Raw genomic sequence first — 115,343 nt, forward strand, 5'->3', positions numbered from 1 at the left:
TACATAGCTCGAACTATACCAGGCCAGTGCCCCGACAAAAATTCCGCTCCTTAACAGTCGCGGCTCGGATTTCTGGTGCACGATAAAGTAGATACAAACGCACGGAAACCGAGCCGCGACCGTGAGGGAGCGGAACAGTTTCTTTTAAATGACACGAGGCGGCAAAATTTCAATAAGCCTTCACCGGAGAAACAAAACCTGATGGCTTAAGTGCCCAGAGGGAGCAATCCAGATTTTGCAGAATGTTTTCTGCCGTATTCCCTATAATAAAGCCTGAGATGCCTGTTCTTGCTACGGTGCCCATGATTAAAATATCAATGTTCTTTTCTGTGAGGAGTGCAGGAATGATTTCGGTAGGTTTGCCTTTGATATGGAGGATATTGGGTTTATCCTCATCTATAACTGATTCCTGAATAAGTTTTTCCAGCTTGTTATAGCTAAGATTGCTTTCATCCATCACCATTTTATCCAGATCACCCGGAGTAATATCCATCAGGATGCTATTACGCAGATAATGTTCCAGGACGAAATCCCAGCAGGAGATAATGCTCAAAGTTCCCTTGCAGTGCTGGGTAAGTGAATAAGACAGGTTTAACAGTTCCAGCGCAAAATCATGACCAGCGGGTTCATCATCCTTAACATCAATTGCCACTGCTATATGTAATTTTTTAGTGTGCTTAAAAGGGCGATGTAAAAAGACAGGGCATGGGCATTTGCGCAGCAAAGCCATATCCAGAGCCTTAAAGCCCTTGCTGTCATGGGGTTCTACGGCTTTAATCAGCACATCATAAGAATGGCGGATCACGCGTTGAATAATAAGGATATCCGGTGTATCTCCAGCATCAATATCTACTTTTATCGCCATTCTGGTTTTGGCGGCAGCAATGGCCTTATTGATATTATCCACCAGAAACAGTTCATAGGATTTTTTATAATCATCATGAGAGCTGGGGAAAAGAGGATAGATAATCAGCACATCAAGCTTTGCCTTGTAATTTTTGGCAAGTTCTATGGCTGAGTGCAGGGCTTCTGTTTCATCATGAGTTCCATGACTGACAAATAAAATACTCTGGCATTCTTTCATGATGTTCTCCTTTTTATTCTGTTTGTAGCACCAGCAATCATGAATAACAGTTTATCTTAATATTAGCATAGCGATTGGTAAATATTGAATAGGTTGGTTCTCTGTGGAATTAACCGATCTACGTCGTCCTGAGCGCGTCTTTTTGCGCGAAGGATCTCCTGAAAGCGGCATGGTGCCAGTATTTGGAGATCCTTCGTGCAAAAAGACGCGCTCAGGACGACGTGGCTACGGACTGTGCCAACTCAGGTGTTATCTTTTAGTTATAATTTTCTTGCGCAGATAGAGCAAAAACGCAGGGGTTAGCATGATAAGAATGCCCAGAGAAAAGACCATACGAAAATGCGAGGCACCGCCCACATCCATGCTTTGCTCCGGTGGAATAAATCCGACAATCAGGGTAAGGGTGCATCCCAATAAACCCAGTATACAGGTCAGGTAATAACCCATTTTGCCTCCAGGTATGGCAAAGGGCCTTTTTACATCAGCAAATTTTCTTTTCAGATTCCATGCCGCGATGAACATCAGGACATACATCATAATATAGAGTTCAGTACTCAAATCAGTAAACAGCCAGTAAATCGCATTAACTGAAGGAAACAGCAAAAAGCCACTACACAGGCAAGTAACCAAAACTGCCTGCAAAATCAAAATACGCGAAGCCACGCCATGCTTGTTTAATTTACACATGGATTTAGGCAGAAAATCATGGTGCGCTGCCATTAACAAGCCTTTGGCAGGAGAAATAATCCAGTTAATCATACTGCCCAGACTGCCTAACAGAAGCAGGCCAACTAACAAAGGCATCAGGTAACTTAAATGATAAGCCTGGAAAAAGTTATCAAAAGCACGCATAACCCCATCGACCAGACTGATTTTTTCTTTTGGCAAAACGAAAGCAATAGCTAAAGAACCTAAAATCATGGTGAATAAAATCAGCAATACTGAGAAAAACATGGCTTTAGGAAAGTTCTTTTGTGGATCTTTAACATTGCGCACATGAACTGCTGCCAGTTCCATACCAAGGAAAGAAGTCATAATTGCGGTTAAAGACACCCAGGATTGGCTATCAGTCCATTGAGGGAGTAAATGAGACCAGCCCATGTTGATCGCAATGGGGTTCCCCTTAATGATCCAAATCACTGCGAGGAGAATAATAAACCCCATGGGCAAGATCATCCCCAGCATCGCACAGAACCCGGCAAAAGCAGCCGATGCCCTGAGGCCTGAAAGACCTACCAAAGTTAAAGACCAGAAAATGACTAAAATGACGCTGATTAGGTAGTATTTATTTTGCGCCAGTTCAGGGTTGATCAGATAAGCCATGGTACCTGCAATAAAAGACAGGATAGTGGGATACCAGACCAGGGTATTAATCCACTGCAGCCAAATGGTAAAAAAGGCGGTATTTTCCCCAAAGGCATGTTTCACCCAACTGTAAATACCTCCTTCCTCCTCAGACCAGGTTGAAGAAAGCTCAGCAGCGACTAATGCGACAGGGATTAAAAAGACAATGGCGGAAAAAATAAAGAAGAAAATCAAGGTAGAACCAAACAAGGCTGTGCCTGGTAAATTCCTGATGCTGTCAATTGCTCCTGTGATCAACAAGACTAAAGCGAGAACAGAAATTTTTTCAGACGACCAGTTTTTCATTGTTTCTTCTATTAGACAAAAAGATATACATTATATCTTCTTTTTCCAGGATTATGAATTCTTATTTGATTACACAATTTATATGTTGTTTTGTATCAAATTGAGCTATAATATACAATATATAAATTGTGGATTGAATTTAAGTGAATGGAAAAGAAGTCATAGCAATTCTAAAACAGCACGGTTGGCATCATACCTCTACGAGAGGTAGCCATTATAAAATGGAGAAAGAGGGATTTCGATCTGTACCTGTTCCAGTTCATGGCACAAGAGATTTGGGAGTTTGAAGGCCATTGAAAAGCAAACCGGTGTAAAATTAACTTAGAGGTGAGTTATGAAAGATATTCTTGATTTAACTTATGGGGCAAAAGTAGAGCCTGATGGCAATGGGTTTTTGGTTACTTTTCGTGACATTGAGAATGCGTTTACTTATGGCGAAACTTTAGAAGAAGCCATATTTAATGCTCAGGAAGTATTGGATTTAATGCTTTTGGACAGATTGGAAAAAAATGAAGAAATTATATTACCCACTGCTTTTAAAAATGGAGAGTTAGCTATTGCAGTAAGCCCTGAAGTGGCTGCTCCTGCATTGCTTCATATAATCAGAGAGCAAAACAATCGCACTATGGCTGATGTGGCAAGAACCATGGGAGTATCTTACCAGAGTTACCAACGTTTGGAGTCTGGAAAGAATTTGACAATGCGTAGCTTAAAGAAAGCGGCATCAGCACTAGGTTCTATAGTAGAAATAAGATTACGTAAAATAGTAATTTAATCGTTAATACAGCACCGTAGCTCGGTTTGCTTGCAACCGGGATCGGTACATGGATATGCTTTCCCGGCTGCAAGCAGGCCGGGCTACGGCATTGTGCTTTATCCAAAACTCTTCCATTAATAACAGATCCACGTCGTCCTGAGCGCGTCTTTTGGCGCGAAGGATCTCCTCAACGTGGCATGGTGCTAAATACTTGGAGATCCTTCGCGCCAAAAGACGCGCTCAGGACGATGTGGATCGGCTACAAAGCGACGAAATCCGCAGCTGGGTAGCCCTGTTGCCGGGTTACTCATCTATCCATTCTTATACCCATCTTTACATGCAGGTGACTTCAACACGCCATCCTTTTTAAGTTCCCATTCTTCCGCGGTATACAAATGCATGCTCAAGGCATGTAAACCTGTGGTAAACTCGGCTTTTAACAGATCATTCACCAGCCTATGCCTTGCAACCCGGCTTAAATCTTTAAATTGGGCTGAAACAGCCGTCACTTTAAAATGGGTTTGCGCACCTTCTGGTACATGATGATTTCCCGATTCATCTTCCACGTTTAAAAAGACAGGGGAAAGATGGATGCTTAATTGCTCTTCTATGCGTTCTTTTCGGGACATGATTAACTCGGTTGACTTAGGATAAACAGCAAATTATACGCTTTTGATCACTGCTTGTCATATGACCTAAGTCGCGTCACGATGTGACAAAAATTGTCATATTGTAACTAATTGGGTCTTTTTGTCGTTTATACTGTGGCTCACACTGGATGAATCATTATAACTGTTTTTCTTCATTCAGGGGCTTTGGCGATTCGAATTTTGCCGGGAGTTTCCAAAAAGAATAGGGGGCTTTTTAAAATATTGTGTTGCAGTTAGTAATGAGACCGGGACAACAAATACTGGTATTTCTTACATTAATTCAGTAAGTTATAACCAAGATAAGGAGTATAATTCCGAAAATAGTTCTGATTTTATATTGATCTTTTTGCGAATATTTTTATCTTTAGAGAACAAAATAGCCTAATTGGCATTTCACTTGCATAGCATAAATTGTAATTAAACTTCGGAGACAGCCATGAGACAAAAGGGTTTTACATTAATCGAACTGATGATTGTGGTAGCCATTATTGGTATTCTTGCTGCAATTGCTATTCCTGCTTACCAGGACTACACCATTAGAGCAAGGGTTACAGAAGGTTTGAACCTGGCTTCATCAGCTAAACTGGCTGTATCTGAAACAGCCATTACTAACAACGCATTGCCAACAACACAAGCTGAAACTGGTTATGTTTCTCCAGCTGCTACAGATAACGTTACTTCAATTGTTGTTGGTGCAGGTGGTGATATTACGATTACTTATACTGCAGCAGCAGGTGGTGGAACCATTATTATGGATCCAACATTGCAAGCTAATGGTGATGTGACTTGGGATTGTACTGGCGGTACTTTATTAGCTAAATATCGTCCAGCAAGTTGCAGATAACAGATAGCTGTAACTCTCAAACCGCCCTTAAGGGCGGTTTTTTATTTTGTGGGGTCAGGCTAAGTACTTAAAATATGGCAGGAGACATGCCATTAAGTAAAGGAAAAAATATATAAAAAACTGTAGCCTTGATGCAGCGACAGCGCTGAGTGATCCTCTCATATTGAGTACCACTCAGAACTATGCAGGATCGCCTTTCCCTCTCCGGGGGAAGGTGCCCGACAGGGCGGATGGGGGATCAAAAAAGGAGTTTCTATCAAATAGGCCATGTTATTTTAGACTTTTTTACCTTAAATAAGTTCTCTTTTTGATCCCCCCACCCACCCTGTCGGGCCACTGCCATTAAGTTATGGAGTTCCGCCGTCCCGCGGCTTGTCCGCGGGATCCAGGAATCTCATTCCGAACTTAGATCTCTGGATACCGCGGACAAGCCGCGGTACGGCGGAGTAGCGCTTAACTTAATGGCAGTGTCGTAGCCCGTATTAGCGGAGCGTAATACGGGAAGTTGCCACTTCGATCCTGTATTACGCTCCGCTAATACAGGCTACAAACTCTGGATCCCGCGGACAAGCCGCGGGACGGTGTAGGTCTTTCGTTCATACCAACACAGTTGGCATCATATATGCCTTATAAATAGTAAATACCGGGCTCGAGATTAATATGATAGCTAAAGGCTTTACTCTGATAGAGCTGATGATAGTAGTAGCTATCATTGGATTGCTGGCTGCTATCGCCATACCGGCTTATCTTGATTACAGCATCAGAGCACGTGTTTCAGAAGGCTTTAACATGGCCTTTCCTGCCCAGTTAGCCGTTGCAGAAACCACTTTTGATAACAGTTCTTTTCCTGCTTCACAGGCAGAAACAGGTTATATCTCTCCAGCAGCGACACCCAATGTCGCTTCAATAACCATTGGGGCCCAGGGCATTATTACCATCACCTACACTCCCAATGCTGGTGGTGGCACCATTCTTCTTGTTCCCGCCCTCGATCCTGTCAGAGCCTTAACCTGGGACTGTAAGGGCGGCACTCTGGCCAGCAAATACAGGCCTGCTATTTGTCGGCCTTAATGTCATTATGTCCTTCAGTAACTAAAACTTGTCCTTTATTAACCAGATAACTTGATCATCTAAAGACTATAATGCCTTAATTTTAGTCTTTGGATGATTTTGATGCATTTTTCCCTGTCCCTTCGTGATTTTATTTCCCAGACAAATGATGTTCTGCCAGAAAACGTACATCTTAAAGGTGGTATTGATTCCGAAACTATTCAAAAGCTAAAGAAAAAATCGGCAAAAGGGGTAAAAAATCTGACCTTTACCGGTTTGCACTTTGAAAATGAAGCGGCAATGACCGCCTGTGTTGAATTTATCTATTCCTGTTGGGGCTTGCAGTTTTTGGAAATCGACTTAAGTTACATTAACGATCTGGCGACACTTCAAAGAATGGCCTTATTATTGAAACAAGTCCATATAATTCCAGTGATGCATTTATTGAATCTGCGCCAGGATTGTCCTGAACTGGTAGATGCCGCGGAAAATAAGGCAGCCATACTCAACATTTCCCCCAATAATAAATCTCATCAAGACTTGGCGTTTGGCTTGAATTATATAAAAAATCTGGAAGACCATACTCTGGCTATTTATATGTATCATGAACTGTTGGGAACAGGCAATGCAGAGTGGGCAGGTACTATAAAGCGTGAGCTGTGTCTACGTTATATTAAAACGGGAGATTTGGTTGCGGCAAGCCAATACATGGCTCATGAGAACTGGTGGTTAAAGGATGAGGAGCGCACGCGTGAGGATAAAGAAACTCAGCGTGTGATAATCAGGCACAGAGCTCCCTTTGTAAAAATGGCTTCTTCTTTTGATTCAGAAACTACTTATTGGAGCTATTATCTGTTTTTAGCCACACGTCATTTTCTCGAGCTAAGCGCTGAGGAACGTGTAGCAATTGAACGCGAGGCAAGAGCTTTTTTCTTGCCTGATGCCAATGATCAAACGTTCAGAATTGTAGCTTTGGAAGAAATACAACAGGTTTTATCCGAAGTTTTAAAAGCAGATCCTTTAAATCTTACCTGCCGCATTATTCAAAGAAAATTACCTTTTTATAGTCCACAGCAAATACTTCGCATTGGCGAGCATCCTCTTTTAAAGAAGAGATTTGAAGCGGTGTTTGGCACCTCACGTCTCGTATCAGTTACAACCTTACTGGATCAGAGTGATGCCAGGGGTTCCCTGTTAACCTCTTTAAATAAACCCATTAGTGCACCTGACGCAGATTTTTATAAGCTTGCAGAGGTGCCTCTTGCTGAATCACCAGAAAAGATCCTGTTACGAAAGGTTAACGATCATATGAAGAGGATGGCGGCACAATTTTCACTGCTTGCTGATCCAGAACTATCGGAAGATAAAATAGCTGCTTTTGCTTTCGCCCGTTATTCCAACCTTATAGCGAAACAATTTAGCGAAGTAGCCGTTATGCTTTTTGGCATGTGTCCAGGTTCTGCAGATATTGATATTTTATATCATACGATAATCAGCCTTTGTCTGAAAAAGGCGGGCTTTCCGGAAATGCTTATGGAATATAAAGCCAATACCCCGGAAGAGTTAGCACTTTTTTTGCAAAAAAATACGAATTTAATTAAAGTTACTATTGAATGTAAGTGTAATGATAACAGCATTGCATCTTACTTGTCCCATTTACAAGGACATAAAACTTTAGTAAGTCTGCGCGTTGTCGGTAAACACCACCATGGGAGTAATAATCTCTTTTTGGATATAGCGGAGTTTCTCAATAAAAATCCTAATGTAAAAGATGTTTCTATGAAATTAGCTAAAAGTCATTTGCCTGTTTGTATTGGTACTTCTTTTCGTGAAGACCAATCAGTGGTGATATCTTACAAATATGAGTACTTATGGAACGAGTTTACTACGAAAAGTCGCACTATTACTGGCACGTTGCCTTGCCTGCACTCCGAATTAAATTCAGAAAACATCCATCATTTGCTGCATCCCCAAAATTCGGTATCGATTGACCACAAAGCGTTGAGCGCGGCCTTTGCTCAGAACGGCCAACTGATACTTTCGCTGTATTGGATGTTCAAAACGCAAGCCCGGGATGTTGATTTAATATCAAACCTTGCTCCTGCAATTCTGGCATTGCCTCCTGAGTCTCGTGCAGCTCTTTTTGGTTCGAACAAGGACGGATTCAAATTTCTTTTTTATCATTGCATGTCACTTGACTCCGCCAATCTTAAAAAGCTAAGTGATATTGCAGGGATTAAACAGTGCTACGCTATGTTGGTTTATTCCAGATTTGATTTTTCAGATACTATAGAACTCATTACTTTGCCTGTGTTACAACAAGAATTTGCTGATTTTCTAAGTCGCTCGCCAGACCTTTCCGACAATGATGTGTGTTTATTTAGATTGTTTCTGGATGCAGTTGATAAAATGAGTGTAATGGAGTTCAGGGTGATTGCAAGCATGCTCAAGGATAAATTTCCCGCAATTCCTTTGACCAAAAACTCAATAGTAATTGAGAGTTTATTGGCTCATGCAGATGAATTAAAAGACAATGTACCTGCCTCACCAGATGATGTCGTTGCGTGTGTTGTTGCTTTATTGGATAAGCCTTCTTATTCCTGTGCTGAACAGAAAAAGAGTTTAGGGACAAAGATAGAAGAGGGCTTGAAAGTACGCTTACAAAAAGAATTTTCCTGGTTTGACAGGCTTTATTCACATTACAAAAAAGGCCTGTTGTATGTTAGGAAAACTCAGGATGAAAAACTGGACCTTTTGCAGCAAAGTATTCATATAACTCCATTTGTGCATTATTGTGCGCATACCATTATGTGGCATGTAGTCAGAGATATCATGATGGACCTATCATTAAAAATGGGGCTAAATCCCGCTTCAACTGAATTTGAGGATTTGGTCGAAGCACTAGCTTTGAGCATGAGGAATAGTTTAACCGGTGAGTCTTCTAAAGATCCCATTTTTATCCTGGAGAAAAACATGTATCACGGGCAGGTGATGTGAGACCGATCCCCGAGCCACGTCGTCCTGAGCGCGTCTTTTTGCGTGAAGGACCTCCAAATGCTGGCACTGTGCCGATTTCAGGAGATCCTTCGCGCAAAAAGACGCGCTCAGGACGACGTGGATCGGGTTACGAATCGGAGTGAGGGGTAGCCCGGTTGCTCGCAACCGGGATCGGTACTTACTTCAGCTTTTTCTCAACCAATTGATTTTTCAATCGGACATAATCCGGCATACCATTAACATAAGTCGGATACGCTTCACCCTGAATTAAAGGCGCTAAATAACGACGGCATGCCTCCGTTATTCCCATACCGTCTTCGGCAATATACTCCGCGGGCATTGCCTTTTCCTGATTGGCTACATCGGCTAAAGGAACCTGGCCTATAGACCATTGATAAGGCTCATCCTGTTCACGGATAATGATGGGCATAATCGCATTATGGCCTTTAACCGCATATTCCACTGCTGCTTTGCCCAGAGCATAAGCCTGATCCACATCCACCTGCGAGGATATGTGACGAGCAGCGCGCTGCAGATAATCCGCAACAGCCCAATGATACTTATATCCTAGCTCCGCTTTAATTAACTGGGCAATCACCGGTGCAACACCGCCTAATTGTGCATGGCCAAAAGCATCACGCAAGCCGGCGTCACTTAAAAATTTGCCTTCGCTATTACGAATCCCTTCCGATACAACCACCACGCAATAACCAAAAGAGTTCACGCACTCAGAGACTTTCTTCAGGAATTTTTCAGGATTAAACGTCACTTCAGGTAATAAAATGATATGCGGAGGTTCGGAACGATCTTGTCCTGCCAAAGCACTGGCTGCTGCAATCCATCCGGCATGACGTCCCATCACTTCAAGAATAAATACTTTGGTAGACGAAGCGGCCATGGAAGCCACATCAAAACCTGCTTCCTTTGTTGAAATAGCAACGTATTTGGCCACAGAACCAAAACCTGGACATGCATCTGTAAAGGGGAGATCGTTGTCTACAGTCTTAGGGATTCCGATGCAGGTAATAGGATAACCCATGGTCTTACCCAATTGAGATACTTTATGTGCCGTATCCTGCGAATCGCCACCGCCGTTGTAGAAGAAATAACCGATATTATGCGCTTTGAAGACTTCAATTAAACGCTGGTATTCATCGCCATCATTTTTTAATTTATAACGGCAGGAACCGAAGGCTCCAGAAGGAGTTTGCATTAATTTGGCAATATCGGCATCAGATTCCAAAGAGGTATCAATGAGCTCTTCGTTCAAAGCGCCTATAATGCCATTTTTCGCTGCATAGACAGTGCCTATCTGCTCAGGATACAGCTTCGCTGTTTGGATGACCCCACAGGCTGAGGCATTAATTACAGCGGTTACACCGCCGGATTGGGCGTAGATTGCATTTTTAACTGTCATTTTTTCTCCACATGAATTTTTGTTTTTAAATCTACCTGGATTCTGTAGCCTGTATTAGCGAAGCGTAATACAGGAAAGTGCCACTTCGATCCTGTATTACGCTTCGCTAATACAGGCTACAAAAGAATTAACTACAAATTACTTGTAAGATCTGCGCAGGATCGCCCCTCCACCTCAGGGGGAGGGTGCCCGACAGGGTGGGTGGGGGGATTAAAAAGTAATCATTCCTTGAAGAATCAAAATAATTTAAACTTGTTAAAAATGTAAAACACTCTTTTAATCCCCCCATCCGCCCTGTCGGGCACCTTCCCCCGGAGGGAGAAGGCGATCCTGCGTTGCTCATACTGGTTATTCGCATCCTTCCCGTACTATGTATACTGATTCTCATACTCACTAATTACCGCATCAATACTCTGCATTAATTCTGCAAAAACACCGGCCAGATCATCGGCTTTTGCCGTATGTAGAGCCAGTTTTTCCAATTGCATGACTTTCTTTTGTAACAAGGGCACGCCACAAAAACAGCAAGCGCCATGGAGCTTATGGGCGAGGCTGCCTAAGCCTTGAACGTCTTTATCATGCATTAACTGGAGAAACTCTTCCCGGTTTTTATAAAGTTCTTCGATAAACTTGGCAAGAAACTCTTCAGCCAAGGCCTGATTGCCTGAAACCTTTTGTACACACAATTGCCAATCAATAGCCGCATGCGCTGCCTTATCCGCAATACGCAGGATTTGAATCAGCAATTGTTTTTCATCAATAGGCTTTTGCAGGCAAAAATCTATACCCGATTTTTTCAAGTCCATGCTGCTCAAGTCGCTGCTGTTGGCGCTGATCAATACAATTGGGGTATGCTTGTTCAGTAATGATTGCTGACGAATCATTTTTGCGGCATCAAGGCCATTAATTTTTGGCATTTGCAGATCAAGCAGAATCAGATTAAATTTTTTGTCATTGCAGACTGCTACAGCCATTTTGCCATCATCAACGGACATCACTGCAGCGTTGTCACCCAAAAGCGAATGCAACAACATTTTGTTAACCGGATTATCTTCTGCAATCAGCAGTTCAGGGTGCAAAAAGCGCAGTTGCTCTCGCAAACCATCCAGCTCGTGATTTACTGTTTTGGCTGAATTGTCTTTATCGTTCAGCGACTCAATCAGATCCTGTAATTTTTGGATGCTGATAGGCTTATACAAAAAGCCTTGTGCACCCAAAGCTTCATAATCATTAATGGGCCATTTGGAAATGAGCACATAAGGAATATGATTGTGTTTGGCAATTAATTCAGCCACCTGATGTTCACAACCCTGATTCACATTGATAAAGGCAATTTTACAGTCTTTATTTTTATCCAGAGCCTGGGGTAATTTATTGAATAAACTTACTGAAATGCATTCGATGCCCCAATAACCCAAACCATTGCACAAGGCTTCGAGATGCAGGGGATTATCATCAAAGCAGAGTATTTTTAAATGGGCGAAGCGATGCGTCTGATTTTTTTCGATTTCATAGGCCAGCAGTTTTTCAACCTTGATACGGGCAGAAAAAGTCGAACCTTTATTGAGTTCACTGGTCAGGCTGATACGGCCGTGCATTTCTTCACAGAGTTTTTTACAAATAACCAAACCCAAACCCGAGCCGCCGTAGCGTCTGGTAATGCTAGTATCTGCCTGGTTAAAGGCGGTAAACAGTTTGGTTTGATCTTCTGGCGAAATACCTATACCTGTATCGCTGATATTGAACAGAAGGGTGTAATCCTTATCGGTTTCCTGCTCGATTTTAGTGCGAATTAACACATAGCCATGGTCAGTAAATTTCACTGCATTGGTGATGAGATTGCTGATAATCTGTTTTATTCGGAAGGGGTCGCCAAGAATGGTTCTTGGAACATTAATGTCAGTAACCGGAATTAAATCTATCCCTTTCTTATGTGCTGCCGGACTGGCAAGAGCCAAAACCTCATCAATGCAGGCACGAATATCCAGGGGAATACAATCCAGATGCAATTTACCGGCATCAATTTTGGAGAAATCGAGGATGTCGTTAATGATTCCCAACAGATCCTGTGCTGAGGACTTAATCGTTTTCACATAATCAAGCTGCAGCGGATCCAGTTTGCTTTCCAGCAAGACATTGGTAAAGCCAATGACACCATTCATCGGGGTGCGGATTTCATGACTCATATTGGCAATGAATTCTGACTTTTGCCGGCTTTTCTCTTCGGTCTTTTTCTTTTCCAGTGACAGTTCTATGTTTTTTTCTTCGAGAAGTTCGAGGCTTTGTTGTAAATCTTCAGTGGCTACTTCAATATGGTGATTTAAATCTTTAATGGTGCTTAAATATTTTTTCTGTAAATGGGCACAACCTTTTTCTATCGTTCCCAATTCCCCCTGGCTGTTTACCCTGATTTCCGTTTCAAATTCATTGCTTAAAATTTGTTTCATACTGCGGCGTAATCTGGAAATAGGCAAATAGATGCGCTTTGACAGGAAGTAATGAATAGTCAATCCCATCAGCAAGCCAAACAAGGTAATAAAAATAGTGACTATCATCATCTGGTAACGCTTGATAAGCATGGATTGGGTATCAATATCTATAGACAACCAACCGAGAATATCGTCTGCCTGAAAGGCTACCGGGCTGGGTATGTGTTTAAAAAGAGTATTGGAGTAGAGGTTAAATTTGGGAATGGTAATGGGGGCGATAAAATTAATGGTAAAGGGATCGATTTGTTTGCTTTCAATATAATCCCCAGTGAAATCCGGCGGATTAAAGGGTTTATGGATGGAATGTTTTCCCCCGCGATAAGCAAGTAATTGTCCGCTGGCATTATAAAAAGCAAGGGCTTTGACTTCGGGGTTAATGGTTGAGGCATTAATCAAACCTTGCAAGGTGCGGTCATCATGGCGTAATAAAGCAAATTGCGCCGCGGGAAGCAGCTGCCTTATGTAGGCTTCTCCCAAACGGGACATGTGCTGTTTTAAATCCTTGCCGAATTGGCCATTGTAAAACACGGCAAATAAGAGGGCGACCAGAAAGGCCGGGATCAGGGTTGTAATTCTAAGCTGATATTTTATGCCAATACTTTTCAATGGGAATCTTTGCGTTGCTGGTAAAGTCAGCTATTATAGCCCGATTATTTTATAGCTTACAACGGAAGATATCATGACTGTACGAACTCGATTTGCTCCCAGCCCCACTGGTTTTTTACACGTAGGAGGGGTGCGAACTGCTTTATTTTCCTGGCTGTATGCTAAACGCCATAAAGGCCAGTTTGTATTGCGTATAGAGGACACGGACAGAGAGCGTTCAACACAAGAGTCAGTGCAGGCAATTCTTGATGGCATGGCCTGGCTGGGGCTGGATTATGATGAAGGTCCAATTTACCAGACTGACCGGTACGCCCGTTATAATGAAGTAGCAGAGCAATTTTTACAGGAAGGTAAAGCCTATCGCTGTGAATGCAGTAAAGAACGTCTTGAAGCTTTGCGTGAAAGCCAGATGGCAGCAAAAGAAAAGCCTCGTTATGATGGCCATTGCCGCAATAAAAACCTACCTGCCGGGGATGCGCCTTTTGTCATTCGTTTTAAAAATCCTGACAGCGGTATTGTGTCTTTTAAAGATGAAGTCTATGGTGACATTCACGTGGATAATAATGAACTGGATGATTTGATTCTGGTTCGTTCAGACGGTCATCCTACTTATAATTTCGCTGTGGTTATTGATGATTTGGATATGAAGATTACCCATGTTATTCGCGGTGATGATCACATTAATAATACGCCAAGGCAGATTAATCTGTTTAAAGCCTTGAATGCGCCTATTCCGACCTTTGCTCATTTGCCTATGATTTTGGGGGATGATGGCAAGCGTTTGTCCAAACGACATGGTGCAGTGAGTGTGTTGCAATTCAGGGAAGCCGGGGTTTTACCGCATGCGCTGTTAAATTATCTGGTACGTTTGGGCTGGTCTCATGGGGATCAGGAAATTTTCAGCCGCGATGAGATGATCTCCTGTTTTGATTTGAAAAACGTTAGCCGTGGGGTGTCCAGTTTTAACTACGATAAGTTGTATTGGTTAAATCAGCATTATCAGAAAAGTGATTCGCCTGAATCTGTCGCACAAGCCTTGCTCTGGCAATTTGAACTTATTGGTATTGATGTGAAGAATGGTCCCGCTTTAAGTGATTTGGTTGCGGTTCAGGCTGAGCGCTGTAAAAATCTGGCGGAAATGTGTCAGATGAGCCTTTATTTTTATATCGAAAACATTGAATACGATGTGGATGCGGTGAAAAAGCATTTACGCCCTGTAGTGCTTGAGCCTTTAACAGCACTTTATGAGCGGTTTAACAGTCTTGAGCTCTGGGAAAAAGATGCGATTCAGGAATGCATTAATGATGTGAGCGCACAGTTCGACATGAACATGGGCAAGATAGCCCAGCCTTTACGGGTCGCCGTAACCGGTGCAGGCATGTCACCCTCAATCGATATGACCCTGGCTCTTTTAGGCAAAGCAAAAGTGATAAGCCGCATGGCAGAAGCCCTGGATATCATCAGAACACGAGCCGGCAGCGTGTAAGAACAATCCCGGTTGCAAGCAGTTGTCTTTTCCTCACTGCACGTCGTCCTTCGCGCAAAAAGACGCGCTCAGGACGATGTGATATCATGCCTCTTCATTCAAAAAATGGATCATAAGTCATGAAGATTAATAACCGCTTGTGTGCTGTAGCTCTGACTTCTCTTTTAAGTTCATCCACACTTTGTGCTGCTTCTCCCGAGAAACCCGCTTTAAAAGACGTGCTGCAAAAGTCGGCAGAGGAATATTATAATGAATACTCTAAAAAAGAATTGTTCACGGCCATAGCCGTCTCTGCATTTATCCCCCACGGAAAACACAACGAACCTGAAGACACAACCACCGTAGTTGCTGGCACTATGGGGCATCCTCCGTTCAACCAATTAATCACCAAAGACGATTTGTTTGACATAGGCAGTATCACCAAGTCATTCACTGCCCTTATTTTATTGCAGCTACAGGCCGAAGGTAAATTATCCCTGGATGATCCCTTAGGCAAATGGTTACCCCAATACGAAGAGTGGAAAGAAGTCACCCTGCGACGCTTACTGAATATGACCAGTGGCATCCCCAATTACTCGGCAGATCACGAGTTTGAACAAAAGATGATGGATGATTTAACCCGCGTATGGACGGATGAAGAGCTGATAGCCCACGCTCATCCAGAGAGGCCCATAGAATACAACGAAAATAACCCCTTTGATTACAGTAATACGAACTACATTCTTGCTGGCCTGGTTATAGAAAAGGTAACCCAGGATACTTTTGAAAATCAGTTACAAAAACGTATTGTTAAAGACCATTTGCATCATTCATATTATCCTGCAGGGCCCGGTGGCTCAGAAGTGCAAAAAGCAATCGAGAGCAAAAAGTTACATAATTATTTTTATGATGAAGACACTAAAATAATGTACGACACCTTTGACAACAGCCTGTCCTGGGCAGGAGCGGCAGGGGCTATTGTTGCCAATACGGAAGATGTAGTGCGTTGGGTGCAGTTACTTTATCATGGCACTTTGCTTCATCCTGAACATCGCGAAAAAGCATTGGCAGAACTCGAGTCAGTGGTTTCTATGAAAACAGGGCTTCCCATTGCTACGGTTACCGCTGAAGATCCCAGTGCCTTTGGATTAGGTGTTGGTTATCATTATGATGAACAATCCAAACAACGTTTCTGGACTTATCAGGGAAGTACCCTGGGGTTTCGCGTGATGTATTTGTGGAATCCCTGCAATGAAGTGATCACTGTAGTTGCCCTTAATAGTAAGGGCGGAGAAGGGAAGGAGTCATCCGAATTAGGTAACCAGATTGCTGCAGAAAATATAAAATTGTACAACAGTATTATTGATCTGTATCCTGATTTACGGTGTAGTTAAAGGGTATAATCAGTAACACTCAGATCGATGCAGGATCGCCTTCCCCTCACAGGGGGAAGGTGCCCGACAGGGCGGATGGGGGGATCAAAAAAGATTTTTTTATCAGTTAGACCATGCTGTTTTAGAGCTTGAGTTGTTTTTTTGATCCCCCCACCCGCCCTGTCGGGCACCCTCCCCCGGAGGTGGAGGGGCTACTTGCGAAGATCATCATGTTTATTTGCATCTTAATCCGATATTCCATAACTAATGAAGAATAAAAATGCCTATTTTTATAAATAAAAAAACCGATAAATTTTTTATAGCCATTGCCAAGGAAGTGGATCATTCCTTCATCATGTTCGGGATTTATGACCAGAACCAGGTAAACCATTTGCTGTGCAGGGTAGGGAAGTTTGTTGCTGAAGAGGATGAGCCTGACAGTAATGGATGCCTTCTTTTTACCAGGCGTCTCTTCAGCGCCTTTTTTTCCAGTGTTAAAGCCAGACTGACGAATGAACGGACGTTTCGCAACAAAGAGGGCAATATCCCCATCAGTTATCAGGCCTATGAAGCAAGTTATGAACAGTATCTGAACTTTATCCGCTTGTTGGAAAACCAGCAGACAGAAGAGAATGCCTTTCCTTGTTATAAACCAATAGAAAGTGACGGTGATAACGTAGTACTGGAAAAAACGAGTGAGTGTATTTACCCCCCTGATCCTGCGAAAGCGTGTCTGAAAGGAGAAACGGATGAATTATCTATAGATAATACCTGTCGCCACACGGCTATAAAGCTGATTGAAGAAATACAGCAGGAGCGTATATCATCTCAGGTTTCCTCTGAGTTTTTTATTAATCTGCCTTATGGAACCCAATTGAAATTTGGGGTGCCAACCAGGGATATCCCCTTTTATGTCTTGCCCCCATCTCCCCTGGCTTATCCTGATTTAGGAGACGTGAAGCTCAAAATTATCAAAAAACTGTATCACCGAATGGAAGAATTACTTCTGACAGAAGGGGATTCATTACAGACAGCAAATAAATTTAATTGCCTGAAAGATTTATACAATGAGATAACTGGACCACAAAAGGAACTCTCTTTAAATAAACTGTTAGTCAGCATTCAGTCATGGAAACAGGAACATAAAACAGTCTTGAATCAATTGCGAAAGACTTACTTTTGGGATGCATTCTTTAAAAGGGAATCTGCAACCATGACTCTGGTTAAAGAAATTGAACAGGATCTGCAACGAACGATACGCTTTTATTAGACAATATGGTATAATATTGAACTTCATGTGTGCGAGATGGAATCAATAGGAGCTTGCTGTGCCTGAAAAAAAGACATTTAAAGGGGGGGTGGATTTAAAATTTTTACCCCAGGCTGAATTTGAATCTTTAGAAAACAGAGCTCCTGAAGAGCATAATGCAATCACCGTGTGTAATGCCTTACGCTTATTAATGATGGGCTGGTCTTCGTCATGGAGTCAACTGTTTTCTTTAAACAATTTAAAAGCCGTCTTTATCAAGCGTGATCCTGAATTATTAAAAGAATTTCGCCTTGCCTTCCAGCAGGGGTTTGAACACCTGTTTACCCAGCTTGACGGCAAGCAGTTCAATGAAGAACAAATGGAGCAGATACAGATTTATTTAAGTAACTGCATGAGCCTGCTGCCTTATTCTGATTTAACCCCTTATGAATCCATTAAAATTCCACAATACACAGGCAATAAATGGGAATTCGTTGAATTCAGTGTCACGCCTATTGAATTGACCTCACATGCCCGGGGAAAACCTCGTGATCATGACCGTGTTTTTGCTTACGGCCTTGAGCCTGTCAGCAATCCCAACGCACGCTCTCAGTTAATCTTCATGGGCACCACCTATCCCGCAGGCCAGGGTTTTGTTCCTCAGGTTAAAACCGATTTAGAAGCTTTTGAAACAGTAGGAACTTCCTTATACGTAAGTGGCCGTACCAAAATCCGGGAATGGCTGTTAGAACAGAATTATAAAGTGAATGTCTGTGGTGTAAGTCTTGGGGGCTCTTTAAGTTTGTTGCTGGCAATGGATTTTGGTGATCTGCTCCATCGGGTTGATGCAATGAATCCGGCGGGACTACACGAATACCTGAATCAAAGCCCCTATGACCGTTGGGATGATTTACAATTTAAACCTCGTGTTGTGGTGCAGCAGCAAGGGAATGACCCCGTATCCTTGTTTGGAATATGGAAACTTGACTGGGATTTATTATGGATAGAGCCTCCCGAGGAAAAGCGTGGTCCTTTTTTCTTTCTGGATCACATCATGAATTGTGCCGGATTTGCAGACACATCATTTTCCCATTTGTCACCGGAAGACGAAAATTCCAAACGTAAAGCGCGCAATTTCTGGTTGTATAGCCTGGCGCGCAGTGCCATTTATTATCTGGGTATTATTCCAATAACTTATGTCATTCGTCCGGCTGTTCTTTTTACCCTCGATCATAAATTAATCGTGATACCGCTTGTATTAGCCGCTTTAGGCGCCTCTGTTTTAGCCATCCTCGGAGCTCTAAGCCTTATATCACCCGTGTTTGCCTTGACGGCAACTGCCTGTTTGTTGCTTGGTGGGGCGCTTTTGGCGACTCCGGCTTTAATCACTGCCATTTTTCAATCTGATAAAGAACAAGATAAAGAATATGCCGAACTGCATGATCCCAAACTTCCCAGAAATCAGGAAATGGATATTTATAATGTTGACAATAAAATAGAGGTCGATCTGACTTATAAAGAGTTAAATAACTACTACAAAGCGATACGCTGCGTACTGAAAGACAAGGAATTTTTACCGGAAGAAGAGGATAAGGCTGAGAAAAGGGATTTATTGGTTGCCAGCGAAAATCCGGACAATGCGGAACAGGTTATTACTTTGCAAAAGACCAAAGCAAAAGCAATTCATATTAAGAGGACATTGACTTTTATCGATCAAATAGGTATTGAGAATGAAGATAAATTAAAAACATGTCTGGAAAGGGACTATCAACGTTATTCTTTGGGGAAGCATTAATGCAACACATGAAAGGGAATTATCGACGTAAAAGCGTATTTTTTATTTTTTTTGTTCTTGCGTTCAATGGTTTTTCTGCTGAAAGTCAAACCCATCAGAACTCTGTTGATCCTACCGCACCTGGACCTTATTCTGTCGCTGTCGGGGAATACAAATTACCGGCCACGGTGGATCCTGACGTATTGGAATCTGAGGCCACTGAAGTTTGGGGAAAAATGTATTACCCTGAGTTCAGAACTGGAGAGAAGGCTCCCTTAATCGTTATGCTGCATGGCAACCACGGGACTTGCGGCACAGGCAGCAACCCGCGTTATGACAACAGTTGCACTTACACGCACTCAGGAACTTGTCCTGAAGGGTACACGGTGACACCCAATCATGAAGGCTATGATTATCTGGCCAATCATTTAGCCTCCTGGGGATATTGGGTCGTGAGCATTAATGCCAATCGCGGCATCACCTGTGGTGGAGGATCTGACGAGGATTACGGTTTGATTCTGGCTCGTGGCAGGTTGATTTTGAAACATCTGCAATTGTTACACCAATGGTCTGCTACCGGCGATGCCCCAACGTCAATTGGCCTTGGAAAAGAGGGATTGATAGGCCAACTGGATTTTGGTTCCGTAGGCTTGTTTGGTCATTCCCGGGGCGGTGAGGGCATACGTGCCGCGTACAATTTTTATAAAGACGAGTGCAGTCCCTGGCCTGAAAAGATTCCTGGTCTGGTGATTAAGGCGCTTTTTGAAGTGGGTGCTACGGACGGTTTATCCTCTCGCTTGCTGGATGCTGAGGGGGTTGTGTGGAATCAATTATTACCCATGTGTGATGGTGATGTGTCTGATCTTTCCGGCCGTTTTCCTTTTGAGCGTATGCTGGCTAATGATGAGAAAACTACTAAAGTACAAAAGTCCTTGTACGAGGTTTGGGGGGCTAATCATAATTATTTCAATACCCAATGGCAAACCAGTGATGCCTGGCGTTGCTCGGTGGGAACCCCCATTTTTGACCCCGACAAGAGTGAGTCTGTTGAGCAGCAAAATATAGCTAAAGCCAGTGTGTTTGCCTTTTTCCAAAGCCATATGGGGCAAAAGGAAGATTCAGGCCTGAACCAGTTATTTAATTCTCTGTATTCCTCACCTGAGGTCGTGACTCAGATTACTCAGGTAGACAGAGAATTCAGCCCTAGTCATGAGCCGGAAGAGAATGTGATTCTCGAGCGTTTTGACCAGGAAACAGGGACAAACAGTTCCGGTCATCTGAATCGTTTGTCTGGCATTGAGATGAAACACGAACGGCTGAAACGAAAACAACGGGCTGGATATATAGTCTGGCAGATGGCAGGTAAAGAGACGTATTTCAATGCTGTTGTTGCCGCTGATGGAGAGGGGATTGATTTAAGCGATTTCAAAACGCTGGATTTGCGCATAGGCCGTACCAGGAGCAAGCTCAACACAAGTGCCGCTACTGATTTCAGTATCCGTCTTGAAGATGCCTCCGGCACAGTCTCAGATGCTTTTCCGGTGAGTCATTATGCTTTGTTAAATAATAAAGACAATCATTCAAATCCGGTGTTTCAGACAGTGCGAATTCGTCTGGCAGATTTTAAAAATATTGATTTAGCCAGAATTCATGCCGTGCAGTTTATTTTTGATCTGACCGAAACGGGTGAATTGTATTTTGCCAATATTGAAGCAAACGGGCAAATTGGCCTGGGCGGTACTTTCGATAAACCTAGATTGCCCCATGTGACCGCCAGGTCTGAACAAACAATCTTGGCTAGTATGGAACACATAACGGTTCCTGCCGGACTCAATTCATTTAAAGTAATTCGGGTCAAAAAGGGTTTATCAAGCCAATCAGCAATTGAAATTGAGCTTTCCAGTATCATTCCTTTTCCGGTGATGGACAGTTTACCCGTGTTAACCATAGGCAAGCAGCAATTTACCTTAAGCCGTTATGCGGATCCGGATGGTTTGAACGTTATGGCGTTCACTCTGAATAATGCGCAATACAAGCAATTAAATCAGAACGACCCTGTAAGTTTGCTGTATGGCAAAAAATGGGAGTTCGGTATTTTGAAAAATGGTATAAAATAGCCTTTGAATTAACAGACTGAACCAAAGATAATCCTCTTCTCTTTAGGGGGAAGACTTCAAGTAAGGCTCGAAACTTAAAATATGGCACAGAGCAGTTCCCACTGCCATTAAGTTAAGCGCTACTCCGCCGTACCGCGGCTTGTCCGCGGTATCCAGAGATCTAAGTGCGAACTGAGATTCCTGGATCCCGCGGACAAGCCGCGGGACGGCGGAACTCCTTAACTTAATGGCAGTGGGAACTGCTCTGTGCCATATTTTAAGTTTCGAGCCTTGGCATGACGCCTCGCCTTTAGTTCATACTGTTATTTGTATCTTAATCTTATGTTGTGGAGTCAGTTTTTAATGCACCAATATCAGGATTTAATCGCCATTTTTGATGCCTGTTTTGTTCCGGATTACAACACTCGCCTGATTAAGGGCGATGACGAGCCGATTTATTTGCCTGCTGATGAGACGCGGCCTTATCATGCCATCTATTTTGCCCATGGCTTTTACAGCAGTGCCTTGCATGAGTGCTCCCATTGGCTGATAGCAGGTGAAGAACGCAGAAAACAGGTTGATTTTGGTTATTGGTACATGCCTGATGGACGTAATGCAGAACAACAGGCTTTATTTCAACAGGTTGAGGTCAAGCCACAGGCCATGGAGTGGATTCTTTCTGTCGCTGCCGGGCATAAGTTTCGAGTCAGTGTGGATAATCTGAATGGGGCTGAATCCGACACCGAAGCCTTTAAACAGGCTGTATACCAACAGGTAATGGACTATTGCAAAAAAGGTTTATCACCGCGTGCAGAGCGTTTTCGCAATGCTCTAAGTTCTTTCTATCAGACCCCGGCTGAATTAAACAGCCAGGCATTTTGCATTAATTCTCTTTAATATTTTGATCTGAATGTTTTTGCAATACCACCCCAAGAGTCCAGTCCAGGTTTTCATCTTTGGGGATGTAATTAATGGTCTGATCTGGATAAAGTCCGTATCCTTCGACCATTAACGCATAATAATAAGCGGAAAACAGGCAATACTGAGAGACGTAGTCATCTTCAGGAAAACGTTGGTTAATCTCATCCCATTGCTGATGACAAATTTCCAGGTCCGCTTGCTGAATCAGGTTTTGATTGGTTAGCTGGCTGTTTTCAAAATGAAAGAAGCTGCTGTCAGCAAGGTTTGATATCCCGCCAATGCTGTACCATGAATCAACAGGATTTGCGGCAAGCAAAGGTTGAATCTGGTTATTTACTTTATGTACTTCCGTCATTAATTTGGACACTTCCTGTTCACAGGAAAACGCATTTCCCTGGCCTGCATCACCGTCAGGCAGAGGATAATTATTGGAAAAACAGGATGGGGAATTAAGGAAATGATGTGACATTTCCGTTTGTCCCAATCCGAGAAAGCTTTGTACATACAAATTAAAATGCTGTCCATACAGATCCATTTCCACCTGTGATCTGGAATTGGTAGCCGAGTTTTTCCTGATGGGGAAAACGATTTGCACCGAAGCACCCCCCATGTCCATAACACCAACGGATTGAGTTTGTGCTGTTTGTAGCGTTCCGAGGTGATAGTTTACAGAAAGCCAATCGTATAAGGCTTCATCACTGCCCATAATGGTTTTTGCTTCAATAAGACGCCATTGGGATTGTCGCGAGAACCATGAACTCAGTTCATCGTAATATCTTTTTTGCTTGGATGCCGGTAACAGGCGCATTCCAGCCGTTGCATAAAAGTAGACGGGAACATGCTCTGGGGGCGCACCGGCCAAAAGAGTGCCTAAATACACATTAATCGTGTTCGCATTAGGCTCTATGCTGGCAAAACCGGGTGTGATTCTTTTGTTCCATATTTCATGGATATCAACTGGGGAATTGGTGTCGTCTGTATCGTATGCAAAAACATGTAATCTTGAGCCTGTACTTCCGGCATCCACTACGGCAATGCATTGATGTTCTTTACATGGGGAGGTTTCTGCGAAAGCAGAAGGACTAATTGCTACAAATACAGCGAGAAAAATCCAGAAACGCATGAGCAAAGGCCTGAAATCTAGGTGTGCACATGATACATTGTGTCTATTTTGTTGTCAATTTATTTCTGATATAATCGCGTCACCATCAGGGTGAACATTTTCAGGCGTTTATATCATGAAATCTCAAGAACAAAAAGGATCGCTTTACGCTATATTATCAGGGTTTTTATATGGATTTATAGGCTATTTTGGTTTAAGCGCGATGAATGGCAATTTGTCTGCAAGTACCATGCTGTTCTGGCGCTTTTTAATTTCCAGCGTGGTGATTCTGATTCTCTTGCTACCCAAAATCAGGAAAGTAAATGATTCCTACAAAAGCATGTTCATTGCATTCATGAGTGGAGCCTTGTATTACGGTATTTCCACCTTACTTTATTTCTATTCTTCAGGCTACATTGGCTCCGGTCTTGCCATGGTGATCTTTTTCACTTATCCGGTCATTATTATGCTCTTGAATTACTTTTTTTATGGCCAGTTTATTCCTCGAATTTACTATCTGGCTACGGCTATAATCCTGATAGGTATGATGCTGCTCATTGACATGAATGAGATAGCTTTTGACTTATCAGGGATATTGCTTGGTTTGGCATCGGCATTTTGTTATGCCTGTTATCTTGTTGCCAGCAAGAGAAACACGCTGTCTCCTGATGTTTCAACCTTGATGGTATGTCTCGGGTGCATGACGACCAGTTTGCTGGTTTCTTTTTTTAGTCACAGCTTTACGGTTCCGACAACTTTTCCGGTCTGGATTAATTTATTGGGTATAGGCATTGTTGCGACAGTAGTGCCTATTTTGCTGATGTTACATAGTTTGAAATACATCAGTTCTGAAAAAGCATCCATCTTGTCGGTTCTCGAACCTGTTTTTGTGGTGATTTTCGGGGTATTGTTGCTGGGTGAAGAATTAAAACCCTGGCATGCTTTGGGTATCGTGTTTGTTCTTGCCGGCGCTTTAATTACCCTGTTTAGCCATAAAATTAATCTGGAGCAAATTAAATACCGTTTATTCCGCAGTCAGTCATTAAGTTAACGTCAGTTTCGGATAAAACACGCTTCTTATCCATAATTCACGTTCACTTACAGCGGTTTATAAATCTGAATTGAGCCAGGCTTCAATGAGTTCATGATCGATTGTATTGAGAAGGGCAGGTGCATGGCCTGCATCTTCCACTGTGTAGACGTGAGTGTTTTCATGAATTCGTTGCATTTTCTTGATAATCTGAGTGGTCAGTAAATCTGACTGTGCGCCGTGGATGACCAACACGGGACATCTCACCTTTTGCCAGATAGGCCAGAGATCAATGTCATATAAAATTCCTTCCAGTGCTTTGTGCGGGTGATGAAAAAACTCGGAAATAACCTGGGTGGTTGATTTGGGGGTCTTTACACCAGGATCAACTCGGCCAACGTACAGATTGTCAGCACGTTGTTCAATACTATTGGCAGTGAAGGTATCCCATTGCTTTTCAGTCAAAGGGCCAAATTGGGCATAATTTAATTTAAAATATTCCTTGGCTTCCGTTACGCTTTTAAATTCGCGTCGGGTGTCTGCATACTTGGCTATTCTTTTCAGACCAAAAAGAGGCACTTGTGGGCCAATATCATTCAATACCAGACGTTTGATTGGAGAATTAGGCAGGGCTGCGAGCATCATGCCGATTAGTCCTCCCATTGACGTGCCTATCCAGTCAATCTGTTGGGCATGCGTCCGCGCAATCATGCTGGTCATGTCTGATACATATTGGGTGAAATTATAATGATGAGGTTGGGCAAACCAGGAACTGTCACCTCGTCCTGCCACATCAGGACAAAACACATGGCGCCCGTTCATGCTCAGGTGATAAGCCAAAGCATCAAAGTCGCGAGAGTTGCGCAAATATCCATGCACACAGATTACAGTAGGAAGTTCGAGTTCTGAACTTCCCCATTCTGTGTAGGCAATATTATGGAATCCCTCATCAGAGACACCAAGATAACTGTGTTTTTTCATTTGCTAAGGGCTAATACCAGTTTCCACTGTAACTGCCAGAGCCACCGCAGCATGAATTTGATGGAGGCGGGGGAGGGCAGCAATTCGATGCACAACTACTGCATAATGCTGCTGCAGTGATTACAGCTAAGGCCAATATTATTTTTTTCATCGCCTATCCTTGCTTTGTTATGTATTTTAAATATACGCCATGTTTTTTGATTTAGCCAATCGTTTTGATTTTATAAAAATTGTAGCCCGTATTAGGCGTCAGCCGTAATACGGGAATTAGCTCATTGCCACTTCGATCCCGTATTACGGCTGACGCCTAAATACGGGCTACACTCGCTTAATCCGCAACAAAAATTCCGCTCCTTAACAGTCGCGGCTCGGTTTTCTGATGCACGATAAAGTCAATACAAACGCACGGAAACCGAGCCGCGACCGTCAGGAAGCGGAACAGTTCTATTGGCACATGCTGCGCTCAGGACGACGTGGATCGGAATGAGGATTAATCCAAAATACCCTGACACTTGCCGCCGTCTTTAATCAGCGTTACCACACTGTCTCGGGTCAATACAAGAAAGCCGCAATCTATGCTGGGGCCGAAAATAGAGTCCAGCTTGTAACCAAACTGGTAGGACTTATCTTTTGGTCCTCTGCCTGTATGACTGTTACCCAACGACCCTGAATTTTTCTTTTCCACTGAAAAACCAATTGCCGCCGCTCTTTTGTCATTGGTTTTTACGGTAACCTTAATGGTTTCTTCAGCAAAAGACTGGAGGCTAATCGATGTGAGTACAGCACAGCTTATAGCTTTTATATTGAATTTAATCATCCTTGATCCTTTTGTCAGGTTAATTCCATTAAATCAACTTTCTATCATGAACCAGAACAGTGCTCCTTGTCCAGTGACAGGTTTAAGCGGAATTATTCTTCCAGAATGAGCAGCCATTGTAATTTCCACAATTCATAAAGAAAAATCTGATTGTCTTCACTGGAGAGATAAGAATGAATGTGTTGTTCTCTTATAAAGCGATTATTGGCAATCAGGCTTAATAATTCCGGTGAAACACCGTCAATATCCCATTCACAGCCATTAACATACAATTGATACTCAGCCTTATCTGAAGACTGATATGCAAAACGGCAGGATGGATCTCGCACCAGGCCTGGCGATTCTGACAGTTCAGCAACAAACTCTTCCAAAGAAATGAGTTCCTCTTCTTCCAAAGGCATGGATAATTGCTGTTCAGCCTGCTGATCAAGCCGGGTAGCAAAACAGCCAAACCAGGATTTCATGGTTTTATCGTCGTCCAGTAACTGCTGGATTAATTTTTTTGCCTGCTGCCATGCCGCATCAGGCAGTTCAGAACTGTGTTGCTGATGACTCCAGTCCGGATCGCGGTATAAGGCTTTGAAGGATTCCTTTTCCGAGAGGTAATCACTTAAACTATCCAGTATTTCCTGCCCCTGGTAGCTGCGATAGCCGAAGGAATAGGTCATGCATTCATCGGATAAGGAAATGCCATAATGGCCTATGTGCGGGGGTAAATAGAGCATATCCCCTTCTTCAAGAACGAATTGCTCTTCAATGTTAAATTCATCCATGATGCGCAGTTCAAGATCTTTAATGTAATTTTCAGGAGTGCATTTTTGCGAGGTTAAAGACCATTCACGCCGTCCTTTAGCCTGATATAAAAAGACATCATAATTATCATAATGCGGTCCAACAGAACCCTTCATGGTGGCATAACTTATCATGACGTCATCAATACGCCATTGCGGAATAAAATCAAAATGCTCAAGCAAACCATAGATTTCGGGAACGACTCTGTCAACGCCCTGAACCAGCAAGGTCCAATGGCTTTCGGGCAGCTCTGCGAAGTCTTCGTCTGTAAAAGGCCCTCTTTTTAAATGCCATTGGGTGGTTTGCTCTGGTGTTTCTGAAACAATTCGGCTTTCCATGTCGTCTTCGAGGGCAAGGCCTGCCAGCTCATCGGGTGATAAGGCATTGATAAAATCGGGTATGGCATTACGGATGACCAGCGGTTTTTTTTGCCAGTATTCGCTGAGAAAAGTGTTTAAAGAGATTTCCTGAAAATGGATCATATGCTTATCGGCTGCTTTAATTTATCGTGGGCGATTTATACACCTCACCGCACATTTAGGCAATACACACTGAACTACGTCGTCCTGAGCGCGTCTTTTTGCACGAAGGATCTCCTGAAAGCGGCATGGTGCCAGTATTTGGAGATCCTTCGCGCAAAAAGACGCGCTCAGGACGACGTGAATCTGGGTGAAATTGATCCGGAATAGCACAGTGCGTAGCCCGGTCTGCTTGCAGCCGGGATCGATGTAGCAATAGGTTAATCCCCGTATTACGGCTGGCGCCTAATACGGGCTATCTGGCATTGATTCCGACATTCCTTGGCTTGTCCGAGGGGTCCAGGGNAGAAACACAGTCCCTGCCAGTATAACTGTTCCGCTTCCTGACGGTCGCGGCTCGGTTTTCGTGCGTTCTTAGATACTTCATCGGGCACCGGAAACCGAGCCGCGACCGTCAGGAAGCGGAATTTTTTGTCTTCCTCATTCTACCTTCATTTCAGCCTTGGTTTTTTAATTAAAGATGCTTTGTTTTTACTCAAAAGTAATCTTAAGCTTTTGAACAACCTCACTGTATTTTTCTTATCATCCGATGTATCCGTCTCTTTTTCAGGCTTCAAACGCAGTTCCTCATAACGAGACAAGAACGAAGAGAGTTCAGGAGCTAGGTCGGGCGCTTTCTCACTCAATGACCGACATTGTTGCTTCAGGGTGCTTGAGGGTTCAACAGGAACATTAAAACGTCTGAACTCTTTTTGCAGGCGATGGTATTCAATTAATAAAGGATCCTGAGACCTTTTTTGCCGCCATTGATAAAACAAACCGAAAAAAACGAGAAACAGCAGTGACAGGGCGACGGCTGCCTGCAGTAATTGTCCCATCCTCCATTCACCCAAACCGGCTTTTGACAGCAACTCTTTCTGTGTCTCCTGGTTGTAAAACAATAACCAGCGCTCAGCAAAAAATTGGGCTGACTCCAGAAATAATCGGGTGCGGGCAAACCATGACATACCAGAGGTATCCACATGGTCACTTTGATTCAGGCGAGAGGCCTGGGCATCAAGAATTTGTTGATCAATACGCTCGGCAGCTATAAACGATGTAGGATCCAACGGTTTCCACCCCACGCCTTTCTGCCAATATTCCAGCCAGGCATGGGCATCACTTTGTTTCACTGTCATATAGTGCGCCACAGGATTCCATTCACCACCCTGATATCCCACGATGACCCGCGCAGGGATGCCTGCCGAGCGCAAGATAAGCGTGACAGCACTGGCGTAATGTTCACAAAAGCCCTTGCGGGTATCAAACCAGAAATTGTCCATTTGATGGTTCGAATTAGGCAATGCCGGAGGGCTTAAAGTATACCAATAAGGTTGCTGGTTGATGTAGGTGCGTAAAAAAGCAATAAAAGATTCCGGGTTGTTATTAAGCCGCGCAAATTGCGCTTGGGCCCAGGCTTTGATGCGCGGATTCATTGTTTTAGGAAATTGGGTATTCTGGAGAAGTTCTCTTGGCGTTAAATCCTGATAGGGAGGAGTGTGCGACTTGACCTGATACGCAAAACGCTGGCCAATTATTTCCTTATTTTTACTGATTAATCCCGAATCAGATGAAAACAATAAATCAGGGCCACCTGCCACAGGATAACCAAGATAGAACAACCATTTCTTTTGGTGCGGTTCTAATATTACTTCATAATCAGGTACTGAATCTGCTGGTATGTTGGGTAAAGGAGTGAACTCTGTAGCAGGGCGGTCAACGGGATTCCAGCTTATGCCATTGTAAAAGCTTAAAATCAAACCCTGCCAATAGCCATTCAAAACGGGTTTGTTATGAAAAGTAACGCGAAGGGCGGTGCTGTCATCGCTAAATAAGTCAATAATGGAGCCAGGGCTCATTTTTTCACTAAAACCGGTTTGACTCTGCCCCAGAGAAGGCACTTGCCATAAAGGATTAGCGATGCGGGGAAAAATATAAAAAAGCAGGATACTCAAAGGGATGGCAATCAGTACCTGCTTTACGCTCCTGCTACCGATTTGCTTCAGGGAGGCCTGATTGGCGCTGAGTTTCAGCATTAAAGACAAATTGGCAACGACAGCAATAAGCATGTAAATGATGATCCACAATTCCTGTGTGACAATTAATGCTGAAAAAATAAGGTAAAAATTGCAGAGTGTCAGTACTTTCAAATCGCGTATGGTATGTGTTTCTATGGTTTTTAACCCTATAAAGGTCAGCAAAAAGCCTACAAAAAAACCACTGGAGATAATAGTGCCGTATTGAATTTTCAATAAAATCATGCAGAGCACTACTAAGGAAAAACGTATCCAGGCACTAAGCAAGGGAATGCAATAATAATCTGCTATCAGCCTGTATCCAATGGCCGATAAAACCAAAAGAAACAACCACCAGGGAGCTGTTGCAAAATGGGGAAGATAACAAATGAACATGACGAACAGGGCATGACGTGTCACCATCATGAGGGTGTGTTGAGAAGGGGCACTGTTCATTAGTAGGTTGCCAATTGGCGCAGACAAGCCTGCAAATGCTCTTCGCCTTGAGCAAATGGACTGGAGTAGTGGCCTAATTCCAGACCATAAATGCGATTGTCTGCTTCTGCGTTAACAAGCCAGTAACTCAAATGCGCAAGTCTTGACTCCAGATTGTCCGCAGGTAAATCATTTAAGCGGAACAGCCAATAATCCCCCTCACTGTTATTTCTGGTTTTAAGATACCAGCCTTGTCCTTTGGCTGCGATTTTCCAGGCAATAAGATTGGGTTGGCTCCAGGGATCTTCCACTTGTTTCAAATCATAAATTTCATCATCTCCTGGTATGTCTCTTTTACGTGCCTGATGCAAAGAAACGGGGGATGGCCAGAATTCAGGAGAAACAGGTTCAGGATAAACGTAATAATGCGCATCGAAACTGGCATAGCCCCAAACCCGGAAAATACCAAAAGGAAAAAGGCTGGATATCACAATGCGGGGCAGGGGAAAACAACCGCGCTGTGATGTTTCTATAGGTAAGACATATTGTATGCCTTCTGGCGGAATCTTTTCCAGACGGCTTGCGGGCTGATTGGCCAGTTTGAATTCAAGACCATAACGCATTTTGTGATTACCCTGAATCAGCACAGTGATTTGTGCCGGTGTACCGCTTTGCGCGTCTTTTATCGCAATCAGTTTAATGGACAACTCCTTAAGATTGGCATGTGCTTCCCAGGCGCTTACCAGGCCAATGACGGCGAGAAGAAAGGTCATGAGGAAGACGGTGCTGATTTGATAATTAATTGCCCCTGAAAAGAGGGTAAGCAGGAGAAAACCATAAGCGCAGCCAAAGCCAGAAGGTAAAATATACACCTTGTTCGCTTCAAGGATTTGCGGATTACCCACTGTTTTTCTTTTTTTAATCCATTGATTCCAATAATTAAAGCCCTTGGTCTTTAGATAAGTGATCACACTGGAACCTCAACTTCATTCATTAACAATTCCGTTGCTGACAATTGAATCTGAGCTTTTTTAATAATCAAACGATGGTTTACCACCGCAGGCATCACGGCCTGTATGTCATCAGGGCGAATAAAATCACGTTCATCCGTTCTGGCGTAAGCCTGAGCGGCACGAATCAGGCCTATGCCCGCCCTTGGGCTCAGCCCATGATGGAACCATCCCTGATTGCGGCTGGCCAGAAGCAGCGATTGTACGTAATCCAGCACTAAATCAGAAACCGTGACGCTTTGGCTTTCTCTTTGCAATTCCAGCAACTGCTCAGGAGTTATGATGGGCTCCAGTTTCATTAACCGGTCATTCATCTCAGGGGAGCGTAACAGTTTGCGTTCTGCATCAGGCGGTGGGTACCCTATAACCAGACGCATCAGGAAGCGATCCAGTTGCGATTCAGGCAAAGGATAGGTTCCGGTATGGTAAGAGGGGTTTTGGGTGGCAATCACAAAAAAGGGATTGGGCAGCGGTTCAGTACCTTCATCTGTTGTGACCTGACGCTCTTCCATGGCTTCCAGTAACGCACTCTGGGTTTTAGGTGTAGCACGGTTAATTTCATCCGCCAGAATCAATTGTGAGAATATGGGGCCTTTGTGAAAGTGAAATGAATGCTGTTGTGTGTCAAAAACCGACACACCCAGGAGATCGCTGGGCAGCAAATCGCTGGTAAACTGAATACGCCTGTACTGCATTCCGGTAAATTGCGCCAGAGCATGGCTAAATGTAGTTTTTCCCATGCCGGGAATGTCTTCAAGGAGCAAATGGCCATTAGCCAATAAACAACTCACCCCGAGCCGAATCACCTCATCTTTTCCTAACAGGGTTCGACCTAATGCCTGTTGTAATTGTTTTATCATATGAAGTCATATTCTATAAGATTATATACAGTATAGAGTACATTTGTTTCGAATTCTTTACATTGTGAACGTTCACGATTTGATAACACCACGATTCGTTTGTAATGCTCTAGGCAAATCGGACATTTGTGTGTATAATATTTGCGCATTGATTTTTATTTGGATCACAATCTTGTCTAAATATGTAATAAAACCAGCTGAATACACTACCTGGCAATGGACTAAAACCATTGCGGCTCGCGTCCTTTTCCCACCTGTATTACTTTGGGATTTATCGAAAAAAGCCGTCAATGCGCTCCTTGGTGAAACAGTGGGGAGACTGGTTTTGCCTGCTCAGGATATCGATTTTTCCCGTGCACATATCAACAATGTCAGCGCTCTGGATAAAAAAAATTTAACCCATGAACGACACACCATTGTAACCTCTGACGGGGCTGAACTGGATACTCTGGAAATAAAGCATGCTGCCCAGAAAGACACAGAGGCTCAATATCAAAAATACATTATCAGCTTTGTAGGCAATGCCAGTGCCTATGAAAATACGATTGATGACATGCAAGGGGATGCTCAGGCTTTACAGTGTAATGTAGTCGGTTTTAATTTCAGAGGAGTAAATCACAGTAGTGGTCGTGCAAAATCAAAAGATGATTTGGTGACTGACGGAATTGCCCAGGTGCAGCGTTTGCTTGATCAGGGTGTTTCTCCACAAAACATTACTCTGAAAGGAAACTCTCTGGGGGCCGGGATTGCTTCCCTGGTAGCCCATCATTTTCATCAACAGGATAAACCGGTCAATATCTTTAATTGCCGTTCCTTTTCTTCCATTACCAATTTCCTGGTGGGACAGATTCGTACCTCTGACAGTGAAACAGGGCATCAGGAAAGCCTGGGCAAAAAGATTTTGGGATGGATATTAAAACCCATAATTAAAGTGCTTGTTTCTTTGACCCAATGGGAAATTGATGCGGAAAGCGCGTTTAAAGCAATTCCGGATGAATATAAAGAATATATTGTGGTCCGAACGAATAAGGCAGGCCGGAATGAGAGTGTCCTGGATGATCCGGTAATTCCGCATTATACATCCATTCATGCCGCGTTAAAGGATGAGCGCCAAGCGAAAAAAGCAGAACTTGATACGCTTATTAAAGCAAAGCAAGAGGCAAAAAAGCAAAATGGGGCGGATAATACGATGGAACTGGATAAGGAAATTGCGGCTTTAGAATCAGAAAGAAATCGATTTAAAGAACGAAAAATGATTAATAATCACCCATATGAACCTAATGGGCATATCGTGAATCTGGAAGAGCTCATCAACCATAACGGTAAAACGGGACACACCTTTTTCCGCGAGTTTGTCCAAGCTGCCAATGAGCGTCATGCAATCAAACCTGTGATGAGCCCTCAAGGATAAATTCTCTTGTAGCCCGGTCGCTGCCCGGGAATGGCACAGTTCCGTAGCCCGGTCTGCTCGCAGCCGGGATCGAAGTAGCACCATCCCGGCTGCAAGCAGACCGGGCTACAAAAACATTTTAAGTAGCTGCCATTCCCCGATCCACGTCGTCCTGAACACTTACTAATAATCTTCCCAGTCCACTTTCTTCTTTAATATCTCCTTGCTCAGTTAGCCAACCAAGATTTTGCATTACTCTTAATGTTCTGAATCCTGTTTTTTTGGTAAAACAACTTTGTGCATGTGATAATAACTCTTCTAAGGTTATATGTTCAAAATTCACATTGCTTCGTGCAAAAAAACCATATAATCCACAAAAAGAAGCTTTATCCCTGCTTAACTGTTCCTGGTACGCTTGTTTAAATACACTCAATGCTTGTTCTTTATTTGTAAAAATACTACCAGGAAACCAAACGTTTTTAAGTTGGGCTAATGGAATCTCTAATGTTACTGGAATAGACTGTGATGGATGTTGTGCATAAAGCATCGATTCGCTTTTAAAATCATGACGAGTAATTGCATGAGAGATTAAAGAAGCAATTAATTTACCCCCTTTTTCGCTTGGCTCTATTTGAGATTTATAAGAATCACTATCTCGATAATCAAAACTGCTTGATAAGTCAATAATAGCAAAAGACTCTTGACTCATCTGTTTACCAAGTTCATTAAAAATGTTTCGATAAATTTTTGCCATTAGCTCTTGTAATAAGTGTATTGCTTCTCGCTGTCTTTCGTTATTTAACCCAAATAAGGAATAATACTTAATTTGTATATATGATAATAAGCCCTTGGAAACTGACTCTTTACGACTGAGTTTATCCATCAGGAAATAAATAAGATAGGGATCGCTTTTTAAATAAGGAGTGTATTGAAGTACAAGACTTAATTTTGCATTTGGTTGTACTTCTTTAATTTCTTCCACAACTCGGACATAGTTACTTGTTATGCGAGCAATCAGTTGATTAATGGCCTGTAATCGAGCTTCAGGTTCCATAAAAATTAACTCACTTAATTCAACACGAAAATCATTACCGAGAACACTTAAAACAATATGCTCTACGTCCTGTTCTTTTTTTAAGGTTTCAAGCGGTTTAAAATACTCATGAGTATGTCGTGGTGATATTACTTCAAAATCCTTATACTCACCGTATAAAATGGAATTAGTGGTAAATCCATCTACAGCATAATTAATCACTTGCATATTGCTTAATATACTCGACAAATGGTCAGTTACAGTAAGCTCATTTTGCACCCAATAATAATTATCAAGCGTTGAATCTCCTAATAAGATGACTTTAGGCATAAGGATTAAACTCTAAATTATCCAAAAGAGAGATATTATACTTTATTGTGCATTTTTGTACAATATTTATTCATTTTGAGGTTGAATAAATACTTAGATCGACGAAGGTAGTGAGGTAGTACTAATTTGTTCTTGTAATGGTTCTTCTTGCTCCAATACTATTGATTTGTTTCTCTCTTTAATCGATGAGAATCGTTCAACGGTCTTATCAGTTTTAGAGCGATAATTGTCCAAAATGGATTCATTCTGGATTTTTTCTAGTTCAGAGACAGTGCTTTTAATTTTTTCTTTAGCTTCACTTTCAAAGCCTAACCTATTTGCCAGGCTCCTAAAAAATTTGACAACACAATTTGGGTTGTCGTGTATTCTATCATGAACAAAAGAAAAGCTTTTTTCCAGGTAAGCCTGCATTCCAGGATTCTCGAACTCAATATCCAGATGCTCGTCTTCAGCATATGTTTTACACGCTTCAGTCGCTTGACTAATAAACTCCTGTTTATTTGGGGTTGTATGAGCTAATTCGAGTAATTGCTCATAAAATATTACCCCTGGACTTTTCACACTTTTAAGCTCGACTTTATCATACAGTTGTTTTTGATTTACCAATTTTTTCAAGAAAGAAGATTGGTTTACTTGCTCTAAACATCCTTCTTTTTTGAGTAAATCTATTAAACGTTGAGGAGGAACTCTTTCTAATCGTTCCCTTTCAAGAGGGATTCTTATGATATTATCTGAGGATTCTATAACGCCCTCTTTCACCATTTGTTCATGTAATGATTCATTCGTTTCATATATTGCTGCAACGACACTTTTTGCAACAAACTCAGAACAAATCATTTTATCTTTTATCTGATATTCTCCTTTTCCATACATAGCGTCATGCACCTCTCGCCTATCAACCGCATCTTTATCATGATGTCCTCCATACAATCCAAAATTAGCCCATCCAGCCTGAAATCTTGCTGCTTTATCATTTTTTACACCTTCAAAACGTTCTTTTGACTCAACAAGTAGCCTTTGAGCATTCTCTTTGAATTGTTTTCTGACTTCTTCTTTCCAATCCAAACCCTTTGCTTTATAGTGATTCTCTAATTTTTCTTGCATCTCAGGTGAAATTAACCTGGTTACATCTACTCGGAACGTGTCACTTATTGCTATATCAACTACTTTAACCCTATCTGTTTGATGCTCTCCCCAAATATGAGAAAAAGTAGGTTTGTTTGTTTCTGGATCTATATACACTTGTGCAGCATGCCCATATTTTGAAATAAATGTATGTGTTAAGGCAACTTCTCTATCTGCTGATTTATTTTTCAAAGCAAGTGATTTTTTCGAATGGTTCATCACTAAATCACCACTCTCCAACATAGGTTCATCTGCTATTTTTTCTTCTATTTTTCCTATTATTTCTGCTGCATGAGTAGCTTGTTCATGAAGTTTTTTCAATTTACTACTTGATTCAATTAATCCTAGTGAATCAAGATTATCAAGAATGGGTTTGAGTTTAGCCAGATCATCTAATCTGCCTAACTCAAATAAAGTTAATTGGCTTTCTAAATCCAGAGCCTCTCCTTTCTCCATTACCTCTAGTGCTTTCTCAGATTTATCAAGAAGAGCATCGTTCAATTTAAAGAGTTTTGTTTTAAACATTAAATATTTCATATCTGGAATGGTAAGCTGATATTTCTCGATAAGAGGATGTTTCTCTTTTTCAAATAATCCCACTCGTTTATTTAAATCCATGTTACCAATATTTTTCTCAATCATCATAGAAAGCTCAACCCGTTCCTGGTGACTGCATTCATCTTTGCTTGTAACAATCTTATGATACAAATAAATAAATCGATGTTCTTCATGTGTAAGGTGCTTACTTATTAAAGAGGGTTGGTTACTTCTCTGGCTTCTCTGAGAAAAACGCATCACTTTATCATGATCATCCAAAACTTGTTTTAATTGCTCGGGATCTTGATGGGATAAAATGTCACTTAATTTTGATGCATTTGATATTTTACTGCCTTCTGTTTCTATATATTTCTTGAAATTTAAATAAGAAATAATGGCATTCCTGGCATCAGTAGTTAAAGGTACTTTTAGTGCCTGTTTATCCAGATCCTCAATCAAATTTTGTGCTAATTTTTCCAAAATAATTTCTGATGTTTGTTTGGCAAATGGGCCGCCAGTAAAACTCGATCTAATTTGTTCAATAGTATTAAAATCATAGTAATCAGGTTTTATTTTACTAGTAGATTCAACTATTTTTTCTTGTAGTTTGTTTACTATTCTTATATTTTTATATAGTTCGGCTCCAAGGTCTCCTGCTGCGTTTTTTGTATCAGGTTTTGTTGCAAGTAAAGAAGAGTACGCCTGCATTTGATGGAGGCTCATGTCCTTAATTTTTGATATAGGTGGAAATACTATTTCAATTCGATCTTCGTGACCATTTTTAATTTTTTCAATAGCTTCCTCTTGTACCAGGATGGATGCTTGTGTCTCCGATAACAAACGTTGCATTGTTTCTGCAGTTTTGCTGGCAGGATCTTTTTGCTTTTGTAGATTTCTTTCGTAGGTTTGGGCTTTTCTTTTTAAACTTTCCAGGTTTTTTTCATAAGACTCTAAAAATAGATTAGCAACATCTCTATCAACCATTATTTTTTCAGGCTGAATTTCTCTATTTAAAGTTTGTTGTATATTGACTGTAAGTTTTTTCGAGTTTTCAATATTTTTAGCAGATTCATAATCGAATTTTTCTAAAGCAATCCTATGATTATTAACTGTTTTTTCAAAATGACTGGCGACTGCTTTTGTAATATCCTTTTGGGAAATGTCGCCATAAATTTCTTGTCCTTTAAGATTGGAATAGATATGTGAAGAAATTTTATCTATAACATCTATTATTTGTGTATCGGATTCAAGTTTGGTTATCGCTTCATATTGAGCATAGGGTAAAGTCTCTAAAAATTCTTTTATTTGGGAGTCATAATCACTGGTTCTTTCAATATATCCTTCTGCTAACAATATTTTCTCAGTATCTATAACTTTATTCTTATGAAACTCAATTAAATCATTTGCATTTGCTTTTAATTGTTCATAAGATTTTTGCTCAATCTTGCCAGAAGAAAACTCTTTTTCTAATTGTTTCAATCCTTCCTTAGTATTTACAACATGCTCAATATATTCTGCTCTTTGATTGAATAATTGTTGTTTTTTACTTGGTTTAAATATTTTAGATGTAATATCTACATAGGCTTGATGTACACTTGAAGCAAATCGGGCTAATAATCCTGGCTTTGTGTCTTTAATATGTGAATTAGCCCTTGATAAGGTACTCTCTAATTTTAAAGAGAAATCAAAAACTGATTGAGGCGTTTCAAAAAACAAATTTGAAGTGGGAAGGCTATAGCCGGATTCTTGAAGTGCTCCTCTAAGTTCAGGACTAATTCCAGCATTTATAATTTTCATTGTTGCAGTGCAGCAATTCATTTTTAAAGCATGGTATGGCACTACACCATTAGCTATTTCCCCCATCTCTTTAAGAATCTCTTTATAATCAAGGCTGAATTCTTGTTGATGTTCAGGATCGATTGAAAAGTGAATAATTTCGTCTGGACTTGCTCCGAATTCCACGCCCAAATCAGAAAGATCTTTACGCAAAGTACTTAGTGCAGCAGACATGCCGGACAGTTTTGATTGCAATTCTTCTATTGAATGGACTTCGTGAACGGCTAGAATTTCCTGAACTCTTTCTGAGCTTATATAAGATTGTTTTTGTTCTTCAGTTTTTAATTTTTGAAGATGCCCTGATATTTCCTTTACCTGCCATAATAAAAGCTCTTTTTCTTGCTCAATTGATTTCAACTGCTCCATTTTTTCTTTGGAGATTTTAATCTGTTCTTCAGTAAGACCAGCAAGATGTTGAATGTATTCTATTCCTGATGAACCTTTTATTTTTCCTATTAGACCATGCCATTCTGTTTCCTGATTTCCTAATATTTGTTTCCCTTTTTCTGAATATTGTTGAGGGATACCTTGTCCTTCTTCGATACGGTCTTTTGTCAAATCGAGCATTCGATGGTGTTCAGTTGTTTTTTTTGTGCTCACATCCCCCCAAAAACTGAAGTACACCTTGAAACAAGGTACTTCTACTGCTTCATAAAAGGGTTCTTTATCAATAGGGCGAGTGATTAGAGTTGTTGTCTCCTGGACTAAAAGTTTGTTATTTTTATTAACTTCCTTGATAAGTTGTCTGTTTTCTTCAGAGACAGGAATTACTAATTCAGCTGCACTATGTCCCGGGCTTCCCCCAAACAGCGTCCTGTTAATTGATTTTGAATAGCTGCCTTCTTTATAACCGGCATTCCAGGCTAATACTCTAAAATGAAACATATGTTACCTATAAATTCACTATGCCTTTTAGTAAATTATAGTGCAACTTTATCTTAAATTGAGCTTATTGGTTTTTTTTGTGGTGTCGTTTAGAGCAAATTAATTAACTGCTTTGCAGAATTCGCTCCAACTCTCCCTTGGCCTGACGGGCGAAATTGATCAAGTCTGTTTCTTTTTCAAAAAACTCGAATGATTGATACAGTGAGGCTTCGTCGTGTTTCTGGAAGGCTTGGGCTTTTTTCTCAATGTCTTCTGGCTTGTAATTCAGGAATTTCAATACTTCCTTAGTCATAGTCAGGGATGAATCAAATAATTCCCGTTTGAAATAATCCACTCCAGCTCTGTGTAGTTCATAAGCGTGGCGGCGGTTTCGTGCTCTGGCGAAAATTTTGAGATGAGGAAACTCCTGCTTGGCCAATTTTACTATGGCGAGATTCACATCAGCATTTCCTACGGTGACAATCAACAATTTGGCATGATCTGCGCCAGCACTTTTCAGAAGGTCAAGACGGTTAGCATCCCCAAAGTACCCTTTGTAACCGAATTTTCTCAACAGTTCGATTTGCTCCGGATTTTTTTCCAGAACAGTTACTTTTACATGTTCGCCATTTAAAAAGCGGCCAATGATTTGGCCAAAACGACCGTATCCGGCGAGAATGATTCCATTCTTTTCATTAATGGCATCATAGTTGTGTTTGGGGAGCATGCTCATTAATTTGGGCACCACAAATTTATGGTAGAGGAGCATTAAAAAGGGAGTCGCAAGCATGGACAAGGCAACTACCAAAGTAAAAAATGCGCGCGTATCTGCCGAAATCACCCTGGATTCACTGGCATATTGAAAAAGTACAAAAGCGAATTCGCCCCCCTGAGAGAGACCTAAGGCAAAACCAATGGTCTGGATATTGGTTAGCGAAAAAGAACGGCCCAGGCAGAATAAAATAGCTGCCTTGCAGAGCATTAATCCTAAAACCGCAGCAATAATGAGTGTCATCTGTTGCGACAACAGATTAAAATTCATGCCCATGCCTACGGAAATAAAAAATAAGCCGAGCAATAATCCTTTGAAGGGTTGAATGTCTGCCTCAACAGTCCGTTTGTATTGTGAGTTTGCCAGCACTACACCCGCGATAAACGCGCCAAGTGCCGGCGAGACGCCTATGGATTCCATGAGTAAGGTAATTCCGACAACCAAAGCCAGGGAAAAGGCGGTAAATACTTCAGGTAAATTGGTTTTGGCAATAATTAAAAACAAATGACGAGACAAATAATGTCCGGTCAAGATGACAGCGCCTATAACGCCGGTGACCAGCAAGGCATGCATCCATTTAGGCATGTGATCGGTAAAGACAGCCTCATGTGTATTGATAACGCCTGCATGTTGTGCCAGAAGTGGCATGATGATCAGAATCGGGATAACGGCGATATCCTGAAATAACAAGACCGCAAAGGAAGTTTCACCCTCTGCGGTTTTCAACAGGTTTTTTTCCTGCAGCATTTGCAGAACCAGCGCGGTGGAAGACAAGGCCAGGGACATGCTGATGGCAAAGCTGGCTCGCCAGTCGTAGCCCATTAATACCCCAATTGCGGTCAGTGCCGCTGTAGTAAGGATAACCTGAAGACCGCCAAGGCCAACGATTAATTTTCGGAGCTTCCAGAGCATGGCTGGTTCCAGTTCCAAACCAATTAAAAACAGCATCATCACCACGCCAAATTCAGCAAAATGCATGATTTGTTCGGCATTGCCAATCAGTTTAAAGCCAAAGGGGCCAATCAGTATTCCCACCACAAGATAGCCCAGCACCGATCCCAGTTTAAAGCGGCTGGCTAACGGAACCATGATACTTGCTGCTGCAAGAAAGATAAAAACATTTAAAAGCAGGTGTTCATTCATGATGCAAACCCAATGACGATGTATTATTTTTCGTGACAGTTTTTAAATTTTTTACCACTGCCACAGGGGCAGGAACTGTTACGGGCGATTTTTTGTTTGTAATTCTTTCCGGGTATTTGTCTGTTTACCCCGTCAACATAAAACCAGGTGTCCTGTTCTTTATGAAATTCGCTGAGTTCATGAATTTCCTGCACCTGGTTACGGTCAAGAAAGGTAGCTCTAAACTCTACAAAGCCCTTGGCAGGTGTTTCCTGATAAGATTGGATTACTTTCAAACCAAGCCAGACCAGTCGTTCGGCCCAGGTTTTTGCTTCTGGCTGATTGAAGCCAAGCAGCGCTTTTCCTTTCATGGTACTGGTAATATACTCAATTTTGGCTAAACTGTATGCAGTATATCTTGAACGCATCAATTGCTCAGGTGTTTGTGGTTTTTGCGCTTTATCCAGGTATAATCCACAACAGTGTTCGTAAGCGTTTTGTGAACCACAGGGACAAAGTAACATAGGCTGCCTGTCAATGATTTAAGTCTATTGGATTATACTCAAGATGCCTGAAAGTTCAATCTTTGGGAAGGGACCCACCATGATGACATTATTTCAGTTTTACCGAATTTGGGGATTACCGAATGCCAGTCCTTTTTGTATGAAACTGGAAACCTATTTACGTATGGCAAAACTGCCTTATGAAAACAAATTTGTTAATGATCCGCGGAAAAGCCCTAAAGGAAAATTGCCTTGCCTTAAGATAGATGGGGTGCTGTATCCTGACAGTGAGTTCATTATTGATGCCTTAAAAAAACGCTTTGGTGATGAACTGGATAAAGACTTATCACCAGAAAAAAAAGCTATAGCTCAATTGGTTGATCTTGCCTGTTGCGAGCGTTTGTATTGGGTTTTGGTTTATCTGCGTTGGCAGGAACACTCCGGTTGGATGCACCTTAAAAAAACCATGTTTGGCAAATTGCCCTTTGTTTCCCGATTATTGATACCCAATATGGTGCGCAAACAGACTATTAAAGCGTTGTATTGTCAGGGAATAGGGCGGCACAGTATGCTGGAAGTAGTTGCATTAGGCATCAAAACCCTGGATAGCCTGGCCGTTATTTTAGGAGACAAACATTATATTCTGGAGGATAAGCCAACCAGTATTGACGCTACTGCTTTTGCCTTTTTAGCGAATGTCATCTGGTCTCCTGGAACGAATCTTTTGCAAGAACACGCGTTGAAATTACCCAATGTAGTCGCTTATTGTAATCGGATGTGGGATGAATATTATCCGGATATGGTGAAGCCTGAATCCTGATCCGATACGTATCGTCTTCCAATCCATCCTGTCACCCGGATCCCCGTCGTCCTGAGCGCGTCTTTTGGCGCGAAGGATCTCCCGAACGAAGCATGGTGCCAATATTTGGAGATCCTTCGCGCCAAAAGACGCGCTCAGGACGACGTAGATCGGAGTAATACAATGATGTGAAAAGAGCCAGTTGCAGAGTTCCGCCGTCCCGCGGCTCGTCCGCGGGATCCAGGAATGTCACTCTGAGCTTAGATCTCTGGATCCCGCGGACAAGCCGCGGGACGGCGGAGTAGTGCTTAACTTGATGGCAGTGAATCCTGATCCTACTCCGCATCGTCTTCCAATCCATCCTGTCACCCAGATCTACGTCGTCCTGAGCGCGTCTTTTTGCGCGAAGGATCTCCAAATATTGGCACCATGCCGCGCTCAGGACGACGTAGAGCGTTTCATACATACATTTTCCACAGATAATTTGATACACTGTTCTCAATCTTCACAGCAGAGTGACTAATGAACTCGTATTTATTGACGCAAAGCATTGAGCAGATTGATCAACAGAATAGTATCCATGATTTGGAATCGGGTAAAATCCTGTTTTTCCCGGGGCACTATTTTGGTTCAGTTGATTCGTCTTTAATGTCCGAATCCATTTTGCACAAAACGCATAAAAATGTCAGTTATGATTACAAACGCAGCAAACTGGGTGTCTACAATCAAGCCATTGCTGGCCTTGATGGGCAATTGACCCAATTAATGAGCAGTTATGCTGAATTTGCTTTGCAATTAATCCAGAGCGCGTTGCCTTCCTATGTTCCGCATCTGCAATGGGGAAGAACCAGTTACAGGCCCGCACAAATCAATGAGCGGGCTACATCAAGACGCAAAGATGATACGCGCCTTCATGTGGATTCCTTCTCTGCAAGCCCGGTCAATGGTTTACGCATTTTACGAGTATTCTGTAACATTAATCCTAATCAGGAACCGAGAGTCTGGCATGTTGGGGAACCTTTTACCGAGGTATTGAATCAATTTGCCCCTAGAATAAGATCTTATAGCAAACTGACGGCACGCGTGTTGAAACTGGTTAAAACGACCAAGACTCTGCGTTCCCCTTATGATCATTACATGCTGCATTTGCACGATAAAATGAAAAGGGATGATCATTATCAGGCCAAAGCGAATAAAATCCGGATTGATTTCCCCTCACAAAGCACCTGGATAGTGTTTACCGATCATGTGTCCCACGCTGCATTGAGCGGACAATATCTTTTGGAGCAAACCTTTTATCTGCCTGTGAATAAAATGGCAAATCCGGAGGTTTCACCCTTGTGCGAGTGGCAGAAATTCAGGCCTGAATTGGAGTGCAAACAAGGTTAAGTGTATTGAACATGGCAGTTTGTCGCTCGGTTTTCACGTTGTCCTGAGCTGATGTATCCCCACGAAAATGATTTATTTATGAGCACTACATTACCTAAAGAAAACCGAGCCGCGACCGTAAGGGAGCGGAAATTTTGGATGTACACCTAATGAGTAATCAATAATGGAGTGCATCGAACTGTTCCGCTCCCTTACGGTCGCGGCTCGGTTTTTGTATTTTTTATTGACGTGGATCGGGGAATGGAAAGAGGTGTAGCCCGGTTTGCTTGCAACCGGGGATTGTGCTACTTCGATCCCGGCTGCAAGTAGACCGGGCTACAGCAACCGGGACAGCAATTAGATACAGCAGATCGATTTGCGAGAATTTTTTGTTTTAGCCTGGGCCTCTATTGCGATAGCCTTCTTCTCTTTCTATGACCTGACCTACTTTTTTGTCAGTCTCACGCATTTCGCGGATGGCATCTTTAAACTTTCCTTGCCCCAGACATTGGACGGATTTTTTGACTCCGGCTTCACTCTTTTCCCTGATCAAGTCAGCAGAATTGGGAGAGTCTTTAGCAAATCCTTTGGATTGCGCATAGCGAACCGCATCTTCTTTTGAAGTGGTCGCTTTTTCAGATGAAACAGTTACCTTATCAACCACATAGTCTGCTGCTGCTTTGTAAGTTGCTGAAACCGATGCAGCAGTTGAATTGTATGTCTCCGCTGCTGTTTTCCACAAATCGCTTCCCCAATTCATCCAATTTTCTTTATGCTTTTCATAGGCAGTGGCATTTTCGGCCTTTCGTCCTGCTTGATCGGAACGTCTGTTCATCGCTTCACGGCTGTAATCAACGCCTTCCTGTCTTTTCTTGCCCCGCAATTCATATTTTTCAGCCATTTGATCCATATATGCCTGATGGCTTGCTCTCGTACCAGCTCTATGCACATCTCTTGCCTGATCTCCCTCCAGGAGCGTGCGCCTGCCAGTTGCTGCAATTTTTTCATCTCTGGTTCTTCTATCGACCATGGCAGTCTCCTGAATTAGTGATAAAATGATGTTGAGTAATAGAGATACTCTGCATTAATTTAATTATAGATCAAAAATTAGTCTATGTGATTTTTTTATTAACTCTTGGCTATGCCCTTTACAGGAAACGGAAAGTACGTCATACAAGCAATCTTTTCCTTTGCTACTCATCACAAAACTCGTTATCATAAAATGTTAGGGTTTGTCGCCAACAGGCTCATGATTATTTACCTAAATTGATAAAGGATGTCCTTATCTCATGGACGCAAATGACGCATCAGATGCTGGAGAAAAGGCATCGATACAGACAAAGCAACAATTAAAAAAGCCATACACTTCAAGTGATTTTTGGCTTATTGTCAGTTTAATTGTCATGGTGCTCAGCCTCATCTGGTTTTTCTATGCCATGCGCCAGCCAAAGGAAAACAGTCCCAAACCTCTTGCGGTAGTTTCTGCCAAGGCCACAAGCCGTGATGTTCCTGTGTATCTGTCTGCCCTGGGCAATGTGACGCCAACCTATAAAGTTACCGTCAAAACACAAATTAATGGCATCCTGCAGCAAGTCTTGTTTAAAGAAGGGCAATTAGTCAAAACCGGTGATTTACTGGCACAAATTGACCCCCGCCCCTATGAAGCCCTGTTGACTCAGTACGAAGGAAATTTAAAAAGGGACAAGGCGTTACTCGCGAACGCAAAAATTGATTTAAAACGTTACCAAACTCTGTGGCGGCAAGATTCCATAGCCCAGCAGACTTTGGCTACTCAACAAGCCCTGGTCGAACAATATGAGGGCGCAATCAAAATTGATGAAGGCTTGATTCAAAGCACTAAAGTAAGCCTGATTTATTGCCGCATTATATCCCCCATAGATGGGCGTATTGGTCTGCGCCTGGTCGATGCAGGGAATGTGGTTCAAACCGGTGACACTACGGGCTTAGCCGAGATCACGACTTTAAATCCTATTACCGTCATCTTTGCGCTCCCTGAAGATAATGTACCTCAGATCATACCGCAGGTGTATGCGGACAAGACCCTTGAAGTTCAGGCTTATGACAGACAACAGAACAAATTACTGGCGACAGGGACTTTATTAACCATAGACAATCATATTGATCCCAGTACCGGAACAGTAAGGCTCAGAGCTACTTTTGATAATAAGGAAAATACCTTATTTCCTAATCAGTTCGTGAATGTAAAGTTATTAGTTCAGACTTTAACTAAGGCAACTCTGGTGCCTACGCAAGCAATCCAGCATCATCTCGCCAGTGATTTTGTCTATTTGCTGCGTCCGGATCAAACCGTCACTGTGCAACCTGTAGTTGCAGGACCTGCCAGCGGTAATGAAACGGTAATTATGCAAGGGCTCAAGCCTGGACAGGAGGTTATTACCGAGGGGACTGATAAACTGAAAGATGGAGCCAAAGTGGAGGTACAGAAACCATCCTCAGCTTTGGTACCAGTCCAGACTTCATTAAAACACTCAGTAACGCGTAGTGTCGTATGAGTATTTCCGGTCCTTTTATAGCAAGAGCAATTGCTACTTCCCTTTTAATGCTTGCTATTTTTCTGAGTGGTATTCTTGCTTATCAACTGTTGCCGGTTTCGTCCTTACCTGATGTTGATTATCCAACCATTCAGGTGTCTACTTTTTACCCTGGAGCCAGCCCTGATGTAATGGCCTCATCCATTACTGCACCACTGGAGCGCCAGTTTGGCCAGATGCCAGGCCTTGATCAAATGACTTCGAGCAGTTCTTATGGCGCTTCAGTGATTACCCTGCAATTTCATCTCACTACAAGCCTTGATGTAGCCGAGCAGGAGGTGCAGCAATCGATTAACGCCGCCAGCAGTTTTTTGCCCGATGGTTTACCGTACCCGCCGATTTACAGTAAGGTGAATCCGGCTGATACTCCCATTATTACTCTGGCTTTAACTTCGAAAACACTGCCATTACCGCAAGTTGAGGATTTTGCCGATACCCGTCTGGTACCCAAGTTGTCACAACTTACCGGAGTGGGCCTGGTCAGCATCGGAGGAGGGCAGCGTCCTGCAGTACGCATTCAGGCAAATCCGGATGCTTTGTCTGCTTACGGATTAACCATGGAGAACGTCCGTGCCATGGTCATGGCATCCAATGTCAATGCGGCTAAAGGTAATTTCGATGGCCCGCGCTTATCCTATACCATTAACACTAATGATCAGCTGCTTTCTGCGGCAGAATACCGTCCTTTAATTATTAGCTATAAAAATGGCGCTCCGGTGCGCTTGTCTGATGTCGCGGTGGTGGAAGACGGTGCTGAAAACAACATGCAGGCCGCCTGGGTCAATGAAGAACCTGCAGTTATTCTGAATATTCAGCGCCAACCTGGTGCCAATGTTATCGCCGTGGCTGACAGGATAAAGGAATTGCTCATCCAGTTAAAAAGCACTATTCCTGATGACATTCACCTGGAAGTTCTGACCGACAGAACGGTAAGCATCCGTTCTTCCGTACATAATGTCCAGCTTGAATTACTTTTATCGGTGCTTCTGGTGGTACTGGTTATTTTTCTGTTTTTACGCAAACTGCCCGCAACCCTTATTCCCAGCATAGCCGTACCGTTGACCCTGGTTGGTACCCTGGGATTAATGTACCTGCTGGGGTTTAGTCTCAACAATCTGACGTTAATGGGATTAACCATAGCAGCAGGTTTCGTGGTGGACGATGCTATTGTCATGATAGAAAACATCATGCGTTATATAGAGGCGGGCGAGGACCCGGTAGTTGCATCACATAAAGGGGCTGCGCAAATTGGTTTTACGATTCTCTCTCTGTCCGTATCTCTTATTGCCGTACTCATCCCTCTGTTGTTTATGGGGGATGTGGTTGGGCGTTTATTTCGGGAATTTGCTCTTACCCTGACGATTACTATTATCATTTCAGCCTTTATTTCCTTAACGTTGACTCCCATGTTGTGTTCTCGCATTTTGCGTCGCCAAAGCATGAGTCAGACGAATCGTTTTGAAAAAAAACTGGAAGACGGCCTGAATTATTTGATTGATCGCTACAAGAGATCACTCGACTGGGTTTTATCGCATCAACCGTTTGTCCTGCTGGCCTTTTTCATTACTATTTTGATTAGCGCTACCCTGATTGTCTGGATTCCCAAAGGTTTTTTCCCTTTGCAGGATTCAGGAGTAATTCAAGGCATATCTGAAGCCTCGCAAAGCATTTCATTTCCAGCAATGGCTGAAAGGCAGCAGGCTCTGGCTCGGGTTGTTCTGGCTGATCCTGCCGTGGAAAATATTTCTTCCTTTATTGGCATCGATGGCATTAATAAAACTTTAAATAATGGCCGGATTTTAATTACCCTTAAACCTATGGAAGAACGCCCGGGAATAGAAGAGGTAATGACACGCATCCAAAATAATCTGCAGTCTGTTGTGGGTGCTTCATTGTATATGCAGCCTGTGCAGGATTTGACTATAGATACTTTGGCCAGCCGCACTCAATACCAGTACAGCATCAGCGCTCCTGATGGGAATGAAGTAAAAAAATGGTCGCGATTGTTCCTGGATGAACTGCAAAAAAATCCGCTGTTACGTGATGTGAACAGTGATCAGCAAAATCACGGGCCGGTTACTTTTATCAATGTAGATCGCGACACCGCATCCCGATTGGGAATTAGCATGCAAATGATCGATGACATTTTGTATGATTCCTTTGGCCAGCGCCAAATCTCAATCATGTTTACCCAGCGCAATCAGTATCGGGTAGTTCTGGAAGTATTTCCTGTCTTACAAAGGGCGCTTTCAGCCTTTGAAAACATTTATATTAATTCTTCGGTGACTAATACGGATCCCACAAATTCTTCCCTGAACGTAACAAGCAGCGGATCTGTTCCTTTAAGAACCATTGCCAGTATTTCCCAGACGGTTGGCCCCTTGGAAATTACCCGTAAAGACCAGTTTCCTTCCGCGACCTTATCGTTTAATCTGGTGGAACATGCCTCTTTGGGTGCGGCTGTCAGCTCCATTGATAAGGTGAAGGAGGATCTTAAGGTACCGCTTAGTGTACAGACAGACTTCCAGGGCTCAGCCAAAAGTTTCCAGAGCGCATTGGCTAATGAAGGCTGGCTGGTGTTTGCAGCCATCCTGGTAGTCTATATAGTGCTCGGAGTTTTGTATGAAAGTTACATTCATCCCCTGACCATATTATCCACCTTGCCTTCCGCCTGCATGGGGGCTTTGCTGGCTTTATACCTGACTGATAATCATTTGAGCATTATTGCCCTGATTGCCATTATCCTCTTGATTGGTCTGGTGCTGAAAAACGCGATTATGATGATAGATTTTGCCCTGGAACAGGAACGGGTTTATCACAAGGAACCCCGGGACGCTATCTTTCAGGCGGCGCTATTGCGTTTCAGGCCTATATTAATGACAACCATGGCATCCATGCTTGGTGCCATACCTTTAGCCTTAAGCTTTAGTATCGGTGGGGAATTACGAAGGCCTTTAGGTATTGCTATTATTGGTGGCCTTATCATCAGTCAGTTAATAACCCTTTATACTACGCCCGTTATTTATCTCACTTTTGACAAGCTGTTACGAAAGCTTATGAGTTTAGGCAAGGCCGCAGATGCAGAGCATAAAGATAGAGAGGCCGGGGTGTGAATTTATCTTTATTGTTTATTAACCGACCCATAGCGACCAGTTTATTAACACTGGGACTTATGCTTGCAGGGATACTGGCTTTCAACCTCTTGCCCGTAGCCCCTTTACCACAGGTCGATTTTCCCACAATCACAGTTCAGGCAGCGTTGCCGGGTGCAAGCCCTGAAGTCATGGCAACTTCAGTCGCTACTCCACTGGAAAGGCAGTTAGGGCGCATAGCTGGGATCACCCAAATTACTTCCGCAAGCACTTTAGGCCAGACTTCTGTGATGATTCAATTTGATTTGTCGCGGGACATTGATGGAGCCGCACGTGACGTGCAAGCTGCGATTAATGCTTCTTTAAGTCAATTGCCTGCAAATCTGACCAACAATCCAACCTACCGCAAAGTAAATCCTGCTGACGCGCCGATTATGATTCTGGCCTTAACTTCAGATAAATTCAGCCCGGGACAAATGTATGATGTGGCCTCAACCATTTTGCAGCAAAAAATTCTGCGTATCGATGGGATAGGTCAGGTGAACGTAGGCGGCGGTTCGCTGCCTGCGGTGCGTATTGAGCTTAACCCTACAGCACTGAGTAAATACGGCATAGGTTTGGATGAGGCGTCAAGAACAATTGTTGCGGCAAATAAGAATCAGGCCAAAGGACAATTAACTCATATTGATGGTACGCGTTCCGTCATTAAAAATAACGATCAAATGGTCAGTGCTGCAGAATACGCGCCACTTATCCTTTCTTATCATAATAATCAGGCAGTGCGTGTTTCTGATGTGGCTGAGGTGGTGGATTCAGTCGCTGATATTAATAACGCGGGTCTTGCTAATGGGAAACCCGCAGTTCTGCTGGTCTTATTTAAGCAGCCGGGCGCTAATGTCATTAAAACTGTGGATTACGTCAAAAGTATTTTGCCTCAGCTTAAAGCTTCTATATCCAGCGACATTAAGCTGGATGTTTTATTAGACCGGACAACAACCATCCGCAGTTCCTTGCATGATGTGGAGTTGACTCTGGTCATTGCCATGCTGTTGGTTATTTTAGTCACCTATTTGTTCTTAGGCAGCTTTCGCGCCATGATGATTCCCGGAATTACTGTGCCTTTGTCCTTGCTGGGTACTTTTGCGGTAATGAAGTTGCTGAATTACAGCTTGGACAATCTGTCATTAATGGCCTTAACCATTTCCACAGGCTTTGTAGTGGATGATGCAGTGGTCGTTCTGGAAAATGTGGTACGCCATATTGCCATGGGCAAGAACAGGCGTCAGGCTGCAATCGATGGTTCCAGAGAAATTGGTTTTACTGTGGTGTCCATGAGTCTTTCCCTGATTGCTGTATTCATACCCATCTTATTCATGGGAGGATTGATAGGGCGGCTTTTCCGTGAGTTTGTGGTGACTTTGTCGGTCGCTATATTAATTTCCCTGATCATTTCCCTGACCCTGACGCCTATGATGTGTTCAAGGATGCTGTATGAAGAAGAGGGAAAGCCTACTGCATTTATGCGTTTTATAGAGCGTACGCGACTTCGCTATGGCCGAAGTTTAAAATGGGCATTACTGCATCCGTCGTTGATGCTTTCCCTTACTGTTGCAACTATTATTTTAACGGCGTATTTATTCATTATCGTGCCCAAAGGTTTCTTCCCGCAGCAGGATGGCGAGCGGATTGTCGCGTCACTGCAGGCAGATCAGAACATTTCTTTTCAGGCGATGAAGAGTAAAATGAATCAGTTTGTGGCTTTAATTCAAGAGGATCCTGCAGTCGAAAACGTCGCTGCTTTTATTGGCGGTGGGGGACCTGGCGGTAATACGTCCAATACCGGGACTATCTTTGTGATTCTCAAATCAGCAAAAGAGCGTACCTTATCTACTATGGGGATTATTGCCCGTTTGCGCAATAAACTTTCGGTGATTTCCGGGGCGACTTTGTACATGCAGGCAGCACAGGATTTGACGGTTGGCGGCCGTTCAAGCCGGGCCCAGTTTCAATACACTATTTCTGCTGCCACTTTGCAGGATTTGAACCTCTGGACGCCGAGAATTATGGATCAACTGGCAACAGTCCCTGGCATTTCTGATTTAAACAGTGATCAGTTAACCCATGGTTTAAAAATATACGTCCATGTCGATCATGACCGGGCATCACGCTTTGGCATTACCCCTGAAAAAATAGATAGTGTATTGTATAGTGCTTTTGGCCAAAGCCAGATTTCAACCATTTATATGCCCATGAACCAATACAGGGTAGTGATGGAAGTTGCTCCCAAATACTGGCAATATCCAGAAACGCTGAATGATATTTATGTTCAGTCATCAACAGGGCAGGAAGTGCCTTTGTCTGCATTTGCCCGCTTTGATCCCGGATCGGCTTTATTGTCAGTAAACCACCAGAGTCAGACACCTTCTTCAACCATCTCTTTTAATCTGGTGCCAGGTACTTCTATAGGTGAGGCGGTGGATATAATCAGCTCTATTGTCAAAAAACTGAATTTGCCGCCAGATGTACGCGGTTCATTTCAGGGGACAGCACAGGCATTTCAGGAGTCATTCGCCAATCAGAAATATTTGATCATGGCTGCCTTGTTGGCTGTTTACATAGTGCTGGGTATGCTTTATGAGAGCCTTATTCATCCCATTACTATCTTGTCTACTTTGCCATCGGCTGGTCTTGGGGCTTTGCTGGCTTTGTTAATTTGCGGTACTGAATTGAGTATCATTGCCCTTATCGGTTTGATTTTATTGATTGGTATTGTGAAGAAAAATGCGATTATGATGATCGATTTTGCCCTTGATGCGGAGCGAAAGGAGCAGAAATCATCGCGGGAAGCCATTTATGAGGCGGCTTTATTACGCTTTCGCCCCATCCTGATGACGACTATGGCTGCTTTGTTCGGGGCTTTGCCTTTAATGATAGGTTTTGGTGTTGGCTCAGAATTAAGAAGACCTCTTGGTATCGCTATAGTTGGTGGTTTAATTGTCAGTCAAATGTTAACTCTTTACACAACACCCGTTATTTACCTTGCAATGGAACGTGTGAGTATCCGCTGCCGCCGTTTCTTTTCCAGGCTCAAATTTCTTCGAGGTATTCATGGCCATTCCTAGTTTTTTTAAAACAGTATCAGTGGGTTTGATGAGCAGTTTCCTGGTTTCTTCCTGCACGGTAGGGCCTGATTATGTAAAGCCCCCAGTTGTCGTCCCTCCGAAGTTTAAAGAAGCCAAGGGAACGCTTAAAACCGCTCCTGTAGTTGCAACCAAATGGCAACCTATAAAACCCTGCGATGCTTTAGACCGGGGCGAATGGTGGAAGGTTTTTCAGGATCCTCTGCTTAATGATCTGGAAACGCAATTAAATATTTATAACCAGAATATTGCCAATGCCGAAGCGAATTATCGCCAGTCGCTTGCCATCGTTGATGAGGCAAGAGCCAGTTATTTCCCTAATCTGGCGGGGGTGTTTAACGTATCGCGGCAAAAACAGGGGGGAGGGGCAACTCCTTTTATCAGTACGTCAGGTGGGGTAACCACTACCGGTGTGGCTACAACCGATTCTTCTGCAGTGAGTCGACCAACTACGACCAATTATGGTGCGGTTCTTAATGCCACCTGGGAGCCTGATATCTGGGGGCTCGTCCGCCGCACGGTTGAAGCCAATCTTGCTGTTGCCCAATCCAATGCGGCTTTGGTAGCGGTCACTCGTTTATCAGCGCAGGGTTCACTGGCGCAATATTATTTTGAATTACGCACTTTGGACAGTAATCAGAAGCTGTTGGATGATACGGTTCTTGCTTATAAAAAGACTTTGGATATGACCCGAAACCGCTATAAATCAGGGGTGGCATCGCGTGCAGATATAGTTCAGGCACAAAGCCAATTGGAAACAGCTCAGGCGCAGGCATTAAATAATGGCATTTTAAGAGGGCAGTATGAACATGCTATTGCCGTGCTTATTGGTCGTCCTCCTGCCTATTTTTCTCTTAAATTTATGCCTTTGAAATTAAAAGTACCTGCTATTCCGGTTGAAATTCCCTCAGTTTGGCTGGAGAGACGTCCTGACATCGCACAAGCTGAACGCCTGGTACAAAATACCAGCGCACTGATTGGCGTGGCGATTGCTGCGTATTATCCCAATCTGACCTTGACGGCTACGGCCAGTGCTGCTGCCCGCAGTTTCAAAGATTTAATCAATACACCGACTATTGGCTGGTCCACTGGCTTACAATTGGCACAAACCTTTTTTGATGGCGGTTTTCGCAGGGCAACTGTAAATGCAGCAAAATCAGCCTATATGGCGCAGGTCGCTGCTTACAGACAGACTGTGCTTACTGCCTTTCAGGATGTAGAAGACATGCTTATTGCCTTGCGTATTCTCAAAGAGCAAAGCATTGTGCAAAACAAAGCGGCAGCAAGTGCGCAGTTAGCCTTGAAACTGGTGCTAAATCAGTACAAAGCAGGAACAGTGGCTTATATTGATGTACTTGCGTCCCAGGTTTTGGCTTATAACGCTCAAAAAGCAGCGAATGATGTGAATGGATTACAGATGACTGCGGCGGTGGGGTTGATTAAGGCTTTGGGTGGTGGGTGGAACATGAGTTCTCAATAAACCCGTAACCTTTTTTGCCCACGCACAATCCGTTCGTGCTGAGGAGGCGCGGCTTTTTGCGCCGTCTCGAAGCACTGGCAGAGGATTTTTGCCTTGTGCCTGCTTCGAGACGGGGTTCCCACCCCTCCTCAGCACGAACGGGTCGGTGAGTGGGATGGGCTAACTAAAACCTTATGTCCGAGTTCACATCGGTTCTGAATAACACCATAACTTTTTTTGCCCTAGCACAATCCGTTCGTGCTGAGGAGGCGCGTGTTTTTGCGCCGTCTCGAAGCACTGGCACAGATTTTTTGTCCTGGTGGATGCTTCGAGATGGGGTTCCCACCCCTCCTCAGCACGAACGGGCCGGTGGGTGGGATGGGCTAATAAAACCTTATGTTCGGGTTCACATGAGTTCTCAATAACACCGCAACCTTTTTGGCCCCCGCACAATCCGTTCGTGCTGAGGAGGCGCGTCTTTTTGCGCCGTCTCGAAGCACTGGCACAGATTTTTTGCCCTGGTGGATGCTTCGAGACGGGGTTCCCACCCCTCCTCAGCACGAACGGTTCGGTGGGTGGGATGGGATGATAAACCCCTTATGTCGAGTTTACATCAGTTCTGAATAACACCGTAATCTTTTTTGCCCAGGCACAATCCGTTCGTGCTGAGGAGGCGCGGCTTTTTGCGCCGTCTCGAAGCACTGGCACAGACTTTTGCTTAGTGCCTGCAAACAGTATGGCACTCTATCGCCCCTGATGACATACTGAAATGAATTTGTAGTTAAATTTGTTCTATAATGAAGCATATTCAGGACGAATTAAGGAATAAAAATGAAATCTGCAACTTTAGTATTTTCTTTCTTTGTGACGCTGGCTCTTTCAACCGGTTTGTTTGCTGCTGACGATAAAAACTGGACTCTGTCTCCAGAAGGATTTGGCCCCATTCAAATTAATATGACTTTGAAAGAAGCGGAACAGGCCAGTGGTTTAACTTTTAATTCAACCAAACCTGACCCGGATCAGGCTGAAGATGAAAGTTGTCATTACGTCACGTTAAAAGGGCTCGATGATGTTTCGTTTATGGTCTCTGATGGTAAAATTGTCCGCGTCAATCTCAGTTCAGCGGCATACAAGACCAGTACAGGAGCCAAAATTGGAGACACTGAGAGTCAGGTACAAAATTTATATAATAACAAGTTGCAGGTTGAAACCCATCGCTATGATGAAAAAGGCAACTATTTAACCCTCATCGATACAGCAAAAGATAGAGCCATCCGCTTTGAAACTGATGGAAAAGTGGTGACCCTGATTTACGGCGGCAGAAATAACGAAGTACATTTCGTAGAGGATTGTCTTTAGGATGATGGAGGTCTTGTAGCCCGTATTAGGCGTCAGCCGTAATACGGGATCGAAGTGGCCATGAACTCATTCCCGTATTACGGCTACGCCTAATACGGGCTACAAGTTAAGGTGAAATTACTTAACGTAAATTACACATAATTGACTGTATAATTTGCGCAAAGGATCTCCTGCAAGTGGCATGGTGCGTTCAGGAGATCCTTCGCGCAAAAAGACGCGCTCATGACGACGTGGTTCCGGGAATGGCACAGTCTCGTAGCCCGGTCTACTTAGGCGTTATCGAATGAGGATCGGATTGCTCCGATGATTGATTTACCGTATCGTCATGATATTCATAATGATCAGGATCAATGGTACCCAACATACTTGAACCATGATCTACGCATATCTGGTTTAAGGTATCGCAAATTACCTTTTGTACAAGCTCCCCCATAGGCATGGACCTTCGCCGTTCCAAAGTACTTATCTGCACTGTCAAATCCACAATTTCTTTTTCCCCATACATGGTATTGGCAGTAAATCTTTTTCTGCGTTCAAACAACGTCGTTATTTCACTGTCTATGAACTGACGTTCCTTTTGCAGTTCTGTAACTAAAGATTCTTCCATTTTTGCTACTATGGATTGGGGTTCTTCTGAATAAACCGTCATTAAATGAGCACATACCTCCGCAAGAGAAGCTATCTGCTTGGGATAAGCACTATGATTATCGCCCAGTTTTCTTAACCTCATGGCGCTGATGCTGGATGCGGAGAGTAATTTCAGGCATTCTTCTCTGGATTGAAGCTGAGAAAGATCGGTATGGTCAGTGCTCATGATAAAATTCCATTTCATGTCCCTATAAAATAATTATAGCAGTTAATTGTTTTATTTTTCTCCATTCGTAGGATCCACGTCGTCCTGAGCGCGTCTTTTGGCGCGAAGGATCTCCAAATATTGGCACCATGCCGCTTTCAGGAGATCCTTCGCGCCAAAAGACGCGCTCAGGACGACGTGGATTTGAGAGGGGGAAGACGATTCTTAATCGCACTGCACCCTCGCACTGAGGTAGAGTGGCTAAGAAAACCGGTCAATTTATCAATAACTTGGAACCTATTTCTTGAAGTCTATGCACTAATACTGGCTCCCAGGCACTTTAAGAAGCGGCATCTTAATTCGCAGTAAAATAATTTCTGGTCAAATGCCAGGTCCCCACAGACCCCGCTATGGCAAGCATAATAGGAATAAGGAAGCTTGAATTGATCCGGGTGAGTTCAAAAATAAGGACTATAGCTGTCAAAGGCATCTTTTGCGCTGAGGCAAGAAAGGCTGTAGCACCTATAACCGCGAAAGCTTCATAAGGTGAAGAAGGGCAAAACAAATTCCAGAAATAGCCCAATAGTACTCCCAACAATGCGCCATTAGCCAAAGAGGGCGTCAACAATCCCCCCTGAGCACCTGCACGCAAACTCGACCAGGTAATAAGACATCTTAAAACCAGTAAGATACTAGTCAATGCAAGTCCCACTGATTCCGCAAATTCCATTTGTGCCGGACTTTTTCCATTACCCAATAACGCGGGGAAATAGACAGATAACAAACCTATAAAGGTAAAATTAACCAGACAAGACACAATCATAATCCAGCCATGCTGCGCATTCGCTCTTTGTCTTGTTGCAATATCAATAAACCAAAAGGCAGTAAAACCAAAAATCGGACCTGCAACCAGTGCCCAGATAACCAAAGAATAGCTGATAGACAAATGGGGCATATAATACAAGGGTTCATTACCTAATCCCCACCAGGAGACAACCACAGCAATAGCTGAAGTAGTAATAGCTGGAAGCACTACAGTCCAACTGGCCGTACAGAGTAATACTTCCAGAATGAACAGGGCACCACCAAAGGGCACATTATAGACAGCAGCCAAACCTGCACCAGCGCCACAGGCCAGCATTATTTTGGTTTCTTTTATACTCAGACCCACCTTATCTGAAAGCCAGGATGCAAAGACAGCACTTAATTCCCGCGGGGCTACTTCACGTCCCAAAGGCGAACCCAAAGCAATAGTAATGATCTGTAAGAGGGCGTGTAAGGTGGTAGCAAGTCCTGGCATACGTTTGTCCGTTTTTATAGCATCAGCAATACTGACCAAAGGTTTACAAAAACGATAGATGCATGCCCAGCCCAAACCGGCTATCAGTCCGCAAAGAACAAGAATGCTGATGCGCCGTTCTGGTGACGAAGCACTGACTCCTTCAAGAAAACTTTCATTGCTGATGATATGAAAAGGACTGTAACCGAAAGCAATATGCTGTATCCAGTGCAGCAGCAAAGCCAGCAACATACCCAACAGGCCAGAGCTGATTCCTACTGCAATGGTTACCAGGACCAGTGCAGTAAGAGGTGTTTGAGTAGTACTTTTTTTCAGCACAGTCATTCATTGTACTCTAAATAAACGTGAATTTCGGATAAGAAAGTTGTTTGAGCCATTGTTTACCTCGATCCGTTCGGGCTGAGGAAGCGCGTTAGCGCTGTCTCGAAGCCTTGGCATGGTGCTAAGGCTTCGAGACGAGGCTACCGCCTCTCCTCAGCCCGAACGGCATCGAAGTAACGACTGGATAAAAAAAGTTTCTTATCCGAAACTCACGTTAAATTAAGGACATATCACTCGAACCCAGGCCTTAATTAAAAACCCAGGTCAACTGTATCAATACTTCATTGGTTTGAAAATTCGAATTGGCAAGTGTCCCCGACACCAGTGAGGTATCAATAAAGGCTTTGCCAAGTTGCACAGTGCCCAAATCAGTAAAGCGATAACCTATACCTGCGCGCAGATTTTTGTTGATGTCAGTGTCAATACCAATACCCAGCGCATAGCTCAACGAAGTATTGGTATGATCCAGATGCATCCGGGTAAAAGTCAGATTAGCCGGTACATTAGTGTAATAGTGATAGGCCTTGTTAAACGCTGTGCCTAAACCAGCAGAAAGGTAAGGGTGAACGTAATTTTTAAGGGTGTAAAGTAATTTTCCATTGACTAATAACTGTTTGGTCAATACTTTGTATTGATACGAAAAAGTATCTGCTGATTGCATATCCGCACCTTGAGTAAAGGTGCCATTGACTTTAAAAGGAGCGGTTTGATTGTAATCAAGCCCCGCTTGTCCCATCCAGTCCTGATTAATATTCCATTCAGCAGCCAACAGCAAATCCCAAAAACCTGAGCTTTGGTTTTTTTGGCTTGATGAGTAAATATAAAATTCGTCAACGATAGGATCGCGAATAGGGAAATATTGGGATACACCTATATGTGGGGCAGTAGAAACTCCCGTACCTAGAGCAAAAACAGGATGCCATCTGTCTTTCCATGTATTTTTTGATGGTGACGTATCGGCATAACTGAAAGAATTCATTGTGCAAGTTGCAAGCAGCAATGCCGCAGATTTCGATTTAACGCTGGAAATGATTTTTTGTAGTGTCATTCTTTTTATTCAATCCGTCAGCACTAATGAATCAACCATTTTACTTTAAGATTGAGTGCGACACTAGACTGTTGATGAAATATTCTTCAATATCATAATTATAGGGGGAATTGTGTAGCCCGTATTAGCGAAGCGTAATACGGGATCGAAGTAAAGATGAACTCATTCCCCGTATTACGCTTCGCTAATACGGGCTACAAATATTAACTTATGATGGAGGGTTGCGATGGCTCATTGTCTACTGCTTCACTCACATTCATCAATGTTTTGGCATGATAAAAGCCAAGGCGGCCGAGGAACGTGATTGGTGCCAGACGTTGCATGTTGAGTGCTTTGTAAAGTTCCGAGTTTTCATCCTTAATCAAGTCCTCGATGTTGTCCGTTTCCTGCAATGAGAGTACTGCTTTAACAATAGCATCCAGTTTCACATCACTGTTTATCCAGTAAGGATTCCAGAATTGATCTTGCCCTTTTTGCAAACGAAGCATTGAGTCAATAATGGGGTCACCGATTTTGCCTTGTGCTTTTAAGAGGTTGACTGCCTGATAAAAAGGTGGTGTGTTGTGTCCCCGGAAGCCATAACCGTTAGCAATAATAACGATATTGGCATCATGATTAAACCGATATTCCTCGACCTTTTTGTGGTTATTAGCAAAGGCGTAACCTCTGGCAATTTCGTTAACGTTTGCTCCATATTCAACGCGGTATTCTTCTGCTTTATCATGATAACCTGCCATGGCATAAGCGGAAGCAATTGCATCAACATGAGCCTGATACATTTTATAACATTCTTTTACTTTGTCATGATTACCAGCAAAAACATAACCCTGAACTATGAAATTAATATCAACATAGGCTCTGTATTCTTCGACTTTCTCATGGTTATTTGCCATGGCATAGCCAAAGACAATTGGGCCAAGTTCTGCTTCATATTGCTGTTCATAATGAAGCACCATGTCATGGTTTCCAGCAAAAGCGAAACCCGTCGCAACAGATGTTGGGTCAGCCCCTGCAATACGAAGATTTTCTGCAGCCTGAACTTTATTTTGTGAGGCCAGTTTTCCTGCGAGGGTGAAAAAGGGGGGAGTGGGTTCTCTTGCGTTCAGAGCTAACTGAACCAGATTATCTTGTAATGCTTTCGGATCATTTGCTTTTAATGCCGCATTATAAAAGAGCTCAAACATCATTAGTCCCCTTGCGAAAAAAGAGTCTTATTGTATTAAATGTGATCATGAAAGTCAATTAAAAGATAAAGTATTGACAATGTTGTGCCCAAAAAGTTAACATCAAGACTTAATTGTGATTAAAGCAGTGTGTACAATGAGTTTCAACCGATTGAGTACAGATAGCCTTGGCTCTCCTTACCACAGTATTTCGAATACTGTGCAATCGGCTGTGTCTTTAAATTCTGTAGTGTTCAATGTAGTCGTCGTGGTCAGTGTTACCCATTCCCTAGCTCTGAGCCGGCCTGCCTCCTGAATATCTGCCCCGCCTCAGGGCGAAGTTTCCGGCAGATATAAAAATTAAGCCACTCTCATCAACTGCATGGTTCAGGCTGAAAGAAAATGGCTGTTTCTGATACAGAGAATTAGGAGTTCAGGTGAATACTTTTCAAATAAAAAATCAATGGTTCAGGGCAATCTATCCCTGGATTATCTGGACAATAGCGGCCAGTTTCTTCTTCTATAAATATTTGATCCAGGTTTCACCCAGTGTGATGACTGGTGATTTGATGCAAGCCTTTGGGGTCAATGCTGCGGGACTTGGTAATTTATCTGCCTTTTATTTTTATTCTTATCTGATCATGCAAGTTCCGGTTGGCGTGATGCTGGATAGATACAGTCCGCGATTGTTGACAACAAGTGCTATTTTCCTCTGCAGTGTAAGCACTTTTATTTTTTCCCAGACTGATAGCCTATGGTTGGCTTGTACCAGCAGGGCGCTCATGGGAATGGGGGCTGCTTTTGCCGCCGTATCCTGCTTTAAAATAGCGGCACTTTGGTTTTCACCAAAACGTTTTGCTCTGATTTCAGGAATGTTCATGACAGCCGCCATGTTGGGTGCTGTTGGTGGTCAAATGCCCCTGGCTCTTTTGGTTCAGCATGTAGGGTGGCGTTCTGCCCTTCAGGTTGTAAGTTTTATGGGCATTATTCTTGGTGTGGTTTATTACCTTGTTTTGAGGGATAAAAAAGCAAAAACCGTACAGGAAACCCATCCTAAGGAAAAAATCAGCCATCTTTTGCGAAAAATTATCACCAACCGCCAGGCTTGGGCACTGTCTTTATACAGCGGATTAGCTTTTGCTCCCGTTTCAGTATTTGGTGGATTGTGGGGCGTACCCTTTCTGGAAAAAGCTTATGGTTTTTCACGTACTGACTCAGCCCTTGCTGTGTCGTTTATTTTCATCGGATTTGCAGCTGGTGCACCTTTTTGGGGATGGTTTTCAGATTACATACGTCGCAGAAAGCCCGTCTTGTTCACTGGAACCTTCGTCGCCTTATTGTGCTTGTCAGCAGTTTTGTACAGTACCAGTTTTAGTTTATCCTTATTAACCGTCCTCTTATTTATATTCGGCTTTGGAGCCAGCGGATTTTTTACCAGCTTTGCCATGATCCGCGAATTGTTTCCCCTGATTCTTGTTGCTACAGTATTGGGCATTATGAATACCTTCAATGCGGTATTTGAGGCCTTATTTGAACCTTTAGTGGGTATAGTCCTTGATTGGAGCTGGGATGGAACTGTAGTGAATGGCATGCATCAATTTTCACTACAGGCTTATCATCTTGCCCTGTTGCTTTTACCTGGTTCTCTGGCGCTGGCTTTAATTCTTCTGTTACTAATTGAGGAAACTTATTGCAGAAGCAGGGAGTGATTGTAGCCTCTCCCAGCTCCCCGTCGTCCTGAGCGCGTCTTTTTGCGCGAAGGATCTCCAAATACTGGTACTATGCCGCTTTCGGGAGATCCTTCGCGCAAAAAGACGCGCTCAGGACGACGTGGATCTGGGAGGACGGACGATATACGGCATATTCTTGCATTTGAAAAAATTGTTTACTATAATTTCAAATGAAAAGGAGATGTGAATCATGAAAGCATCCAATAGTGTACATCATAATGAAGAGCTGGTTTTGACCAAAGCCATAAACAATGTGTCAAAATTTTATTCCCTGTCTGGCAAGGACTTAAGCAGAATTATTGGTATTAGCGAATCAGGCGTATCTCGTATCAATCAAGGTGCGAAATTAATTTCCCCCCATACCAAAGAAGGCGAGCTTGCGCTTTTATTAGTAAGAATATACAGAAGTTTAAATGCTATGGTGGGTAATAATCACGAAAAAGCCCGATTATGGCTTAATAGCCAAAATAAATATTTTTGTAATAAACCCATAGAAGAGATGAAATCCATCTCTGGTCTCATTGCTGTACTTCATTATCTGGATGCGATGCGCGGGAAACTATGAGCATTTGGAGTGAGTGTGATGGTAAAAAATTTCAGAAATTAATTAATCTGGAACCATGGAGAATGGTTGAAGCACAACATATTTCAAGTTCCAGAGACTTGGTGGACAGCAGGGAAGAGCACGATCTTCTGGAACAACTGCTGGAGAGCTCAAAACCTCAAATCCCTGATCAGAAGCACTATTTGATTTTTACTCCTTTTCGTTACCCGCCTTTAGCATATGGATCCCGATTCGGCAGTATTTTTGAGCCTTCACTTTGGTATGGCTCTATAAACCTGCATACTACACTGGCCGAAGTGGCGTTTTATCGATTAAAATTTTTTGATGATACCTCAGCCTCTCTGGACTATATTGATATTCCTATGACGGCATTCAAGGCCTACATAAAAACTGAACATGGTATTGATTTGACAGCACCGCCATTTAAAAAATATCAGGATAAAATATCAAATAAAACCACCTATGAGCACAGCCAAAAGTTAGGTACTGAAATGAGGGAGGAGGGTATCGAAGGATTTATTTTTGCCTCTGCAAGATGTCAGAATTTTGGTAAAAATGTGGCACTATTTACACCACAAGTATTTCAAACAAAAGATGGGCAATACATAGCTCACATGCAAAATTGGCGCTGTATAGCCAACAGGGATGCTATTGAGTTTACTCGAGATGAAGTAAGCGGCAGGAAAAGAGAAGCGTTTTTCAGAAAAGAATTTGAAGTCCTCGATGATTAATACCACACAAATTTGTAGCCTGTATTAGCGAAGCGTAATACAGGATCGAAGTGGCAATTTCCCGCATTATACTTCGTTAATATGGGTTATAAGAATGGCTATTCCCGGATCCACGGCGTCCTGAGCGCGTCTTTTTGCGCGAAGGATGACGTGCATCCATTCATACCCAAAACCCGATTAATGCAAGGTTTCCTGAGTACTAAACTCTTCCATTAACAGAGCCAGTTTTTCACTGATCGGGGTTTCGCTGCTTTGCAGGGCATTTAACAAATGCTCTTTGGCTTTTTGCGGATTTTGATGAATCATGTAAACCGATCTGGCAAGTTCTGTCAGAAAACAGGTGGGATTCAACTCATTAGATTTATTAATCAACAATTCGGCCTGCGCAAAATCTTCCTGTAAGGCATGAATTAAAGCCAATCCCCCCCAGGCATCAGCCAGTTCTTCAACAAGCTCTGCCGCGTCCTGATAGGTCTCATGCGCTTCTGAAACATGATCATTTAATAATTGGCACCAGGCCAAGGCTATGTGGCAATCATAAAATTCAGGGTAAATTTCTACAGCCTTTTTCAAGGTCTCTTCTGCGGTTTCCAAATCACCCTGGCTCATATAAGTATTACCCAAAGCAAACCACAAACGGCTGTCGTGAGGATTAATTTGCAACAGTTCTTCTATTTCTTCGACTGTAGTTTCCATCGTCATTAAACGAAGCATAATGCTCACCAGTCGGGCATCGTAATTTTCTGGATTGAGTTCCAAAGCCCGTGCGCTGGATTGGGCAGCCAGTTCTTCTTCATTCAAATCAAAATATAAAAGGGAATGTAATCCCAGTGCATCGGTATCGTCAGCGTTATGTTCCAATACATTCTCTACAAGGCTAATAGCCTCTTCCAATGATCCCTGACGATGAAGGATTCGCGCCATTAATAACTCAGCGTCCGGATGGTGATCGCCATCAAGCAGGGGTGACAATGTTTCCCAGGCTTCCTCCAGCTCATAATTAATAAAGTAGGTAATTCCAAGGTTGTAGCGCAAAGCAGGAGTATCCTCATGTGTCAAGGCTTCGCTGAAACATTCTTGAGCCTGTGTAAATTGCCCTTGATTCAAATAAAGTAAGCCTTGTTGAGCGAGGCAGGCCTCACGATCAATAACTGTAGCTTTATCCAGATAATTTTGAGCTGATTCAATATCATCCAATTCCAGATATAAATCACTGATTTCAACCAACAGATTTAAATTGGTTTGATCTTGCTCAAGAAAAGATAAGTGACGAGTTAATTTGTCCTGTACTGTTTGATTGTTCATTGCTAGTTCCTGATATGGCTATGTAAAAGCAGAGATTGGTCATGAAAACGCCAGCAAGTATAAAGTTAAAGGATTAAAAAGGCAATTCCAAACCAGCGTGTAGATGTGTAGCCGTATTAGGTGGCAGCCGTACTATGGGAGTGATGTGGCAAGGAACTCATTCTCACATTACGGCTGCCGCCAAAGCGATTATCTGGACGCTTTTAAATCGACTCGTCTAAACAACGAATAGCTTTGCTCATTTCTTTTTAGTTCAAGTATCCGATATAAATTCAACGGCAATAACAGCGAATGCAATATAAAGATAGGGTGTAGATGACATTCAAAAGCATACAGAATAAAGGCAATATTACTACCAATCGCGATAAGGCGTAACGTCAAAATCCGTTTGACATAAAAGGTAGCGAAAACCAAAGAAGAAGCTATATATCCTACTAAATCAATCATTGATTCCATTTTTTTGACTCCACTTCTAAATCCCTTATTTCCAACATAACATCACAGTTTCTTATCCGCAAGTCTCTTGTTGGCGATTTTGCATAAAATGTACGCTAGGACAGGATAGAGCAGCAGTCATTTGAGGCAGAATCTTCATCAAAGGACAAATCATCTTTAACCAGTCGGGTTGAGTGAATAGTCTGCGCAAACAAACCATATAGTCTCACAGGAGCTATAGGATCTTCTGATTCCTGAACGTTTTCTTCTGCAGTTTGTTCGGGTTTCGGGCTTGAAATGAATGATAAAACCCATTCGATGGGTTTCCATAATAATTTCAATAGCCAGGTAAACCAACTGACTTTATGAGCGTCCTGTTCCTTAGCAATTTTTTGCATGATGTGCTGTTCAAGCTGTCCTTCGGTATAAAAATCAATCTGTTTGAGGCACAGGGACATGATTTGATCTTGCTGGGTTTCATTCAAACCTGAATCTTTTCGCAGAATGTCATCAATTTGCAGCAGATAATTCTCAACCGAATAAAAATCATTATCCTTAATCTCTTTAGCCAGTTGGTTTTGCAGGAGAAATATCATTTTCGCATAGGCGGCGTATTGGAACAGTTCCTCTTCATCAGTTTCGTGAATCAAGGTATGGTCAAGTTTATCTTTTCCTAAATAAACCATGGCAATTAAGGGATTATCAAAAATACGGGAATGACTGCCAAGCAGTTTTCTTGTGCTGCGATAAGATGCATCAATGACATCTTGTTTTTCTTGTAGAGTCGGGTACATAGTGGTGGTATCAATACTGCCTGTATTCAAGTAAAGCATGTTACCCAGATTATGAAAGATCTTTTCCCGATTGCGGGTGCTGGCGCGTGCGGTAAATAATCGGCCGCCAATCAGATGCTCCATTCCATCATCAACCCATCGGGTGAATGAGGTAATCGCTTCAGGGATATGGGATGCCGCATTAGCAATTCTGTCTGCAAACGAAGAGTGTGACTCAAGCTTGACACATAAAATCTCTTCTTTATGAAGGCCTAATTTTTTGAGGGCTATGATGGGCAAATTGTCTAAAATACCACCGTCAGCAATATGTTCACCGGCATCGTTTACCGCTGGAGTAAATATGAATGGATGAGCACTGGAGTGTTGCACCTTTTCTGCAATAGAACCATTCGCACCATATTCCTCATTATGTATTTCCAGTTCTCTTTTTGTCTGGTTGGTAGTAACAACGGATAATTTTTTAATGAGATGTTGTTGGTCTTCGGGCAGAAGAGACCTTAATCGTGCCATGTCATGAAAACTGAAGCGTGGATTTTCAAGCTGTTCACCATCTCTGTTTTTAATGATGGTGGGAATGGATTGAAAAGCGCGATCCATGTTCGTTAAACGTTCGACTGAGTGGGATAATTCAAGAATGTCGTCGACACTATTAATGGTAATACCTTGACGCGACAACGCAGACTCATACAGGACAACTTTCTGTTTGAGGATTGCATAATCCAGTTGAAGTTCTTTAGGGACAGGCAGTTGGACAGCGTTCAGATGTTCCTTGAATTGATACATGTAAACAATTTCAAGGATACTACGAAATCGTTCACCTTTGGCACGTAATCTGAACCCTTTATTATCTAAAAGGTTTATAACATCCAGGCCAATAACCAGTTTTTCTGCATGTTCTGGTTTCATGCCCATAGCCATAATACTGGCTGTTATGGATCCAGCGGATGCTCCGCTGATATGGGTTAAATCTTTAAGAAACCCGGTTTCAGTCATGGCTTTAATCATGCCGACATAGGCTATGCCTTTGGCTCCGCCACCACTTAATACCAATCCTTTGTGTTTAGGGGCAACAATGGCGTATCCATCATCTGTTTTGCTGAAAGTATAGAGTTGTCTTTTCAGGTTACGCTTTTTTGCCATGCTTCATTCTTGGATTAGACTCTTGGAACCTCATTGTAACAAGAAAAGATTAACAGAATGTTAAGAATTAGATGTTGTCGCCTGAAATAATGGCTTTTTGTTGGTTTTATTTGCATTCCGGCGGCGCATCAGGGTGAGTATTTTATTGTAATACAGTCCGTGGCAAGCATGCCTCTAATGATTCAATTTTGGCTTTTTGCCTTTGGATTTCACTTTGCAGACATTCAAGCCCGGAATGCAAAACTTCTTCTCTGTTTTTCTCAATTTCGTTATTGTCTATACCTTTAAAAAACTGAAGGGTAGAGGTGGCATCAGAAGCAGGATCTTGCAAAGCAGTTAATACATTTTTTTCTGCTTCTTGCAGCATTTGGATTTTGGTCGTTTTAAAACCTATTTTCTTGCGAATGAAGGTATAGCTGGAGTCAGGATTTCCCTGGGTAATCAATTGGGCAATTTGTTGTTCCAAATCTGCAATGGCATCTCTGTTGTAAATATAACCCAGAACTGATTCGTCATATTTATCAATGTAACGGCTTAATTTGGTCAATAAATGATTAAGCCTGGCGAGTTCTTCCTGGGAAAAATCGGGTGAATAACTGTCATGGTCGTATGATTTTTTAAGGAGTTGATCGATGATGTAACGATCTTTTTCCAAAGTGAGTGGCGGTTTGGAATAATAGTGGGTGGCAATATCAAAACCCAGCCATTGCGCCACATTTTCAATAAACTTTTTACAGGGCGGTATAAAGACATCTTTAATTAAAAAAAACAGGTTCACTGTAACAGCCACTTGGTTCACCGCACAAAGCAGGCTAATAAAGGACAATGAAGCAAGCGGGGGGAACAAGACATAAGCCAGTGCGAGCAGGGCGACCAGTGTCAGTACCGTAATCAGTAATTCAGCTTTACTTACTTCGTTTTGGTACAAGCGATAAATAAAATTGCCTACATAACCCAGGCTCAGGGAAAGATTGGCCAGAATTAAAATAATTTCTTTGGAAAACAGGCTGGTGGTGATGAGCACTGGTGCAAAAAATATGGTGATAATCAAAGGCATAATATTAGTTATTCCTTTGGAGGTTTTATTAAAAATATCACCAAAATCTTTTTCTCTGATGCGATTTCTGGCAAAAAATGCTCGGTTTACTCTTAAAAACATATACTAAGACAGTTGAGTGCTCCAAAAAGAGCATTAATGAATTATTTAAAATCATCCTAAATGATTTAATTGGCAAAGTACAGTCAAATTAAGTGCTACGCCTGTTTAAATCAACCCCTCTCTTAATAAAACCTTAATTAATTTTGTATATAATATATACAGTTTGCGCGACTTAACGTGTATCTCTTTCTATATAAATTATCAGGGAACTACTATGTTTAAGATGTTTACTTTAACAGTTATCGTTTTATTAGGATTTGTAAGTTCACAGACCTACGCACAAAAGACAATTAAACTTAATCCTAATGAAACCAAAGTATTAACCAACAGTACTTTATGGACCTTAAATGCAACCTGTACGGTGCAAAACACCAGCCAAAAGAAAAGCAAGATTAAAATCAGCGTCTTAAAAAACAGTGGCAAAGTGAATGGCAAAAACCTGTCTACCGGCCAAACCACAATGGTTACTGTGGGCAATAACAGCAGTATTTCGGTCAGTGCCGAATCAGGAACCCAAATCAATCTGATGAATTTAAGCTCCGAAGGTTTGCAGGCAGTTTGTTATACCTAAATAGGCTTGGCCGTAATATGGGAGTTAGTTTTTGCCACTTCGATCCCGGCTGCAAGCAGGCCGGGCTACAAAACCACATCATTGCCTTGATGTAGCCCGGCCTGCTTGCAGCCGGGAACAACATATTTTAATTTCAATCTTGATTTAATAGCGCTCAACCCTCAAGCTAAGCACAGATAACAATCCGCTAATCCATAACGAGAACTAATGATTAGAACAATTCTTCTTTTTTGTTTTGTAATCAATATATTGAATGCATCAACCGCTTTGTCATTTACTGAAAAAGGACAGCAGAGTATTCAGGAGGAGGTGCAAAAGCTCTCTTACATGGTGCAACAAAGCCCTGAGGTCAATAAAGACAGCTTACCCGTTCCGTATAACTACCTGTTACTGCAACCCTTAATGACCAAAGGAATAGAGACTTATTACCAACGCATTCCGCTGATTCGAACTCTTTATGCGGCAAGGAACACGAGTGATAATACGTATTTTCGGGCTATTCTTATGTTTGTGGACAAACGTAAAGACAGAAATAATCCACAGTGGGCACAAAAGAAAAATGAAACAATGATTGTAGAATTGGCTTTTATCACCATCAACTTTAATGAGTTGCCAACTAAACTAATCAACGATGTATTAAACACCAACATACCCTTCGGTACCTTATTGTCTGATAATCAGGTAAACGTAGTGAGTACAGGCCGCAGTTATTTTGCGATAAAATGCAATGAATTATTAGCCTCGTTAACCCATTGCACTTTAAACAGCACATTATATGGTCGTAAAAATACGCTCATAAAAGCAGATAACAAAAAATGGCTGGCTCAGGTTGTGGAAATCTTGCCAGGATTTGTCAATTAAAAAAGAAAACCGAGCCGCGACTGTAAAGGAGCATAATTTTTGTTGTGGCACGGAGCCTGGTTATAGTTTGTAGCCTGTATTAGCGGAGCGTAATACAGGATGGAAGTGGCAATTTCCCGTATTACGCTCCGCTAATACGGGCTACGATACTGTCATTAAGTTAAGCGCTACTCCACCGTCCCGCGGCTTGTCCGCGGGACGGCGGTACTCCTTAACTTAATGGCAGTGGATCCGGGAACGCCATTCAACTAATGAAAGCTCCCCGCTAATGCCTGTATCACCAAATCCCAGCCATCGATCAAAATAAAAAGCAATATCTTCACTGGCAAGGAAATACTCATAGGAGGCATCATCATCATTCCCATGGTCATCAGGATGCCTGATACGATCAAATCCACCAGTAAAAAGGGTAAAAAAATCATAAAGCCAATCTGAAATGCAGTTTGCAATTCGCTGAGTAAAAATGCGGGAATTAATTGATAGAGTTTGATTTCCAGCGCAGATGCTGGCATGGGTTCTTTGGCCAGTTCTAAAATGACTTTCATATCTTTTTCACGGGTCTGTTTGAGCATAAAGTCTTTGAGCATATTTATTCTTCATGCTGTGACTTAACCTCGTTTAAGGGGGGAAGTGTCAGTGCGTTTTGATTCTCGGCCAACAAAAATTGCTGCTCCTGATAATCAACAACATAGACTGAGTTTTTATGAGGGGCGCCAATCCGTTTCAATGTTGGATGCTTCAACCGTTCAGATGGTGTTTTTTTATATGGAAGGATCAAGCATCCTTTGTTGCTCCTTATTCTGAACCATTAAATACAATAATTCCTGTGCCAATGCATCTGACTTCAGTATCCTCACACCTTACTTTAACCAGTTCCCATCAGGTGCCATCATCTTGGTTGCCAGTTTGTGGTGCTGCCCGAAATTCAAGTTCCACTTTATGCCCTTTGCCCTGAGCGTCATAAATCGTGTTCACAGCAAACTTTACGTTTTCGCATTTGCATATTTGATTGATTTTAGGGAAATTCGTTGTCACTTAAGACAGGTGCTTTTGTGATTTTTATGGCAATTTTAAGTGAAAAACATCAGTTTTAGGTCTAAAATGAGGGTTGAAATTGTATTTTTAGCTTAAAAGTGATAGAATATTATACAGTAGAGGAATAAATTGTTGTTGTGTCATCAAGGCGATTTATTTTGACACATGTATCCTCAAGTAAATACATGGAGGTAAAAATGAATATTTCCTTTCATTTAGGCTCATCAAGCACTAACCATGAAAATATTGTGCTTATCAGCCAAATTCTCAGCAGAACCAAACTTGAGGTTCTCACCTCCATTACAGAAAAAGCCAATTCACTTTATAGAATAGAAAAGACTGCATACATAACTGAAGCAGGAGACACTGCTTTTTCATATAATCTCACCATTTTTTTACCAGAACAAGACGAAAATTCCGCACCCTATGGCAGTTTTGAGTATTTGTTCGATCATGATAATTATTATTTCTGGAAAAGATCAGTTCTTGACCGGTTTCCCGGTTTGTTTGAGCAGTTTGTAACGTCAGAAAAAGAGGCAATGGCTCAACAGGAACTCAGTCGCCGATATAAGGAATTAGCTCTGTTGTCTGGTAAGGCAGCCACCAGGATGATAGAGCAACGCATTGATGAACTGAAGCAGCAGTTATATCCAGATTCGCCCAGTAAACATTAATCAATCCAGTCTACATCTCTTTGTCGTAACTGATTCACGTCGTCCTGAGCGCGTCTTTTTGCGCGAAGGATCTCCAAATGCAGGCACCATGCCAATTTCAGGAGATCCTTCGCGCAAAAAGACGCGCTCAGGACGATGTGGATTGGGGTGAAGTTGTTCCGCAATAGCACAGTGCGTAGCCCGGTCTGCTTGCAGCCGGGATGGTATCCAGTTGATCCCGGCTGCAAGCAGACCGGGCTACACCGAATTTATTAATTTTTTATCTAAGCTGATGATTTCAAATGATTTAAATAAACTTATTTTGAGTTTATTAATTTTTCATATTGAACATTATTATGCATTTGAATATAATTTGAGCACTTAAAACTGTATGAATTCATTAAAAGACAGCTGCAATTTTCCCTGTTTCAGACTCGTCCTGTTTCTGTAATTTGGCTTGCTGATCTCCGTGTTTATTGGCTTGAGCACGGTTTAAAACCCAGAGAGTTACGGGTTGGTTTTAATGAAAAGTCCAAATCATTTAGGAAGAATAATGGGTAAAGAAATACGTCTTACAAAAGAAAATATACTTGCATTTATTGCTTCAGCCGATATGACTGAAGAAGAAAAATATGAGCAATTAGAGCCGCAATTAACGCTTGATTTACTGATGGGACCTTACACTTTTAATCGTACTTTATTCCATTTTCTGGTCATACATAATTTACCTGTTCTTTTTGAGTGTATTATTTTAACAGATGAACGGTTTCAACATTGTGCATTGCACACGGACAGGTTGGGCAGAACCGTGCTGCACTTGATAGTGGGCAAAGAACAAGATCATTCAGAACTCCTTGAAATGGTTTTACGCACATTACCTGTACTATTCAACAGTACTAATGAGCGAGGTGATACTGCACTTGATACCGCTATAATCAACGAAAATACCTGGGCTATTGAAGCGATTCTGGATGCAAAATATAAACTTCCCCAATTGCGTGAGCTAAATCCTAAGCTCAAACCAGCCAGCAGAGCCTATTTTTCTGACGATTCCAAATATAAAAATTTGCGAATGGATACTGGACTGGACGTATTGAAAGTATTTCCTGCTATTGATCCTGCTGAGAGAACGACAGCTCCCCGTGCACAAAATAAATTAGCCCTTATGTTCCCTCATCTTTTTTTAAGGAATCATTCTGCTTCCAAATCAAGGGCCGGTCTCAATGATTCACCTAAAAGCACCGGTTCTTCGCCAAAAAGCACTGGTTCTTCACCTAAAGGCGGAAGTTCTTTTCCGCAAAAATCAGAGCCTTCACTATCAAGTAGCAGTGAAATGGAACTGTCACGCAATCCGTTTCCGAAAACCATCTTCAAAAGTTTTCCGCCAATTGTAAGAAGTGGCAGTCCTTTATCGAGCAGTTCCTCTAGAAGTTCCAATGGTGGAAGCCTGCGAACATCTGAAGATCTGTCAATGTCAGAAGGTGCATCGACAACGACTACGACTACTACAACCAGCACATCCGATCTTGCCAAAACAGCACTCACTAATTCCTCTGATTTGGTCAGGAACTTATTAAATTCTGATGTATCTGCTTTGGAGCGCTATTTACAAGCAGGTCGAGAACCTAACATAACGAATTATTTAGGTCGACCGCTGGTTATACAGGCTTTTTTTCAGGCTGTCAGTGCTTGTGCATTTGGTGATGAGCAGATGTCAGTAGATACGCAGCGAAGATTTAACACCATTCTTGCCTATGCTGATCTGGAGCATGCAGGTACCAGAAAAAAAGTTTTAAAGGATTATCTCAATCACAGGGAAAGAGCAAGAGAGGTCATTCAATTGGCCTGTATCAGTTTGCATCAGCGGGTATCGGCTTTGAGTACTGATCTGGTATTTAGTCTGAATCAAAAAAGTAACGCCATTAACAGATCATTGTATGATAATGGCTTGGTCGAATGTTATAGAAAAAGCGTTACAAAGCCTGATTTTACAAGTATTTATCCTGGTGATGCAGCACAGCAAGAGCTGGCTTGTGAGATTTGGAACTTGTGTACTTTAACTAAAAAGGACAGGTATTTTGACAAAAAGGAATTAAGTCGGTTAATCCTGGGTATTCAGAGTGGTATTTCTTTAAAAAACATCATAAGGGCATTCATTCAGTTGTTTCCCCATTTTGATCGTTATCAAAAATTAATTGCCGGTTTTATTGTCAAGGAACTTATCCTGACAGTGAATTCGAAAGCGGGACTTGAGACATGTGCGCTTACTTTACGATGTTTTCTGGAGCAAAATATTCATCCTGATACAGGACTGGCGCAGGATGGATTGCAATATAAAGAGTTGATGAATGAATTAATTGCATTAAAGCATACCTTCCTGGACCATCCTGCAGTCGTAAATTATGGAAAATTAAATAACTGGTTACTTTATGAACCCACCTTACAGGTGGCAGAAGAATGTTCTTTTGATCATCTGGTTCATGCTGCTTTAAATAAGCCTTTGAACGATAGAACAGGAGAAATAAAGCAGATTGCTGCTGAATTAAGAAAGCTGTCGCTTTATTATTTTCAGCATATCTCTTTGGATGAGTTTGAACGAGGTGCCTGGCAGAAAGATCAAAAGGCGACCAAATCGCCTAATATAGTATTAGCGACAAAACTCTTTAATTATCTCAGCAATTATTTTGCCTTTATCATTTTGTCTCAGGGGGCAAATAATATTAATAATTCGCTAAATTTCATGGTGGAACTTTCTTGTGAGCTGGCAGGCCATGAGGATGGTCCTGATTTGAATTCATTGATGGTCATATCCAGCGCTTTAGACAGTTCGCCTGTTAGCAGACTGATGAACCTGAATGCCGGATTGGATCCAAAGGATGCTTCTGCAATTGTTGAATTAAACGCTTTAGTCAGCCAGAAGGGGAATTTTCCATTCCTGCGAATGGCAATAAGCAGCTTTCCTGATGCTATACCTTTTATGGGGCTGTTTTTGACTGATTTGACTATGTCCTCAGAAAGTAATCAGATATTAGTTGCCGCTGATGTAGTTGCTCCAATTTTTACAACGATTTTACGTGTTAAAGATTCGGCACAGAGACAATCGTTGATTTTCAGTACTGATATCTTCCGCTTTTTTAATTCTGAATTCATTCCGCCTGGAAATGAACGCCTTGATTGTATGTCTTATCGCATCCAGCCTTTTAAAGGGGACGTAATTAATTTGAATCAAATTCGGGATTACAAGGAACTGTTCCAACAATTGCAAGAACATTACATCGATAGACAACTTGTACCCGTCATTGTTTTCAATGATACGACCTATCCTTTGCAAAGATCGATTCAACTCTTGTTACATTGGGTGCTCACTCACCGAGAGGAACACCGCATAGCGGTGGGGGAGCTGAAACTTTTTGAAAAGATGTTGGATAAGCTCAGGAATATTTTAACGCATGATTACACCTTTGAGCCTGGGCTTTGTTTTAATCCGCTGTTCTATAGGTGCAAATTAATTGAGGCCAGAGGAGAGGAGTTACCTTCATTTTTGAAAATGCCAGTTCGTGTTGAAGGCGAAACCGAGTTGCGAGTGTAGGGACGCTTACGGGTGAATAAGAATATTAAAACGGATATCGGAATGCATCGAACTGTTCCGCTTCCTCACGGTCGCGGCTCGGATTGGATCTACGTCGTCCTGAGCGCGTCTTTTGGCGCGTAGGACGACGTGGATCTGGCGTAGTCCGTCTACTACGTATCAAAATCCTGTCAAGCCGTCATTGCCTGAACAGGCTCTCCTACTATGGGGGATTCGTACACATTTTCGTCAGAAGCATACAAACCCAGCATCTTCAGCATTTGCGCTGATTTAGGAGGTAGTGCTGATGTGCATTGAGCAGAAGTTTTTTCTATTCTGTCTATTTGCTTCTCTTGTCGTTCAAGGAGGTCACGATTTCGCTTGTTATTACGATTCAACTCATCCTTGACCAAAGCAAGCTCACGTTCGGTTGCAAAAATACGATCGGCAATTTTTGTGAAACTTTCCTCTTTATTTTTAATAAACTCTTCCAGCTTCGCCTGAAATGCGAGACGTTGCTCTTCATCAGTAATTGCTTCGTCAGACATCTCTTTGACGGTTTTTTGAAGTCCACTGGCAATCGTGTTTACTCTTTTTATTTCTGCACCCAGTTCTTTCCTTACCTGGGCTAATTCACCTATAGTTTTAGATAATTCCTCTTGATTCTGGTTCATCTCTTCGTGAATTTGTTCCAGTTCTTCCTCGTTAATTCGTAACAACTCTTTTTGCTCTTCAATATTTTCGCCTAGTGAAACTGTTTTTTGCTCCAGTTCAAGCCTAATCGCTACAAGTTCCTGTGCCGTCTGTTTCAGTTTTAGCCCTTGCTCTGTTAAGCGTTCGACTTGCGTACAGAGATCTGTAACTTTAACTTCCAAATGCTCATTTTTCTCATGCATTACTCCGATTTCACTGGATAATTCATCACGGAGCACATCTAATGACTGGATTACGCTTTCCAGAGCGTCAGCCAAATCAACCATACCATCTTTTAAACGGTCTGTAATTTTTTCCTCATGCTCGCTATGGTTATCAAGTATGTAACTACCGGCAATATAAGTGGCCAGAGTGAGGGCAAAAGCTACGTACAGCATGAATAGATTGAATGCTATGGCCAACGCCAGGATGGGTACAGTAATTAATAAACCTAAACCAATTTTTTGCCAAAGGGGCATTTTTGACCAAAATTGCGCTGCCCGGGCGAGTATGCTTCTGTTTTGCGCTATAGCATCAATGATGGAATTGATGTGTTTTCTTATTTCTTTGATATTTTGCTGAGTGGATTCGAACTGTTCCAGGCTTTCTTTAATTGTTTTAAGTTTCGGGTTATTGGATGAGTTATCAGGATCCATTCCGTTGGCTTCATTTTTGATTTCAGTGGTATCTGTCATTATCTCTATCCTTATAGTATACGTTGACAACATTCAACCAAGGGTCAACAGACCCTGGCGAATCCATTCGATTCTATCGAATAATTTTCAGCCAGTCATTGTTTTTTTTAATCTTCAATAGTAATGATTTAAAATAAGCGTAGCTATAGCGTAATCAAGGCTACGCCTATTTTAGTGGATGACGACACGGTCCAATAACAGTTTATTTAGGCGTTGACTTGGGCTCCATTAATCTGTTGGTATAAGCAATAGCTAAAGCAGAAACGATTAAAGTAACATGAATGATAACCTGCCACATCACTGAGAAATTACTCATTTTTGTTGGATCAATAAAGGTTCTGAGCAAGTGAATTGAAGAGATTCCAATTAATGACAGGGCAAGTTTAATTTTCATAGCTCCCGCATCCAGATGATCCAGCCATTCAGGCTGATCCGGATGGGTATCTAACTGCAGGTGGGAAACAAAGGTCTCATAACCTCCCATAACCACCATAATCAGCAAATTGGCAATCATCACCACATCAATAAGGTCTAATACCCCTAACATAATGTGGGTATCATCAAAGCCATTCAGATGAATAATTAATTCAAACAATTCACCTATAAAGCGATAAACATAAGCTGCTAAAATTAAAATAAGTCCCAGATAAAGAGGAAGTTGCAGCCATCTGCCCATAAAAATTACAGTGCTGATGCCACGTTTAATGTGATTCATTGAATACCCGATAAAAGACGTCAAAGAGCGACATAGTAATACTTCTCATCCCTTTTGTTAATATTTGCAGCATTTCTGACGTGGAAAAATAAGTTACCAATACAGTATTTTATACAGTAGAAAAAGGAAATTTATCTCTATAGCATGTGGACTCAATCTATAGAAAGGGAGAGTTAAGATGCCAAGAGTTATACGTCCAATAGTCAGTGCCGCGTCTTCTGCTGTAGTTCGGGCAGCAAAAGCCGTAGTTAAACCGGCACGAAAAATAGGTACTTTTTCAGTTGATACTGCCCGTGCGCATCATCGCGGTTGGGGAAAACATTCAGTGCCGAATTTAGATAAATCAGCGCCTGAACCAGGTGAATTAAATGTCTTCGGACAGGTAGCCTTATTTCCGCTGGTGATTGCCGCACGTGCAGCCTCAGTGAGCGTGACACCAATGGTATATTACGGAGCCAAAGCCACCTTAAAAACTACTAATAACGCAGGTAACCTTGCTTATTGGGATTGTGAGGATACTGAAAAATTCCACTTCGGCAAGGGCGAGTTGGAGGTTTGGCAAAATGCTTATGGAATAATAGGTCACGCGGCCGGAGCATGTATAGGTCTGGGATTATCCCTGGTAACCACCGGAGCCCGAGTGGTCAAAAATACCAAAAAGAATGCTGAGAAAACTTTTGATTATATCGATGCAAAAATTAATTCTGAGGAAGCAAATCCTGATAATGAATCGCGCAGTAACTATGCCAGATTTCTTGGTGTTGCCGGTTATCCTATTGGTGCTGTGACCGCAATTGTTCATATGACTGCAGACAATAGTGTAGTAACCGCCAGAGAAACTTATCATGATCTTCTTGCTAAAGCAGGCCTCAAACAACATGAGAAAGATCATAAACAGCGAACTCCAGTAGCTGTATTTCTGGGCAGGGCTGGCGCTCCGGTTGGCGGAGCCATCGGTGTGGCCTATCTGGCTGGCAGAGGATTATATAAAGGGATTAAAGCGGTTAAACCAGTATTGGTAAATTCTGGAATAACCTTTATTCAGATTCAAAAGAGGGTTACTAACGTAGCGCTTACTGATTTTAACGACACCATTGCCAATGACAGTCGCGATTTTAAAGAAATATACGGTTTTGGTGTTTTGGGTTTTATGGGCGGTGTTGCTTTTTCGCCGGTTACTTTAGTGGGTAGTTTATTCCTCCGCGGTGTTAAGGAAAATGGCCTTTCCTATACTGAGGCTGATGAAAAGTTCAGCAAAGACTATGATGGGAAGCCTTCTTATCCTGATAGAGGTTTCATGCTTACCTATGTAGTAGGTGGTTTCGGGTATGCTTCAGGAGTAGCACTAAGTAAAATAATAAATGCTGATATATTAGGGAATAGCAAAAAGCGTTTTATTAACATAAATGCGGCATTGATAAATCCGGTATTAAGTAAGCCAATAACCAAAGAAACCTGGTCTGAGGACAGCACTAAAAAGGACAAATACCTGGCCAGCATACCAGGTGCTGTACTTGCGGCAGTTACCGTTCCTGCTTTTTATAGTGTCTGGGTTACCGGTAATAGTATTAAATCTACATTTAAATCAGGCAGTTCAATGGTCAATGGAGCCATAGGTCGTCGTTTGTTAGGTGGAATAGCCAGTGATGAGCGCAAAACAATTAATAAAGTCCTGGGAGCGGGCGGTTATGTTGGCGCTGTACTGTTTATATTGCCAGTTACTGGCAGTGTTTTTGTAGTCAGAAAGGTGGCTGAAGGGGCATTGCTGGCAATGGCTGTTGGTTTGTCTCCTGCTGTAGCTGTATACAAATACAAACATGATAAGCCAGTGTTTGAAAACGCGGAAGAATTCCAGAAGTTTCAGAACATTTATCACATGCTTAGTGCAGGAGGTAATCTTCCAGAAGGTGCACGAATAGAAGATCATGCGTATACTCATGAAAGCAGACTTTCTAAATTGAGGCATATTCTGAGTCTTAATGATGACTCGTTAACTGAAGATGTCCTTAACGCTTTGTTAAAAGCACGTAAAAAATACAGTGGTGATGACCAGGCTTTCTCTAATAGCAGTGAGTTTAGTGCGGCAATCAGAAAAGTGAAGAAGAGCCACAGATTTGAGCCCACAGATCAGATTATTAAAGATATTTCTAATTTTATCAAAGCGTATTTACGGGATGAAGTTCATGCTGTTCCTGTCAATTTATATGCTAATGAATTAGGTGAGTTTGGAGTTTTCAAGGGTAAAAGTCGCAAAGCCTCCGAGAAATTAATTTATCCGGAAGAAGTTAACGCAAATGAACAACCCGTTGCAACTATGAACTAAACCATGGACACCGAGACTTGGGTTTGTAGCCTGTATTAGCGGAGCGTAATACAGGATCGAAGTGGTAATTTCCCGTATTACGCTTCGCTAATACGGGCTACGACACGGTGCCATTCCGGGACTGGATCTACGACGTGATTCTGGGATAAACGCTAAGGCGATCCATCTAATGTCTCAGTCGGTGGTGGTGGCGGAAGTTTTTTGGAACGCATTTTTATCAATAAATAACTCACAATGGCGGCAACGGCTATCAAGCCAAAAGACAATAAAGGCCTGGTGAAAAACCAGGCAATAGCTGTTGCAACTATCCATACACATAGCCCGCAAAGAAAGGCGATAAATCCGGTACCGAAATTAACAATGCTGCCTAAAAATGGAATAACATCTGCCAGAACAACTAAGGGGTTCAGAATGAGCGAAAATCCGGCGAAGAGCATAATGAAACTGACCAGTCGTAAAATCCAGGTTATCATTTTATTTTCTGATTGTGCCTCTGCAATCATTTGCTCTGGAGAGTGTATTCCCGTGGACAATAACATTACTGTTTCCCCGGCAGGTGCGAGATAGGCTTGCAGGGTGGTTCCGGTTTGTTGCGCAATAATGCTGACATCCTGAGGGTAAACAGCGCTGAGGCTAATGCGCAAGTCTCCGGTTTGTGGGTTTTGGGCATCTTTACCCAGATACAACTCATCATTCATGAGCGTAACCGGCTTATTTAATTCGGTATGCAATGATTCTTTATTTACTTTTGATAAGTCTACAGGCTGGCTTATATTGATCTGGGTAATTAAGGTATCTGGCAGGGTAAAATCACCCAGGGTTACTGTTGGAGCGTATTGGGTTTGAGACTGAATGGGCATGGCGGCAGGGTTCTGGTGTCCTTCAGGGTCTCTGAAATTGACACTGTTAATAAGGCTTCCTGACCAGACCTTGCTGTAGGTATAGGTTTTGGTTTGTTTTTCTGAACCGCCCAATTGTGATTCAGTTTTGGTTTCTGTTTTTTCTTGCCATTGATACATTTCTACTTTGCGCTTGAGGCTAATGGCGGTTACTGTCACACCTAACTGGGAGTCGGTTAATTGATCTTGTGTCGAAGCCTGGCCATTTAAATAGACAACTTTTAAATTATTTTCCTGATTGATTGGGGAGTCAGGGACAGAGATGACGACTTTCTGCGTTTGTGCAAGCGATTGAGCTGTATGCAGGCTGTGTTTTTCATTCCAGAAAATGAGCACTACAGCACCTATAATCATGCCAATCCCAATGAGAATTCCAATAAGAGCATCTTTTAAGCGGCTTAACCATGAACGAGTTGTTATTTCTTCTGTCACGACATGGCACTCCTGTATCAAGTTGTTCCACCAGTTATCTTAAATAATAGCCGGTATTTTTTAAAAAGTTCTTAATTAAAATTACATTGGCTTAAATGAATTAACCGGCTTTTACTTGTGTATTTGTTAACACACCAGACCAGCAAGAATAAAGGTAGGCCTATGTAAGAAATAAGCAGCTCCTGCCAGCTCAGTTCCTGATGAAGATAGGCAAAGATATTATGGCCGGCAATGATAAAAATACATAAGGCAAACACTGCTAATGGGACAAAAGGATAACCTTTGGCTATATAGGGCAATGAGGCCAAATCTTTCCCTTGGTGAATGTAGGCTTTACGGAAGCGATAATGGCTAATCGCAATCCCCATCCAGGCTATAAATCCTGCTAAACCACCTGCATTCACCAGCCAGAGATAGATAGAATCATGGCCAAAGACCGAGGTCAGAAAAGCAATAAAGGAAATACTGCCTGTTGCTGCCAGGGCATAAAGAGGTACTCCTTTTTTATTTACCTGGGAAAAGCGAGCAGGAATATGCCCTTGACTGGCTAAAAACCAGAGCATTCTGCTGGCTACATACATTCCTGAGTTAGCTGTGGAAAGAATGGCAATCAATATGACCGCGTTCATAATATAGGCTGCTGTCTTCAGATCAAAAAGAGCAAATGCCTGAGTAAATGGGCTCATCATAATGTCATTGTTCATGTTCTCTGCTGAGGTGTAAGGAACGAGAAAACCAATTATCAGTAACGACAGGACGAAGAACAGAAAAATCCGCCAGAACACCATTTTAATCGCTTTGGGAACCGTTTCTGCCGGGTTTTTACTTTCCCCTGCGGCGATTCCTATGAGTTCAGTGCCCTGAAATGAGAATCCTGCCAACATAATGGCACTGAATATCCCTACCCAGCCATTATGGAAGGGAGCATCACCGATACGCCAGTTAGCAAAGCCTACAGAATGATGGGAGGTAATGCCAATGATCATTGCAAAACCCAGGATAATGAACAGGCCGATGACGCTGATTTTAATTACAGAAAACCAATATTCAATTTCACCAAACACTTTAGTCGAGATGGCATTAAAACCAAGAATCAATAAGAGAAAAGCACCCGACCAAAGCCACCCTGGGCTGTGAGGAAACCAAAATTGCATTAAGATAGAGGATGCTGCTATTTCTGCAGCAATAGTGATTGCCCAGCTGTACCAGTAATTCCAGCCTAATGCATAGCCAAAAGAAGGGTCTATGAATTGGGCAGCATAATGATAAAAGGAGCCGGAGGAGGGCATAAAGGCAGCCATTTCACCCAGACTGGTCATCAGAAAATAAATCAGGATCCCCATGAACAGGTAGGCCAGTAATGTCCCTCCAGGGCCTGCTTTGGAAAGGACATTACCACTGGCCAGAAAGATTCCTGTGCCGACAGAGCCTCCAAGAGTAATCATTCCCAGTAAACGACTGTCCAGGTTTTTCTGGAGCGAATTATCAGCATTCATTAAACATCCTTTTTTTCTGTTCTGCATTCATTGCAGATGGAATAGTGCACGAATCGACCAGAAACGCTCACTGATTGTCATAATATATTGAAGCCAGCGTTTATTGTACAGACGTAAAGAGGTACCTTAACTTAATGGCAGTGACGTAAGGGAGGTAATTCAATTTATTCTTTCATAAAATGCTTAAATATATTACAATTAGGCGCTATTTTTGAGCAAAAGTGTTTCCATGCATGATTTAAGGGCTTGTCACGATGAGTAATCCAATTGAAAAATTGTTACAAGAAGCAATAAGATCCATCAGTCCCGATATTCCCGCTGCTGTTTTTCATTTTGATTTTGATCGTAACGCTGCTGAATCATTCCTGAAAGAACATCTTGGCGTTCCTTTTATCATCCGCAAGTCAAGCGTTGACGAATTCTATGCCCTGGATACTTATAATTGGGAAACCGGTGTTTTTGGTCATTTACTGATAGAGTCGCCTCAAGAAGATTGCCCTGAGTTCAAGCTGTATCACAATTCGCAAGGAGTGAATGAAGAATATGGTGAGTTGACTCATTATGCCCAAATACGTTGGGAACGCGTGCAGAACAAGATTGCCTGGCAAAAATTTAAAGAAAAGCTGGATAGAATACCAGAACAAAATCGTGCTGTTTTGAGCATTCAGAGTCTGGACAAAAAGAAAGTCGCTGTGACAGCAGAGCAATTGGATGAGTTTGCCAGGAACAATCCTGGTTTGCAGTATCGTGGGGATGGACATACTGGTTTTGCAATGGCTAAAGCACTTCATGCTCCTTTTGCAGTCATTCGTTCTGAAGGAAAAAGAGAAGAAATTAACTCCGTATTGAAAGGGCGCGTTTCTGATAATACCATGCTGGTTATCACAGGTCATGGAAGCCCTCACAGTGAAGGCATAGAAGGCAGTTATGTTAATCTGGATGATCTGAAGGGAGTTGAAACAGCGTTTAATCAACAAATAGAAAGAGGCCCAGGTGAGCTGGTGAGTTCTATTCTAGAAGCAGGACTGCAAAAGGGAAACCATATCATCTTACTGCTCTGCATTTGTTACGCAGCAGTGGATGCTCAGGGTACTGACAACAGTTTTGCTCACAGATTAGCACGTGAGTTCGCTGCACAGGGGATTAGTAGCACCATTATAGCCAGCGACAAACCGGTAAAACGCTTTGGATATGAGGCAATAGAAGATGAGGCACTGACTTTCGATGATGCAATTGGTATGGCGCCTGCAGATGTTTGTGTTTTTACAACCGAGGTTGATGGGCCGGACACTAACCCCGATATTTCAATTTATAAGCCCAATGAGTGTATAGTCCTGTCCCAAACCGGCCTGCGCTTTCTCAATCTTTATAATCCTTTGCTTAATTTACAGAGTTTAAGGATTAATGTTCCTTCCTCAGTTGGTACACCTGCGGTTAAAAAACAGGCTCCGGAACAACCTGATTTGTTAATGAAAATCCAAAAAATGAAAAACTATGGCAAAAGCCTTGCAGATTTGGGGATTGGGAAAGGGAATACCGCGGTTGAATTGGCAGAAGCCCTGGAAAATAAATTAACGCATTTTCTTTTGGAAACGGATCTGACTGAAAAGAACATTACTCAGTTTAAATCTTCTTTTAGTGCCTTGCTGCATAGTAAAGACCTGATCATGCACGAACACCGGGAACAGTGGAAACCGATAGTTGCCAATATTCTGATAGCGCTGACCGGAATTGGCTTGCTTGCTATTCTGTTCAAGGTTATATGCCATGCCATTGAGGTTTCAAATCAAAATAAGCCCATGTCCTTTAATCAGTCCTTTTTCTTTGCAAAACCTAAAACTCAGGAGTTCGAAGAGGAAATTGAGGATTCACTCAACAGGGCTGATTTTACCGCCTGATTACAGAGGTGGCACAATGCGTAGCCCGGTCTGCTTGCAGCCGGGAATTGTGCCACTGCGATCCCGGCTGCAAGCAGACCGGGCTACGGGCCTGTGCTATTCCCGGAACTACGTCGTCCTGAGCGCGTCTTTTGGCGCGAAGGACGACGTGGATCGGGGAGTGTAGAAGAGACACTGTTTCATCAAAATTTACAGAATCATTAAAAACCACTTGACAGTATTGAGGTAGCTCATTAAACTGCGAGACTTAAATTTGGGGGTTATAGCTCAGCTGGGAGAGCGCTTGCATGGCATGCAAGAGGTCGGCGGTTCGATCCCGCCTAGCTCCACCATCAACATCATGGATGTTGATGGAGAAAACGTTCCGGGTCCCCATCGTCTAGAGGCCCAGGACACTGCCCTTTCACGGCGGTAACAGGGGTTCGAATCCCCTTGGGGACGCCATTAATTTGGTATTATGCAGTAAATTGGTTATAATAAAGTAGTATAATAAGTTCCAGGTCCCCATCGTCTAGAGGCCTAGGACACTGCCCTTTCACGGCGGTAACAGGGGTTCGAATCCCCTTGGGGACGCCATTATTCTAATGGCTCAATCATCACCACATCAAATAATCGCTCGTTTATCCAAATTACCACAATAAAAATTCCGCTCCTTTACAGTCGCGGCTCAGTTTTTCGACGCCAGTGGAACAGTGTGTAGCCCGGTCTGCTCGCAGCCGGGATCGAAGTGGCAATTTCCACCAATCGAGCCACGAATCTTGTTCGTGACGAAAATTACAATCGTTCAAATATAGTCCGTGTATTAAAACCAAACAAACGCTCATGCATTCTGTAAGCATATTCATCAGTCATATTGGCCAGATAGTCGCAGACTACCCGAAATGCTGATGTTTCGTCTTCAGCTTGCTTAAATAATTCTCTGTTTTTATTATCCAGCAAGCTTGCAGGATTGGAGCTGATGGCATCAAACAACCGCAGTACCACAGTTTGGCCACCATATTCAAAAGTACGTGCTTCCTGAGAATCAATCACATTTTGAAAAATACAGCGCATCAAATATTTTAACAGGGCATCTGCTTCAGGAGTCAGAGCTATATTGTATTTCAGGATATTGTTTTCAAAAGCTTCATTGACGGTAATAATTTGAGTGGACGTAATAAAATAATTAACCATTTCACCAATAGTCTGTTTTCTTAAAAACACATCTTCCGAGAATAAGGAGTTGATCAGACGATCTTGCTGTTTATCCATAATAGTATTAGCGAGCAAATGTCTGAATTCCTTAGTATCAAGATGCGATGGATTAATTAATTTTAAATGAATGGCATCTTCCAAATCATGAACACCGTAAGCAATATCATCTGCTGTATCCATAATAGAACAATCAAAACTATGGTAGGCGGATTTACCTGCCTGGGTGTCTTTGGGTTGTCTGGACAAAGACTGAAACAAAGCTCTGTCATTGTCTGAAAAAGGGGAAAGCAGCCAGTCCACCTCAGGTTGTTCGCAATCAAAATACGCTTTGGGCGGAAGCCAGTCATTAATTTTGATGGTCTTGTGAATTGACTCATGAATGGGAGGTTGTTTCGTTGCTACTACCTTGGAACGTCGCACCGGATATTTTAAAATCCCCAGTAACGCTCTTCTTGTCAGATCAAGACCAAAGCCCCCATAGCTGTTTTCTACTTTAGTAAGCAGACGCAGGGTCTGGCCATTACCTTCGAAACCGCCATAATGACGCATCATGTAATTCAACGCTACCTCACCACCATGGCCAAAAGGAGGATGACCTATGTCATGCAAGAGACAAATGACGCTAATGAGATCATCATTGGGCAGGAGACTTGGCAAGAGCATTTGTTGATCCTGATTGGTGATCAGATTACGCACTATACTTCGGCCAATTGAATCTACCTCAAGAGAATGGGTTAATCGGGTGCGATGAAAATCCCCCTCATCAGTACCCAGAATCTGGGTTTTTCTTTGCAGGCGTCTGAACGCAGGGCAATGAATCACCCGAGTCCTGTCCCGTTCGTAAGGATCGCGGTGATCTTGGGATCCCCTTTGATTGGTTTGGCCTGAGCGTCTATGAGTCCACATAAAATTCACCACCGAATAACACTATATCCGCAATACTTTAACCTAAAATGCCACAGGTCTCCAGTAGAGAGCTGATAGCATCTTGCAGTCTGGTCATTTCGTAAGTCCTGAAGTTTCTAAAGTTTTTTCAGTTTCGGTAGATAACAACAATAAGACTGGAATCCATTCATACTGTTTAAAATATTTTCGGTCAATAGTGGGGTGACCACATAAAAATTATAAATCAGGGGGGTGTTGTGATGAATAATAAAATTAAATTGATGGGGATAGGCTTATGTGCTTTGGGTTTATCGTCTTGTATGGCATACGATGATAATTATACCAGCTATCAGACTTATGCTTACGATCAATACCAACTCTACCCGCAGAATGATTATCGCCTTACGAATTACGGTTATCAAAATCCTCCCAGTAGCCAGGGAAGTGTTTCTGTGCCGGATTCCTACCATGTAGGTGAATTCCATTCTCCCGTTTCATTTAAAGATCGGGATAGAAATTGGGTAAGCAGCCAAAATCCACAGGGATACACTATAGAAGTAGGCGAGGGCGAGAAAGCATCGCAAGTAGCGCAGAAATTATATAAAACACCCAAGAATGATCGCATGGCGCAAATAAAATATCAGCGCAACGGCAAAGCGTATTACAAAGGGGTGTATGGTACTTATGACAGCCCTGAGGCTGCTCAGAAAGCATTGGATGCATTACCCGCTGAAATCAAGCAAGGCGCCGGAATTAAAAGCTGGGGAAGTGTGCAAAGTAATTTGAATGAATAGTCCATGGTGTGATTCCTGCCTGGAGTCGGTTGCTTTAAATATATAAAAAACGGTAGCCTTGATGCAGCGATAGCGTAATCAAGGTTTTCCTGTGGTCTCTTAGCCTTGGATGCATGAAAACCTTGATTACGCTATCGCTGTATCAAGGCTACGCACTGTGCTATTTCGGAGCAATTTTTCTCTGAATTCACGTCGTCCTGAGCGCGTCTTTTTGCGCGAAGGATCTCCCGAACGTGGCATGGTGCCAGTATTTGGAGATCCTTCGCGCAAAAAGACGCGCTCAGGACGACGTGAATTATTTAAACTGCCCCACTGATAATGATCATCAATTTAGCTACTCCCGGAGTTTCCGTTTGCTGCACATCCAATTGCTTCAAAGTAAGGGTATATTTCTCATTAATTTTTGCCAGCCATTTCATAAACAAAGTGAAAGGCACCGCATCAAAAGTAAGTTGAATATCACCTGAACCAGTCTGTTGCAGTTGATAAGGAAATTTCAGGGTTTCATTGTCTTTGAGCTGGGTGGCCAGCAGTGTTAATAACTGGCTGTTGGTCACTGATTGTCTGGTTTTTGATGAATGATCCTGATGCCTGACTTTATTCATCCAGGCCAAAGTTTCTGTTTTCTCTACTAACTGGGTTGATTTTAAGGCCACGCTATCACTCAACGGCGCATAAAGAGCCAAATAATATAAATAAATAAAAACCGCGACCGCGGCGATAATTACCATCCATCGTTCCCGCTCATTTAAAGAATTCCAATAAGATTTCACGTAAGCTCCAAAGTAGCGACAACATGTTGATCACGGCTGGCGGCCTGCGTTTGCTTCACGTTCAGCTGTAATGTTCTTAATTTATTTTCTATATCTTCCAGCTTGGCGAAATCAGTGCTGATGACAGTTACCGACAATGTTTTATTCTGATAACGAAGATTTTCTACTGTTATTTGTTCTTCCTTCATTGCTTTGGCAAATTGATTTAATAAAAACCAAAAGCGAGTCTGGCCATCGGCTGACGTATCCCCCAGTACCTGGCTGATACGAAATTTAGGGCTAATAACCTGTTTCGCCTCAGGAAAAAACTCATGGTAAATAACAGCAATTTGTTCATCTACCTGCTTAATTTGTTTATTGAGCAAATATACATTGATCGCATTAACCACTAAAAGCGATATCAGCCAAAGGCCACATAAAGCACCAACATACAGGTAGCCTTTTTTAATCCAATCAGATGTATTACCGTGTTGCATGTCTCCCTGGCATAAATTTAACGGTTTGGAATCCATCAACTGTCTGGCAATCCAAAGGTGCGATGATTCATTAGATTTCGGTATAGTGGGATCTGCTGCAATCAGACTGTCTTCGAATAAAAACAACTGAGCCAAAGGATGTTTTTTTATATAAGATAAGGCTAAATCACCAGACAAAGCCCCTTTAAAATCAGTATCATTAACAAGTACCGTGGATTCGGTGACCACTAATTGTTCGAAACGGGTTGCAAACCAATCGAGAGTAATTGCTTCGAATTCAATATTTTCACCATCAAGCTGATGCATTAAATATTGAAGCCTCTGTTTACCAATTACCGTAATCAGATAATGGGCATTTTGATAGCGGGCTTTGTCAAAGGCAAAATGCAGTTCATCCAATGGTTGTGCCAGTTTGTCTTCAAGTGCATAAGGTATGGCAATTCGGGCTTTACGATCGGGTAACCAGGGCAACTCTAAATCCAGAATACTGGCACTTGCTGCCGTTTCAACGATGAGAGTAGCGCTCTCAGCCTGTAAGATTTTAATATCGGCAAAAGTACGTTGGGCAGGAGGGGCAATAACAGAACCATCCTGAGATAGCTTTAAGCAAAAACAACCGTTTTCATCGAGATGTCTGGTAAAAAGGAAACATTTATCCATGAGCCAAGTTTTATCCGTTTGCCGTTGAATTTATTAGTATATATGAGAGGGGAGAAGTGATCTATCTAAATCCGTTTGGTGCGTCGTGATGGGTGTTGGCATCGTACGCCAATGCCAACGTACCGCGGACAAGCCGCGGTACGTTGGGGTTAAGCATAAGCCCTATGCTTTTTTGCGTTTTGTGCTACCCATTGCTGCTTTAGCTGTTGCGACAACAAATAAACAACCAATGCGTATTGCGGGCTTGAATTGTAACGGGTAATGACAAAGAAATTAGGATAAGCCAACCAATATTCCTTGCCTTCATCGGTCATCAGTTCAATCACACCTGCGCGAGTTGGATGGTATTGTGATGCAGTAATTGGCTTGATTCCCGCAGCGATTAACTGAGCATAATTATAATTTGCGGTTTTAGGGTTGGTATGAATTCGCTTGGCTTTCCATCCAGCTACTTTAGCAGGTTGTGCGATGCCGCCATTTAATCTCCAGCCATGTTTGTGGAAATAATTGGCAATACTTCCAATAGAGTCGGCATCATTATTTACTAAATCTCTTCGGCCTTTATTGTTAAAGTCTACAGCATAATAACGATAGCTGCTGGGCATAAATTGAGGCTTGCCTATTGCCCCAGCGTAAGAACCTTTGTATTGGGTTGCAGGAACACCATGCTCACGGCAAAGAAGTAAATATTCTTTTAGTTCCTTGGTAAAAAATGGGGCGCGTTTGGGATAATTAAAGGCCAGAGTAGCCAGTGCATCCAAAACTCGATGATCACCCTGACGTTCACCGTATAAAGTTTCAACACCTAAAATGGCGATAATAATTTCTGGCGGAACACCATACCTTTTCTGAGCTCTTTCCAGTGTTGCCCTGTTCGCAGCCCAAAAATCCAGACCACCCTGTACACGTTGGGGCGTCATGAATATGGCTCGGTACACATCCCAGTTTTTCTTTTCGTAAGGTTTTTCCATGGATTCAATAATTTGTGGCTGCAATTGCACCTGATTTAAAGTTTGCGTCAGTTCTTTAGCGTTGAACTGGTGTTCTTTTACCATACTCTTAATAAATTGCTGTACGTCTTTGCGTTGAACAAAGGCGGTATCCGAATAAGAGGAAAATGATAAGAAAAGAAATACAGTAAAACCAAACCAGCTGATTCGTCGCATTATGTATCCTAAGTATTGAAGCGAAAGCGGAGATTCTAGTAAAAATATGCGTTATTAGCAAATTTTCTTTACATAATGAATCAATTAGTACACAAAAATAACAGAATTAGCAGTGACTACTTTCTGCACGTCAACATTTAAGTTAGACTTATGCAATTTTGTAAAAAAGGGTTATCTCCGTTGAGTGATTTAAAGCGTATTCGTAATTTTTCAATCATTGCTCATATCGATCATGGTAAATCGACTTTGGCTGATCGGTTTATCCAGATTTGTGGTGGTTTGTCTGAGCGTGAAATGAGTTCACAAGTCCTTGATTCTATGGATATAGAACGGGAAAGAGGCATTACCATCAAAGCGCAGTGCGTTTCCCTCAATTATACGGCAAAAGATGGCAAAACCTACTTGCTGAACTTCATTGATACCCCCGGGCATGTGGATTTTAGCTACGAGGTTTCTCGTTCTCTGGCTGCCTGCGAAGGAGCCATTCTGGTTGTTGATGCGGCTCAGGGTGTTGAGGCGCAGACTGTTGCGGTGTGTTATACAGCAATTGATCAATCGCTTTCTGTGCTGCCTGTATTGAATAAAATTGACCTACCTCAGGCAGAGCCAGAACGTGTCATTGCCGAGATAGAAGATATTATTGGTGTTGATGCGCATGATGCAATCAGGGTAAGTGCCAAAAGTGGCCTTGGTGTAGAGGATGTACTTGAAGCTCTGGTTGAGCATATCCCCCCACCAGAAGGAACTATTGATGCCCCCTTACAGGCATTAATTATCGACTCATGGTTTGACAGTTATCTGGGCGTGGTTTCTCTCGTACGCATCGTCAATGGCTCCATTCGTAAGGGCGATAAGATGCGTGTTATGTCCACAGGCAGAACTTATGAAGTCGATCAGGTGGGCGTTTTCACTCCTAAAAGAACAAAACTTGAAGCACTGAATGCCGGTGAAGTGGGCTATGTTGTTGCAGGCATTAAAGAAATTCAAGGGGCTCCTGTTGGGGATACATTAACATTGGACAGAAATCCGGCAGAAGGTGTACTCCCCGGGTTTCAACGGGTAAAACCCCAGGTATATGCTGGTTTATTTCCTATCAGCTCTGACGATTTTGAAGCGTTTCGGGAAGCGCTGGCCAAATTAAGTCTGAATGATGCGTCGCTCTTTTATGAGCCTGAATCATCTGAAGCTCTGGGCTTTGGTTTCCGTTGCGGTTTTCTGGGAATGCTGCATATGGAAATTGTCCAGGAACGCCTGGAGCGGGAATACAATCTTGATCTGATTTCTACAGCGCCTACAGTGGTGTATCAAATTGTAACGGCAAAAGGTGAAACGCACCTGATTGATAATCCATCCCATTTGCCACCTTCACCGCAAATCAAGGAAATGTATGAGCCTATAGTCAGGGCAAACATTTTAGTGCCACAAGATTATCTGGGGGCTATTATCAGCTTGTGTGTTGAGCGTCGCGGTGTTCAGGTCAGTATGACTTACAGTGGGCGTCAGGTTTCAGTGTCCTACGACATTCCCATGAGTGAAGTGGTTTCAGATTTCTTTGACCGTTTAAAATCAGTAAGCCGTGGTTACGCATCACTTGATTATAATTTTCTGCGCTTTGACCCTGCTGATTTAGTGAAGATGGATGTATTGATTAACAGTGAAAAAGTGGATGCTCTTTCTGTTATTGTCCATCGTTCTTCAGCCCAAAGCCGAGGAAAGTTAATTGCTGAGAAGATGCAGGAACTTATCCCCCGACAAATGTTTGATGTAGCCATCCAGGCCGCCCTGGGCAGTCATATTATTGCCAGACAAACAGTGAAGGCATTGCGCAAGAACGTCACAGCAAAATGTTATGGCGGCGACGTGTCGCGTAAGCGAAAACTATTGGACAAACAAAAAGCGGGTAAAAAACGGATGAAGCAGGTTGGTCATGTAGAAATACCTCAAGAGGCATTTATGGCTGTATTCCAGACCGATAGAAAGAAATAGATTTGGAATACACTACCCTGCACGAGGTACGTCATCCTGAGTGAAACGAAGGATCTCCTGATAGAAGCACTTTGTCACCTCAATGGACTTCGTTTCAATCAAGTGGACGGATTATCTGCAGGTTGAGTAACTCGTTAAATAGCCACAAAATCAATTACTTTAGGATTTAAGTTATGAATTTTGCTCTAATATTAGTCGTATTATCTTTTGTCAGTGGATTTATCTATTTACTGGATCTCATCTTCTGGGCTAAAAAGCGTGGACCGGATCAAAAGCCCGGACGTATTATTGAATACTCGCGTTCTTTTTTCCCGGTGTTTTTCATTGTATTGTTATTACGTTCCTTTTTAATAGAGCCTTTTCGCATACCCTCTGGTTCGTTAGAGCCAACCTTACTGGTTGGGGATTTTGTTGCCGTTAACAAGTATGCTTATGGTTTAAGATTGCCGGTGTGGGAAAAAAAGGTTATACCCGTTGCTAATCCTGAAACGGGACAAATTGCGGTATTTCGTTGGCCTCCAGCTCCAAATTATGATTACATTAAAAGAGTAATTGGTGTGCCAGGTGATCGTATCAGTTACCATGACAAGAAGTTAACGATTAATGGTCAGGAGGCAAAACAAACCTTTGTTGAGTACACTATTGATGAGAGCTCTGGAAAAGCAGTTGCAAAATATAAGGAAAATCTGAATGGTGTGGTTCACGATATTTTCATTCGATCTGATGTACCGGGAGTAGATTTTGATATTGTTGTGCCAGAAGGAAACTATTTCATGATGGGTGATAATCGTGATGACAGTGCGGATAGCCGTTTTTGGGGATTTGTTCCTGAAGATTACCTGCGGGGCAAAGCCTTCCTGGTTTGGATGAGCTGGAATGGTAAAACCGATAGTTTACGTTGGTCTAAAATAGGAAGATTTATTAACTAAGGGATTATAATCATGCATAAGCAAAAAGGGATGACTTTGATTGGTATGCTGTTAACCGCAGCAGTAGTAGTGATTACAGCAGTGATTATAATGCGGATAGTACCGGTTTATTTGCAGCATTATTCTATAGTTGACTCCATAAAATCGCTGAGTACGACACCTGAATTATCATTGTCCGGAGATCCGGCATTGGATACTATGGAGTTAAGAAAGAGTCTTGACAAACGGCTTGATATTAATGGTGTTGAAGATCTTAAACCTAATCAGATAAGCATTGTGCCATCAGGGCCTAAAAAGTACAAAGTCAAATTAAAATATCAGGTTGTTCGGCCCCTGGTGTATAATATGAAATTATTGTTTGATTTTGATGAATTATATGAGGTAACAGTTGGTAGTGAAAATTGATCTTGAACGCCTGTGTAGACGCTTAAAATATACATTTCAAAATCCTGCTTATTTAAGGCAGGCCCTGACACATAGAAGCGCTGGTAGTGATAATTACGAGCGCTTTGAATTTCTCGGTGATTCCATCTTAAGTTTTGTCATTGCTAACGAATTGTTTCGGCATTTTCCCTTACAAAGTGAAGGGCAGCTTAGCCGCTTGCGTTCCTTTCTGGTGAAGGGGGAAATGTTAGCTGAAATTGCCAAAGAGTTGTCATTGGGCGATTTTCTTTATTTAGGTCAGGGCGAGTTAAAAAGCGGTGGCTTTCGCCGTGCATCAATATTGGCTGATGCTTTGGAAGCTATTTTTGCTGCTATTTTTCTGGATGGCGGGTTTAACGCCGCGCAAGAAGTTATTTTGCGTTTATATCAATCAAGATTAAAAGATCCCCATTTAAATGATTGTCTTAAGGATGCCAAAACACAATTACAGGAATATTTACAGGCTGAAAAATACGCTTTACCAGAATATACCCTGACCAAAGTAGTCGGTGACGAGCACGATCAAATTTTTTATGTCACCTGCCGCGTTGAAGGAATTCATAAAACAACTCATGGTGAAGGTTCAAACCGAAGAAAAGCAGAACAATTGGCGGCTCGATCATTGTTAAAGCAATTACAAAGCAAGGGTTAATCAAAGAATACAAAAGATCATAATGTTAAGAAAACCGAGCCGCGACCGTAAGGAAGCGGAACAGTTCGCTGCACTCCATTGTTGATTACTCATTAGGTGTACATCCAAAATTTCCGCTCCCTTACGGTCGCGGCTCGGTTTTCTTTAGGTAATGAGAGCATAAGCAAACAGTAGGTGTAGCCTTGATTACGCTATCGCTGATACAGTTTTTATATATTTAAATCAATCGCTTATAATATTAAGCCCCTTCCAAAACACTACAGACTTCCATCCATTCCTCTTCAGCTTTATTCAGAGAAGAGTGAGCGACATCTCTGTCTTGCAACAATTTATCGAGTTTCTTCTTCTGACTACTGTCTTCATAAAGCGTCACATCAGCCAGTTGGTGATCAAGCTTTTGAATTTCTGTCTGATATTGCTCAATAAGTTGCTCCAGTTTCTTCAGACGATTTTGCAGAACCTTTTTTTCTTTATAACCATTTGATGCATTTTGTGGTGTAACAGATTCCTTTACAGCATCTTTAGTTTGTAGCCAGGTATAATAATCGTCTAAATCACCGTTAAATGGCTGCACCTTTTGCTGATAAACCAGATAAAAATCATCCACACTGGTCTTTAACATATGACGATCGTGAGAAATCAGGATCAATGCGCCCTCATAACTCTGCAAGGCCAGCTCAATGGCCGAACGCATGCCAAGATCCAAATGGTTGGTTGGCTCATCCAGTAATAATAAATTGGGTTTCAGCCAGACTAACTTGGCCAATGCCAGACGTGCCTTTTCGCCACCTGAAAAATGATGGATGGCCTGCACTGCCATATCACCAATAAAATTGAAGCCACCGAGAAAATCACGAATAGTTTGTTCACGTGCTTCTGGGGATAGCAGCTGTATGGTTTCTACCGGGCTTAATTTACAATCAAGCTGTTCCAACTGATGCTGAGCATAATAGCCAATCTTTAAATGAGGAGAACGGTGAATCGTCCCGCTCAGCGCAGGTAAAGCACCAGTTAATGTTTTAATCAGTGTCGATTTACCTTCGCCATTAGGGCCAAGCAAAGCTAGTCTGTCTCCAGGATTTAGTGACAGATTAATTTTTTTCAGTGTAGGCTGCTGGTTAGAGTAACCTGCATCCACTAAAGTACACTGGAGCAATGGGTTTCCGGCACGAGGGCAGGGGAAAAAATCAAAAGAAAAGGGAGAATCAGCCTGTGCTGCTGCAATAATTTCCATCTTTTCTATTGCCTTAACTCTGCTCTGTGCCTGCTTTGCTTTGGTTGCTTTGGCTTTAAAACGGTTAACAAAAGCCATCATATGGCTGATTTTTGCCTGTTGCCTTTCATGCATGATTTGTTGTAAAGCCAATTGCTGGGCATGAGTTTTTTCAAAACAACTGTAATCACCACTATATAGAGTAAGAGTTTGTTTTTCTATATGTAAAATATGAGTTACAAACGCATCGAGAAACTCCCGGTCATGCGAAATTAAAATAATAGTGCTGGGGCTTTGTTTTAAAAATCGCTCCAGCCAGAAAATTGCTTCCATATCCAGATGGTTGGTTGGCTCATCCAGTAAAAGTAATTCAGCGGGTTTCATCAGGCAACGAGCCAGGCTCAGGCGCATTCGCCAGCCTCCCGAAAAACTGTTAACAGTGGCTTGCTGTTGATCACCTCTGAAACCTAAACCAGACATAATAGTAGCAGCCTGAGCGGGTTTGCTGTAACCACCAGAGTGGGTAAGTTCTTCGTGACAAGCCAAGACCTCAGCATCATTACCTGTTTGCTCGGCTTTAGCCAAACGCTGCAGTAACTTAATATATTCATCATCGCCGCCAAGCACGAAATCAAGCGCTTTTTCATTACTGTCAGGCAGTTGTTGTGATAAATGGCTGATGTTCAACTGAGGGTTAATTAAATATTCGCCGGTGTCTGCTACTAATTTTCCCAGCAAGAAATCAAACAGCGTGGATTTACCACAGCCATTATGGCCGATAAGGCCTATTTTTTGTTTTTCGTAGAGACTGACACTGGCTTTATCCAATAAAACCTTATTGCCTCGTGATAAACTGACCTGACGCAGGGTAAGCATGTTAAACCATCAACCATCTAAAAAGAAGGACGGGATATTATCATATATTTAGTAATAACTCACCGGATCGTAGCCCGTATTAGGCGCTAGCCGTAATACGGGAATGAGTTCGTTGCCACTTCGATCCCGTATTACGGCTGGCGCCTAATACGGGCTACAAATCCCCATTCAGATGCAATTACTCTAAGATGAAGATTCTGGTTCTATAGATTTCTTTCGTGCCGATTGATATCGAGCCTGCTTTTCAATATCAATATAACGATCCGTGGTGGCGCTGGAACTATGACCCGCATCATCACGCACATGTTCTCTGGGGCGAGTTTTTACATCCTCCGATATTCCAGTATGCCTTAGCCAGTGGACTGTAGCTTCAGAAAGTGTATCAGCTTCTTCCGCCAAGCCTTTGTGACGGAGGCTTTCCCCGGCCAAATCAAAACAGCGCTGAATGATTCTGCGAATCGGGGCGGTATCACTCATTGGACCATTCCCGCGAATTCTGGGAATCAGCGGCGAATTATCAGCAGGGGAGGGAAGGGGAGTAAGTCCCAGGAACAAGCGCCAGCGAGTAAGGCTTTCCAGCATTGCCTCACTCACAGCAACCTGACGCTCTTTATTTCCTTTTCCTACAGTCGTAAACCACCAATGGCCATTACTGTCTTTGGCAAAATCATTCATGCTGGGAATCCAGCGATCGCTGGCCGCGAGTTCTGAAATGCGCAAATACATCCCAAATAAAAGGCTTAACATAAAACGGGTACGCTCATGCATTTCAGGCGAGTCTTCTGCCAGGGTTTCAGACGCCTGCAAAACGGCTTCCCATTGAATCAGGCTCAAGCGGCGGATAGGCGCATTTTGCTGGCGCTTACGGATAAATTTACTTTTTTGCCGGATAAGCGCTACCGGATTTGAAACCAGATATTCCTCAGCAATCAGAAAATTAAACAAAGTACTTAAAATTGCAAATATTTCCTGAGTAGCCCCTTGAGACAGACTGAATTGATCGATATTGGCAGTCTGGCCATTCTTGACCGCAGATTTGCTGATGGTCACAACAAAAGGACGCCATTCTTCATTAGGGATACGCTTTCCTTCCTTTTCAATAAATCGGGGAACTTTTTTCAGGCTAATCCAGGATTTTGGGGGATTTTGACAAAAATGAATGTACTGTTCGATATCATCACGCTTTAATTCATCGATGGTACTGTCTTTAATCAACCAGGCCCATTGCAGCAAACGTTCCGCTTCCCTTCTGTAACTGTTAAACGTTCCCTGACTGCCTGTGTAACTTTTCAGAAAACTGAGTGTATAGCTGAAATCATGATAAAAGCGTGGATCAGGCAGTACCACATGCACATGATTTTTATGAAGGTGAGTCAGATTGTCAAATAATGGAAGTAATGCGTATTTCATATTTTTATCATGGATGAGATGAACACTGATTGTAGCTATGTTAGCTGAAAACGCTAGATTAAAACAATAATGAATATATTTCTAATATACTTCCCGATTTGCATTATACTTTTAAGGAGACCATTAAAACATAAGAGAAATTTATCATGACTAATGTCTTTAAATTTGATTTTTATCACAGGTTTAAGCAATTAGTTTTAATTTCATTGGTTTTACTGATGAGTCAGGATTGCTTTGCTGGAATGATGAATACCGGCGATGGAATTGGCGTAGTTGCTGCTCATGTCACCGACTCCTTTACTTCTCTGACGAAATTGATTACTGCCGGATCTTATTTGGCAGGACTGGCATTTTCTATCGGGGCAATTATGAAATTCAAGCAACATAAAGATAACCCGACACAAATTCCTATTGGCACTCCAATAGCTTTGGTTTTCATCGCAGCAGCGTTATTGTTTCTCCCTTCCATCTTAGGTGTTACAGGATCTACGATGTTTGGCAGTGGTGGTGAAAAGACAGCGGGACCTACAGGAACTATTTTTACGTCCGGATCGTAAGCCTGATTATTTAGAAATGTTTTCTATGCGTTCAATTAGTTTAACATTTGATTTTCTATGAAAAATGAATAGAAAATTATTGATTCAGGATATTGACCTGCGTGATATCAGCTAGTATTATGTGCGCTCTGTCCTTGGACGGGTAACGGGGTGTAGCGCAGTCTGGTAGCGCGCCTGCTTTGGGAGCAGGATGTCGGGGGTTCGAATCCCTCCTCCCCGACCAAATTTGCGCCCGTAGCTCATCTGGATAGAGCATCGGCCTTCTAAGCCGAGGGTAACAGGTTCGAATCCTGTCGGGCGTGCCAGCCGTCAAGTTTTACACAAAGCTGGAAATATTATGGTGAGCGTAGCTCAGTTGGTAGAGCCCCGGGTTGTGATCCCGGTTGTCGTGGGTTCGAGTCCCATCGTTCACCCCATTTGTAAATAATTTAATGTCTTACGCTAAAGATTAAGTCCAAGTCTTTACAATATTAAATTACTGATTGATAATCCAACCTGATTGCGAAAGTGGCGGAATTGGTAGACGCACTGGATTTAGGTTCCAGCGGGGTGACCCGTGAGAGTTCGAGTCTCTCCTTTCGCACCATTTCATGAAAATATCCAAGAGGTGAATTAATGCAAGTTTCTGTTGAGACCCTAAATGGTTTGGAACGTAAGGTAACAGTTTCTGTACCTACAGAGAAAGTTGAGGAAGAAGTGAGCTTGCGTCTCAAGAATCTTGCTCGCAAGGTTAAAGTTGACGGTTTCCGTCCCGGTAAAGTTCCCATGCATGTAGTCAAAAGTCGTTATTCTGATAGCGTACGTGAAGAAGTTGCCAGAGAAATGGTTCAATCGACTTTATTCGAAGCACTGCAAACCAACCAGTTAGTACCTGCAGGATACCCCTACGTAGAACCTGAGCAAGTTGAGCCAGGTAAAGATTTCAGATATACCGCAACCTTTGAAGTAATGCCCGTATTTGAAGTGGCTGAACTAAACCAGGCTGCTGTTGAATTAACACGTTCCGAAGTGACTGACAAAGACGTCAGTGACATGATGGAAAAATTACGTGAGCAAAACAAAGAATGGCATGAAGCAAATCACGCAGTTAAAAAAGGCGATAAAGTTGTAATTGATTTTGAAGGCTTTTTAGGTGACGAACCTTTTGCGGGTGGAAAAGCTGAAGGCCATGAACTGGTTATAGGTTCTGGCTCCATGATTCCTGGCTTTGAAGACGGAATTATTGGCGGAAAAATAGATAAGCCTTTTGATATTAAAGTAAAATTCCCTGCTGATTATGGCCATAAAGATTTGGCTGATAAGGAAGCAACTTTTAAAATCACTGTTCATAAAGTGTTTACCGGCAAATTGCCTGAACTTGATGAAGCTTTTGCAGAAAAGTTCAATATCAAAAAAGACGGTATCGAAGGTCTGAAAAAGGACATTAAAGACAACATGGTTCGTGAATTGGAGCGACGTGTTGGCATGATGAACAGAGAGAAACTGTTTGACAAATTAATGGAAGCTAACAAAATTGATTTACCAGTAGCGTTGATTGATAAGGAAATCGAACATTTGAAACATGATATGTATCATCGCCTGTTTGGTCATGAGCATAAAGAAAACGAGCAAATCCCTGATTTCCCAAGGGAACTGTTTGAAGAACAGGCCAAGCGTCGTGTACATCTTGGTTTACTCTTTGCCGAATATGTTAAAAAGCATGAAATAGTTGCTGACAAGGATAAAGTTAATGCTATGATTGATAAGTTCGCCAGTGCTTACGAAAGTCCTGATGAGCTTCGTGCATGGTATCAGTCCAGCAAAGAGCACATGGCTGAAATAGAAGCAATAGTAATGGAAGAAATGGTTGCTGATAAAATAGCAGCAGATGCGAAAATCAAACACAAAAATATGGATTATGATTCAGTAATGAATCCTAAGAAAGGCACTGAGAACAAAGGAGAGTAAGTATGTCGGGCTATTCAGATAACATAATACGCAGTGCTAGTGGTTTAGTTCCTATGGTTATTGAGCAAACTTCCCGCGGGGAGCGCTCGTATGATATTTACTCAAGATTACTGAAAGAACGCATTATCTTTCTTTTGGGTGAAGTTGAAGACCATATGGCTAATTTAGTGGTTGCCCAATTGTTGTTTCTTGAGTCCGAAAATCCTGAGAAAGATATATCCATATATATCAACTCACCTGGAGGCGTAGTAACTGCGGGTCTTGCAATTTATGACACGATGCAGTTTATTAAGCCTGATGTCAGCACCCTATGTATAGGACAGGCAGCCAGTGCGGCTGCTCTCTTGCTTTGCGCTGGAGCTGAGGGCAAACGATTCTGCCTTCCTAATTCTCGAGTGATGATCCATCAACCTCTGGGTGGTTACAGAGGCCAGGCTACAGATATTGAAATCCATGCCCGTGAAACTTTGGCTGTGAGAGAGCGCCTGAACAGTATTATGGCAAAACACACCAAAAAAACGCCTGATCAAATTATGCGTGATACGGAGCGGGATAATTTCATGAGTGCATCGCAGGCAGCTGACTACGGGCTGATTGATAAAGTACTCTATGATAGAGAATTGATAATCAGTGCAACTGAGTAATAAAATTAAGTAACACTTTTTTGCCCGTATGTTTTCATTCTTTGAGCCAAACGGGCAAATTAAATTGGCGTATCTTTTTCTGATTGACTAAAATTTTACATGTATATTACTTATTAGTTAGGAGCTGTTCCTATTTCGATTAGCTTGAGCTGGAAAGCCCTGATAGCAGAAAATCAACAGATCCTGGTAATAGCTGTAAGAAGGGGTTTTTTATGAGTAAATCCGGTAGCGGAAGTGGAGACAAAGTTCTGTATTGCTCTTTTTGTGGCAAGAGTCAACATGAAGTAAAAAAACTGATTGCAGGCCCATCAGTATTTGTATGCGATGAATGTGTTGAACTATGTAATGACATCATTCGCGAAGAAACACACGAGGTTCAGGAAGAGTCAGAAGCTCGTCTACCCCCTCCTAAAGAAATTTCCAGCTTTCTCGATGAATATGTCATTGGACAGCCTCATGCCAAGAAAGTTCTGTCTGTTGCGGTATATAACCATTACAAACGTCTGCAACACAAAAGCGAAGACGGCGTTGAACTGGGTAAAAGTAATATTTTGCTTATTGGCCCGACAGGTAGTGGTAAAACCCTGTTAGCTCAGACCTTGGCACGAATTCTTAATGTACCTTTTGCTATGGCTGATGCAACAACACTTACTGAAGCAGGTTATGTTGGTGAGGATGTAGAAAACATTATCCAGAAGCTGCTGCAAAAATGCGATTATGATGTCGATAAAGCGCAGCACGGAATTGTATACATCGATGAAATCGATAAAATTTCGCGAAAATCTGATAATCCTTCTATTACTCGTGATGTCTCTGGCGAAGGGGTTCAACAGGCATTACTCAAGTTAATAGAAGGTACTATCGCCTCAGTTCCTCCTCAAGGAGGACGAAAGCATCCGCAACAGGAATTTTTGCAGGTTGATACATCCAATATTCTGTTTATTTGCGGTGGTGCTTTTGCAGGTCTGGAAAAAGTCATTAGAGACAGGAGCGATAAATCCGGTATTGGTTTTTCGGCTCAATTGAAAAACAAGAAAGACAGTAGTGAGCAAGTATCCAAAATACTTAGTCAGCTTGAATCCGATGATTTGGTCAAATACGGCTTAATCCCCGAGTTTGTTGGGCGTCTGCCTGTAGTTGCTACTCTGCATGAATTGGATGAGGCTGCATTGATTGATATTCTGTCTAATCCTAAAAATGCGTTGACCAAACAGTTCCAGGCTCTTTTCAAGATGGAAGATGTAGAACTGGAGTTTCGTGATGAAGCCCTTGTCGCTATCGCTAAAAAAGCTCTTGAAAGAAAAATGGGTGCTCGCGGTTTGAGATCTATACTTGAAAATATTCTTTTAGACACCATGTATGAATTACCTTCCCTGGAAGGTGTGAATAAGGTGGTAATCGATGAGAGTGTAGTAAATAATTCATCCAAGCCTATTCTCATATACGAACACGATGAGATGAAGAGTGCTGTTGGCGGTAAAGAATAAGTTGTTGTAACCCTTCGTATCTCAAGAGTTCCACAGTATTGTTTCGTTGCTGTGGGATTCTTGTCTTCATCTCTTATATTAGGGTCTGTTGGCCGGCTATGTAGTTATGGCATTTGATTTTCTTGTATTATTTACTGTCAGAAAGCTGCTTGTAATATTCGAAAACCAATAACTCGAGTCTTATTTAACCTGAGTTTCGGATAAGAAGCTTTTTTTATCCAGTCGTTACTTCGATGCCGTTCGGGCTGAGGAGAGGCGGTAGCCTCGTCTCGAAGCCTTAGCACCATGCCAAGGCTTCGAGACAGCGCTATCGCGCTTCCTCAGCCCGAACGGCATCGAAGTAACGAAGAGATAAAACAAGCTTCTTATCCGAAACTGACGTTATTTATCGAATTGTCCACTTACACTAATGTATGTATACTCGTATGAAACGTAGCAAAAAAGTAGTGATTTGTTTAACACTGTAATGTTTACTATTTTGTGAAGTATTACCGTTTTAAGCGAGTTATTATACAAAATTATAATTAAGGCTTTTCGTTTGAATAAGGGTTCATTATGTCTACTGAAAATGAAATGATATCGGATGAGAGTGTAAAACTGTCTAACGTCCCTGTACTGCCATTAAGGGATGTTGTGGTTTACCCTCATATGGTAATTCCGCTCTTTGTTGGCAGAGGAAAATCAATTAAAGCGCTGGAAGCGGCAATGGTTGATAGCAAGCAAATTTTTCTGGTTGCCCAACGCAAATCTGCTAATGATGATCCCTCTGCTGAGGATATTTATCAGGTAGGAACCCTGTCCAGTGTATTGCAGCTATTAAAACTTCCTGATGGTACTGTAAAAGTATTGGTAGAAGGAGAGCAAAGAGCTCGCGCTAAACAATACAATCAGGAAAAAGGGTATCTGGAAGCATCATTGGAACCTGTTGAAGAGGTGAGTTCTGCATTACAGGAGCCGGAAGTTGGTATTTTAATGCGTTCTCTGATGTCGCAATTTGAGCAGTACATTAAATTAAATAAAAAAATTCCCCCGGAAGTTTTGTCTCCATTAGCCAGTATAGAGGAGCCAGGGCGTTTGGCAGATACTATTTCCGCGCATTTAACCCTTAAAGTAGATGACAAACAGGAATTACTTGAAACTGTAGATGTAGGAACACGTCTTGAGCGCTTAATGGCTGCTATTGAAAACGAAATTGATTTACTCCATGTTGAAAAGCGCGTCAGAGGACGGGTAAAGCGACAAATGGAGAAAAGTCAGCGCGAATATTATCTTAATGAACAAATTAAAGCTATTCAAAAAGAATTGGGCGAAATGGGTGAAGAAGGCAACGAAATTGAACAATTGGAAAATTCAATTAATAAAGCCGGAATGCCCAAAGAAGCCAAAGAAAAATCTTTAGCTGAACTGCATAAATTAAAAATGATGTCTCCCATGTCTGCTGAGGCCACAGTTATTCGTAACTACCTCGACTGGATGTTAATGGTTCCCTGGAAAAAGAGAAATAAAATCCAGTTTGATTTACTTAAAGCAGAAAAGCTTTTAGATAAAGAACATCATGGTCTGGAGCAGGTGAAAGAGCGTATTATTGAATATCTGGCAGTGCAACAACGAGTAAAACGTCTGAAAGGCCCTATTTTATGTCTGGTAGGACCACCGGGAGTTGGTAAAACTTCTTTAGGTCAATCAATAGCAAATGCTACCGGAAGAACTTTTATTCGAATCGCCTTAGGCGGTGTGAGGGATGAAGCTGAAATCCGCGGCCATAGAAGAACCTACATAGGATCCATGCCAGGAAAAATTATTCAGAAATTGAGTAAGGCCGGGGTTAAAAATCCTCTGATCATGCTTGATGAAGTGGATAAAATGGCTATGGATTTCCGTGGTGATCCCGCATCAGCACTTTTGGAAGTATTAGATCCGGAGCAAAACCATACCTTTAGTGACCATTATCTCGAAGTGGATTACGATTTGAGTGACGTAATGTTTATTGCAACGGCCAACTCCCTGGAAATTCCCGCTCCATTATTAGACAGGATGGAAGTCATTCGTCTGGCAGGATATACCGAAGATGAGAAGGTAAGTATTGCGGAGCAATATTTAGTACCCAAACAAATTGTATTGAATGGATTAAATAATGATGAAATCCATATCAGTGAGGGGGCAATCAGAGAAATCATTCGCCATTACACCCGGGAAGCAGGAGTTCGTAATCTTGAAAGAGATATTGCCAATGTCTGCAGAAAGGTGGTGAAAGAAATTCTTTCCAATAAAAAAGTCAAAAAACTCACTGTCACCGTATCAAATATTGAAAAATATCTTGGTGTGAAAAAGTACCGCTATGGTTTGGCAGAGGAATTTGATCAGGTAGGACAAGTCACTGGATTGGCCTGGACAAGTGTAGGCGGCGAGTTACTTACCCTCGAAGCATCAATGATGCCAGGAAAAGGTAAGGTAACCCATACCGGACAATTAGGTGAGGTCATGCAGGAATCTATTCATGCAGCAATGACTGTTGTACGCAGTCGTGCAAAGAAATTTGGCCTTACTGACGATTTTTATGAAAAGAATGATTTCCATGTGCACGTTCCTGAAGGGGCTACACCTAAGGATGGACCTAGTGCCGGTATTGGTATGTGTACCGTATTAGTGTCTGTTGTAACGCAAATACCGGTTAAGGCTGATGTGGCAATGACAGGTGAAATTACCTTGCGTGGACAAGTTTTACCCATAGGCGGCTTAAAAGAAAAATTATTAGCGGCTCATCGTGGTGGAATTAAGCATGTTCTTATCCCTGAAGACAACGTAAAAGACCTGGAAGAGATCCCGGATAATGTTTTACGGAAGCTCACAATTCATCCGGTTAAGACCATAGAACAGGTCTTGGATCTGGCTTTACAACGCAGTCCTTGGGTAGATAATACAACAAATGTACAATCTGAAGTGTTAGTGAGTAAGAGATCAAAAAAAATTAAAAATAATGATTTACATGCACATTAATACCGGGTATATTTCTCTTCGTAGCCCGCCACTGGCGGGCACTGCAAGGATGTATGAACTTGACTGGAGTCGTTAAATCTGTTTAAATCAGCTCCGGAATATGGATGATTAACTGTAAAGGGGAAACGATGAATAAGAGTGAATTAGTTGATGCGATTGCAAGTGGTGCAGGGTTAACAAAAGCTGTTGCTAGCACTGTTCTTGAAGCATTTACGTCTACTGTTACTGACGCCTTGAAAAGTGGCGATCAAGTTGTAATACCTGGATTTGGTTCTTTTTCAACAGGTAATCGTTCTGCAAGAACTGGTAGAAACCCACAAACTGGAAAAACTATTCAGATCAAAGCATCACGAGTAGCCAAGTTCAAAGCGGGTAAAAACCTGAAAGAAGCTGTACAAGAAGCTTAAGTTTTCAGGGTGCTTAGCTCAGCTGGGAGAGCATCGCCCTTACAAGGCGAGGGTCGTAGGTTCGATCCCTACAGCACCCACCATGAATTGGAGTGGTAGTTCAGTTGGTTAGAATACCGGCCTGTCACGCCGGGGGTCGCGGGTTCGAGCCCCGTCCACTCCGCCAAAATTAGCGCGCCGAAAGGCGCGTTTTTTTTATCAGCTTATGTTACAATTTCGCTTCATCAAACTTTATTTATAAAAATGGATCTCGGGACATGCTGCAGAAGTTAAATGAACGCATACAAGGTGTTGTAGCCTGGTTAGTCATAATATTAATCGCTATTACATTCACTCTTTTTGGTGTTGATTATTATATGCAATCACATCAGACCTCTAACGCAAGGGCAATGGTTAATGATCAGCCTATAACCGACCAGGCTTTTGAAATAAATTACAGACGCGCCCGAGCGCAGCAGGATTTAGCGCAAATGACTGCTGCAGATGAAAAAAATCTGCAAGCCCAAGTGTTAAATCAAATGATTACTAATGAAGTCAGTATGCAATCTGCACGAAAATACGGATTCGAAGTAAGTCCGAATCAAGCAAATGCAGCCATAGTGAGTATTCCCCAGTTTCAGGAAGACGGTCATTTTTCCAGTGAAAAATACCAACAGGCGTTAAATGGCGCCATGTTTACTCCGGAAACATTCCAAAAAGAAGTAAGGCAGGGCATGTTGCTTAACCAGCAACGCTTTGCGTTTATGGGCAGCTCTTTTGCATTGCCTGATGAAATCAGGCGTTTCGTCAGACTGTACATGCAATCACGCGATTATGATTATATAACAGTATCCTCTGCACCTTTCCTGAGTAAGGTAAACGTATCAGAAGAAGATATTAATACTTATTATAAGGCACATAAAAAAGAATTCATGTCTCCAGAAAAGGTTTCTCTGGATTATGTTGTTCTTTCTACAAATGAAATTAAATCAAAAATAAAAATCTCTGAACAAGACATCCAACGTTATTATGAAGAGAATAAAAGTAATTATTTAACTCCTGCGCAATGGCAAGTGGCACACATACTTTTTGCCGTTCCAGAAGGTGCAACTCATGATGAAATGCAAGAAGTTCAAAAGAAGGCGGACGATGCTTACAGTCAACTGCAAAAAGCTCCAGAAGATTTTACCAAACTGGTTTCTTCGCATTCCGATGATAAATTATCTGTAGCGGATAAAGGCGTTCTGCCTTGGATTACTGCAGGCCAAAATGGTTATGATAAATATCTGTCTGACCTCACTGAACCCGGTCAGATTTCTGAACCAGTCCGTACAAAGCATGGTTTTGAGATCTTCAAATTAGTTGCGTACAAACCAGTGACCACCAAATCATTAAGCGAAGTTCAGGCGACTATTAAAGAGCAGCTTTTATCTGATATGGTGCAAAATCAATACGCTCATGCATTAGAGCAATTATCTGATTTAAGCTATCAAACTCCAGATTCATTAAGCCCTGTGGCTGACGCGCTTAAATTAAAAGTACAGCAGTCTGAACCTTTTTCACGTGCAGGCGGAACTACGGAGCTTACAAAAAACAAGCAAATCATCAATGCAGCCTTTAGTCATGATGTTCTTGCCTTGAGTAATAATAGTGAGCCCGTGCAACTGGATAATGATGCTGTTGTTGTATTGCGTGTAAATCAGCATATTCCCTCCAAACAGCAGAGTCTTGCTGAAGTTCAACAGCAAATTAAATCTACTTTGGCCAAACAGCTTGCTGATGCCAAAGCCAAAGAGATAGGTACTGGTTTATTAAATCCTGTTGAAGACAAACAGCAACAAGAGCTCATTGCAGCGCATAAACTGATTTGGCAATCGGTAACTCAAGCATCAAGGGACAACGATAAATCGGGTGCTTTGATTAATGACTTGGCTTTTAACCTGTTACGCCCTGAAAGCCGTGATGGTGTTGTTCTGGAAAATGGTGACTTTGTTGTTGTCAGACTCAAGCATATCAATGATGGCAAGTTAAGTTCTCTCGATAAAGAGCAAAGAGACAGCCTGATTCAACAAATAGAAGCCAGCTATGGTATGATGGACTATGACCTGTATGTCAATAGTTTAGTAAACCACGCACAAATAGTACGCCATTAAATTTCAATATAAGCCACTCTCCCATAAATGGGAGAGTACTAGTCCCCATTCAAATTAATGTAGCCTTGATGCAGCGACAGCGTAATCAAGGTTTTCATATTCAAAGAACCAAAAAGAAAAACCTTGATTACGCTGCATCAAGGCTACACTAACTTGCTGGGTTGTAGCCCGGTCTGCTTGCAGCTGGGATCGAAGTGGTAACGAATTCAATAAGTTTCAGAGTAAAAGTTCGGAGCAAAAGAAACCCATTGATCTGCGAATGAATAAGAGGTTTAAGGTGAATAATCAACACTGGAGTACATCGAACTGTTCCGCTCCCTCACGGTCGCGGCTCGGTTTTCGTGCATTCGTAGTTCATCGAGCACCGGAAACCGAGCCGCGACCGTGAGGGAGCGGAACAGTTATACTGGCAGGGTCAGCGTTTCTGCCCTGAATCCCTGGAGCTCTCGGAACAAGCCGAGGGATGTCGGAATCAATCCCGGATTGTGTTCTCAGAGAGGTGTAGAAGAGACAGCTGCTTGCGACCGGGAGGTGTGGTCAAATTTATTAGACCACCTCAAGGCTACATTTTACAACTGGCTTCCGAAGCTTGCTATATATGTTCCTAATCCTTTTAAGCTTTCTCCTGCTCCCTCTATAAAGCCTCCAAAGAAAGTGAACGCATTTACCTGACTTGCTTCATACTTCTCGATACTTTGATAGATTATTTCTTTAAGAGCTTCTGGTGGAGCTTCTTGCTTTGCGAAAGGAGCTCTATTGTAAGGATTCCAGAATGTGCGTTCCTGATAATTAAAGCGACCAAATTCTTTCTTTGCGAAAACGGTGTTTTGTATTGCTTGTATGCTTAATACGTTCACCAAATCTTCTTTTGTTGTCGAATTATGAAAGAGGAATGATTCAAAAAATCGGATGCAATTATCTTTGCTGCCATACTCATAGTCACCTTTATCTCCACCTGTAGCTAATTTTGGATAAGAACTGTAGAGCAGAATCATCAAATTGAAGTAAGTTTTATACCAGGGAGAGTCGGGGCCTTTGGTAGATGCATCCTCCCCATGCAGGTATCCATAAAATGCTTCATGGCTTGTAACTGATTCAATTATATTTTTATCTACTAAATACAAGAGTAACTCTTGATTCTCAGCATTTAATGTTCTGAATGTAGCATTTAGTTCTTCAATGATTTTCTCTACACTATCGTTTCTCATCGCTTCAAAGCTTAGAGCGAGCTCAGGACAAAGCTTATTAGCAACTTTATTTTTATATTCAGGATTTAACAGATTAGCCAATCTGTCTTGAAAATGTCTCACTAATTTAACTAACCGTATATGTTCTTCCATTTTATTCCTCAGGATTAATTATATTGAAATTTGAGTTCAAAATTATACCATGATGTTAAAAATTGATCAATTTGAGTCGATAAAATAGATTTTCTCAACATGCCCAAATGAATTGTAAAAACCTTGATTAATCTATCGCTACATCAAGGCTACAAACAGTAAGAAGTGAGGTGGGAATCGAAAGCAATAAATCCTTGCTGGGTTGTAGCCCGGTCTGCTTGCAGCCGGGATCGAAGTGGTAACGAATTCAATAAGTTTCAGAACAAAAGAACCCCATTGATCTGCGAATGAATAAGAGGTTTAAGGTGAATAATCAACACTGGAGTACATCGAACTGTTCCGCTCCCTCACGGTCGCGGCTCGGTTTTCGTGCATTCGTAGATACTTCATCGTGCACCGGAAACCGAGCCGCGACCGTGAGGGAGCGGAACAGTTATACTGGCAAAAGGACAGTGTTTCTGCCCTGACCACCTGGTTCCCTCGGACAAGCCGAGGGAGGTCGGAATCAATCCCGGATTGTGTTCTCAGAGATGTGTTGCAGCCGGGATCAAACAAGCACTATTTCAGCGGGTACTGCTTATAAAGTTCGTTGCCACTTCGATCCCGGCTGCAAGCAGACCGGGCTACAGCAGACCGGGCCACACAGCAAAACTTAACCTAAATCACTCATAGTAGACACAGCATGATAACCAGCATCTACATGAACCACTTCACCAGTGATACCAGAGGCTAAATCTGAGCATAGGAACGCAGCAGCATTACCTACTTCATCCGCCGTCACGTTTCTTTGCATCGGTGTGATGTTGGCGTATGCAGCCTGAATTTTACGAAAATCTTTGATGCCAGCGGCGGCAAGAGTTTTAATTGGGCCTGCTGATATGGCATTGACTCTCAAACCTCTTGGGCCTAAGCTCGCTGCCAAATAGCGTACAGACGCTTCCAGACTCGCTTTTGCTATTCCCATCACATTATAGTTAGGTACCGCTTTTTCGGCGCCATAGTAGCTTAAAGTAAGGATGGAGCCCTGTGTCTCTTCCATCATCGGTAAAGCAGCCTGTGCCAAGCCGACCAGACTGTAAGCACTGATATCATGAGCAATTCTGAAGCCTTCTCTATTAGAGCATTCAATAAAATCACCACTGATTTGATCCGCTGGTGCAAAGGCTACAGAATGAATGAGTACATCCAGTTTATCCCAATGCTTGCCCAGATCTTGAAAAAGGTTATTAATGTCTTCATCACGTGCTACATCACAGGGAAAGGTGAGGGTTGAATTAAATTCAGCCGCCATGGTTTCTACACGAGATTGTAATTTTTCATTTTGATAGGTAAAAGCCAGTTCAGCTCCTTGAGCATGGAATGCCTTTGCAATACCGTATGCTATGGAACGATTACTTGCCAATCCAATAATTAATGCCTTTTTTCCTGTTAAAAAACCCACAGTGTTCTCCTTGCTGTTATTCTTTGGTGTGTGTTGCTAATAATTCACGCATTTTTGCCTGGATCATTTCAATAGCAATCCTGTTTTCACCACCGCGTGGAACGATTATATCTGCATAACGGCTTGAGGGCTCAATAAATTGCAAATACATAGGCCTGACCGTAGTTTCATATTGGTGCACTACAGATTCGAAAGTCCTGTGACGCTCCACAACGTCTCGCTTCAAGCGGCGAGTCAGACAAATATCAAGTGGGGTAGACATGAAAATACGAATGTCCATCACCTCTCTTAATGCTTTATCTGTAAAAAGCAGAATTCCTTCCAGAACAATAATGGCATGTTGTCCAACCGTTCTGGTTTCAGACATGCGTTGATGCTTTGAATGTGAGTAAACAGGAATTTCAACAGATTTTCCCTGCCGCAGTTGGCGTAGATGATCGCAGAGCAGGGCATGGTCGAATGATTCTGGATGATCGTAGTTAATTTTTTCCCGTTCAGCAAAAGGTAAATGCCCATTGTCTTTATAGTAGGCATCCTCTGATATAACAACAACCTGATCAGATCCCAGTTCGCTTACTATGGTATTTGCCAAGAGACTTTTGCCTGACGCAGATGGGCCAGAAATTCCAATTATTATCGCTTGTTTAGTCATAATGATATCGTTAAAAAATTTGTGCAAATGGTAAAGCTATTCTGCGTTAAATTCAATCTTATAAGTTAAGTTAATGCGAGATTGGGAGTAAGTCAGTTTAGTCGGTATTCCCGGTTGCAAGCAACTGGGCTACAGTACTGTAAATACTCATTATTAATTGACCGTTAACAGGGGTTAAAAAAGACTCTTATGAGTAATTATATACCAGTGTGACGAGAAGTAAGTGAGAACCAGGGATTTGCTCATTGATATGAAAGAGATAGCTGAAAGCGGAACCAGGCGGAGCAGTGGAGGGGAAATAAAATTTGTTTCTTGAAAAACTATCCCTTCGCGTTCGTGACCTGGATTTCTACCACGAACGCGCCGCATTAAAAAAAGGAATTTTGAAGCTGTTATTCAGTCACTTTACACTTTAAACGTCAAAACCTGACTTAAACGCATTTAAAACCTCAGGCAAGGGTTTGCCAACTGTTGCTGAAGGTGACTTAATTAATAACAAGGCAGACAAAGTTGCTGCTATATCCGTGGTATAGACCGGCCTGGCAAGGCGCTTTGCCTTAAATCCTGGATTGGCAAAAAGCATGGGAACATAGCTGTCATATTGCCAGGGGCTGCCATGAGCAACTCTGTCTTCATTCTGCGCTCCGTGAGATTGATAAGGAGGTTGAACTATGTAGACATCTCCAGAACGATAAGGATAAGCCATCTTATCCACTTTAGCGCTGAGCCAATCTTTTTCGGTATTAGCCATTGGCAATACAAAGGCTTTAAATACGCCAGGCTGATGATTCAATGCATTGGCAACAGAATTGCTGACTTCAGTTAAATTCAGTTTATGCTCATTAATAATCTGGTGATCCAAATAAACATAAGGTGGTGTGATAGACATCAACGTCTGCTCAGGAAGCTGATATTTTTCTCTCAAATACACCCGAATCGTTCTTTCTGCCTGAGCGCTATTTACCGGTTTGATTTCAGCAATATGATGCGCTTTCAGATAAGAAGGAGTATCACTGACCCCATGGTCAGCAGTCAGGATGATAAGCGTGTTTTCAAGACCTACTTGCTTATCTATTACAGAAAACAGATGGGCTAAAGTCTTATCAAGTTGCAGTAAATTATCTTCCGCTTCCACACTGTTGGGACCAAACTGATGACCTATAGCGTCAACTGCAGAAAAGCTGATTGCCAGATAGTCAGTATTTTTATCGGATACACCAATATGTTCCTCAACTAAAAGCTGCTCTGCAAAATCAGCCGTCAGTTGGTCCGCCTTGGGTGAACGGGACAGTGATTTGAAATAGGCCTCTGATGGAGGATTCATGATGTGATGAGGGAAGGTTTGGCCGAAATTGCCATAATCGTGTTTAAAGGGAGGGTTATTGGCATTTTGATAGCTGGTTTTTGGCAGGCTGAGATTCCAGTCGTAGGCTTCAGGCTTATATTGCTTGTTCCAATTCTGCACCCACAATGGATATTGGGAATAATAATAGGTGCTGGTTACAAATCCGCCATTGGTTTTATCAAACCAGAACGCTTTACCTGCATGTCCTGCCAAAGTAATGGCTGCTCTGTCTTTCAGAGATACGGCAAATGCTTTTCCTTTATTGGCAAGTACTATCTCATCACTCAGGGTCGATGCTTTTAAATTACGTGGCGAACGTCCCTCAATCACCGTTTTGGTATGGGGGGTAGGCAGTAGGGCAGATTTTTGATCAGCCATGCAATAAGTCAATTTTTTTGTTTTTCTGTCATACCAGTCATTATCCACAACACCATGTAGGGCCGGATAACTTCCCGTAGCAATAGTGGCATGGCCAGCGCAAGTAGTCGTGTTGGCATGTGGGTGATGCGCATTATGATAATCAATGCCATGCGCGAGTAAATAATTAAAACCTGATGGGCCAAATTGCTGTTGGTGTTTGTGAATTAAATCGCCACGCAATTGATCCACAACAAGCTGGACTATCAATTTGGGTTGGCTGTTTTCAGCATGGCTCCAAAGGGAGAGCAAAGAAAGTAAAGAACCGACAAAAATCTGTTTCATATGAGGTCACTCATTCTAAAAAATGAATTAGTGCGTAAATTACATCAAACCAGAGGTTGAAAGCAATGAAATCTCGATGAAAGTGACCACAGAAACAAGGCTGTTCGCATAAACAGGACAACCCCATGTAGCCCGGTCTGCTTGCAGCCGGGAATTGTGCCACTTCGATCCCGGCTGCAAGCAGACCGGACTACGAACCCATTTTCTCCCCCTCCGATCCACGTCGTCCTGAGCGCGTCTTTTGGCGCGAAGGATCTCCCGAAAGCGGCATGGTGCCAGTACTTGGAGATCCTTCATGCCAAAAGACGCGTTCAGGACGACGTGGATCGGGGGAGGGATCGAAGAGACTGTTGCTAACAGGCCGAGCTAAAAAACCAATAAAAAATCTAATTTTTATTTATAAAAATCAAACGCTTGAAAATTAATTAGATAGTAAAAAGAAAACACATGACGAACATAATGAATTAGTTTAAACTGAGTCCGGTGAAAGAAATTCACTAGAATCTGGCAACAGATTCTAAATCCTGTTCATGGAGTTTAAGGAGAATAAAGATGTCTTTTGAATTGGTAGCTTATGATAAGTTAAAGACTAGTGTTAGGGAAAGTGTTAAGACATTGGTTCTGCATCACAATAAAGATCAAAAAATCAATCCTGAGAAATTAGAAGAAGCAGTTAAAGATCTGCCTATCGAAAGAAAATCTCAGGCACTCTTATTGTTAAAAACAATTGAACTCTTGGATAAAACTGTCGACATGACAGTGAAATCTCGTGTATTAAATGCACTATGTTATTTCATCCATCAGAAAATCGATGATTCTTACAAAAACAGTTACAACCCATTGGTAAGTAGCGAGCGAAGTAATTTTTACACCTCATTAACTACCGCCCTGGAGCTGACTAAAGAGAATCAGCCTGGTAAAAATGATTTGGTTGATATGTACGGAGAATTGATTCATTTCTTTAAACAGCATGTTTATATTCATGCCGACCCCAGAAAAGGTTATATGGGAGACCAGCCTTTTGCTCTGGAAGGTTATGACGTTTTAGCAGACATCAAGACACTTATTAAAAAAGTACGCGATGTAGAAGTTGAATTAGTTGACGCTGCTGAAGAAAAGCGCCAGCAACAATTAAAGCCTAAAGCATCTACGGGTATTTTAGGTGGTCTTTTTGGTGGTGGCGCTACTGGCACTACCAGCAGCAAACATAAAGCTAAAAAGGAAGAAGCAGCAGTAGTAACAGCTGGTCCTCAGTAAGCAAACGGCCTTTTTCTGGTGTTATCAATCTTGTGATAACACCAGAAATGCAATATTGTTACTGTTCTACCGGGTATCCATACATAGCCCACTCAACTATTCCGCCATCAACGGAATAAACAGTCTCATATCCTATGTCCATCAGACTCTGGGCTGCATATAAAGAGCGGACGCCACCACGGCAGTGCAGATAAATCGGATGGGTTTTGTCTGCAATTTTTGCATGTATAGAGCCAGCAATTTCATCTTTCGGCATATGCAGCGCACCAGGAATCCTTATATCTTGCCATTCTTCAAGCTCACGTACATCAATTAAACACAAATCCGGTTGTGCATCCATTTTGGTTTTAAGTTCATGGACGTCTACAGTTTTAATATTATGCTTTGTCATAACGGGTTTCTCTCATAGCAGGTCGGGTTAAAGTAGAATGATGGAGCAGCCAATAAATGGTCGCAGTGAATACACCACCGATTAAAGTAGCAAAAGCCCAGGTTGGCGCAGAAACTAAAACCGGTTTTAACCCCAGTCTATATAAATTTCCAGCATCGCGGGCAACTGCTCCGGCAAAAATGAAATGCAAAATACCATTGATTATCATGATAAGATAAAAAAAGGTTTGAATTTGGCTTCCATATTGTTGTGCTAACTCACCCAGCATGGTTCAGGCTCCTAATGGCTGCTTTGATTGTCTCCATGATAACAGAAAAATAGCCGAAATAACTAAAGCAATGGCCAGACTTTGGTTCAGTGTAGGTGCTTCATCAAACACTGCATATCCCCAAAACAGGCCGGTTAATGCAACAACGCCGCCAGTTAAACTGTAAAATACCGGGCCTGCCAGTCGAATCAAGATGAAAAAAAGTAAATAGCCAAGGCTTGAGAGGACTATTTCCAAAACAACCACCTGTTTTACCAGAGTAAATGGCCCTGATAAAGAATAAAAAGAATTCTGACTGATGACCAGAGGGATGAGCATCAGGGTGGCGGCCAGCAGCATGCCGCTGGCGGCTTGTAATGCATTAATTTGTTGTGGCTGTCTTGCTCCTATATAGATAGAACAAAGAGCAAAACTTAAGGGGCTAAGCATGGCCAGTAACGCCCATCCTGAATAGAGGCCGACAGTATTAATCCCAACGATCAACAGTATGCCCGCCATGCCCAGAACCAATGCTAAAAATCGCCACAGGTCGATTTTCTCCTGTCCGGATAAAATGGCAAGCGGGTAAACAAGCAAGGGAACTGTATTGACTAAAACAGCCAGTAAACCTGCTGGTATATGGCTGGAAATGAAATAGATATTCGTATTGGGTATTGCGATTCCAACCAGTCCGCAAATCAAAAAATAAGGCCAGTGAGCAGGAGAAAATAAAGTGGATTTTTTATCCATGAG

86 protein-coding genes and 9 tRNA genes (1 of these 95 cut by a window edge) are annotated in these 115,343 nt (G+C 42.3%); 51 read left to right on the forward strand and 44 right to left on the reverse strand.

Annotation, left to right across the window (positions count from 1 at the left end):
* Positions 1-169 precede the first annotated feature (169 nt).
* Both B094_RS0100365 and B094_RS0100370 read right to left on the reverse strand, forming a co-directional pair.
* Entirely contained in the window at positions 170-1,084 is a 915-nt protein-coding gene (locus B094_RS0100365; RefSeq protein WP_018575804.1) for a universal stress protein, read from the reverse strand.
* A 249-nt stretch (positions 1,085-1,333) separates the two neighbouring features.
* A complete protein-coding gene (locus B094_RS0100370) occupies positions 1,334-2,734 on the reverse strand; it encodes an APC family permease (protein ID WP_018575805.1) in 1,401 nt (466 codons plus the stop codon).
* Positions 2,735-2,877: 143 nt separating this feature from the next.
* Here B094_RS0100370 and B094_RS17680 point away from each other — a divergent pair, with 143 nt between their 5' ends.
* Positions 2,878-3,021: a type II toxin-antitoxin system HicA family toxin gene (locus tag B094_RS17680; protein ID WP_202814224.1), complete on the forward strand. Its 144-nt coding sequence runs from the start codon at positions 2,878-2,880 to the stop codon at positions 3,019-3,021.
* A 47-nt stretch (positions 3,022-3,068) separates the two neighbouring features.
* Positions 3,069-3,509, forward strand: a complete 441-nt coding sequence (locus B094_RS0100375) for a type II toxin-antitoxin system HicB family antitoxin (protein WP_018575806.1) — start codon at positions 3,069-3,071, stop codon at positions 3,507-3,509.
* A 293-nt stretch (positions 3,510-3,802) separates the two neighbouring features.
* Here the strand turns inward: B094_RS0100375 and B094_RS0100380 are convergent, their stop codons facing one another.
* Positions 3,803-4,120, reverse strand: coding sequence for a BolA family protein (locus B094_RS0100380; protein WP_018575807.1), 318 nt, complete (start codon positions 4,118-4,120; stop codon positions 3,803-3,805).
* Between the two features lie 457 nt (positions 4,121-4,577).
* On the opposite strand from B094_RS0100380, the gene B094_RS0100385 reads away from it, so the two are divergent.
* From B094_RS0100385 to B094_RS0100395, 3 genes are all read left to right on the forward strand, one after another.
* A complete protein-coding gene (locus B094_RS0100385; protein ID WP_018575808.1) occupies positions 4,578-4,985 on the forward strand; it encodes a pilin in 408 nt (135 codons plus the stop codon).
* Positions 4,986-5,645: 660 nt separating this feature from the next.
* Positions 5,646-6,056 (forward strand): pilin, encoded by a 411-nt coding sequence (locus B094_RS0100390; RefSeq protein WP_018575809.1) that lies wholly within the window; start codon positions 5,646-5,648, stop codon positions 6,054-6,056.
* 102 nt (positions 6,057-6,158) lie between these two features.
* Positions 6,159-9,032, forward strand: a complete 2,874-nt coding sequence (locus tag B094_RS0100395; RefSeq protein WP_018575810.1) for a hypothetical protein — start codon at positions 6,159-6,161, stop codon at positions 9,030-9,032.
* A 178-nt stretch (positions 9,033-9,210) separates the two neighbouring features.
* Here the strand turns inward: B094_RS0100395 and B094_RS0100400 are convergent, their stop codons facing one another.
* Both B094_RS0100400 and letS read right to left on the reverse strand, forming a co-directional pair.
* Positions 9,211-10,449 carry a 6-phosphofructokinase gene (locus B094_RS0100400; RefSeq protein ID WP_018575811.1) on the reverse strand — a complete coding sequence of 413 codons (1,239 nt, stop codon included), beginning with the start codon at positions 10,447-10,449 and terminating at the stop codon, positions 9,211-9,213.
* Between the two features lie 368 nt (positions 10,450-10,817).
* Complete coding sequence (gene letS, locus B094_RS0100405) at positions 10,818-13,544, reverse strand: two-component system sensor histidine kinase LetS (protein WP_018575812.1); 2,727 nt, start codon at positions 13,542-13,544, stop codon at positions 10,818-10,820.
* Between the two features lie 73 nt (positions 13,545-13,617).
* Between letS and gltX the strand changes: the two genes are divergently transcribed.
* The 6 genes from gltX to B094_RS0100435 all read left to right on the forward strand — a co-directional run bounded on the left by gltX (position 13,618) and on the right by B094_RS0100435 (position 22,398).
* Positions 13,618-15,030: a glutamate--tRNA ligase gene (gene gltX / locus B094_RS0100410; RefSeq protein WP_018575813.1), complete on the forward strand. Its 1,413-nt coding sequence runs from the start codon at positions 13,618-13,620 to the stop codon at positions 15,028-15,030.
* 119 nt (positions 15,031-15,149) lie between these two features.
* Entirely contained in the window at positions 15,150-16,403 is a 1,254-nt protein-coding gene (locus B094_RS0100415) for a serine hydrolase domain-containing protein (protein ID WP_018575814.1), read from the forward strand.
* A gap of 259 nt (positions 16,404-16,662) precedes the next feature.
* Positions 16,663-17,652 (forward strand): hypothetical protein, encoded by a 990-nt coding sequence (locus B094_RS0100420; RefSeq protein ID WP_018575815.1) that lies wholly within the window; start codon positions 16,663-16,665, stop codon positions 17,650-17,652.
* 58 nt (positions 17,653-17,710) lie between these two features.
* Complete coding sequence (locus tag B094_RS0100425) at positions 17,711-19,426, forward strand: hypothetical protein (protein WP_018575816.1); 1,716 nt, start codon at positions 17,711-17,713, stop codon at positions 19,424-19,426.
* Entirely contained in the window at positions 19,426-21,522 is a 2,097-nt protein-coding gene (locus tag B094_RS0100430) for an alpha/beta hydrolase (RefSeq protein WP_018575817.1), read from the forward strand. The genes B094_RS0100425 and B094_RS0100430 overlap by 1 nt, the downstream gene beginning before the upstream one ends.
* A 342-nt stretch (positions 21,523-21,864) precedes the next feature.
* Positions 21,865-22,398: an elongation factor P hydroxylase gene (locus B094_RS0100435; RefSeq protein ID WP_018575818.1), complete on the forward strand. Its 534-nt coding sequence runs from the start codon at positions 21,865-21,867 to the stop codon at positions 22,396-22,398.
* Here B094_RS0100435 and B094_RS0100440 read toward each other — a convergent pair.
* A complete protein-coding gene (locus B094_RS0100440) occupies positions 22,385-23,545 on the reverse strand; it encodes an acetate and sugar kinases/Hsc70/actin family protein (protein ID WP_018575819.1) in 1,161 nt (386 codons plus the stop codon). The genes B094_RS0100435 and B094_RS0100440 overlap by 14 nt on opposite strands.
* A 115-nt stretch (positions 23,546-23,660) precedes the next feature.
* Here B094_RS0100440 and B094_RS0100445 point away from each other — a divergent pair, with 115 nt between their 5' ends.
* Positions 23,661-24,575 carry a DMT family transporter gene (locus tag B094_RS0100445; RefSeq protein ID WP_018575820.1) on the forward strand — a complete coding sequence of 305 codons (915 nt, stop codon included), beginning with the start codon at positions 23,661-23,663 and terminating at the stop codon, positions 24,573-24,575.
* Between the two features lie 57 nt (positions 24,576-24,632).
* Here the strand turns inward: B094_RS0100445 and B094_RS0100450 are convergent, their stop codons facing one another.
* The 6 genes from B094_RS0100450 to B094_RS0100480 form a co-directional block, all read right to left on the reverse strand.
* Positions 24,633-25,535: an alpha/beta fold hydrolase gene (locus tag B094_RS0100450; RefSeq protein ID WP_018575821.1), complete on the reverse strand. Its 903-nt coding sequence runs from the start codon at positions 25,533-25,535 to the stop codon at positions 24,633-24,635.
* A 490-nt stretch (positions 25,536-26,025) separates the two neighbouring features.
* Positions 26,026-26,352: a hypothetical protein gene (locus B094_RS0100455; RefSeq protein ID WP_018575822.1), complete on the reverse strand. Its 327-nt coding sequence runs from the start codon at positions 26,350-26,352 to the stop codon at positions 26,026-26,028.
* 92 nt (positions 26,353-26,444) lie between these two features.
* Entirely contained in the window at positions 26,445-27,626 is a 1,182-nt protein-coding gene (locus B094_RS0100460) for a JmjC domain-containing protein (RefSeq protein ID WP_018575823.1), read from the reverse strand.
* Positions 27,627-28,114: 488 nt separating this feature from the next.
* Positions 28,115-30,133 (reverse strand): transglutaminase TgpA family protein, encoded by a 2,019-nt coding sequence (locus B094_RS0100470; protein ID WP_018575825.1) that lies wholly within the window; start codon positions 30,131-30,133, stop codon positions 28,115-28,117.
* Complete coding sequence (locus B094_RS0100475; RefSeq protein WP_018575826.1) at positions 30,133-31,083, reverse strand: hypothetical protein; 951 nt, start codon at positions 31,081-31,083, stop codon at positions 30,133-30,135. The genes B094_RS0100470 and B094_RS0100475 overlap by 1 nt, the downstream gene beginning before the upstream one ends.
* Positions 31,080-31,982, reverse strand: coding sequence for an AAA family ATPase (locus tag B094_RS0100480; RefSeq protein ID WP_018575827.1), 903 nt, complete (start codon positions 31,980-31,982; stop codon positions 31,080-31,082). Before B094_RS0100480 ends, B094_RS0100475 begins: the two co-directional genes overlap by 4 nt.
* A gap of 172 nt (positions 31,983-32,154) precedes the next feature.
* On the opposite strand from B094_RS0100480, the gene B094_RS0100485 reads away from it, so the two are divergent.
* A complete protein-coding gene (locus B094_RS0100485) occupies positions 32,155-33,393 on the forward strand; it encodes an alpha/beta hydrolase family protein (protein ID WP_018575828.1) in 1,239 nt (412 codons plus the stop codon).
* Between the two features lie 118 nt (positions 33,394-33,511).
* Here B094_RS0100485 and B094_RS0100490 read toward each other — a convergent pair whose 3' ends face one another.
* The 4 genes from B094_RS0100490 to B094_RS0100505 form a co-directional block, all read right to left on the reverse strand.
* On the reverse strand, positions 33,512-34,735 hold the full coding sequence (locus B094_RS0100490; RefSeq protein ID WP_018575829.1) for an SGNH/GDSL hydrolase family protein: 1,224 nt from the start codon (positions 34,733-34,735) through the stop codon (positions 33,512-33,514).
* A gap of 93 nt (positions 34,736-34,828) precedes the next feature.
* Complete coding sequence (locus B094_RS0100495) at positions 34,829-39,118, reverse strand: hypothetical protein (protein WP_018575830.1); 4,290 nt, start codon at positions 39,116-39,118, stop codon at positions 34,829-34,831.
* A gap of 103 nt (positions 39,119-39,221) precedes the next feature.
* Positions 39,222-41,012 carry a monovalent cation:proton antiporter-2 (CPA2) family protein gene (locus B094_RS0100500; protein WP_018575831.1) on the reverse strand — a complete coding sequence of 597 codons (1,791 nt, stop codon included), beginning with the start codon at positions 41,010-41,012 and terminating at the stop codon, positions 39,222-39,224.
* A 23-nt stretch (positions 41,013-41,035) separates the two neighbouring features.
* Complete coding sequence (locus B094_RS0100505; protein WP_018575832.1) at positions 41,036-41,515, reverse strand: YchJ family protein; 480 nt, start codon at positions 41,513-41,515, stop codon at positions 41,036-41,038.
* 79 nt (positions 41,516-41,594) lie between these two features.
* Between B094_RS0100505 and B094_RS0100510 the strand changes: the two genes are divergently transcribed.
* Together B094_RS0100510 and kdoO are read left to right on the forward strand one after the other, a co-directional pair.
* Positions 41,595-42,314: a glutathione S-transferase family protein gene (locus B094_RS0100510; protein ID WP_018575833.1), complete on the forward strand. Its 720-nt coding sequence runs from the start codon at positions 41,595-41,597 to the stop codon at positions 42,312-42,314.
* A gap of 501 nt (positions 42,315-42,815) precedes the next feature.
* The gene (kdoO, locus tag B094_RS0100520) at positions 42,816-43,682 is read left to right on the forward strand and encodes a Kdo hydroxylase KdoO (RefSeq protein ID WP_018575835.1); all 867 of its coding nucleotides are present in this window, start codon (positions 42,816-42,818) and stop codon (positions 43,680-43,682) included.
* Positions 43,683-44,055: 373 nt separating this feature from the next.
* Here the strand turns inward: kdoO and B094_RS0100525 are convergent, their stop codons facing one another.
* The gene (locus B094_RS0100525) at positions 44,056-44,691 is read right to left on the reverse strand and encodes a hypothetical protein (protein WP_018575836.1); all 636 of its coding nucleotides are present in this window, start codon (positions 44,689-44,691) and stop codon (positions 44,056-44,058) included.
* Between the two features lie 259 nt (positions 44,692-44,950).
* Here B094_RS0100525 and B094_RS0100530 point away from each other — a divergent pair, with 259 nt between their 5' ends.
* The 5 genes from B094_RS0100530 to B094_RS16375 all read left to right on the forward strand — a co-directional run bounded on the left by B094_RS0100530 (position 44,951) and on the right by B094_RS16375 (position 55,284).
* Positions 44,951-46,195: an efflux RND transporter periplasmic adaptor subunit gene (locus tag B094_RS0100530; RefSeq protein ID WP_018575837.1), complete on the forward strand. Its 1,245-nt coding sequence runs from the start codon at positions 44,951-44,953 to the stop codon at positions 46,193-46,195.
* Positions 46,192-49,347: an efflux RND transporter permease subunit gene (locus tag B094_RS15440; protein WP_018575838.1), complete on the forward strand. Its 3,156-nt coding sequence runs from the start codon at positions 46,192-46,194 to the stop codon at positions 49,345-49,347. Before B094_RS0100530 ends, B094_RS15440 begins: the two co-directional genes overlap by 4 nt.
* A complete protein-coding gene (locus B094_RS0100540; protein WP_018575839.1) occupies positions 49,344-52,448 on the forward strand; it encodes an efflux RND transporter permease subunit in 3,105 nt (1,034 codons plus the stop codon). Before B094_RS15440 ends, B094_RS0100540 begins: the two co-directional genes overlap by 4 nt.
* Entirely contained in the window at positions 52,435-53,946 is a 1,512-nt protein-coding gene (locus B094_RS0100545) for an efflux transporter outer membrane subunit (protein ID WP_018575840.1), read from the forward strand. Before B094_RS0100540 ends, B094_RS0100545 begins: the two co-directional genes overlap by 14 nt.
* Positions 53,947-54,756: 810 nt before the next feature.
* On the forward strand, positions 54,757-55,284 hold the full coding sequence (locus tag B094_RS16375) for a hypothetical protein (RefSeq protein WP_018575841.1): 528 nt from the start codon (positions 54,757-54,759) through the stop codon (positions 55,282-55,284).
* Positions 55,285-55,549: 265 nt separating this feature from the next.
* Here B094_RS16375 and B094_RS15450 read toward each other — a convergent pair whose 3' ends face one another.
* The 4 genes from B094_RS15450 to B094_RS0100570 form a co-directional block, all read right to left on the reverse strand.
* On the reverse strand, positions 55,550-56,098 hold the full coding sequence (locus tag B094_RS15450; protein WP_018575842.1) for a hypothetical protein: 549 nt from the start codon (positions 56,096-56,098) through the stop codon (positions 55,550-55,552).
* A 334-nt stretch (positions 56,099-56,432) separates the two neighbouring features.
* Positions 56,433-57,692, reverse strand: coding sequence for a chloride channel protein (locus B094_RS0100560; protein ID WP_026253803.1), 1,260 nt, complete (start codon positions 57,690-57,692; stop codon positions 56,433-56,435).
* Positions 57,693-57,945: 253 nt separating this feature from the next.
* Positions 57,946-58,746, reverse strand: coding sequence for an outer membrane protein (locus B094_RS15455; protein WP_018575844.1), 801 nt, complete (start codon positions 58,744-58,746; stop codon positions 57,946-57,948).
* A 203-nt stretch (positions 58,747-58,949) separates the two neighbouring features.
* Entirely contained in the window at positions 58,950-59,933 is a 984-nt protein-coding gene (locus tag B094_RS0100570) for a hypothetical protein (protein WP_155823451.1), read from the reverse strand.
* A gap of 413 nt (positions 59,934-60,346) precedes the next feature.
* On the opposite strand from B094_RS0100570, the gene B094_RS0100575 reads away from it, so the two are divergent.
* From B094_RS0100575 to B094_RS0100585, 3 genes are all read left to right on the forward strand, one after another.
* Positions 60,347-61,618: an MFS transporter gene (locus tag B094_RS0100575; RefSeq protein WP_018575846.1), complete on the forward strand. Its 1,272-nt coding sequence runs from the start codon at positions 60,347-60,349 to the stop codon at positions 61,616-61,618.
* Positions 61,619-61,829: 211 nt separating this feature from the next.
* Positions 61,830-62,204, forward strand: coding sequence for an antitoxin Xre/MbcA/ParS toxin-binding domain-containing protein (locus B094_RS0100580; RefSeq protein WP_018575847.1), 375 nt, complete (start codon positions 61,830-61,832; stop codon positions 62,202-62,204).
* Complete coding sequence (locus tag B094_RS0100585) at positions 62,201-62,935, forward strand: RES family NAD+ phosphorylase (RefSeq protein ID WP_018575848.1); 735 nt, start codon at positions 62,201-62,203, stop codon at positions 62,933-62,935. The genes B094_RS0100580 and B094_RS0100585 overlap by 4 nt, the downstream gene beginning before the upstream one ends.
* A 177-nt stretch (positions 62,936-63,112) precedes the next feature.
* Here B094_RS0100585 and B094_RS0100590 read toward each other — a convergent pair whose 3' ends face one another.
* The 4 genes from B094_RS0100590 to B094_RS0100600 form a co-directional block, all read right to left on the reverse strand.
* Positions 63,113-64,240 (reverse strand): tetratricopeptide repeat protein, encoded by a 1,128-nt coding sequence (locus tag B094_RS0100590; protein WP_018575849.1) that lies wholly within the window; start codon positions 64,238-64,240, stop codon positions 63,113-63,115.
* 189 nt (positions 64,241-64,429) lie between these two features.
* The gene (locus B094_RS16650) at positions 64,430-64,696 is read right to left on the reverse strand and encodes a hypothetical protein (RefSeq protein ID WP_081621005.1); all 267 of its coding nucleotides are present in this window, start codon (positions 64,694-64,696) and stop codon (positions 64,430-64,432) included.
* Between the two features lie 95 nt (positions 64,697-64,791).
* On the reverse strand, positions 64,792-66,609 hold the full coding sequence (locus B094_RS0100595) for a patatin-like phospholipase family protein (protein ID WP_018575850.1): 1,818 nt from the start codon (positions 66,607-66,609) through the stop codon (positions 64,792-64,794).
* A 142-nt stretch (positions 66,610-66,751) separates the two neighbouring features.
* Positions 66,752-67,768 carry a hypothetical protein gene (locus B094_RS0100600; protein ID WP_018575851.1) on the reverse strand — a complete coding sequence of 339 codons (1,017 nt, stop codon included), beginning with the start codon at positions 67,766-67,768 and terminating at the stop codon, positions 66,752-66,754.
* Between the two features lie 214 nt (positions 67,769-67,982).
* On the opposite strand from B094_RS0100600, the gene B094_RS0100605 reads away from it, so the two are divergent.
* Entirely contained in the window at positions 67,983-68,339 is a 357-nt protein-coding gene (locus tag B094_RS0100605) for an S-Ena type endospore appendage (protein WP_018575852.1), read from the forward strand.
* Positions 68,340-68,546: 207 nt separating this feature from the next.
* On the forward strand, positions 68,547-69,200 hold the full coding sequence (locus B094_RS15460; protein ID WP_018575853.1) for a hypothetical protein: 654 nt from the start codon (positions 68,547-68,549) through the stop codon (positions 69,198-69,200).
* A gap of 248 nt (positions 69,201-69,448) precedes the next feature.
* Here the strand turns inward: B094_RS15460 and B094_RS15465 are convergent, their stop codons facing one another.
* Together B094_RS15465 and B094_RS0100620 are read right to left on the reverse strand one after the other, a co-directional pair.
* Entirely contained in the window at positions 69,449-69,787 is a 339-nt protein-coding gene (locus tag B094_RS15465; protein ID WP_018575854.1) for an EscR/YscR/HrcR family type III secretion system export apparatus protein, read from the reverse strand.
* 2 nt (positions 69,788-69,789) lie between these two features.
* A complete protein-coding gene (locus B094_RS0100620; RefSeq protein WP_018575855.1) occupies positions 69,790-69,978 on the reverse strand; it encodes a hypothetical protein in 189 nt (62 codons plus the stop codon).
* Positions 69,979-70,432: 454 nt separating this feature from the next.
* On the opposite strand from B094_RS0100620, the gene B094_RS0100625 reads away from it, so the two are divergent.
* Both B094_RS0100625 and B094_RS0100640 read left to right on the forward strand, forming a co-directional pair.
* The gene (locus B094_RS0100625) at positions 70,433-70,909 is read left to right on the forward strand and encodes a hypothetical protein (RefSeq protein ID WP_018575856.1); all 477 of its coding nucleotides are present in this window, start codon (positions 70,433-70,435) and stop codon (positions 70,907-70,909) included.
* A 532-nt stretch (positions 70,910-71,441) separates the two neighbouring features.
* Complete coding sequence (locus B094_RS0100640; protein ID WP_018575859.1) at positions 71,442-74,477, forward strand: RasGEF domain-containing protein; 3,036 nt, start codon at positions 71,442-71,444, stop codon at positions 74,475-74,477.
* Between the two features lie 170 nt (positions 74,478-74,647).
* Here the strand turns inward: B094_RS0100640 and B094_RS0100645 are convergent, their stop codons facing one another.
* Positions 74,648-75,844: a LegC2/C7 family Dot/Icm T4SS effector gene (locus B094_RS0100645; protein ID WP_018575860.1), complete on the reverse strand. Its 1,197-nt coding sequence runs from the start codon at positions 75,842-75,844 to the stop codon at positions 74,648-74,650.
* 202 nt (positions 75,845-76,046) lie between these two features.
* Entirely contained in the window at positions 76,047-76,559 is a 513-nt protein-coding gene (locus tag B094_RS0100650) for a TIGR00645 family protein (protein ID WP_018575861.1), read from the reverse strand.
* 178 nt (positions 76,560-76,737) lie between these two features.
* Here B094_RS0100650 and B094_RS0100655 point away from each other — a divergent pair, with 178 nt between their 5' ends.
* Positions 76,738-78,882, forward strand: coding sequence for a hypothetical protein (locus tag B094_RS0100655; RefSeq protein ID WP_018575862.1), 2,145 nt, complete (start codon positions 76,738-76,740; stop codon positions 78,880-78,882).
* Positions 78,883-79,034: 152 nt separating this feature from the next.
* Here the strand turns inward: B094_RS0100655 and B094_RS0100660 are convergent, their stop codons facing one another.
* Both B094_RS0100660 and B094_RS0100665 read right to left on the reverse strand, forming a co-directional pair.
* Positions 79,035-80,213, reverse strand: coding sequence for a TMEM43 family protein (locus B094_RS0100660; protein WP_018575863.1), 1,179 nt, complete (start codon positions 80,211-80,213; stop codon positions 79,035-79,037).
* A gap of 71 nt (positions 80,214-80,284) precedes the next feature.
* Positions 80,285-81,709: an amino acid permease gene (locus tag B094_RS0100665; RefSeq protein ID WP_018575864.1), complete on the reverse strand. Its 1,425-nt coding sequence runs from the start codon at positions 81,707-81,709 to the stop codon at positions 80,285-80,287.
* Positions 81,710-81,963: 254 nt separating this feature from the next.
* Here B094_RS0100665 and B094_RS0100670 point away from each other — a divergent pair, with 254 nt between their 5' ends.
* The 4 genes from B094_RS0100670 to B094_RS0100685 all read left to right on the forward strand — a co-directional run bounded on the left by B094_RS0100670 (position 81,964) and on the right by B094_RS0100685 (position 84,183).
* Positions 81,964-83,607 (forward strand): hypothetical protein, encoded by a 1,644-nt coding sequence (locus B094_RS0100670; RefSeq protein WP_018575865.1) that lies wholly within the window; start codon positions 81,964-81,966, stop codon positions 83,605-83,607.
* A 256-nt stretch (positions 83,608-83,863) separates the two neighbouring features.
* Positions 83,864-83,939: transfer RNA gene (locus B094_RS0100675), tRNA-Ala, on the forward strand.
* A gap of 36 nt (positions 83,940-83,975) precedes the next feature.
* Positions 83,976-84,051: transfer RNA gene (locus tag B094_RS0100680), tRNA-Glu, on the forward strand.
* Positions 84,052-84,107: 56 nt separating this feature from the next.
* Positions 84,108-84,183: transfer RNA gene (locus B094_RS0100685), tRNA-Glu, on the forward strand.
* Positions 84,184-84,381: 198 nt separating this feature from the next.
* On the opposite strand, the gene B094_RS0100690 is transcribed toward B094_RS0100685, so the two are convergent.
* The gene (locus B094_RS0100690) at positions 84,382-85,707 is read right to left on the reverse strand and encodes an anti-phage deoxyguanosine triphosphatase (RefSeq protein WP_018575866.1); all 1,326 of its coding nucleotides are present in this window, start codon (positions 85,705-85,707) and stop codon (positions 84,382-84,384) included.
* 239 nt (positions 85,708-85,946) lie between these two features.
* On the opposite strand from B094_RS0100690, the gene B094_RS0100695 reads away from it, so the two are divergent.
* A complete protein-coding gene (locus B094_RS0100695; protein WP_018575867.1) occupies positions 85,947-86,480 on the forward strand; it encodes an SPOR domain-containing protein in 534 nt (177 codons plus the stop codon).
* Between the two features lie 299 nt (positions 86,481-86,779).
* Here B094_RS0100695 and lspM read toward each other — a convergent pair whose 3' ends face one another.
* The 3 genes from lspM to mltB all read right to left on the reverse strand — a co-directional run bounded on the left by lspM (position 86,780) and on the right by mltB (position 89,555).
* On the reverse strand, positions 86,780-87,253 hold the full coding sequence (gene lspM, locus B094_RS0100700; protein ID WP_018575868.1) for a GspM family type II secretion system protein LspM: 474 nt from the start codon (positions 87,251-87,253) through the stop codon (positions 86,780-86,782).
* Positions 87,250-88,389 (reverse strand): type II secretion system protein GspL, encoded by a 1,140-nt coding sequence (gspL, locus tag B094_RS0100705; protein ID WP_018575869.1) that lies wholly within the window; start codon positions 88,387-88,389, stop codon positions 87,250-87,252. The genes lspM and gspL overlap by 4 nt, the downstream gene beginning before the upstream one ends.
* Before the next feature lie 149 nt (positions 88,390-88,538).
* Positions 88,539-89,555, reverse strand: a complete 1,017-nt coding sequence (gene mltB, locus B094_RS0100710) for a lytic murein transglycosylase B (protein ID WP_018575870.1) — start codon at positions 89,553-89,555, stop codon at positions 88,539-88,541.
* Between the two features lie 150 nt (positions 89,556-89,705).
* Between mltB and lepA the strand changes: the two genes are divergently transcribed.
* The 4 genes from lepA to rnc all read left to right on the forward strand — a co-directional run bounded on the left by lepA (position 89,706) and on the right by rnc (position 93,545).
* Complete coding sequence (lepA, locus tag B094_RS0100715; protein WP_018575871.1) at positions 89,706-91,541, forward strand: translation elongation factor 4; 1,836 nt, start codon at positions 89,706-89,708, stop codon at positions 91,539-91,541.
* Positions 91,542-91,714: 173 nt separating this feature from the next.
* Positions 91,715-92,470 carry a signal peptidase I gene (gene lepB, locus B094_RS0100720; RefSeq protein ID WP_018575872.1) on the forward strand — a complete coding sequence of 252 codons (756 nt, stop codon included), beginning with the start codon at positions 91,715-91,717 and terminating at the stop codon, positions 92,468-92,470.
* Positions 92,471-92,482: 12 nt separating this feature from the next.
* A complete protein-coding gene (locus B094_RS0100725; protein ID WP_018575873.1) occupies positions 92,483-92,875 on the forward strand; it encodes a DUF4845 domain-containing protein in 393 nt (130 codons plus the stop codon).
* Complete coding sequence (gene rnc / locus B094_RS0100730; RefSeq protein ID WP_026253806.1) at positions 92,865-93,545, forward strand: ribonuclease III; 681 nt, start codon at positions 92,865-92,867, stop codon at positions 93,543-93,545. The genes B094_RS0100725 and rnc overlap by 11 nt, the downstream gene beginning before the upstream one ends.
* Positions 93,546-93,783: 238 nt before the next feature.
* Here rnc and B094_RS0100735 read toward each other — a convergent pair whose 3' ends face one another.
* A complete protein-coding gene (locus B094_RS0100735) occupies positions 93,784-95,634 on the reverse strand; it encodes an ABC-F family ATP-binding cassette domain-containing protein (RefSeq protein WP_018575875.1) in 1,851 nt (616 codons plus the stop codon).
* A gap of 183 nt (positions 95,635-95,817) precedes the next feature.
* Positions 95,818-97,044 carry a tyrosine-type recombinase/integrase gene (locus tag B094_RS0100740; protein ID WP_018575876.1) on the reverse strand — a complete coding sequence of 409 codons (1,227 nt, stop codon included), beginning with the start codon at positions 97,042-97,044 and terminating at the stop codon, positions 95,818-95,820.
* 146 nt (positions 97,045-97,190) lie between these two features.
* On the opposite strand from B094_RS0100740, the gene B094_RS0100745 reads away from it, so the two are divergent.
* From B094_RS0100745 to B094_RS0100805, 13 genes are all read left to right on the forward strand, one after another.
* Positions 97,191-97,601, forward strand: a complete 411-nt coding sequence (locus B094_RS0100745; protein WP_018575877.1) for a hypothetical protein — start codon at positions 97,191-97,193, stop codon at positions 97,599-97,601.
* A 146-nt stretch (positions 97,602-97,747) separates the two neighbouring features.
* Positions 97,748-97,824, forward strand: a tRNA-Pro gene (locus B094_RS0100750).
* A 5-nt stretch (positions 97,825-97,829) separates the two neighbouring features.
* Positions 97,830-97,906: transfer RNA gene (locus B094_RS0100755), tRNA-Arg, on the forward strand.
* A gap of 35 nt (positions 97,907-97,941) precedes the next feature.
* A tRNA-His gene (locus B094_RS0100760) sits at positions 97,942-98,017 on the forward strand.
* An 85-nt stretch (positions 98,018-98,102) separates the two neighbouring features.
* A tRNA-Leu gene (locus B094_RS0100765) sits at positions 98,103-98,187 on the forward strand.
* Positions 98,188-98,216: 29 nt separating this feature from the next.
* Positions 98,217-99,548, forward strand: a complete 1,332-nt coding sequence (gene tig / locus B094_RS0100770; protein ID WP_018575878.1) for a trigger factor — start codon at positions 98,217-98,219, stop codon at positions 99,546-99,548.
* 2 nt (positions 99,549-99,550) lie between these two features.
* A complete protein-coding gene (gene clpP, locus B094_RS0100775) occupies positions 99,551-100,192 on the forward strand; it encodes an ATP-dependent Clp endopeptidase proteolytic subunit ClpP (protein ID WP_018575879.1) in 642 nt (213 codons plus the stop codon).
* 212 nt (positions 100,193-100,404) lie between these two features.
* Entirely contained in the window at positions 100,405-101,679 is a 1,275-nt protein-coding gene (gene clpX, locus B094_RS0100780; RefSeq protein WP_018575880.1) for an ATP-dependent Clp protease ATP-binding subunit ClpX, read from the forward strand.
* Between the two features lie 555 nt (positions 101,680-102,234).
* Positions 102,235-104,676 carry an endopeptidase La gene (lon, locus tag B094_RS0100785; RefSeq protein ID WP_018575881.1) on the forward strand — a complete coding sequence of 814 codons (2,442 nt, stop codon included), beginning with the start codon at positions 102,235-102,237 and terminating at the stop codon, positions 104,674-104,676.
* Positions 104,677-104,804: 128 nt separating this feature from the next.
* Entirely contained in the window at positions 104,805-105,083 is a 279-nt protein-coding gene (locus B094_RS0100790) for an HU family DNA-binding protein (RefSeq protein ID WP_018575882.1), read from the forward strand.
* A gap of 7 nt (positions 105,084-105,090) precedes the next feature.
* Positions 105,091-105,166: transfer RNA gene (locus B094_RS0100795), tRNA-Val, on the forward strand.
* Positions 105,167-105,172: 6 nt separating this feature from the next.
* Positions 105,173-105,249, forward strand: a tRNA-Asp gene (locus B094_RS0100800).
* A 91-nt stretch (positions 105,250-105,340) separates the two neighbouring features.
* Entirely contained in the window at positions 105,341-107,215 is a 1,875-nt protein-coding gene (locus B094_RS0100805) for a SurA N-terminal domain-containing protein (protein ID WP_018575883.1), read from the forward strand.
* Between the two features lie 569 nt (positions 107,216-107,784).
* On the opposite strand, the gene B094_RS0100810 is transcribed toward B094_RS0100805, so the two are convergent.
* From B094_RS0100810 to B094_RS0100825, 4 genes are all read right to left on the reverse strand, one after another.
* The gene (locus B094_RS0100810; protein WP_018575884.1) at positions 107,785-108,555 is read right to left on the reverse strand and encodes a hypothetical protein; all 771 of its coding nucleotides are present in this window, start codon (positions 108,553-108,555) and stop codon (positions 107,785-107,787) included.
* Positions 108,556-109,207: 652 nt separating this feature from the next.
* The gene (locus tag B094_RS0100815) at positions 109,208-109,996 is read right to left on the reverse strand and encodes an enoyl-ACP reductase FabI (protein WP_018575885.1); all 789 of its coding nucleotides are present in this window, start codon (positions 109,994-109,996) and stop codon (positions 109,208-109,210) included.
* Positions 109,997-110,012: 16 nt separating this feature from the next.
* A complete protein-coding gene (gene udk / locus B094_RS0100820; RefSeq protein ID WP_018575886.1) occupies positions 110,013-110,648 on the reverse strand; it encodes a uridine kinase in 636 nt (211 codons plus the stop codon).
* 412 nt (positions 110,649-111,060) lie between these two features.
* Positions 111,061-112,695: an alkaline phosphatase family protein gene (locus B094_RS0100825; RefSeq protein WP_018575887.1), complete on the reverse strand. Its 1,635-nt coding sequence runs from the start codon at positions 112,693-112,695 to the stop codon at positions 111,061-111,063.
* A gap of 552 nt (positions 112,696-113,247) precedes the next feature.
* Between B094_RS0100825 and B094_RS15470 the strand changes: the two genes are divergently transcribed.
* The gene (locus B094_RS15470) at positions 113,248-113,952 is read left to right on the forward strand and encodes a hypothetical protein (protein WP_018575888.1); all 705 of its coding nucleotides are present in this window, start codon (positions 113,248-113,250) and stop codon (positions 113,950-113,952) included.
* Between the two features lie 58 nt (positions 113,953-114,010).
* Here B094_RS15470 and B094_RS0100835 read toward each other — a convergent pair whose 3' ends face one another.
* The 3 genes in view from B094_RS0100835 to B094_RS0100845 are tightly spaced (at most 3 nt apart) and all read right to left on the reverse strand, a layout consistent with a single transcriptional unit that may run on beyond the window.
* Complete coding sequence (locus B094_RS0100835) at positions 114,011-114,343, reverse strand: rhodanese-like domain-containing protein (RefSeq protein ID WP_018575889.1); 333 nt, start codon at positions 114,341-114,343, stop codon at positions 114,011-114,013.
* Positions 114,330-114,611 carry a hypothetical protein gene (locus B094_RS0100840; protein ID WP_018575890.1) on the reverse strand — a complete coding sequence of 94 codons (282 nt, stop codon included), beginning with the start codon at positions 114,609-114,611 and terminating at the stop codon, positions 114,330-114,332. Before B094_RS0100840 ends, B094_RS0100835 begins: the two co-directional genes overlap by 14 nt.
* A 3-nt stretch (positions 114,612-114,614) precedes the next feature.
* Positions 114,615-115,343, reverse strand: the 3' portion of a protein-coding gene (locus B094_RS0100845) for a DMT family transporter (protein ID WP_018575891.1). The gene runs 207 nt beyond the window's last position; the window shows 729 of its 936 coding nt (coding positions 208-936); the start codon falls outside the window, past its right edge — the gene reads right to left on this strand; its stop codon occupies positions 114,615-114,617.

Origin of the sequence: Legionella shakespearei DSM 23087 (assembly GCF_000373765.1) — a bacterium.
In the GTDB taxonomy this organism is placed as follows: Bacteria; Pseudomonadota; Gammaproteobacteria; order Legionellales; family Legionellaceae; genus Legionella; species Legionella shakespearei.

Excerpts from the sequence above, each read along its gene's own strand:
- B094_RS15450 (WP_018575842.1), bottom strand. The coding sequence starts at position 56,098 with ATGAGCACTGACCATACCGATCTTTCTCAGCTTCAATCCAGAGAAGAA.
- B094_RS16375 (WP_018575841.1), top strand. The coding sequence starts at position 54,757 with ATGAAATCTGCAACTTTAGTATTTTCTTTCTTTGTGACGCTGGCTCTT.
- B094_RS0100530 (WP_018575837.1), top strand. The coding sequence starts at position 44,951 with ATGGACGCAAATGACGCATCAGATGCTGGAGAAAAGGCATCGATACAG.
- B094_RS0100665 (WP_018575864.1), bottom strand. The coding sequence starts at position 81,709 with ATGAATGCTGATAATTCGCTCCAGAAAAACCTGGACAGTCGTTTACTG.
- B094_RS0100600 (WP_018575851.1), bottom strand. The coding sequence starts at position 67,768 with ATGTTTTTAAGAGTAAACCGAGCATTTTTTGCCAGAAATCGCATCAGA.
- tig (WP_018575878.1), top strand. The coding sequence starts at position 98,217 with ATGCAAGTTTCTGTTGAGACCCTAAATGGTTTGGAACGTAAGGTAACA.
- B094_RS0100740 (WP_018575876.1), bottom strand. The coding sequence starts at position 97,044 with ATGAAATACGCATTACTTCCATTATTTGACAATCTGACTCACCTTCAT.
- B094_RS15440 (WP_018575838.1), top strand. The coding sequence starts at position 46,192 with ATGAGTATTTCCGGTCCTTTTATAGCAAGAGCAATTGCTACTTCCCTT.
- clpP (WP_018575879.1), top strand. The coding sequence starts at position 99,551 with ATGTCGGGCTATTCAGATAACATAATACGCAGTGCTAGTGGTTTAGTT.
- B094_RS0100480 (WP_018575827.1), bottom strand. The coding sequence starts at position 31,982 with ATGATAAAACAATTACAACAGGCATTAGGTCGAACCCTGTTAGGAAAA.
- B094_RS0100430 (WP_018575817.1), top strand. The coding sequence starts at position 19,426 with ATGCAACACATGAAAGGGAATTATCGACGTAAAAGCGTATTTTTTATT.
- B094_RS15470 (WP_018575888.1), top strand. The coding sequence starts at position 113,248 with ATGTCTTTTGAATTGGTAGCTTATGATAAGTTAAAGACTAGTGTTAGG.
- B094_RS0100365 (WP_018575804.1), bottom strand. The coding sequence starts at position 1,084 with ATGAAAGAATGCCAGAGTATTTTATTTGTCAGTCATGGAACTCATGAT.
- B094_RS0100380 (WP_018575807.1), bottom strand. The coding sequence starts at position 4,120 with ATGTCCCGAAAAGAACGCATAGAAGAGCAATTAAGCATCCATCTTTCC.
- B094_RS15460 (WP_018575853.1), top strand. The coding sequence starts at position 68,547 with ATGATTAGAACAATTCTTCTTTTTTGTTTTGTAATCAATATATTGAAT.
- B094_RS0100490 (WP_018575829.1), bottom strand. The coding sequence starts at position 34,735 with ATGCCTAAAGTCATCTTATTAGGAGATTCAACGCTTGATAATTATTAT.
- B094_RS0100790 (WP_018575882.1), top strand. The coding sequence starts at position 104,805 with ATGAATAAGAGTGAATTAGTTGATGCGATTGCAAGTGGTGCAGGGTTA.
- B094_RS15465 (WP_018575854.1), bottom strand. The coding sequence starts at position 69,787 with ATGCTCAAAGACTTTATGCTCAAACAGACCCGTGAAAAAGATATGAAA.
- B094_RS0100595 (WP_018575850.1), bottom strand. The coding sequence starts at position 66,609 with ATGGCAAAAAAGCGTAACCTGAAAAGACAACTCTATACTTTCAGCAAA.
- clpX (WP_018575880.1), top strand. The coding sequence starts at position 100,405 with ATGAGTAAATCCGGTAGCGGAAGTGGAGACAAAGTTCTGTATTGCTCT.
- B094_RS0100835 (WP_018575889.1), bottom strand. The coding sequence starts at position 114,343 with ATGACAAAGCATAATATTAAAACTGTAGACGTCCATGAACTTAAAACC.
- B094_RS0100605 (WP_018575852.1), top strand. The coding sequence starts at position 67,983 with ATGTTTAAGATGTTTACTTTAACAGTTATCGTTTTATTAGGATTTGTA.
- B094_RS0100805 (WP_018575883.1), top strand. The coding sequence starts at position 105,341 with ATGCTGCAGAAGTTAAATGAACGCATACAAGGTGTTGTAGCCTGGTTA.
- B094_RS0100470 (WP_018575825.1), bottom strand. The coding sequence starts at position 30,133 with ATGAACAGTGCCCCTTCTCAACACACCCTCATGATGGTGACACGTCAT.
- udk (WP_018575886.1), bottom strand. The coding sequence starts at position 110,648 with ATGACTAAACAAGCGATAATAATTGGAATTTCTGGCCCATCTGCGTCA.
- B094_RS0100440 (WP_018575819.1), bottom strand. The coding sequence starts at position 23,545 with ATGCGTTTCTGGATTTTTCTCGCTGTATTTGTAGCAATTAGTCCTTCT.
- B094_RS0100390 (WP_018575809.1), top strand. The coding sequence starts at position 5,646 with ATGATAGCTAAAGGCTTTACTCTGATAGAGCTGATGATAGTAGTAGCT.
- B094_RS0100525 (WP_018575836.1), bottom strand. The coding sequence starts at position 44,691 with ATGGTCGATAGAAGAACCAGAGATGAAAAAATTGCAGCAACTGGCAGG.
- B094_RS0100690 (WP_018575866.1), bottom strand. The coding sequence starts at position 85,707 with ATGTGGACTCATAGACGCTCAGGCCAAACCAATCAAAGGGGATCCCAA.
- B094_RS0100385 (WP_018575808.1), top strand. The coding sequence starts at position 4,578 with ATGAGACAAAAGGGTTTTACATTAATCGAACTGATGATTGTGGTAGCC.
- gspL (WP_018575869.1), bottom strand. The coding sequence starts at position 88,389 with ATGGATAAATGTTTCCTTTTTACCAGACATCTCGATGAAAACGGTTGT.
- B094_RS0100670 (WP_018575865.1), top strand. The coding sequence starts at position 81,964 with ATGAGTAATCCAATTGAAAAATTGTTACAAGAAGCAATAAGATCCATC.
- B094_RS0100500 (WP_018575831.1), bottom strand. The coding sequence starts at position 41,012 with ATGAATGAACACCTGCTTTTAAATGTTTTTATCTTTCTTGCAGCAGCA.
- B094_RS0100745 (WP_018575877.1), top strand. The coding sequence starts at position 97,191 with ATGACTAATGTCTTTAAATTTGATTTTTATCACAGGTTTAAGCAATTA.
- B094_RS0100395 (WP_018575810.1), top strand. The coding sequence starts at position 6,159 with ATGCATTTTTCCCTGTCCCTTCGTGATTTTATTTCCCAGACAAATGAT.
- B094_RS16650 (WP_081621005.1), bottom strand. The coding sequence starts at position 64,696 with ATGGAATCAATGATTGATTTAGTAGGATATATAGCTTCTTCTTTGGTT.
- B094_RS0100625 (WP_018575856.1), top strand. The coding sequence starts at position 70,433 with ATGAATATTTCCTTTCATTTAGGCTCATCAAGCACTAACCATGAAAAT.
- B094_RS0100580 (WP_018575847.1), top strand. The coding sequence starts at position 61,830 with ATGAAAGCATCCAATAGTGTACATCATAATGAAGAGCTGGTTTTGACC.
- B094_RS0100640 (WP_018575859.1), top strand. The coding sequence starts at position 71,442 with ATGGGTAAAGAAATACGTCTTACAAAAGAAAATATACTTGCATTTATT.
- lepB (WP_018575872.1), top strand. The coding sequence starts at position 91,715 with ATGAATTTTGCTCTAATATTAGTCGTATTATCTTTTGTCAGTGGATTT.
- B094_RS0100840 (WP_018575890.1), bottom strand. The coding sequence starts at position 114,611 with ATGCTGGGTGAGTTAGCACAACAATATGGAAGCCAAATTCAAACCTTT.
- B094_RS0100735 (WP_018575875.1), bottom strand. The coding sequence starts at position 95,634 with ATGCTTACCCTGCGTCAGGTCAGTTTATCACGAGGCAATAAGGTTTTA.
- B094_RS0100450 (WP_018575821.1), bottom strand. The coding sequence starts at position 25,535 with ATGAAAAAACACAGTTATCTTGGTGTCTCTGATGAGGGATTCCATAAT.
- B094_RS0100510 (WP_018575833.1), top strand. The coding sequence starts at position 41,595 with ATGATGACATTATTTCAGTTTTACCGAATTTGGGGATTACCGAATGCC.
- B094_RS0100570 (WP_155823451.1), bottom strand. The coding sequence starts at position 59,933 with ATGATGTTTGAGCTCTTTTATAATGCGGCATTAAAAGCAAATGATCCG.
- B094_RS15455 (WP_018575844.1), bottom strand. The coding sequence starts at position 58,746 with ATGACACTACAAAAAATCATTTCCAGCGTTAAATCGAAATCTGCGGCA.
- B094_RS0100810 (WP_018575884.1), bottom strand. The coding sequence starts at position 108,555 with ATGGAAGAACATATACGGTTAGTTAAATTAGTGAGACATTTTCAAGAC.
- B094_RS0100375 (WP_018575806.1), top strand. The coding sequence starts at position 3,069 with ATGAAAGATATTCTTGATTTAACTTATGGGGCAAAAGTAGAGCCTGAT.
- B094_RS0100725 (WP_018575873.1), top strand. The coding sequence starts at position 92,483 with ATGCATAAGCAAAAAGGGATGACTTTGATTGGTATGCTGTTAACCGCA.
- lepA (WP_018575871.1), top strand. The coding sequence starts at position 89,706 with ATGCAATTTTGTAAAAAAGGGTTATCTCCGTTGAGTGATTTAAAGCGT.
- B094_RS0100545 (WP_018575840.1), top strand. The coding sequence starts at position 52,435 with ATGGCCATTCCTAGTTTTTTTAAAACAGTATCAGTGGGTTTGATGAGC.
- B094_RS0100370 (WP_018575805.1), bottom strand. The coding sequence starts at position 2,734 with ATGAAAAACTGGTCGTCTGAAAAAATTTCTGTTCTCGCTTTAGTCTTG.
- B094_RS0100420 (WP_018575815.1), top strand. The coding sequence starts at position 16,663 with ATGCCTATTTTTATAAATAAAAAAACCGATAAATTTTTTATAGCCATT.
- B094_RS0100400 (WP_018575811.1), bottom strand. The coding sequence starts at position 10,449 with ATGACAGTTAAAAATGCAATCTACGCCCAATCCGGCGGTGTAACCGCT.
- mltB (WP_018575870.1), bottom strand. The coding sequence starts at position 89,555 with ATGCGACGAATCAGCTGGTTTGGTTTTACTGTATTTCTTTTCTTATCA.
- B094_RS0100825 (WP_018575887.1), bottom strand. The coding sequence starts at position 112,695 with ATGAAACAGATTTTTGTCGGTTCTTTACTTTCTTTGCTCTCCCTTTGG.
- B094_RS0100650 (WP_018575861.1), bottom strand. The coding sequence starts at position 76,559 with ATGAATCACATTAAACGTGGCATCAGCACTGTAATTTTTATGGGCAGA.
- B094_RS0100460 (WP_018575823.1), bottom strand. The coding sequence starts at position 27,626 with ATGATCCATTTTCAGGAAATCTCTTTAAACACTTTTCTCAGCGAATAC.
- B094_RS0100585 (WP_018575848.1), top strand. The coding sequence starts at position 62,201 with ATGAGCATTTGGAGTGAGTGTGATGGTAAAAAATTTCAGAAATTAATT.
- lon (WP_018575881.1), top strand. The coding sequence starts at position 102,235 with ATGTCTACTGAAAATGAAATGATATCGGATGAGAGTGTAAAACTGTCT.
- kdoO (WP_018575835.1), top strand. The coding sequence starts at position 42,816 with ATGAACTCGTATTTATTGACGCAAAGCATTGAGCAGATTGATCAACAG.
- B094_RS0100655 (WP_018575862.1), top strand. The coding sequence starts at position 76,738 with ATGCCAAGAGTTATACGTCCAATAGTCAGTGCCGCGTCTTCTGCTGTA.
- B094_RS0100445 (WP_018575820.1), top strand. The coding sequence starts at position 23,661 with ATGAAATCTCAAGAACAAAAAGGATCGCTTTACGCTATATTATCAGGG.
- B094_RS0100645 (WP_018575860.1), bottom strand. The coding sequence starts at position 75,844 with ATGACAGATACCACTGAAATCAAAAATGAAGCCAACGGAATGGATCCT.
- B094_RS0100695 (WP_018575867.1), top strand. The coding sequence starts at position 85,947 with ATGAATAATAAAATTAAATTGATGGGGATAGGCTTATGTGCTTTGGGT.
- B094_RS0100415 (WP_018575814.1), top strand. The coding sequence starts at position 15,150 with ATGAAGATTAATAACCGCTTGTGTGCTGTAGCTCTGACTTCTCTTTTA.
- B094_RS0100495 (WP_018575830.1), bottom strand. The coding sequence starts at position 39,118 with ATGTTTCATTTTAGAGTATTAGCCTGGAATGCCGGTTATAAAGAAGGC.
- gltX (WP_018575813.1), top strand. The coding sequence starts at position 13,618 with ATGACTGTACGAACTCGATTTGCTCCCAGCCCCACTGGTTTTTTACAC.
- B094_RS0100505 (WP_018575832.1), bottom strand. The coding sequence starts at position 41,515 with ATGTTACTTTGTCCCTGTGGTTCACAAAACGCTTACGAACACTGTTGT.
- B094_RS0100435 (WP_018575818.1), top strand. The coding sequence starts at position 21,865 with ATGCACCAATATCAGGATTTAATCGCCATTTTTGATGCCTGTTTTGTT.
- B094_RS0100590 (WP_018575849.1), bottom strand. The coding sequence starts at position 64,240 with ATGAACAATCAAACAGTACAGGACAAATTAACTCGTCACTTATCTTTT.
- B094_RS0100455 (WP_018575822.1), bottom strand. The coding sequence starts at position 26,352 with ATGATTAAATTCAATATAAAAGCTATAAGCTGTGCTGTACTCACATCG.